The following is a 112,920-nucleotide window of genomic DNA, read 5'->3' on the forward strand; positions in this document are numbered from 1 at the left end:
CCCGGACACGGCCGGCATCGCCTACATGACGGTGCAGGGCATCCCGGCGGGGTCACGCGACGCCGTCGCCGAGTACCTGGTGCCCATCCGCGAGGCGCGCCTCAAGCGCACCGCGCAGATGGTGGAGCGGGCCAACGAGATCCTGGGCCGCCTCGGCGCGCCGCTGATCGACCTGGAGGAGGACATCGTCGAGCGATCGCAGTTCCTGCGCGGTGGGACGGTGACCGAGCGCCACCTGCTCGCGGCGATGGCCGCGAAGCTGATTGAGCGGTTCGGCCCCGGCCAGTCGCTCGTCGGCGGGCTGGCCGAGATGGGCCTGAACCTGGCCGGGAAGGTCCGCGACCAGCTCGCCGACCCGGACAACCCGCACCTCGTCTTCGATCTGCTTGGCGTGATGAAGGCCGAGTTCCTGGACCAGGTCTATGTGATCCCGGAGCGGATGGAGAACGGTGGGGAGTGCCCCAGCATGGCCGAGGTCATCGCCTTCGCCAAGTCCGTCGGCGCCATCCCCGCCTACGCCTACCTGGGCGACGTCACAGCGTCCCCGACTGGCGACAAGAAGGCGGAGAAGTTCGAGGACGACTTCCTGGAGGAGCTCGTCATCGAACTGGAGCGGATGGGCATGCCTGCCATCACCTACATGCCGCCGCGCAACACCCCGGAGCAGATGGCGCGGGTGGCCGAGCTGGCCGCCGAGCACGGTCTGCTGGAGGTGTCGGGCGTCGACATCAACACGCCCCGTCAGGTGTTCAACTGCCCGGAGCTGCAGCGCCCCGAGCTGGCGCACCTCAACGACGCCACCTGGGCGATGGTCGCGCACGAGCAGTTGGCCGACGCGGACGCGTCGCTCGGCCTGTTCGCGCCGGACTCGCCGCTGGCGGTCCTGCGGCTGACGGATCGGGTCGCGCGCTACGGCGCGCTCGGCCGGACCCTCGTGGCCGGTGAGACCACCGTCGAGGAAAGTGTCAGTCAATTGAGGAGGGCTCTGGCATGAGCATCGTCGACATCGCCCCGGTGGTCCGGGGCTCTTACCTGGCGAGGCACGGCGTCCCCGTCGTGGTCTCTCCGCTGGTTGAGCCGGGCGCCGCCGGAGGCCGCCCCGCGTCGAAACCCCTGGAGCTGAGCGCGGACTCCACCGACGCCATTCTCGCCGCCCTGCGCGACGCCGACCTCCCCCTGCCTGGCGACGTCGTCGTCGAGGTGGCGGGGGAGCGGCACGCGTTCTCGGTCCGCACCCTCGGCGACCTCACCCCCCTCCCCGGCGCACGCTCGGCCGAGGCGCGCAGCGCGGCCTCCCGTTCGGCCGTCGTCGCAGGCAAGGTCGCCGTCGTCACCGGCGGCGCGCAGGGCTTCGGCGCGGAGATCGTGCGCGGGCTCGTCGATTCCGGCGCGTTCGTCTACATCGCCGATCTCAACGCCGACGGCGCGGCGGCGCTGGTGACCGAGCTGGGAGAGCAGACCGCGGCCATCACCGTCAACGTGGCCGACGAGGCCTCCGTCGCGGCGATGGCCGAGCAGATCGCGGCCACCACAGGCGGCCTCGACCTGGTGATCTCCAACGCAGGCATCGTCCGCGCGGGCAGCGTGCTGGAACAGGATCTGTCCGCGTTCGCGCTCACCACGGACATCAACTACACGGCGTTCTTCCTCGTCACCAAGCACCTGGGCCGGCTGCTGGCCGCCCAGCACTCGGCCGCTCCGGGCTGGATGACCGACATCATCCAGATCAACTCGAAGTCCGGCCTGGTGGGCTCGAACAAGAACGGCGCCTACGCCGGCTCGAAGTTCGGCGGCATCGGCCTGGTCCAGAGCTTCGCGCTGGAACTCGTCGAGCTCGGCGTGAAGGTCAACGCGATCTGCCCGGGCAACTTCTACGACGGCCCGCTGTGGTCCGACCCCGACCGCGGGCTGTTCGCGCAGTACCTGCGCTCCGGCAAGGTCCCCGGCGCCACCACCGTCGCTGAGGTGCGCGAGTTCTACGAAGCGAAGGTCCCGATGCGTCGCGGCACCACCGGCGCCGATGTGATGCGGGCGGTGTACTACATCGTCGAGCAGGCCTACGAAACGGGCCAGGCCATCCCGGTCACCGGAGGACAGGTCATGCTCAGCAGCTGACCTGGGGCAGAGCCCCTTGACCTGCTCGACGGCGGATCTGGTAGCGACTACGCCACCAGATCCGCCGGTCGAGCGTCTCGGAGGCGACGCCGACAGCGGGTCAGCGGTGCTGCTCGGCCATCCACTCCCAGAGGTGCTGACCGTTGTGCTGCGGGTCGTTGCGGGCGACATAAATCCACGACCAGTGCCCCATGAACTGGTGGCCCTGCCACGTCACCGTGTCGTACAGCGTGACGATGGAGTCCTCGATCAGCGCCGCCGCCCGGCCGGTGTTGGCCTCCCACGGGAGGACGGTGTCATCCTTCGAGTGCACCAGCCACGTGGGGGTCGAGCTGACGCTCTGCAACTCTGCGTCGGTGAAGAAGTTGGGCGTCGCGCCGGGGCAGACGGGGACGATCGAGGCGAACTTCGTCGGGTACTCGACCGCCATCTTGAGCGACATGTACCCACCGTTGCTGCAGCCGAGGACATGCACCCGCTGCGGGTCGATCTTGTGGTTCGACGCGAGCAGTTCGTCCACGAGCGCGGCGATCCGCGGCGCGAACCCGTCGCCGTCGGCCATCCACATGCTGGGGGACTGCGGGGCGAGGACGTATGCCCCGCCGAAGAGCTGCTGCGCCTCCGGCGTGACGAAGCCGAGCGCCCCACGGTTGCCGCGCAGCTGCGCCTCGTTCGTCTGGCGCGAGTCCATGCCGCCCTCGCCTCCGCCGTGCAACCAGACGATCAGCGGGTGCCTGCCCGCCCGGCCGTGGCCGTTGTTCGAGGGGCTGAACAAGCGGTAGTTCAGCCCGGACGCAGACGTCCCGTAGCTGAAGGCGTCCGCCTCGGGGTTCGTCAGCTCGCGCTGGGTGAAGCTGTCGATCATCACCTGGCGCTGGTTGCGCAGCCGTAGTGGGGCGTTCTGCGCGATCGTGTAGGTCAGGTCGAATTCGACGTTGCGCCCGGCGGGGACGGTGTAGCCCAGGGTGGCGCCCCCGGGCACGCCCTCGGCGGTGGCCAATTCGAGGGTGAGGTTGCCCCGGTTGTCGGTCCGGGCCGCGGTCACCTCGCGCTGGACGTCGTAGCTGCCGAAGGTGAGCTGGCCCGACGAGGAGGGGAGCGGGCTCTCCGCCCTGGCCAGCACCGAGAAGGTTCCGAGGGTCAGGCTCGAAGGATCGAACTGCCCGAGCGCGCCCGCCCGGATGGTCAGCGACGTCACCTGCTCGCCACCGTCGAGCACGGTGGCGTTCAGGTCGAAGCCGACCGAGGTTGCGGCCGAGGCCACCTGTGGGATGGCGGCAACTGCGGGGATTACTGCGGCCGAACCGAGCAGGGCACGTCGGCTGAGGCGTTCCATCATTTCTAGACTCCTTCGTCTGGGCTGGACTTGTCCGGTCCGCCGGGGCCTCCCGTCGTGGAGATCTTGGCGGACAAGAACATTCCCCTGCCGCGCGGTGTGCAGCTCAGAGAGTCGTCACATGATCGGTCCGATCAGCGGCACAATCGGTCGCCGCGAACCTAGTCGCCCCGCGGGCTCGACAAGGCCCTGCGGTGCCCGTGACCGACGGTCAGGTCAGTTGAGCAGCTGATCCCTGCCGATCCCTAGGCGGCGGATCTGGTAGCGACTACGCCACCAGATCCGCCGGTCAGCGTTGCCGACCCATCGTCGAGTCCCGGCCGATCCTTAGGCGGCACTTGTGGCAGCGACTACGCCACCACATCTCCCTCTTTGGATGACGGGCACTTCGGGCAGGCGACCTTCTGCCCGTCCCACCCTCGTGCCGCCAGCGCCTGGGACAGTTGAGCCGCGACGGCGCACGCGTCGTGCGTCACCGCCTGCCACCCGTAGCGCAGGGTGGTGGTGTCGTCCGCCACGAGGCGTGCGTTGTCGCGCGCCATGTCCTTCGACCAGTCGGTGTGATCGCGCATCCCGTCGAGCTCTACCGCGAGCCGCGCCTCGCGATACAGTGCGTCGGCGCGCCCGACGGTGCTGCGTACCTGCTTCCCGGGTAGGGGCAGTCCATGCGGGAGCAGCACACCGGTCTGAAACCGCCACTCGAGGGCGCTCTCGATGCCCTCACCCGCGCGGTCGCAGAGGTCCCTGATAATCCCCGAGTGCCTGGTCCGTTCCCGCGTGCCTAGCGCCGCGAGGATCTTGGTGGGGATCGTCCGGCCCTGGGCGAGGGCACGCGCTACCGCCGCGATGGTCGCGTCCTCGGTATTGACCCGCGCCAGATCCACCAGCGACCGCTCCACCGACGTCCGCGGCGGGCTCCCCATGCCATCGCGAGTGCCGCGACGATAGACCACCCGCCAGGGCCCAGCGGTGAAGCCGTCACGTCTCGCGTCGGTCCAGACCGCGATCCGAGAGGGTGCGTCTCGCACTGCGTCGTGGAGATGGGCCGCGGCGTCCTCACCGAGGACGGCCGAGGCGCCGGCTCGGAGAAGCCCGGCCCAGGCGACAGAAAGCCAGGTCGGCTCGGCGACGAAGTGCAGCCCGTCGGCCGGGTGGCCCCACTCCCGGGCCATCCTGCCGACGACGGCCCGGGTGAGCCCGCCGTCGATCAGTTGGCGGGTGCTGAGCACGCCCTCCTGGCGCCTGGCCAGGGCGTGGAGAGATGGGCTGAGGCTCTGACGTGGGTGCACGCGTACCAGCGTGCCGAAGACGAGCGCCGCGTCGCGTGCTGTGAACACGGCTGACAACACCCAGCCCACCATCGACAACACCACAGGGCTATCCGGTGGATCTGCCCGCGACAACGCCTCCAGATCCGCCGCTCAGGCTGGCGGGGGTACCGCGGAGGCGCCGCGGAGCCGTCACTGACGTTTGGTTCCCCGTCCGTTGGGTACATGGTAGGTGGGAAGCCCACAACGGCTGACCTTGACCGTAGGAGGAACGATGAAGACAGCGCGCGACATCATGACGACGCCGGCGGAGACGCTCGCCCCCACCGCGACACTCACCGAGGCCGCCCGCCAGCTCAGGGATCTCAACGTCGGCTCGCTCCCAATCCTCGACGGCGATCATCTGGCCGGTGTGGTCACCGACCGCGACATCGTGGTCCGGGGCATCGCCGAAGGCCTGGACCCGTCAAGCGCCACCGTCGCGGAGGTCGCGACGGGCGACGTCGTGACCGTGGACGTTGACGACGACGCCGAGAAGGTGGCCGGCATCATGGGCCAGCGGCAGGTGCGACGCGTCCCCGTGGTCGACGGCGGCAGGCTCGTCGGCGTCATCGCGCAGGCTGACGTGGCCCGCGATCTCGACGCGCGCACCACCGGCGACGTGGTGGAGGACATCTCCCAACGCTGACCGCACGGCGCGAGTTCACCGCAACCCTTCCCTAGCTTGATCCGAGGGCGTACCGTGGGACTCGTCCTATTTCCTAGATCAACTCGGGAGGCAAAGTATGGGCTTCGAAGCCAAGATTCAAGAGACCATCGGTAAGGCCAATGAAGGCCCCGGCGACTTGATCGAGAACGACCAGCTTCGCCGATAGGTTCAACTTCAGGGCAGAGCGTCACTGACGCCACGCCTGGCATTACCACAAGCGGGACGGGGTCGCCTTCCGGGCGGCCCCGTCTCTGTGCGTCCGGGTTCCGTAACCCCGGTCAGCCCTTCGCCGTCCCCAGCCCGAACGCTCCGCGCCCGAGCGTCGCGTCGGCCCACTGTGGGACCGTGACACGTCATCGCCTCAGAGACCGTCGCCCCGATGAGTCCGCTCCTGCCCTGCGTCCGTCCAGACCCTGCACGAGCAGCGCGCAGGTTGTGCGCGCAGACCGACAGGTTGTGCTCGGGGTAACCAAGGGAAATCACGCGGTTGATTGAGTTGCCCTCGGCAACACGTGACGTGAGTCCGACGGCCCGAGTACTGCAGCCTGCAGCGCGAAGGAGCGGCCGCGCGGCACGAGTGCCAGGTCCCAACAGGGTCGTGACAGCACGGCGGGACGGGCGGTGGACGCACACCCCCGACTCCTCGGCTGCCACCGGCCCGCGATACTCAACGAGGAGAGTTTGATGAAGGTTCACCAGACCGCGAGCGCAGGAGGGCGTCCGATGAGGCGTCCTGCTGTGCGAATCATGGCCTTCGCCGGCATTGCCGCCATGGCACTGTCGGGATGCACCGCCGGTCCCGAGCAGTCACAGTCCCCGGCCGCCACGTCCGAGCAGGCCGTGAGCGGCACCTACACCGAGCGTGAGGTCACCGACGGCACCACGGCCTTCATGGTCGTCGACAACCCGGGTGACGGCCCGACCCTGTCCTACGGCGCCGAGAGCGGCATCACGCTGCTCGAGGAGGAGATCGAGGGAGCGACGTACGCGTTCAAGGACATGAACGCCAACGGTGAGCTCGACGCGTGGGAGGACTGGCGCGTGGACGCCACCGAGCGCGCGGCGGACCTCGCCGAAGGAATGTCGATCGAGCAGATCGCCGGCCTCATGCTGTTCAGCTCCCACGAGCGCACGCCCGCCGATGGCCTGACCGACGCACAGAAGACCTACCTGTCGGAGTCCAATCTGCGCAACGTCCTCAACGCCGCCGGCAGCGACGCGGCCGTCACCGTCCCGTGGGTCAACGAGATGCAGGCCTACGTCGAGACCCTTGCCACGGCAGACCTGCCCTACGTGCCCGTCAACTTCAGCTCCGACCCCCGCTCGACCGCCGGATCCGGCGGCTACAACGCAGAGGGCGCAGACATTTCACGCTGGCCCGCCAGCCTGGGCCTCGCGGCCACGTTCAACGCGGAGCACACCTTGAACTACGGCGAGATGGCCTCCGCGGAGTACCGCGCGCTGGGCATCGCGACGGCCCTCAGCCCCCAGATCGACCTTGCCACCGAGCCGCGCTGGCTTCGTGTCGGCGGGACCTTCGGCGAGGACGTCGACCAGAACACCGAACTTGCCGCCGCCTACGTCGACGGCTTCCAGGGAACCGGCGGCGAGGACGTCTGGGGCTCCGAGTCGGTCAACGCCATGATCAAGCACTGGGCCGGCGACGGCCCAGGCGAGGGTGGCCGTGAAGGTCACACCGACGCCGGTAAGTACGGCGTCTACCCCGGCGACAACTTCGACGAGCACGCCGCGGGCTTCCTGGGCTCGCTCGACTCCGCGGCTGTCATGACGGCCTACTCGATCGCGCTGAATGCCGACGGCGAGCCGCTGTTCGGCGAGCGTGTCGGCACTGCGTACGACAGCGGGCGCATGTCGGTGCTGCGCGAGGACAACAGCTACGAAGGCGTCGTCGTCACAGACTGGGGTGTCATGAGTGGCGCCAAGGACGAAGGGGCCTTCTTCGGGATGGCGTGGGGCGCGGAAGACCTGACGCCCGCTGAGCGCTACCTCGAGGTGCTGGGTACCGGGCACGACATGTTCGGTGGCGTCAACGACGCGACCTTCCTCCTTGAAGGCGCCGAGTTGTGGCAGCAGAAGTTCGAGGCCGGTGAACTCGACGTGGACGCCGAGACCCGCTTCCAGGAGTCGGGTGCGCGCATCCTCACGATGCTCTTCAAGCCCGGCCTCTGCGAGAGCGCCTTCCTCGACCCGGAGGAGTCCGCGGAAATCCTCGCCAGCGACGACAAGGTCGAGGCCGGTTACGCCGCACAGCTCGACTCCGTCGTGATGGTCAAGAACGACAGCGGGACCATCGCCGCCGCCGAGGCCGCTGACTGGTCCGACAAGACCGTCTACATCCCGCGCTCCTACAGCAACGGCTTCGCCAGCGCTTTCGGGCCCGGCGAGTACACCGAGGGCCCGACCATCGATCTCGAGGTTGCCGAGCAGTACTTCGGCACCGTCGTCACCGATGAGGCCGTGACCGACGCCGACGGCGTGGTCACCAGCTACACCGCTCCCGACCTCAGCGATGTCGACCTCGTCCTGGTCGGCATGGACAGCCCGGACAACGGCGGCAACTTCTCCAACATCGGCCACGACCTCGAGACCGACGAGTGGTACCCGCTGTCCCTCCAGTACCGCCCGTACACCGCCGACGGCGAGAACGTCCGCAAGGTGTCCATCTCGGGCGACATCCTCGAGGACGGGACCAGGCAGAACCGCTCCTACTTCGGCAACACCTCGCGAATCGCGAACGAGGCCGACCTGGATTCGTTCGAGCGTGCGATCGCGGCCGTCGAGGCCAGCGGCAAGGACATCCCCGTCGTCACCGTCCTCAAGGCGATCAACCCGGTCGTCCCGACGGAGTTCGAGGGGAAGTCTGACGCTATCGTCGTCGGGTTCGGCACGAGCGACCAGGCGCTGATCGAGGTGTCGTTGGGTCTCTACGAGCCCCAGGGCCGCCTGCCGATCCAGTTCCCGGCGGACATGGACACCGTCGAGGCGCAGCTCGAAGACGTCGCGAAGGACATGACGCCCTACACCGACGCCAACGGCAACGTGTACGACTACGGCTTCGGCCTGAACTACGCCGGCCAGATCAACGGCTGAGCAACCAAACCCCGAGGGGTGGCCGACGGGACAAGTCGTCGGCCACCCCCACCCTCGGCTGCGGGACGAGCCCATGGCCAGTGACCACAAGGAGTAGAAGTGAAGACCAACAAGATCCTGACCACCGGACTCGGATTGCTGATCGCCCTCACCGGCGTCTTCGGGGTCACCGCGTGCTCCGGCGACAACGGCTCGGGCGCCTCGCAGAGCTCCGCATCGGACGTCGCGGCGACCGTCGACGTGGCGGAGGACCTCGAGAACGCCCGCCAGACGGTCCTCGAGGCCCTCGAAGACGACGACTGGGCCCAGGTCATGCTCGCCAGCGACGTCGACGCGCCCACTGTGAAGTACGGACTCCTGGTGATGCCCTACACCTACTCGGAGGCCACCTCCCGCGTGCAGGGGACCATCGAGATCGACGGCGACGAGTTCACCATCGAGGCCGACTCCGCGGAGACCGGCAAGACCTGGAAGATCGACCAGGACGGAAACATCACCGAGGTCACCGAGTAACCCTCCGGCCAGACACACACCCACGCCGCCAGTGCTCGAAGGAGACAAGTAGTGAACGCCACCCCGAAGAAGAACGCCGATCGCGTGAAGACGCCGATGCCCAACAAGAGATTCCTGTGGATCTGGATCCCCGTGCTCGCCACGGTGACTGCGCTGATCGTCGCCGTGAACGTGGCGCTCGTCGTCGGAGGCGGATGGGTCGAGTCCCAGCTCGGGTCCGGCACCTACACATTCACCAACGCCGAGGAATCGGCGGACTGGGACACCGAGTACTACACCTCCGACTTCGCGAGCATGGAGGAGGTCGACGAGGCGGCCAAGGCCCTCGTCGAGGAGATCGCCGCCGGCGGCATCGTCCTGGCGAAGAACGAGGCCGGCGCGCTGCCGCTCCCGTCGGCGTCGCGGGTCACCATGCTCGGCCGCGCTGCGGCCGACCCGGTCTTCGGCGGCGCTGGTTCCGGCTCGGTCGACACGAGGTCTGCGGTGACCGCGCGCGGCGGGCTCGAAGCTGCCGGCTTCGACGTCAACGACCAGGTCTACGCGGCCATCGAGGCGTTCGCCGCCGAGAACCGGCGCGGACACATCGAGATGGACAACCCCGGGGCCTCCAGCTACAACATCGGTGAGCTTCCCGTCGGGGACTACGAGTCCCTCCAGGCCTCGTTCGCGGACTACTCCGACGCGGCCATCATCGTCATCGGCCGCCCCGGCGGCGAGGGAGGCGACCTGACGCGGGACATGACCGACTGGGACGACAACGCCGCCGACGGCCAGCACCAGCTCGAACTGAACCAGGACGAGCGCGACCTCCTCGAGCTCGCCAAGGAATCCTTCGAGACGGTGGTCGTCGTGGTCAACGCGTCCACGACCATCGAGATGGGCGACGTCCAGGACGATCCCGGGATCGACGCCGTCCTCCTTGCGGGATCGCCTGGCGCGAGCGGCTTTTCGGCACTGGGTAGCGTCCTGACCGGTGAGGTGAACCCCTCCGGACGCACCGCCGACGTGTGGGCGGCGGACTTCACGGCCGATCCGACGTTTGTGAACTTCGGCAGCTTCATCTACGACAACATCGAGGCGTCCTTCCCGATCTCGGCCGTCGAGCAGGCCACCTCCAACGCGACGCTCACGTCGGAGGCCCCGTTCGTCAACTACGCCGAGGGCATCTACATCGGCTACCGGTACTACGAGACGGCCGCGGCCGAGGGATTCGTCGACTACGACGACGCGGTGGTCTACCCGTTCGGGTACGGCCTCAGCTACAGCGACTTCACGTGGGAGATCGTCTCCACCGAGGCGGGCGCTGTCGACGGCACCATCTCCGTCGAGGTCCAGGTCACCAACACCGGTGACGTCGCGGGCAAGGACGTCGTCGAGCTCTACTACACCGCGCCCTACACTCCGGGCGGCATCGAGAAGTCCGAGGTCGTGCTGGGGGCGTTCGACAAGACGGGCCTGCTCGAGCCGGACGCGTCCGAGACGCTCACCCTCGAGATCGCCGTCGAGGACATGGCCTCCTACGACCACCTGGACAACCGCGCCTACGTCCTCGAGCCCGGCGACTACGTCATCAGCCTGCGCACCGACTCGCACACCGTCGCGCCGGGCGTCGAGCCGATCACCTACTCCGTCGACGACGATGTGGTGTTCTCCGGTGAGAACCAGCGCTCGACAGATCTGGCCGAGGTGACCAACCAGTTCGACGACGTCTCGGACGCCTTCACCAGCGAGCCCCAGGAGGGCAGGATCCTCTCGATGTCGCGTGCGGACTTCGCCGGGACCTTCCCGCAGGCGCCGACGGCCGACATGTTCGTCGCCGACGATGCGGTCGTGGCCGGCTTCGCCCCGTGGGATCACGAGGCGGCGGCGGGCGAGTTCGACGGTGAGAAGCCGGCGACCGGCGACGGGTCCGATCTGACGCTCATCGACATGCGCGGGCTCGCGAAGGACGACCCGCAGTGGGAGGAGATCATGGACTCCCTCACCGTGAGCGAGATGACCGACCTGCTGCTCAACGGCGCCTACCAGACCGCCGGCATCGGGTCGATCGGCAAGCCGCAGACGCTGGAGCCGGACGGTCCGGCGGGCTTCTCCTCCTTCATCAACTCCTCGATCAACGGAGTGGCGTACCCCTCGCAGGTCCTCATCGCGCAGACCTGGGACGTGGATCTCGGCACCGAGATGGGCCGGATGCTCGGCAACGAGGCGCTGCAGAAGGGCATCAACGGCTGGTACGCGCCGGCGGCCAACCTGCATCGCTCGCCGTTCGGCGGCCGCAACTTCGAGTACTACTCGGAGGACCCGGTCCTCTCCGGCGCGCTGCTCACCGCGGTGGCCGACGGTGTCGCGGAGAAGGGCGTCTACACGATGCTCAAGCACTTCGCGCTCAACGAGCAGGAGACGAACCGCGTCAACAACGGGATCGCCACCTGGGCGACGGAGCAGACCATCCGTGAGCTGTACCTCAAGCCCTTCGAGATGGCCGTCAAGGGCATCTCGATGGACGTCACCTACATCGCTGATGACAGCGGCACCGTCGAGGAGACCACGATGGGCGCGGGCGGTGTCATGAGCTCGTTCAACCGGATCGGGACCACCTGGGCCGGTGGCTCCGAGGCGCTGATGACCAACGTGCTCCGCACCGAGTGGGGGTTCGAGGGCTTTGCCATCTCCGACTTCAACCTGTACCCCTACATGAACCCGAACCAGTCGATCAGCGCCGGCACGGATCTGACCCTGACCTTCCAGCCGTCGAAGTCGTTCAGCGACACGTCCTCGGCCAAGGCGGTCACCGACATCCGGAACGCGACCCAGAACATCCTGTTCACGGTCGCCAACTCCAACGCGATGAACGGCCTCGCCCCCGGCGCGACGGTCGACTACACGCCGCCCACCTGGGTCTACATCCAGTACGCGGTCACCGCCGTCCTGGGCGCCCTGGTCCTCCTCGGTGCGTTCCTGGTGTGGCGTCGGGTGCGCCGCCACACCAGCACCACGGAGGCCGGCTCCGCGGCAAGCTGACCGATCCCTCCGACGCACGCGGGTGCGGGGCCTTACCGGGTCCCGCACCCGCGTGCTTTGTGCGTCAGGACTGCCCACCGCGGACGGTGCCGCTGATCACGCGAACCAGCCGCGCACCGTGCTGTCGAAGCGGCTGAGGGCCGAGCCGATGGCCATGTGCATGTCCAGGTACTGGTAGGTCCCCAACCGTCCGCCGAAGAGCACCCGTGGTTCCTCCGCGGCGGCTGCGCGGTACCGCTCCAACCTCGCCCGATCGTCGGGGGTGGCGACGGGGTAGAACGGCTCGTCGCCGTTCTCCGCGAAGCGCGAGAACTCACGCACCACGATCGTGCCACCGCGGTGGGTCCGCTCCGGGTGGAAGTGCTTGAACTCCAATGTCCGGGTGAAGGGCACGTCCTCGTCACACTCGTTGATCACCGCGGTGCCCTGGTGGTCCGAGACGTCGAGGACCCGGCGATCGAAGTCCAGCGTGCGCCAGCCGAGCGCCCCGAACCGGTGGCCGAAATAACGGTCGAGCGGGCCGGTGTACACCACCGGTACCTGGCCCGCCGCGGCCTCTCTGCTGAACTCGTGCCCGCTGTCGAGGAAGTCCACGCCCAGCCGTACGTCGATGAGCGGGTGGTCGGCCATCTTCTGCAGCCAGGCCGCGTACCCGTCCCGGGGCATGCCCTGGTGGGTGTCGTTGAAGTAGCGGTTGTCGTAGGTGAACCGAACGGGCAGCCGCGTGATGATGGAGGCGGGAAGGTCCCGGGGATCTGTCTGCCATTGCTTGGCGGTGTACCCGCGGATGAACGCCTCGTAGAGCGGCCGGCCGATCAGCGAGATGGCCTTGTCCTCGAGGTTGCCGGGCTCGCGGCCGGCGAGCTCGCCGGCCTGTTCGTCGATCAGCAGGCGCGCCTCGTCCGGCCCCAGCCCGCTGCGGAAGAACTGGTTGATGGTGCCGAGGTTGATCGGCAGCGGGAACACCTCGCCGCGGTGCCGGGCGTAGACGCGGTGCTCATAGGGCGTGAACGCCGTGAACCTGTTGACGTAGCCCCAGACGCTGTCGTTGGACGTGTGGAAGATGTGGGCCCCGTAACGGTGCTCCTCGACGCCGGTGGCCTCGTCGACGGTGCTCCAGGCGTTGCCGCCGATGTGGTCCCGCGACTCGACGACGGTGACCCGCAGGCCGAGCTCACTCGCGGCCCGCTCGGCGATGGTCAACCCGAACAGGCCGGACCCAACGACCAACAGATCCATCGTTCCTCCCGGCAGGCAGCTCAGGGCGAGGCTACCAGCGGCGTCCCGCCGCCCATTGATAATGTGTTGCGACCCGTAAAGGAGGGCGCATGATCCGGATCGGAGTGGTCGACGACCAGCAGGAGAGCCGCAACCTCCTGCAGTCGTATCTGGCGCGGTACGAGCATGAGCACGGCATGCAGTTCGCCGTCGAGGAGTTCACCGACGGCTCTGAGCTGACGGCTGCCTACCGCCCCCGCTTCGACATCATCTTCCTCGACGTCCAGATGGAGAACCTCGACGGCTTCGCCACCGCCCGGCTCATCCGCGAGGTGGACCCTGGCGTCATCCTCATCTTCGTCACCAACATGGCGCAGTTCGCCATCAAGGGATACGAGGTGGATGCGATGAGTTATCTCCTCAAGCCCGTGCCCTACTTCGCGTTCTCCCAGGAGCTCAAGCGCTCCCTCGAGCGTCTGGACCGCAGCCGCGACGACCACATCGTGCTGAGCGTGGGTGGCGAGGTGCTCCGCGTCAACCTGGCGAACGTGGTCTACATCGAGAGCATCAAGCACCGGCTCGTGTTCCACACCAGCGACGGCAAGCTGTCGATGATCGGCACGCTCAAGGAGATGGCCGCCCAGCTGGAGCCCCGTGGCTTCCACCGCTCCAACAGCTTCCTCCTGGTCAACCTCCGTCACGTGGAAGGGTTCAGCGACGGCGAGTCCAAGCTCACGGGAGGGGTGTCGCTGCCGGTCAGCCGCGCCCGGAAGAAGCCGTTCCTCGAGGCGCTCACGGGGTACTTCGGAGGAAATCCGGCGTGATCGACGTCCTGCCGCACATCCCTCGAGCTTTCACCGGTCTTGCCGAGTGGCTCGCCTGCGTCGTCTACATCCTGGTGTTGCCCCGACGCTGGGGGGCGGTGGGGACCGCGACCACACTCGCGGTCGGGCTGGGGGCGCTCGTGGCGATCCAGCTGTTCGCCGGGACACTGCCGCTGAACCTGTGGACGCTGGGGATGGCGTTGGCCGTGGCGGGCATGGTGGGGCTGATCGCGGCGGCCACCACGGTCGGTCTCCGCGACATCGGGTACGTGACCGCGCGCGCGTTCGTGCTCGCCGAGCTGGTGGCATCGCTGGAGTGGCAGATCCACGCCTTCTATTTCCATCCCGAGCCGGGGGTGACCGGCCTGGTACCGACGGTGGTGCTGGTGGTCCTCTACGCGGCGGCCTTCGGGGCGGCCCATGTCCTGGAACGGCGCCACTTCGACGGGACCGCCCCCGCCGTCGGCCCCCGCATGCTCGCCATCGCCGTCGCCATGGCGCTGACCACCTTCGCGTTGAGCAACCTCAGCTTCATCACGCCCAACACTCCGTTCAGTGGCGAGATCTCGATCGAGGTCTTCTACATCCGCACCCTGGTGGATCTTGCCGGCTACATCGCGCTTTACGCCCAGCATGAGCAGCTGCGCAAGCAGCGGGCGGACCTGGAGTTGGCGGCCATGGACGCGATCCTGCGCACGCAACACGACCAGTACCTGGCGGCCAAACGCGACATCGAACTCGTCAGCCGCGCCTCGCACGACCTCAAGCACCACCTGGCGGTCATCCGTACCGAGCTGGATCCGGAGCGTCGCGGACGGCAACTGGACGCTCTGGAGGAGTCGCTCGATCAGTTCGGGGCCGCCTTCGACACCGGCAACCCGGTCCTCGACACGGTGCTCACCTCGAAGGCGCGCTACTGTCGCGCCCGCGGCATCAACTTCACGTGCGTGGCCGACGGCACGGCGCTCGGTTTCGTCGACGTGATGGACCTGGCCAGCATCCTCGGCAACGCGCTGGACAACGCGATCGAGTCCGTGTCGCGGCTGGATGATCCGGAGCATCGGATCATCCGTGTGGCGGTGCACAACCAGGCCAGGTTCGTCGTGATGAACTTCGAGAACTACTTCGACGGCGAACTGCGCTACGAGGAGGGCGAACTGGCCACCAGAAAGGTGGGCGGGGCCCACGGCCTCGGCCTGAAGAGCATTCGCCACGCCGCCGAGAAGTACGGCGGGCAGGCCTCGGTGACGGACCGCGACAACTGGTTCACCCTCACGGTCCTGCTGCCCACAGCCTGGCGCGTGGTCAGTTGAACCCGACCACCTGCTGTGCCACCCGGTAGGCCAGCACCGATACGCTGCGGCCGGCGCGGCCGGGCAGGTTCACGAGTTGGCCGATCCCACTGCGCCGCAGCCGACGGTGCGCGGGGGCGTGCGCGGCGCGGAGGTCTCTCCACAGGTCGCGCTTCAGCCGCAGTTGCTCAGGTCCACCGGCGCGGATCAGCATGATCGAGGAAACGCCACACACCAGACCCAGGTAGTGCACCTGATACCGCAGCAGCGCCTCGGGTGTCGACCCGGCCGAGGGCAGGGCCTCGATCATGAGCCGGTTGACCCGGAGCTGCTGGTCCAGCCGCCGGAGCATGACCGCCTCGTTGACCGACTGGTCCGAGCGGCCGATGTGGTAGCGGTACAGGTCGACGTCGAGGTAGCGCATCCGCCGGACGTAGGGCAGCGGCAGGAACGCGTAGAGGTTGTCCACGTAGAACGTGTGTTCCGGCAGCCTCATGCCCGAGTTGCGCACCACCGCGGTGCGGTAGGTGAGGGCGTGCATGAGCAGCCCCTGGTTGGGCCGGAACCGTCTCACGTCCTCCCAGCCGAACTCGCGGTCCTCCGGGAGCGAGGAGCGGTAGCGCATCGCGTGCCGCCGTGTCCGTCCCTCCTTCTCGTAGACGAAATTCGTCACCACCATGTCCAGCCGGTCCTGGCCACGCACGACGTTCAGCAGGGCCGTCAGCGCGGTGCGATCCAGCCAGTCGTCGCTGTCCACCACCCTGACGTAGCGGCCCGCCGCGGCGTCGATCCCTGCGTTGACCGCCGAACCGTGACCCCCGTTGGGCTTGTCGATGACGCGGACCCTCCCGGGGTGGGCCGCGGCGTAGCGGTGGGCGATGGCTGAGGTGTCGTCGGTGGAACCGTCGTTGACCACGATCACCTCGAGGTCGTCGTCGAACGGGAGCATGGAGTCCAGGCAACGGTGAAGATAGTCGCGCGAGTTGTAGCTCGGCACCACCAGGGTGAGGGTTGTCACGTCCGGCATCCTGTCAGGCGGGGTGCGGTGCGGACTCGGCCTCGTCGGCGACGGGGACCTGCTTGAAGATCACCTTGAAGATGGGGTAGAACACCCAGAACGAGATGGCGGCGTTGATGATCATCGTGATGATGTCGGCGGTGGTCTCGCCGGTCTGCCCCCAGCCGAGGGTGTCCATGAAGAAGGTGTAGATCGGGGCCTTGTAGAAGCCCTGGGCGGCGGCTGCCACCAGCGTGATGACGATGTAGGCCACGACGTACCAGAAGGCGGCCCGCCAGATGCTGGTGTTGGACTTGAAGGTGATGTTGCGCTGCGCGAAAAAGTTGATCACCTGCGCGATGCCGATGGCCAACTGGACGGCCAGGAAGTAGGCGAGGCCACCGCCGCCCTCGGGGAGCGCACCCGCGGCGTAGTCGAAGACGAAGTACTGGGAGCCGTCGACGTTGGAGCCGACCGGCCACACCTGGAAGTCGGTGTCGATCAGCCCGGTCCGGCCGAAGATGGCGCGGAACACGGGCATGATGACGATCTGCAGCACGGTGACCCCGTTGCTGAGGAGGAAGAACATGAGGAACTTCGACAGCTCCGGGTGGCGCTCGCTGAAGCCACTCCACATCGTGCGGATCTTCGTGAACATGGGCGGGTCTACTCCTTGGGTGGTCAGCGGGCTTCGGTGAGCTGGCGGGTGAGGTCCTTGGCGGTGCGCCGGTTGCGGAGGAATCCGCCGATGACGGCCCGCAGCCCGCGGAGGTGGTGGCCGTTGACGAGGGTGACGATGCCGTCGACCATCTCGTCGCTGACCATGCCGTTGGTCATCTTCCCGATCGCCCGGAAGGGCATGTTGTACATGAACTGGATGTTGAGGTCTGGCTCGCCCTTGGCCTCGCTTCGGCTGCGCAGGGTGGCCAGCACCCAGTGCGCGAACCGGGCGAGCGGGCTGCGGGCCCGCTGCAGGTCGCCGAGTGGGTCGTTGCGGTCGAGGTCGCCGGAGGTGACCTCCCGCGGCACCGTGAGGCCGAACAGGTTGATGAACTCGTCGTCGGTGAGGCCGCGCAGCATGGCCCGGCGCAGTGTCGCGGCGTCGACAGTGGGGCTGAGGCTCACGCCGTCGACGCGCAGTTCGCCGCTCAGGCGTGGATCGGCGGAGCCGGCTCCGATGACGACGCGACGTGCGCCGTCCTCGGTCACCCACGCTCCGGTAGCGGCGTCGAAGTGCCGCCAGGTGTAGCGGTCGAACGCGATCGTGACGCGACGGGACTCGCCGGGAGCGAGGTGAACCTTGACGAACCCCTTGAGCTCCTGGTCCGGCCGGACGACGCTGCTGGCCGGCATCGAGACGTACAGCTGCGCGACCTCCGCGCCCGCGACGCTTCCGGTGTTGGTGAGCGTGAACTCTGCGCCGGCGTCTGTGAGGTGCAGGTCCGAGTATCCGAAGGTGGTGTAGCTGAGCCCGTGGCCGAACGGGTAGCGGACGGCGCGCCCGGCGGCCTCCGCATGGCGGTAGCCGACGAAGAGACCCTCGCGGTACACGCTGGTGCGGCCCTCGGCCGGGAAGCGCCCGAAGGTAGGGGTGTCGATCAGCGACATCGGGTAGGTCTCGGCGAGCTTGCCCGACGGCGTGACGTCACCGGTGAGCACGCGCATCGCCGCCTCGGCGCCCGCCTGCCCCGACAGGTACCCGTGCAGCACTGCGCGCGTCTGGCCGGCCCAGGCCATGTCGACCACGGACCCGGCGCTCAGCACCACGACGACGGCGGGGTTTGCGGCGGCCACCGCCCGCAGCAAGGACAGTTGCGCCTCGGGCAGGTCGATGTGGCGACGGTCGACGCCCTCGGACTCACTGATCTCGTCGAGGCCGAGGTACAACACGACCACGTCCGCGGACCCGGCCGCGGTAGCCGCCTCGCTCTCGAGGGCGTGGTCGACGGGGGAGTGGCGACGGTAGCCCTGAGCGTAGGCGGCGAGATCGAGGCCACTGGCCGCGATCGCCTCCCGTGCGCTGCTGAGGCGCGTCGGGTTGACCGCCGAGGAGCCGGCGCCCTGGTACCGGGGGGTGTCGGCCATGTCGCCGATCAGCGCCACCCGTGTGCCGGCGGCCAGCGGGAGGATGCCGCCCTCGTTGCGGAGGAGGACCATCGATTCCTCGGCGGCGCGGCGGGCGAGGCCGTGGTGGGCGTCGCGGTCGATCTCCGTGCGCGGCGTCCGGCGGGCCCCGATGGCCAGCCGCACCACCTCGGCCGCGCGGGCCGTGACGTCCGCCTCGGTCACGAGGCCGTCACGGACGGCCTCCACCAGCTGGCGCACAGAGTCCAGCCCAGGGGCGGGCATCTCGAGGTTCGCGCCCGCATTGACGGCGGCCACGGGGTCGTTGCTGCCGCCCCAGTCGCTGATCACCACGCCGTCGAAGCCCCATTCGTCACGCAGGACGTCGGTGAGCAGATGGCGGTGCTCGTGGGCATACGTGCCGTTGACCAGGTTGTAAGAGCTCATCAGCGCCCTGGGTGAGGACTCACGCACGACGATCTCGAAGGCGGTGAGGTACAGCTCGCGCAGCGTCCGCTCGTCGACGACGGAGTCAGACGCCATGCGGCGCAGCTCCTGGCTGTTCACGGCGAAGTGCTTCGGGGTCGCGGCGACGCCCTCGGCCTGAATCCCACGCACATAGGCCGCGGCCAGCTTCCCGCTGAGGTAGGGGTCCTCCGAGAAGTACTCGAAGTTGCGCCCGCCGAGAGGGCTGCGCTTGAGGTTGAGGCCGGGGCCGAGGAGGACGTCGACGTCCAGGGCGCGGGCCTCGCGGCCCAGGGCGTGACCCACCTCGTCCGCCAGGTCGACGTCCCAGCTGCAGGCCACCGTCGCGGAGGTGGGGAAGCACGTCGCCGGCTCGGAGGCGTTGAGCCCCAGGTGGTCGCCGGAACCAACCTGCTTGCGGACGCCGTGCGGGCCGTCGGCCATGAAGAATGAGGCGATGCCGTGCCGGGGAAGATCACGGGACTCCCAGACGTTCTTGCCGCTCAGCAGGGCGGCCTTCTCCAACGTCGTCAGCTTCTCGATCATGGCATCTCCGGTGATGGGCGTCCTGGGTCGGGGATCGTCGGCCCAGGGAATACCGGAAGTTGATCACGGCAGCCTGGCCGGGCTCCGGCCCGCTTGCACAACCGGCGCGATCAGCGGCTCAATCTGTCGGCCGCAGGGCGAGGTGCGCCCGCCGGACCATGCGCCTCGCTCACGCTGGGAAGGTGCTGGCGGCCCGTCCGTCGACGTCGCCAGAACCCCGCCTACTAGGATCGATGCCGACGCACGCAAGGTCCAGCAGCGTACACGAGGTTGGTCCGACCGATTATCTCGGGGGTGCCGTTCCAGGAGGTCCGGGCCCGTGGTTGGATTACCTTATGACTGCCCGAAAGATCGGCGTGACGGAGCTTGTACTCCGCGACGCGCATCAGAGTTTGATGGCGACCCGCATGGCCATGGAGGACATGGTCGGCGCGTGCGAAGACATCGACCAGGCCGGTTACTGGTCGGTCGAATGCTGGGGTGGCGCGACGTTCGACGCGTGCATCCGATTCCTGAACGAGGACCCCTGGAAGCGCCTACGCACCTTCCGCGAGTTGATGCCCAACGCGCGTCTGCAGATGTTGCTGCGCGGCCAGAACCTCCTCGGTTACCGCCACTACGAGGACATGGTCGTGGAGACGTTCGTGGAGAAGTCCGCCGAGAACGGCATGGACGTCTTCCGGGTTTTCGACGCCCTCAACGACCCCCGCAACATGGCCCACGCCATGGCCGCGGTGAAGAAGGTGGGCAAGCACGCCCAGGGCACCATCTGCTACACCATCTCCCCGGTCCACACCGTCGAGGGCTACATCAAGCTCGCCGGCCAGCTGATCGACATGGGTGCCGAGTCCATCGCCTTGAAGGACATGGCCGCGCTGCTGCAGCCGCAGCCCGCCTACGACATCGTGCGCGGCATCAAGGAGACCTACGGCGACGTCCAGATCAACGTCCACTGCCACGCCACCACCGGCGTCACGCTGGTGTCGCTGATGAAGGCCATCGAGGCCGGCGCGGACGTCGTGGACAGCGCCATCTCGTCGATGTCGCTCGGCCCCGGCCACAACCCCACGGAGTCGCTCGTCGCGATGCTCGAGGGCACCGGGTACACCACCGGCCTGGACATGGATCGACTCCTGAAGATCCGCGACCACTTCGCCGGCGTCCGCCCCAAGTACAAGGAATTCGAGTCGGCCACCCTGGTGGACACCGACATCTTCCTGTCCCAGATCCCCGGCGGGATGCTCTCCAACATGGAGTCCCAGCTCAAGGCCCAGGGCGCGGGAGACCGCATCCGCGAGGTGATGGAAGAGGTCCCGCGGGTCAAGGCTGATGCCGGCCACCCGCCGCTGGTCACCCCCTCGTCCCAGATCGTCGGCTCGCAGGCCGTGTTCAACGTCCTCATGGGCCGCTACAAGGTGATGACCGGCGAGTTCGCCGACCTCATGCTCGGCTACTACGGCGAGTGCCTCGGGGACCGCAACCCCGAGGTCATCGAGATGGCGCAGAAGCAGACCAAGAAGGACATCATCACCGGCCGGCCCGCGGACCACCTCAAGCCCGAATGGGACGAGCTGAACAAGCAGGCACAGGCGCTGGAGGGCTTCGACGGCTCGGAGGAGGATGTGCTGACCAACGCGATGTTCCCGGGTGTCGCGCCGGCCTTCTTCAAGATCCGCGACGAGGGCCCCAAGAGTGTCGCCAAGACGCCCGAGCAGATGAACGCGGAGAAGACCGCCGCCACGGCGTCGCACCAGGGCATCACCGGTCCCATCAAGTACAAGGTGACGCTCGCCGGGCGCGAGCACCACGTCGCCGTCGAGCCAGTCTGAGGAGCCTGCAGATGACCAAGCAACACACGATGGCCGAGCGCCTCGAGCAGCTGGCCGAGAAGCGGGCCCACGTCCACGCCGGCGGCGGCGAGAGCAAGCTGCAGAAGCACCGCGACAAGGGCAAGCTGACCGCGCGCGAGCGCATCTCCGCCCTCGTCGACGACGGCTCCTTCCAGGAGACCGGCGCCTTCCGCCGCAACCGCACCACCACCTTCGGGATGGACCAGGCGGACATGCCGGCCGACGGTGTGGTCACCGGATCCGCCTCCGTGATGGGCCGCCCGGTGCACCTTGCCAGCCAGGACTTCACCGTCATGGGCGGCTCCGCGGGTGAGGCGCACTCCATCAAGGTCACCGAGACCCTGAAGGCGTCGCTGACCACCGGCACGCCGTTCGTGTTCATCAACGACTCGGGCGGCGCCCGCGTCCAGGAGGGCATCGATTCGCTCTCCGGGTACGGCAAGGTGTTCTACGCCAACGTCCTGCTCTCGGGCGCGGTGCCGCAGATCTCGATCATCGCCGGCCCCTGCGCCGGTGGTGCCGCCTACTCGCCCGCGCTGACGGACTTCATCATCCAGACGCGCAAGGCCCACATGTTCATCACCGGCCCCGGCGTGATCAAGCAGGTCACCGGCGAGGACGTCTCCCAGGACGATCTCGGCGGCGCCGACGCTCACATGGCCCGCTCCGGCGTGGTGCACTTCGTGGCCGACGACGACGAGCAGGCCATCCTGATCGCCCAGAAGCTGCTGAGCTTCCTGCCGCAGAACAACACCGAGGATGCCCCCATCGTCGATCCAGACGACGTGGTGGAGCCCAACCCCAAGCTGCGCGACATCATCCCCGTGCAGGGCAACAAGGGCTACGACGTCCGCGAGGTCATCGCTGAGATCGTGGATCACGCGGACTTCCTCGAGGTGCAGGCCGGCTGGGCCAAGAACATCGTCGTGGGCTTCGGCCGGATCGTGGGCCGCACCATCGGCATCATCGCGAACCAGCCGAGCGTCATGTCCGGCGTGCTGGACATCGACTCCTCGGACAAGGCGAGCAAGTTCGTCCGCTTCTGCAACGCCTTCAACATCCCTGTGGTGAACCTCGTCGACGTCCCCGGCTTCCTCCCCGGCGTCGCCCAGGAGCACAACGGCATCATCCGCCACGGCGCCAAGATGCTCTACGCCTACTCGGCTGCCACCGTCCCGAAGATCACCGTCGTGCTCCGCAAGGCCTACGGCGGCGCCTACCTGGCAATGTGCTCGAAGGACCTTGGCGCGGACAAGGTGTTCGCGTGGCCGACGGCGGAGATCGCCGTCATGGGCGCCGAAGGTGCGGCCAACGTCGTGTTCCGCCGCGAGATCGACGCGGCCGAGGACAAGGCCACGCGTCGCGCCGAACTGGTCGAGGAGTACCGCGAGACGTTCTCCACCCCCTACATGGCTGCCAGCCGTGGCCTGGTGGACGACATCATCGATCCCGCCGACACCCGTCGCGAGATCGCCATGGCCCTGGAGCTGCTCGTCGGCAAGCGCGAAGTGCGCCCCGCCAAGAAGCACGGCCTCGGCCCGGCCTGATCGGATTCGAGATGGAAGACACCACGCTGCAGGAGTTGCAGGCAACGGTCGCGGCCCTCGTGGAGAAGGTCGCGGTCCTCGAGGCGCAGGTCGCCGTGCTGGAGGACTGCCGCCAGATCCCGGAGAACGACCTGATCGCCATCGGCGCCGCGGTGGCGGCGTACTTCGGCCACAAGGCCAAGGTGCGCGCCATCCGCTACGGGTCGCAGACCAGGTGGGCGGCGGCCAGCCGTGCCCGCGTCCACGACCGGTCCGTCCCCCACGTTCGCTGACACAGCCACAGGAGAACCAATGAAACTCAAGGTCACCGTCAACGAGACGGAATACGAGATCGACGTCGAGGTCGAGGAGGAAGAGCGTCAAGGGCTCGGCCCCGTCATCATCGGCGTCAACGCGGGCGCCAACCCGATCCCGACGAAGGCGTCCGTGTCCGCCGTCAGCTCCAACGCCGTCGTGGCGCCGCTGGCCGGTTCGGTCGCGCGCGTGCTGGTCAACGTCGGAGACGAGATCGAGGCCGGGCAGGTCCTGCTGCTCCTGGAGGCCATGAAGATGGAAACCGAGATCACCGCTCCGGCGGCGGGAGTGGTCTCGGCCATCCTCGTCGCCCCCGGCGACGCGGTCCAGGGCGGACAGGCTCTCATCGAGTTCTGACCAGCCCTTCTACGACGACGGCGAGCCCCGGGTGCGTGAGCATCCCGGGGCTTTCCGCTGCCGCGCCGCCGCCTGTCTGGCAGGCTTGACCACATGACCGAGTTCACCTTCGCCACCGCCACGTCGATCCGGTTCGGGGTGGGGGTGGCGGCGGAACTGCCACAGCACAGTCGCCGCCTCGGAGAGCGGCCGTTCCTGCTCACGGGCCGCAACACCCATCGCCACGCAGAGGTCCTGCGCGACGTGTCCGCCGTCGGCTCCTTCGCCCTCTCCGGCGAGCCCAGCTTCGACGACGCCCGCGCCGCCCTCGACGCCGCGCGCTCGGCCAAGGCGGACCACGTGATCGGGATCGGCGGGGGAGCGGTCCTCGACCTCGCGAAGGCCGTCGCCGCGCTGGCGGCCGGAGACACCGACCCCATGGACCACGCCGAGGTCATCGGAGGCGGACACCCGCTGCCCCACCGGGCGCTGCCGTTCATCGCGCTGCCCACCACGTCGGGCACGGGCTCCGAGGTGACCGCCAATGCCGTGCTCACCTCCACCGAACACCGGGTGAAGGTCTCCCTCCGCGGCCCGTCGATGCTCGCGACGGTGGCGCTCGTCGATCCCGTACTCACGCTCTCCTGCCCCCCTCTGGTCACCGCCCAGTCCGGCATGGACGCCCTTACCCAGTGTCTGGAGCCGCTCACGTCGCGCCTCGCGAACCCGATGGTCGACGCGCTGGCCACCTCCGGTCTGCGCGCAGCTGCGCGGGGCCTGGCGGCCGCCGTCGAGGACGGCGAGAACCTCGAGGCGCGCACGGACATGGCGTACTGCTCCCTCATGGGCGGGCTGTCGCTGGCCAACGCGAAGCTGGGCGCCGTGCACGGGCTCGCAGGCCCCCTCGGGGGCGTGACCGGGGCGCCGCACGGCGCGATCTGCGCCGCGCTGCTGCGGGTCGCCACACGGGCCAACATCGCCGCCATGCGCGGGCGCGAGCCGGAGAATCCCGCCTTGGCCAGGTACGCCGACGCCGCCATGGCGCTCACGGGCGAGTGGTCCCTGGAGGCGCTCGACGACTGGTTGGGCGAGCTGCACGCCCGGCTCGAGCTCCCCGGATTGGCCGAGCTCGGCCTGGCCGGTGAGGACCACGACGCCGTCGTCGAAGCCGCCCTCAAGGGCAGCTCGATGAAGGGCAACCCGATCGTCCTCACCCGCGACGAGGTGGCAGGGATCCTCCGCGACGCCGCCTGAACAAAGGGGATCGGTGGGCCCGCTACGCTGAACGTCAGACCAGCCCCGCGCTCGGGGCCGTGACTGAAGGAGGACGGGTGCCCCACCACGACGAGGCTCCGCACGCGGACGAAACCCCCCCGCTGTCCCCACCCGCCGGCAGTGCGCCGCCACCCGGTGCCACTCTCGCGGACTCAGATGCCGTCGTGGAGGTGGCGAAGCCGATCGATCCGATGGATGCCCTGTCCGCGCCCGATCCATCCGAACCCGTTGACAGGTCAGACGTGATCGGCGCCGGGGGACGCTGGCTCGCCCTGTGGGCGGGTCGCTTCATCCTCATCGCCCTGGCGCTGGCCGTGATCGGATGGGTGTTCGGCCAGTTCTGGGACGGTGTCCTGCCCGTGTTGCTCGCGCTGCTCCTCACCTCGGTGCTGTGGCCCGCCACCGCCGCCCTGAAGAGGGTCGGCCTGCCCTACGCGCTCGGGGCCGCCATCTCACTCCTGGGCGGCGTGGGCATCCTCGCGGGCCTCATCGCGATCATCGCGCCCAGCGTCGCCTCGCAGTGGCCCACCCTGGCCTCCCAGACCGTACAGGGCGTGCGGCGCCTCCAGCAGTGGGCGGCCGGCCCGCCCCTCAACCTGCGCGACGAGCAACTCGACGAGTGGATCACCCAGGGACTCGACTACCTGCAGTCCCGCAGCGGCGACATCCTGTCCCAGGCACTGAGCTTCGGCGGCAGCATCGGCAACGTGGTCGTCACGCTGCTCCTGATGCTCGTGCTCAGCTTCTTCTTTCTCAAGGACGGTGTGCACTTCCTCGGCTGGACGCGCAAGGTCGTGGGCCGTCGCGCCGGCTTCCACGCCACCGAGCTGCTGACGCGGATGTGGCGAACCGTGTCCGGCTACATCCGGACCCAGGCCATCGTCAGCTTCGTCGACGCGGTGCTCATCGGCTTCGGCTTGGCGGTTCTCGGCGTGCCGCTGGCGTTTCCCCTGGCCATCATCACGTTCATGGCGGGTTTCATCCCCATGATCGGTGCCGTGACGGCGGGGGCGGTGGCGGTGCTCGTGGCCATCGTGTCCAACGACTTCACCACGGCCCTCCTGGTGCTTGGCCTGATCGTCCTCGTCCAGCAGGTTGAGGGCAACGTTCTCCAGCCCATGCTGCAGTCGCGCGTGATGAAGCTGCACCCCGTCGCGGTGCTGTTGGCGGTGCTGCTCGGCGGCGTGTGGTTCGGGATCATCGGCGCGTTCCTCGCGGTGCCGGTGGCCGCCGTCCTCGCGGTGATCTTCCGCTATCTGGGTGACCTCATCGACATCAGGACAGGCGAGCGTTCGGCCGGCGACATCGAGTGGGCCACGGCGGACGGTCGCGTGGTCGCCAGCGAGTCCGAGCGGGCAGCGCAGTTCTTCCGGGCCTTTGTCCGGCTGCGTCGCAAGCGCCAGGACGACGAGGGTGATGCCGCTGCTGCTGAGGTGACCGACGACCGGTTCCACGAACCCCACGCCTCCTGGCTCGACAAGATGCGCCGCCGCAGGCCCTAACCCTGCCGGTGGACCTTGTGCTGCGCCGCCTGGGCGCGTGGCCGGATGGTCAGCCGATCCACGTTGACGTGACCGGGCCGGGTGGCCATCCAGACGATCGCGTCCGCCACATCCTCGGCGGTCAGCGGCTCGGCGACGCCGTCGTAGACCTTGGCGGCGCGCTCCGCGTCGCCCCCGAACCGGGTCAGCGCGAACTCGTCCGTACGGACCATCCCGGGGCAGATCTCCGTGATCCGCACCGGCACGTCGTACAGCTCGAGGCGCAGGGACTCGACGACGGCGCGCTCGGCCGCCTTCGCGGCGCAGTACCCGGCGCCGCCCTCGTAGCCGCTGTCGGCCGCTGTCGACGTGACGAACACGATGACGCCCTCTGCCGTGGTCAGCGCAGGCAGGAGGGCCTTCGTCACGCGGGTGGTGCCCAGGAGGTTGGTCTGGATCATGGTCGACCAGGCGCCGAGGTCGGCGTCGCGCACCGGCTCCAGGCCCAGCGCGCCACCGGCGTTGTTGATCAGAACGTCGAGGGAGTCGCCCGCCGCCTCGGCGAGCCGGGCCACGTCGTCGTCGCGGGTGATGTCGCATTCGACGGCGACGCCGCCGATCTCGGCAGCGAGGGACTCAATGCGGTCCGTGCGACGAGCGGCGCAGATCACGCGGTAGCCCGCGTCAGCCAGCAGTCGCGCCGTCGCGGCGCCGATTCCCGAGCTCGCGCCCGTCACCAGTGCAGTCTTCATGGGGCTCACTGTATTGGCCACCGGTTCCTGGGGTGCTGCGCGACACAACACTTCGAGACACACCCTGCGGTCGCTGCGCGACGCGGTGCTCCTCAGGGAGTGAGGGTGGGGCGCCCGTCGGGGCGCCCCACCAAGCTCACTTCTTGCCTTGGTTCTTCACAGCCTCGATCGAGGCCCTCGCGGCCTCGGGGTCCAGGTAGCGGCCGCCGGGCGTGACGGGCTTGAAGTCCTCGTCCAGCTCGTAGTACAGCGGGATGCCGGTGGGGATGTTGAGGCCCGCGATGTCCTCGTCCGAGATACCGTCCAGGTGCTTGACCAGCGCGCGCAGCGAGTTGCCGTGCGCCGTCACGAGCACCGTCTTGCCCTCGGCCAGGTCCGGCACGATGTGCGCCTCCCAGTACGGCAGCATGCGGTTGACGACGTCCTTCAGGCACTCCGTCCGAGGGCGGTCCGCCTCCGGGATGTCCGCGTAGCGGGGGTCGTGGTGTTGTGAGAACTGGTCGTCGACGTCGATGGGCGGCGGCGGGGTGTCGTAGCTGCGACGCCACAGCATGAACTGCTCCTCGCCGTACTGTGCCAACGTCTCGGCCTTGTTCTTGCCCTGCAGCGCGCCGTAGTGGCGCTCGTTGAGCCGCCAGTGGCGCTTGACGGGGATCCAGTGCCGGTCGCAGCCGTCCAACGCGATGTTGGCGGTGTGGATGGCCCGGCGCAGCAGGGAGGTGTGCAGGACGTCCGGCAGCAGGTCTTCGGCCTGGAGCAGGCCGGCGGCGGCCTTGGCCTCCTCCACGCCCTTCTCATTGATGTCCACGTCCACCCAGCCGGTGAACAGGTTCTTGGCGTTCCACTCGCTCTCGCCGTGGCGGAGCAGGATCAACTTCGCGGTCATGCGCCCAACCCTACAGGCGAGGTCGGCGGTGGTGGTGGGCAGGGACGGGAACGGCCGGCGCCCCCCAAGGGATGCGCCGGCCGTGCGGGAATCTCAGGCGTTGGGCCAGTCCTCGCCCTCGGGAACGTCACCGGTGATGATGTAGATCACGCGCCGACCCACCGCGACGGCGTGGTCAGCGAAGCGCTCGAAATAGCGGCCCAACAGCGCCACGTCGACGGCGCCCTCGATGGAGATGTCCGTGCCCTCCGCCAGCATGGCGGTGAACTGCTCGCGGCGCAGGACGTCCATCCGTTCGTCGATCTCCACCAGGCGGTGGGCGCCCAGGGCGTCGCGGTCCTGCAGGGAGCGGCGGGCGAGCGTGACGATCTCGAGCGCGATGGCGGCCATCTCGCGGAAGCTCTCGGTGAACTGGTCCGGCACCGCGTTGGCCGGGTACCGCAGGCGCGCGATCTTGGCCACGTGCGCCGCCAGGTCACCCATGCGCGCAAGTTCGAAGACGACGCGGATGGCGGAGACGATGATCCGCAGCTCCCCGGCGACGGGGGCCTGGAGGGCGAGCAGAGAGAGGCACTTGTACTCCATCTCCTCATGCATCTTGTCCAGTTCGACGTCGTTGCTGATCACAGCCTCGGCGCGTTCCAGGTCCGCGGTCAGCAGCGACTCCGACGACTCGCTGATGGCCGTCTCCACCATCTCCGCCATGTGGACAAGGCGGTCGAGGATGGAATCGAGCTCCTCGTGGTAGCTGGTGCGCATGTGCTGTGCTCCTTGCGTGTCAGGTCATCGGCCAGTCTAGCCGGGGCAGGACCGTCACGAACGATAGCCAGGCCGGGTAGCCGGGCATGGCGTGCGGGTGAACCGCTGGTGAACGCGCGGTGAAGAGCTGGGGAGAGGATTGCCGCGGGGTAACCCTGCGTGGGTCCTCACGTCGCGCCCGCCATATGATGGCGGCATGCACCCAGCCCTCGCCGGACTCATCGGGGCTGGCGTGGCCCTGATCGGCTGCCTGTTCGCGTACATGTTGATCAGGGGCAGACAGAGCTGGGACCAGTTGGAGGCCCGGCGCATGGCGGACAAGGCCTCGCGGGAACTTCACGACGTGCTGGACACGCTGCACTCGGGGGCGGTCCTCGTCGGCCCCCACGACGAGATCCTCATGGTCAACGAGCCGGGGGTCGCGCTCGGCCTCGCCAGGGGCAGCCGCGTGGGCTTCCCCGAACTCCTCGAGCGCGTCCGGGAGGTTCGCGCCTCCCAGCAGCCGTTCCGGGGTCCCGTCGTGCGGGAGCTGCATCCCGGCGCCGAGCGCCTCGAGCTCAGCACGCGGATCGCCCCGATGGTCGACGAGAACGTCCTCGTCATCGCCGACGACGAGTCCACCCATAAGCGCGTGGAGGCTGTCCGTCGGGACTTCGTCGCCAACATCTCCCACGAGCTGAAGACCCCCATCGGCGCCATCTCGGTGCTGGCGGAAGCCGTCGAGGCCGCCAAGGACGACCCGGAGTCCGTGCAGCGTTTCGTCCACCGCATGCAGCTCGAGACCTCTCGGCTGGCAGAACTGGTCAACCAGATCATCGACCTGTCGCGCCTCCAGTCCACGGACCCTCTGCTCAGCCGCGAGGTGGTGGACGTCGCCGAGGTGGTGGGCGAGGCCATCTCCCGCTCGCAGGAGCGCGCCAACCAGCGGGGCGTGAGTCTGATCCTCGCGCGCACCACCCACGCACGCATCCTCGGGGACTGGTTCCAGCTCGCCGACGCCGTCACCAATCTCATCCAGAACGCCATCAACTACTCCGACGAGAGGGCCCGGGTCACGCTGAGCATCCTGCCCGTCACCGCAGACGGGGACCAGTTCGTCGAGATCAAGGTCTCCGACAACGGCATCGGCATCAAGCCCGAGGACCAGGAGCGCATCTTCGAGCGCTTCTACCGCGTGGACTACGGCCGGTCCCGGCACAGCGGCGGCACCGGCCTCGGCCTGTCCATCGTCCGGCACATCGCCAACGCCCACGCCGGCACCGTCCGGGTATGGTCGCGGCCAGGGCAGGGCTCCACGTTCACCCTCCGCCTTCCGGCCTATCTGGGGCCGGACCCCACCGACACCGACGAGGAGGACTAGGTGACCCGCATCCTGATCATCGAGGACGAGGATTCCTACCGCGACGCCACCAGCTTCATGCTGCGCAAGGAGGGCTTCGATGTGGTCACCGCCGCCGACGGCGCCGAGGGGCTGGCCGAATTCGACAAGTCCGGCGCGGACCTGGTGCTGCTGGACCTCATGATGCCGGGCATCCCCGGCGTGGAGGTGTGCCGCCAGCTGAGGTCGCGTGGCAACGTGGCCATCGTCATGGTCACCGCCCGGGACTCGGAGGTGGACAAGGTGGTGGGGCTCGAACTCGGCGCCGACGACTACGTGACCAAACCGTTCAGCCACAGGGAACTCGTCGCGCGTATCCGCGCCGTCCTGCGCCGCGGGCAGGACCAGGTGCTCCTTCCCGAGGTGGTGGAGGTCGACGGTGTCCGCATCGACGTGGAGCGCCATCAGGTCAATGTCGACGGCGTGGACGTGCGGTTCGCGCTGCGGGAGTTCGAGCTGCTGGAGCTGCTGCTGCGCAACGCCGGCCGTGTCATGACCAGGGGCCAGCTCATCGACCGGATCTGGGGCAGCGACTACGTGGGCGACACCAAGACCCTCGACGTGCACATCAAGCGGCTGCGGTCCAAGATCGAACGCGACCCGGCGAACCCGCAGCGGCTCATCACCGTGCGGGGCCTGGGCTACAAGTACGAGGGCTGACGCCTCAGGCGTTGGCCTGTTGCCACGCGTCGGCGAAGTCCGCGTGCTCGGCTGACACAACCGGCACCGTGAGGATCACGCGCTCCCCGCTCTCGAACACCACTGCCACGCGGGCGAGGCGCCCGATCAGCAGCTCGGAGCTGTTGAACGAGGTGTCCGCGCCGTCGAGGATGATCGTCTTGCCCTTGGGGATGTCCGCCTCGAACGCGACGGCGTTGAGTTCGCCGTAGCTGCCGTCGTCCTTCTCAGCCGCGTATCCGAGCCCCACGACGGTGGCCGCCTCATCCCGTGACGCGATGCCGCCCAGGATCATGCCCTTGCCTTCGCCGTCGGTGACGACGAGCACGTTGCGCAGCTTCAGGCCGCCCTCGTCCTTCTGTACGCCTGCGGCGGGCGGCGCGGCGTACTCCCACTGCCCGGCGGTGCACGCGCTCATCGAGACGGCGAGCGCCGCTGTGGCGACGAGGGCCGCGGTGCGGCGCAGGGTGCTGCTCATGTGTCCTCCGGCTGTGGGGGCGTGGGCTAGGCACATCCTAACCGGAACAGCGAGGCGTGTACCACGAAGCATCCACCGGGGCGGTTCGGGGTCGGCTAAGAATCGTCGTCTGGGCCATGGGTGGGCGGGCTGCTAGAATTGGGTCTTGGAAAGGGGTCAGTGAGAATGACTTTTTCGATCGGTGAAACGGTGGTCTACCCCAATCATGGGACGGCTGTCATTGAAGACATCGAGAACAAGACCATCAAAGGTGAGGACAGGCTGTACCTGGTCCTCCGCGTCATCGGACAAAACGACCTTGTGATCAGCGTACCGGCCTGCAATCTGGACCTGGTGGGCGTTCGTGACGTGGTTGATGCCGACGGATTGGAGAAGGTGTTCGCGGTCCTTCGTGCTGAGCACACCGAGGAGCCGTCGAACTGGTCCCGCCGGTTCAAGGCCAACATGGAGAAGCTGCACTCCGGCAACGTGATCAAGGTGTCCGAGGTCGTCCGAGACCTGTGGCGCCGTGACCGCGACAAGGGCCTCTCCGCAGGCGAGAAGCGGATGCTGGCCAAGGCCCGCACCATCCTGATCGCCGAACTCGCGCTCGCCGAGCGCACCGACGAGGACAAGGCCGAGGTCATGCTCGACGAGGTCCTCGCCTCCTGAAAACAGACCCAGGTGTCACATCTTGATACGCCGGTCGTCGCCGTTGTGGTGGCGGCCGGTTCTGGTTCCCGGTTCGGGGCCGCGCTGCCGAAGGCGCTCGTCGAGCTCGACGGGATCGCGCTGGTGCGCCGCGCCGTGGACGCCCTGGCCGACGGCGGCGTGACGCAGATCGTCGTCACCATCCCCGCCGGGCGGGACCGGGAGTTCACCCAGTCCCTCGCGGGCGCGGCGGTCCCCGTCCGCACTGTGCGGGGCGGCGCAACCCGCCAGGAATCGGTCCGGCTCGGGCTGGATGCGCTCGCCGTCGCCGACGACGCGGTGGTTCTCGTGCACGACGCCGCCCGGGCGCTGGTGCCCGCGGCCGTGGTCCGCGCCGTCGCGGACGCCGTCGCCGCCGGTGACGACGTGGTCGTCCCGGTGGTCCCGGTCGTGGACTCCATCCGACGCATCGGCCATCACGCGTCCGTGGTGGTGGACCGGTCGCCGTTGCGGGCGGTGCAGACGCCACAGGGCGCCCGCTACGGGCAGCTGCGCGACGCGCACCAGAGGGTCGCGCAGGAAGGCGTGGAGGTCACCGACGACGCCGCCGCCTGCGAACACGTGGGCCTGCACGTCACGCTGGTCGGGGGCCACCGGGACGCCATGAAGATCACCGAGCCGGTAGACCTCATCCTGGCCCAGGCCATCCTCGCGGAGCGCCACCGCTCCGTTCACGCCGGCGACAGGGGGAGCGCATGACACGCGTGGGTATCGGCACAGACGTGCACCGGCTCGAGCCGGGCGTCGCGATGTGGGTGGCCGGCCTGCACTTCCCCGACGAGCCGGCCGGCCTGGCCGGACACTCCGACGGCGACGTCGCGGCCCACGCCGCCTGCGACGCGCTGTTCAGCGCCTCCGGCCTCGGGGACCTCGGAAGCAACTACGGGACCTCGGAGCCGCAGTGGGCGGGCGCGAGCGGTATCGCCTTCCTCACGGAGACCGCGCGCCGCGTCCGGGCCGCGGGATTCACCATCGGCAACGTCTCGGTCCAGGTGATCGGGAACCGGCCCCGGCTCGCATCGCGCCGGGCCGAGGCCGAGTTGGCGCTGAGCGCCGCCGTCGGGGCGCCGGTCACGCTGAGCGCCACCACCACCGACGGCCTCGGGCTGACCGGGCGGGGCGAGGGGGTCGCGGCCATCGCCGTGGCCATGGTCATGCGGTGACTGCGGTCCGTGCGGGGTGGGCATTGCTGAGCGCCGCCGTCGCGCTGCTGCTCGGGGCACCGCAGGCGGCCCTGGCGGACGACGGCGGCGCCTCCGCCGAGGTCGCGGCCGTCGTGCAGGGGGACGGCACGCTGCGCGTCACCCAGACCCTCACCTTCGACGGCCCGTTGGACGAGCTGACCCAGGTGCTGGCGCTGCGCCGCGACATCGACGGCTCCTCCTACCACCGGTACCGGATTTCGGACATCACCGCCACCGTCGGCGGCCAGAGCGCCGACCTGTCCACCACGACCACCGCCACCCAGGTGGAGATCCGCGTCGGCGTCGACGGCCCCGGGGCGGTCACCGTGTCCTACGAGGTGCACGGAGCCACCCGCGCCGAACAGGGTCAGGACGGTGCGCTGACGCTGCTGGAGTGGCCGCTGATCCAGGGGATGCCCGTGGCGCTCGCGCACGTGGCTGGCACCGTCGAGGGGCCGGCCACCCAGCAACTCATGGACTGCGTGGCCGGCCCGCCCGGGAGCGTGGGGCGGTGTGCCGCGTTGAGCGGCGGCACGTTCGATCAGCCCACGCCCTCCTTCCAGGACGGTCCCCGCGCCGCCGGCGACGAGGTGGTGCTGAGCGTCGCATACCCGGCTGAGGCGGTGGCGGCGACGGCGGACGTCGCCGAACGCTGGAGCCTCGACCGGGCCTTCGAGGTGTCGTGGCCGGCGGTGCTGGCCGCTCTGGGCACGGCGCTTCTGGGCGCGGCGCTCGTCACCCTCCTGCACCGCCGCGCCGGCCGCGACCTCGACCCCGCGGCGCCGCGCGCCATCGCATCGTTCGCGCCCGTGGGCCACGGGGAGTCGGTGTTCCGGGTTCCCGAGGGGGTGCGGCCCGGACACGTGGGCACCGTCGCAGATGAGCGGGTGGACCCGGTGGACATCACCGCCAGCCTCGTGGACCTCGCGGTGCGCGGACACCTGCGGATCACCGAACTGCCGCGCCCCAGCCACGGGCTGCTGGACTGGGCACTGGAGCGCACCGCGGCATCGCCGGAGGACCTGGCGCGCTTCGAGCGTGAGCTGCTGGATGCGGTGGCTCCGGTGGGCGAGCAGAAGCTGGTGTCGGGCCTCGCGGCCAGGTTGGGCGAGGGGCGCATCGACCGGATCCAGGACGCGCTCTACGACGACGTGGTGGCGCGCGGCTGGTTCGAGCAGCGACCCGATTCCACCAGGTCCTCGTGGCGGACCCGCGGCTACGTCGTGCTCGGCCTCGCGTTCATCGCGGCCGTCGCCCTCGTCGCGTTCACCACCCTCGGGCTGGTGGCGCTGGTGCTGCTCGCTGTGGGCGGCGCCGTCGTCGGCGTGGCGGACCGCATGCCGCGCCGCACAGCCGCCGGCGCCGCGCTCCTCACCGGACTCCAGGCGCTGTCGGCGCTGCTGGCGACGCACCCCACGACGGAGATGCCTCGGGGGCGCGAGCTGGACGAGATCTCGCGGCTGCTGGGCTACACCGTCGTGCTGGGCGGCAAGGAGCGGTGGCTGGACGCCATGGTCGCGGCTGACGACGACGACACCATCCCGGACCCCGACGCCCTGGACTGGTACCACGCGCCGGGCACGTGGCACCTGCAGGACCTACCCGCGTCGATGACGCAGTTCATCCACACCGTCCAGGGCGCGTTGTACTCGCGCTGACCTCAGATCTCGAAGCCGGGGTACAGCGGGTGCATCCGCAGCAGGCGCTCGGCCTCGGCCAGTGAGCCGCTGCGGGCGTCGTCGGTGAGTTCGTACTTCGCCTTGCTCGGCGCGCCCGCGCTGGTCGTCGTGGGGGTGGTCGACGACAGGACGCCGGCGATCATGTCCGCCACCGCGTCCATGTCCGACTGCGTGAAGCCGCGCGAGGTGAGCGCCGGGGTGCCGAGCCGCACGCCGGTGGTGTACCAGGCGCCGTTGGGATCATGGGGGACGGCGTTGCGGTTGGTCACGATGCCGGACTCGAGCAGGGCGGCCTCTGCCTGGCGGCCGGTCAGCCCGAAGGAGCGGACGTCCATCAGCACGATGTGGTTGTCCGTGCCGCCGGAGACCAGGCTCACCCCACGACGGAGGAGCCCCTCGGCCAGCGCCTTCGCGTTGTCCGCCACATTCTGGGCGTAGGTCCGGAACTCGGCGGTGCGGGCCTCCGCGAGCGCCACGGCCTTCGCGGCCATGACGTGGGAGAGCGGGCCGCCCAGGACGAGCGGGCAGCCGCGATCCACGGACGGCGCGAACTCCTCGGTGGCCAGCACCATGCCGCCGCGCGGGCCGCGCAGGGACTTGTGCGTGGTGGTGGTCACGACGTGGGCGTGGGGCACCGGGTCCTCGTCGCCGGTGAACACCTTGCCGGCCACGAGTCCGGCGAAGTGCGCCATGTCCACCATGAGCACGGCGCCCACCTCGTCGGCGATCTCGCGCATCGTGGCGAAGTTCACGCGCCGTGGGTAGGCGGAGTAGCCGGCCACGAGGATCAGCGGCTTGAACTCGCGCGCCTGAGCCGCGAGCGCGTCGTAGTCCAGGAGCTGGGTCTCCGGATCCGTGCCGTAGGAGCGCTGGTGGAACATCTTGCCCGACACGTTGGGGCGGAAGCCGTGCGTGAGGTGTCCGCCGGCGTCGAGTGACATGCCGAGCAGCCGCTGGTCGCCGAAGCGTCGACGTAGGGTCTCCCAGTCCGCCTCGGACAGCTCCGCCACGCCCTTCGCGCCGAACTCGGCCAGCGCGGGGGACTCGATCTTGTGCGCCAGGATGGCCCAGTACGCGGTGAGGTTCGCGTCGATGCCGGAGTGTGGCTGAACGTAGGCGTATTCGGCGCCGAACAGCTCGCGCGCGTGTTCGGCGGCGACGGCCTCCACCGTGTCCACGTTCTGGCAGCCCGCGTAGAAGCGGTGGCCGACGGTGCCCTCGGCGTACTTGTCGCTGAGCCAGGTGCCCATGGTGGCGAGCACTGGGAGGCTGGCGTAGTTCTCGGACGCGATGAGCTTCAGCGACGCGCGCTGATCGGTGAGTTCCTGCCGCGTCGCCTGGGCGATGCGGGGCTCCACCTTCTCGATCATGCCCAGAAGGGTCCGGTAGGCCGACGAGACCGACTCGAGATCGCTCACTGTTCTCCTTGGGTGTGCGGGTGTGGGTCCAAATCTAGTCCCCCCGCCGGCCCGAGGCATCCTCGAGGCCGGCGGCTGGACGTCACTCCGACGGGGTGATCCCCGCGCGCTGCTGCGTCACCTCGTACAGCGCCACGGCGGCCGCGACCGACGCGTTCAGAGATTCCACACCGCGTGCAATGGGAATCGACACCAGTGCGTCGCAGTGCTCACGCACCAGGCGCGCCAAGCCCTCGTCCTCCGAGCCGACGACGATGACCAGTGGCCCGTCGACGCCCGGGACGCCTGAAACCGGGATCTCAGCTTCGCCGGCAAGGCCGACGATGGTGAAGCCCATCTTCGACGCCTGCTCCAGCGCGCGGTTGAGGTTGGTGGCCATGGCGATCGGCAGCCGCGCGGCTGCCCCCGCGGAGGTCTTCCACGCCGTGGCGGTCATCGACGCCGAGCGTCGCGACGGGATGATGATGCCCTGCGCCCCGAAGGCCGCCGCTGACCGGATGATGGCGCCGAGGTTGCGGGGATCCGTGATGCCGTCCAGGGCCACGACGATGCCGTCGAGGTCCAGCGCATCGGCCAGCACGTCCTCGTGGTCCGCGTACTCGTAGGCCGGCAGCTGTACGGCCACGCCCTGGTGCACGAGTCCGCCGGTGACCCGGTCCAGCTCGGCGCGGGTCACCTGAAGCAGCGGGATCCCGTGCTCGGCCGTGAACTTGAGGATGTCGCGGAGGCGGTCGTCGCGTTCGGCGCCCTCGGCGACGTAGGCCTGCTTCACCGGCAGGCCGGCCGTCAGCGCCTCGAAGACCGGGTTGCGTCCCACCACCCAGTCCGCACCGGCGGGCGCCTTCGACGTCCTGGGCCGGCCCGCCTGCTGGCGCTGCGCCATCTGCTTGGCCTTGTACGCCTTGTGGTAGGGGCGATCCTCCGCCTTGGGGGTGGGGCCGCGACCCTCGAGCGCACGCCGGACCCGGCCGCCGGAGCCCGCCGCCTTGTTCTTGCCCTTGCTGGTCGCGCCGCGGCGCGATGAGTTGCCTGCCATCTACTTCTTCTCCAAGCTCCACCGGGGGCCGGTGGGAGTGTCTGTGATCACGAGGCCGAGGCCTGCGAGAGTGTCGCGGATGGTGTCCGCGGCGGCCCAGTCCTTCGCCTGGCGGGCCTTGGCGCGCTGCTCGAGCAGCGCGGCGACGAGGCCGTCGACGACGGGGGTCAGGTCGCTGCCCGTGGACTGGCCAGCCCATTCGTCGGCCTCAGGGTGGATGCCGAAGACATTCAGCATCGCGCTGACCGCGAAGTAGTGGTCCGCGATCTGCTCGGGGTCGCCCGATGTGAGGGCCTGGTTGCCGCCTCGTACGGCGTCGAACAGGGCGGCAGTGGCCGCCGGGGTGCCCAGATCGTCGTCCATGGCCTCCTCGAAGGCGCGGTACTGGGGCAGGCGGTGGGCTCGTGAGGCGTGCCAGTCGCCGGCGACGTGTTCCGCGGCCCGGTCGAGGAAGGAGTCGATCCGCTCGATCGCCTTCTCCGCCTCGGTCAGGGAGCCGCGGGTCCCCTCGTCGGCCGGGGAGAACTCGATGGTGGAGCGATAGTGAGGTGCGAGCAGGAAGAAGCGGACCGCGCGGGGGTTGTAGGTCTTCGTGACCTCGGAGACCAGGGCGGTGTTCCCGAGCGACTTGCTCATCTTCTCGCCCGCCATGGTGACCCACGCGTTGTGCATCCAGTACCGCGCGAACCCCTTGCCGGCCGCAGCGGACTGCGCCAACTCGTTCTCGTGGTGCGGGAAGCGCAGGTCCACGCCGCCGCCGTGGATGTCGAAGGTGTCGCCGAGGTACTTGCCCGCCATCGCGGAGCACTCGAGGTGCCAGCCCGGGCGGCCGCGACCCCAGGGCGAGGGCCACGACGCGGTCAGGGGCTCGCCCTCCTTGTGGCCCTTCCACAGGGCGAAGTCGCGAGGGTCGCGTTTGCCGCGGGGATCCGCGTCCGCCGCGGGCTCCATCTCGTCGACCTTCTGCCCGCTCAGCTCGCCGTAGCGGGGCCAGGACTTGACGTCGAAGTACACGTCACCCGAGCCGTCGGGGGCCGCGTAGGCGTGGCCGCGCTCGACGAGGGTGCCCATGAGCTCGATCATCTCGGGGATGTGGCCGGTGGCGCGCGGCTCGTAGGTGGGGGGCTTGCAGCCCAAGGAGGCGTACGCGTCGTGGAGTTCGCGCTCGAAGTGGTAGGCGTGGGCGAACCACTCCACGCCGGCCTCGGCGGACTTGGCGAGGATCTTGTCGTCGATGTCGGTCACATTGGCCACGACGGTGACGCTGAGGCCCTTGTGCTCCAACCAGCGACGCAGCACGTCGAAGACGACCTCCTTGCGGATGTGCCCGAGGTGCGGCGACGCCTGCACGGTGAGCCCGCAGTGGTAGATCGACACCGTGCCGTCGCCGAGTGGCACGAAGTCCCGCACTGAGCGGGTCGCGGTGTCATAGATCTTGAGCGTCACAACAGGTGAGTCTACTGGCCGGGCCGCCGGTTCGCCGCGCGGATCTGGTTGAAACATGCACTATCATGTGACCGTGAGTCTTGACGTTCAGATCTGGTCCGACATCGCCTGCCCCTGGTGCTTCATCGGTAAGCGCCGCTTCGAGAGGGCGATGGCCGAGTTCCCGCAGCGCGAGCAGGTGACGGTCCAGTGGCGAAGCTACCAACTCGACCCCACGCTGCCCCAGCATGACCATCGCTCCGAGGTGGAGTACCTCGTCGCGGCGAAGGGAATCCCCGCCCACACCGTCGAGGAGATGATCAGGCACGTGTCGGAGCAGGCCCGCGGCGAGGGGCTGGAGTACGACTTCGACAACCTCGTGGTGGCCAACTCCCGCCGGGCGCACCGCGTCCTGCAGGCGGCCAAACTGGCCGATGCGGCCGACGGCGGCACCAGGACGGGGCGCCTGAAGGAGGCACTGCTCTCCGCACACTTCGAGGGCGGCCGCGACATCGGTGACGCCGACGTGCTGGTCGGGCTCGCGCTGACGGCGGGGCTGCCCGGGGAGGAGGCGCGCGCCGCGGTCGACTCCGAGGCCCTCGACGCCGCCGTGGGCCGCGACGTCGCCGAGGCCGCCGCGATCGGCGTGCGCGGCGTCCCGTTCTTCGTGTTCGACGGCAAGTACGGCGTCTCGGGGGCGCAACCGCCGGAGGTGTTCCTGCAGGCGCTCGAGGTCTCATGGTCGGAGCGGACGCCGAGCCTCATCACCATCGACGGCGGCACGGGCGAAGCCTGCGGCGCGGAGGGCTGCAGCTGACGCCGGTGGGCTGGTGTACTTGACCCATGTCGAAAGCACGCGAGGACCGGCTCCGTCAGCACTGGGACGAGGGCGCCGAGCGGTTCGACGCCATGATCGCGCCCATGGAGCGCCGTTTCCTGGCGGAGAGCCGCGCGTGGGTTGCTGAGCGCGCGAAGGGCGACGTGCTGGAGGTGGCCGTCGGGACGGGGCTCAGCCTGCCGTACTACGGTCCCGGAACGGACCTGACTGCGGTCGAGCTGAGCGAGGGGATGCTGAGGGTGGCACGCCGCAGGATCGAGCGGCTGGGCCTGTCGGTGGACTCGCTGATAGCGGACGGGCAGGATCTCCCGTTCGGCGACGGCAGCTTCGACGCAGTGGTGTGCACGTACTCGCTGTGCGGATTCGCCGATCACCGACGGGGGGTCGAGGAGATGGTGCGCGTCCTGCGGCCGGGTGGAAGCCTCCTGCTCGCCGATCATGTGGGCTCCACGAACCCGGCGCTGCGTGCCGTGCAGTGGCTCCTCGAGGCCGTCACCATCCCCCTGCAGGGCGAGCACTGGACCCGCCGCCCGCGCCTCGTCGTCGAGGCCATGGGACTGCAGATCGTCGACTCGGACCGCCTGCACCACGGGCTCATCGAGCGGCTGCACGCACGCAGGCGTTAGCGGGCCGGCGGCGGCCCGGGCCTCAGCCCTTCGACTTCTTCGCTGCGGCCTTCGCGCGCAGCGCATTGATGTCGAAGCCGGCCATCACCGGGATCTCCGGGTCGTTGGCGCCGTCCTCCCACGGGTCGTAGGGCTTCTCGTCGTTGTCGTCGACGTAGCCGTGTGAGGGGTCGTACTTGTTGGCCAGCTCGCCGCCCACCGGATCGACGTTGACCATCTGCTCGTCTGGCAGCTGCGTGAGCACCTCATGGATGTACCCGGCCGCCGCCTCCTCGGTGGGCACCTCGCGGTTCTCGCGCTGCGACTGGTACCAGCGGTAGTCCAGCACCTCGTGGAAGAACTGCGCCGCGTCGCGTTTGGCGCGCAGGTCCGCCGGGATTCGGGTGACCGCCGGCTCGAACACCTCGACCAGCCACTTGTGCGCCGCCACCGACTCGGGGGCGTGCGGGGCTGTCTTGGCGCGGTAGGTGTCCATGTCGTTGAGGAGCCGCCTGGCCTGGTGCTCCTCGGAATCCAGGCCGGTGAGCCGCATGAGGCGGCGCGTGTGATGCCCGGCCTCCACCACCTTGGGCCGCATCCGGATGGTGCGGCCGTCGGCAGAGGTGTCGACGTCGATCTCGGCCACGTCGAAGCCCAGCGCGTTGAGGCGGCGCACCCGCCCCTCGAGGCGGTACAGCTCAGAACCGTCGAACTCCTCCTCGCCGGTGAGCTCGGCCCACAGTTGCTGGTAGCGGTCCTCGATGGTGGTGACCAGCCACTTCGGGTCCAGTGAGCTGTCCAGGATGCCGCCGGCCTCGAGGTCGAGGAACTCGCCGAAGAGGTTGGTGCGCGCGATCTGGAGGTCGTGCGCGCGCTGCCCATGCGTGAGGGTGTCGTGCAGCTCGCCGGTCTCAGCGTCGACGAGGTAGGCGGCGAATTCGCCGGCGTCGCGCCTGAACAGGATGTTGGACAGCGACACGTCGCCCCAGTAGAAGCCGGTGAGGTGGAGACGTGCGAACAGCGCCACCATCGCGTCGAGCAGCCGGTTGACCGTCTCGTGCTTGACGCCCGGGTAGAACAGGGAGCGGTACGGCAACGAGAACGGCAGGTGCCGGGTCAGCAGGATGGGGTCCAGATGGTCACCGGCGGAGTCCGCCCGCCCGAGGACCACGCCCACGGGGTCCACCGAGGGAACGCCCAGCCGCTTCAGCTCGGTGAGCATGCGGTACTCCTGCACCGCCACCTCTTCCAGGATCTCCTTGGCTGCGAAGATCTCCTCCCCGACGGTGATGAAGCGCACCACGTGGCGCGAGATGCCTCGGGGGAGTGCGACGAGGTGGCGCGCCGGCCAGTCGACGAGCGGGACCTGCCAGGGCAACTGGAGGAGGTCCGCATCCGGCTTGGCAGCGAGGAACCTGGGCACGGGGTGAGTCTAGTCTCTGGTCACGCTCCGGCGCGCTTCAGCGCCTCGGCCACCACGGCCACCAGATCCGCCTCGGACTCGATGCCGACGCTCAGGCGGAGCAGGCCGCCGCCGATGCCGGCGGTCTCGCGAGCTTCGATGGTCATCCCGGCGTGCGTCATGGTCTCCGGGTGACACACCAGGGACTCCACGCCGCCCAGCGATTCGGCGAGGTGGAAGATCTGCAGGCCGTCCAGGAAGCGGCGGACGGCGCCGACGCCGCCGGCCAGGTCCACCGAGATCAGGGAGCCGAATCCGGCCTGCTGCCTCGCCGCGACCTCGTGGCCCGGGTGAGCCGCCAGCCCCGGGTAGTGCAGCGCCTCGACCGCCGGGTGGCCGTCCAGGAGCGCCACCAGGGCCGAGGTGTTGGCGGCGTGCACACGCAGGCGGGCGTCGAGGGTGCGGAGCCCGCGAAGCGTGAGGTACGCGTCGAACGGGCTCGCGGTGAGCCCGAGGGCGTTGGCCCACAGCCGCAGCCGGGCGTGGACCTCAGGGTCTGCGGCGACCGCCACGCCCCCCACCACGTCCGAATGCCCGTTGATGAACTTGGTGGTGGAGTGGATGACGATGTCCACACCGTGCTCGAGCGGGCGCTGCAGCAGGGGCGAGAGGAACGTGTTGTCCGCCGCGACCAGCGCCCCGACGGCGTGCGCCCGGGCGGCGGCATCGGCGAGGTCCGTGATCCGCAGGAGCGGGTTCGACGGCGTCTCGATCCACACCAGGGCCGGGGACCGGTCCATCGCCGCATCGAAGGCGGCGTCGTCGTTGAAGTCCACGAACTCCACCTCGAAGCGCCCCTGCGAGGCCAGGAAGCTGAACAGCCGCCACGTGCCGCCGTACGCGTCGTGTTGGACGACGACGCGCCCCCCGGCCGGCACGAACGCCTCCGCCACGAGCGTGATGGCCGCCAGGCCGGTGGCGACGGTGGTGGCCCCGGCCCCGCCCTCCAGCGTGGCCAGGGCCTCGTTGAGCAGATCCCGGGTGGGGTTGCCGGAGCGGGTGTAGTCGTACTCGCGGGGCTCGTCGAACCCCGCGAAGGTGAAGTTGCTGCTCAGGTACAGCGGGGGGACGACGGCGCCGTGGGCCGGGTCCACGCCCAGCCCCGCGCGCATCCCCTGGGTCCATCGGCCAAGCTCTGCCATCGCGTTCCTCTCGTCATGCCGTCATCGCCCAAAAATAGTGGAGCCCCGGCGAACCGGGGCTCCACGTCAGTGCTGTTTCGCTGTCAGGAGAGACGCTCTTCAGTCTTGTTGCTGAACACGTGCACCTGGTCCGGCGCGGCGGAGAGGCGGACGACCTCACCCTTGTGGGGTGCGGTACGGGCGCCGACGCGGGCGACGAACTGCTGCTCGCTCACGATCTCGTCCTCGTGGGAACTGGCAAGGGTGCCGTAGAGGAACGAGTCCGCTCCGAGCTCCTCGACGACGGCGATGTGGAGGCCGATGCCCTCCTCCGCGACGCGGAACGCCTCGGGACGGATGCCGATGGTGAGGGTGTCCTCGCCGCCGGCCGCCTTGTTGAGGGTGTCACGCGGGATCCGCACGACGTAGTCGCCGACCTGCACGCCGTCCTCGACGCGCTTGCCGGAGATCAGGTTCATGGCCGGGGAGCCGATGAAGCCGGCGACGAAGAGGTTCTTCGGCGCGTCGTAGAGGGCCAGCGGGGTGTCGACCTGCTGCAGGATGCCGTCCTTCATCACCGCGACACGGTCACCCATCGTCATGGCCTCGACCTGGTCGTGCGTGACGTAGACGGTGGTGACGCCGAGGCGCTGCTGGAGCGCGGCGATCTGGGTGCGGGTGGAGACCCGGAGCTTGGCGTCCAGGTTCGACAGCGGCTCGTCCATGAGGAAGACCTGGGGCTGGCGCACGATGGCGCGACCCATGGCGACGCGCTGACGCTGGCCGCCGGAGAGGGCCTTCGGCTTGCGGCTGAGGAAGTCCTCAAGGCCGAGCAGCTTGGCGGCCTCCTGGACGCGCTTCTCGCGGTCCGCCTTGGGCACGTTCTGCATCTTGAGCGCGAAGCCCATGTTGTCAGCAACGGTCATGTGGGGGTACAGCGCGTAGTTCTGGAAAACCATGGCGATGTCGCGGTCCTTCGGGGGAAGGTCGGTGACATCGCGGTCGCCGATGTAGATGGAGCCGGAGTTGACCTCTTCGAGGCCGGCCAGCATCCGGAGGGAGGTGGACTTGCCGCAACCCGAGGGGCCGACGAGAACCATGAACTCGCCGTCCTCGATCTCGAGGCTGAGCTTGTCGACGGCGGGGCGATCGGTGCCGGGGTAGACCCGGGAGGCGTCGCGGTAACTAACGGTGGCCATAGCCATATTCCTTTCCACGGGCAGGTACGTGCCCGACGATCCGTAGTGGATAGGAACCTGATATCAGGTGTTCCTGCTGCGTGACTTTACACCCCGGGGCCCCCGAATTCCCAGATGGGTCCGCGGAGCGGGAGGCACGCCTTGAGGGTTCACGCCGTCGGCGGCTGCGGGATCGGGGGTGTCGTGGCCTGTGGACGTAGGATTCCCCCCGTGACTGATGAGCAGGGGCGCGACGACGCCGCCGTCGATCCGGCCGGCCCCGTCGACCCGGATCACCCGGCCGCCGTCGAGGCGGAGCCCGCCTGGTGGGAGGCCGATGGCATGCCGTGGCGCAAGGAGCCGGGCCGCGACGACATCGCCTGCCTGGCCTGGTTCGGCGTCGTCGGCGTCTTCGGCCTCATCCTGTTGCCCACCCGCGCGTGGCTGCTCGCCACCGCCCCGGACTGGCTGGCGATGATCACCGGCGGTCGCACCGCGGTCGCGGCCAGCGGGGCCATCGCCTCGACGGGCGAGATGCCGCACTGGCCGGTGGTGCTGGTGGTCGCGTCGATCCTCAGCCTCAAGTTCGACTGGGTCTACTGGTGGGCCGGGAAGCTGTGGGGTCGCGGCATGATCGAGGTCTGGTCCGGGCAGTCCAGGCGCGCCGCGCAGGCCTACGCCCGAGCCGAGCGGTGGGCCGAGAAGGCGGGGCCGCTGGGGTTCCTCATCGCCTACATCCCCATGCCTCTGCCGCTCATGCAGGTGGTCTTCGTGCTGGCCGGGGCGTCGGGGATGAGCCTCAGGCGCTTCCTCGTCTACGACTACATCGCCTCCACGATCTGGCTCGTCGGCTTCTTCCTCATGGGCTGGCAGCTGGGCGACGCGGCGGTGGCCGTCCTCAACGTCTACGCCAAGGTGGCCGGGTACGTGGCCATCGCGCTGATCATCTTCATCGTTGTCACCACGTACCTCAACCAGCGTCGGAAGGCCCGTTCGAAGGCTGCCTGACCCTGTCTCAGGCGCGGCAGCAGAGGGCGACGAGGAAGTCGGACTCCGCGGTGAACGGGCGCAGGTCCCACGTCGACAAAGCGAGATCCAGGCGAAGCCCCGCCTCGTCGAGGTCGGCGAAGAAGTCCGAGAACTCGTAGCCGCGGCCGCCGCCGAAGCCGATGATGGCGCGACCCTCGGGCGCCAGGTGGGTCCCGAAGCGGCGCAGGACGTCAACGCGCGTCGACGGCGCGAGGAAGCCCATGACGTTGCCGGCGGAGATGATCACGTCGAAGTCGCCGTCGACGCCCCGCTCAGGCAGGTCAAGCTCGGCGAGGTCGCCGACGAGCCAGGTCGGACCGGGGTGGTCGATCTCGGCGGCCTCGATGAGCGCCGGGTCCACGTCGACGCCGACGACGACGTGGCCCAGCGCGTGCAGCCGCCCACCCACGCGGCCGGGGCCGCAGCCGGCGTCGAGGATGCGGGCACCTCGCGGCACCATCGCGTCGACGGTGCGGGCCTCTCCGCCCAGGTCGTGGCCGGCCGCCTCCATCATCTTGAAGCGCTCGATGTAGCGCTGAGAGTGATCGGGGTCCGCGGCGATGATGCGCGCCCACTTGCTGGGTTCAGTCATGGGGCCATTCTGGTCTCACCGACCCGCGCCCACAAACCAGCGGCGGTGGAGCCTCCTGTGGGAGTCGAACCCACGACCACTCGCTTACAAGGCGAGCGCTCTGGCCGCTGAGCTAAGGAGGCGAGCGCCACTATTGTGCCGGGCGAAGGTGCCGGTGGGAAACCTAGGCGCCCGAAGCGGCGACGAAGAGCTGGCCGTGACCGTTGACCGTGACGTGCTCGTCGGCGGGAATGAACACGGCGTCACCGGAGGCCAGGTGGTGCGGGCTCCCGTCGCCGTGCAGCGTGAAGGCGCCGGACGTGGCAAGCGCGATCCGGCACGAGTCCGGTCGGGGCATCGGGATGGGCGCGGGGTCGCACGGGGCGATCAGCCACAGCTCGAATTCCGGGAACGACGTGGGGTAGAGGTAGACGCCGTCGGCTCCGGAGGCGACGAGGATCTGCGGGACCATGGGCTCGAAGCCCACCACCTGCAGCAGTCCGTCGACGTCGATGTGCTTCTGCGTCAGCCCGCCGCGCATGACGTTGTCCGAGTTCGCCATGATCTCCACGCCCGTGCCGCGGAGATAGGCATGCATCACGCCGGCCTCGAGCGCCACCGCCTCGCCGGGCTGCAGCGCGAAGCGGTTCATGAGGAGCGCGGCGAGGATGCCCGGATCCCCCGGGAAGTGTTCGTCGAGTTCGACCGCGGTGCGCGCGAACTCGCCGAGGCTGCCGGGGGCGTGGAGGAGCTGCACCGAGGCGGCCAGGACGACGTCCACCAGGTAGCGGCGCTCGCCCAGTGAGAGGACGTCGAGGAACACCTCCTGCAGCGCCGGAGCGTCGCGTCGGTCCCGCAGCGGCCCGATGACCGACGCCAGCTCGTCCGCCACGCCCAGACCCTCGAAGAGCCCCGCGGTCTCGACGGGGTCCCGGAAGCCGAGCAGTCCCTCGAACGGGGTGAGCGCCACGATGGCCTCCGGCTTGGGCCAGTCGTCCTTGAAGGAGCGCACCGGATCGCTGGGGTGGAGCCCGAGGAGCGACTCGCGGGCATAGCCGACCTCCGCCTGTTCCCGCGACGGGTGGGCCTGGAGGCTGAGCGGGGACGACGCCGACAGGATCTTGAGCAGGAACGGCAGGCGCGCGCCGAACTGCGTCTGGCTGGCGTCGCCCAGCACGTGGGGAGCCTCCTGCACGAGGTCCGCGAGCGCGCTCCCGTCCTCGAGGTGGGCGTGCCCGCTGGGATGAGTGCCCAGCCAGTACTCGGCCCAGGGCCGGCCATCGGGATCCCTGCGGAGGATCGTGGGGATCTCCGTCGGGCTACCCCAGGCGAAGTGCTGGACGTGGCCGGTGAGTCGGCGCATGGTGATGTGGTCCTCGGGGGTGAGTGGGCCAGGGCGTATTCGACTGTAGCGCGAGAGCCGCCCACGCGGCAGCAGTCTGCGCCACCGCCTAATGACAGCGTTGTGATTCGGGTTTAGACTGAGCGGCATGTCTGCAGCCTTCTCCGTGAGCGCCCCGGTGGATCTGACCGAACGTGAAGCCGCCATCCTGGACTTCGAGGATCAGTGGTTCACCTCGGCGGTGCCGAAGGAACAGGCCATCATGGAGCACTTCAGCCTCTCGTCGGCGCGCTACTACCAGCAGCTCAACGCCCTCATCGACACGCCGGAGGCGCTCGCCTACAAGCCTCTGCTGGTCAAGCGCCTGCGTCGGATGCGCGGCCAGCGGCAGGCCGCCCGCTCCGCCCGGCGGCTCCACGGCTGAGGAGGCGCCGGATCCCGCTCCCCACGGGCATCGTCGGGTTGATGCGGTAGCCCCCCTTGAGCAGGTCCGCCTGCACCTCGAAGTAGTTGGCGCTGGCGCGGTCCCCGGTCCGGACCATGGACCAGAGCGTGGCCAGGCCGTAGAGCGGTAGGAACGGCAACCCGAGGCTGTACGCGTACTGCCATGCGTGCCCGTCCTCGTGTTCCATGAGGGTGGGCGTGGAGGCCTCCACCTCCTCGGCGCTGCGATGCGGGATGAGCACCACCGAGCCGATGGTCACGGCGCCCGCGTTGTGGATGGGGAGCCGGGCCCGGTCCGCCACGATCAGGTGGCCCCGCCGGCGCAGCCTCGCCCGGCCGACGACGGCCAGCGCCAGGCCCAGCGGCGTCGAGAGGTTGACCACATTGGCGGTGTCCCGCGCGAGTCGCGGCAGATCCATCGGGGCTCCCGTCCGAGATTTCTGTCTCCGGACCATAGTGGGCCTTTGCACTCTCTTGTGTCGAGTGCTAATAATGGGGTTAGCACTCTCACGCTTTGAGTGCTACCGAACTGCCGGTGAGGCTTAGCCGTCCGTCGCGGGCACCGCGGTTCACCCGACACTGCACACTTCGGGGCTCAGGCCCCACTTGACGGGAGGACTCCCGAAACACCATGGCAAAGCTGATTGAGTTCAATGAGGAAGCGCGCCGCGCCCTCGAGCGTGGCATGAACACGCTGGCAGACGCGGTCAAGGTGACGCTCGGCCCCAAGGGCCGCAACGTCGTCCTGGAGAAGAAGTGGGGCGCCCCCACGATCACCAACGATGGCGTGTCCATCGCCAAGGAGATCGAGCTGGAGGACCCGTACGAGCGCATCGGCGCCGAGCTGGTCAAAGAGGTCGCCAAGAAGACTGACGACGTCGCCGGCGACGGCACCACCACGGCCACCGTCCTGGCCCAGGCGATGGTCCGCGAGGGCCTCCGCAACGTGTCCGCCGGCGCCAACCCGATGAGCCTGAAGAAGGGCATCGAGGTGGCCGTCGCCGCCATCGTCGCCGAGCTGGCCGACATGGCCATCGACGTCGAGACCAAGGAGCAGATCGCCGCCACCGCGTCGATCTCCGCCGCTGACACCACCGTCGGCGAGATCATCGCCGAGGCGATGGACAAGGTCGGCAAGGAGGGCGTGATCACGGTCGAGGAGTCCAACACCTTCGGGCTGGATCTCGAGCTCACCGAGGGTATGCGCTTCGACAAGGGCTACATCTCGCCCTACTTCGTGACCGATGCCGAGCGCATGGAAGCCACCCTGGATGACCCCTATGTCCTGCTGGTGAACTCCAAGATCTCCTCGCTCAAGGACCTCCTGCCGGTCCTCGAGAAGGTCATGCAGTCCGGCAAGCCCCTGCTGGTCATCGCCGAGGACGTCGAGGGTGAGGCCCTCGCCGGCCTGATCGTCAACAAGATCCGCGGTACGTTCAAGTCCATCGCCGTCAAGGCGCCGGGCTTCGGTGACCGCCGCAAGGCCATGCTGACGGACATCGCGATCCTCACGGGCGCGCAGGTCATCAGCGAAGAGGTCGGCCTGTCGCTCGACGCCGTGACCGTGGACCTGCTGGGCTCCGCCCGGTCCGTCATGGTCTCGAAGGACGAGTGCACCATCATCGAGGGCGCCGGCGAGTCGGCGCAGATCGAGGGTCGCGTCTCGCAGATCCGTCGCGAGATCGAGAACTCGGACTCCGAGTACGACCGCGAGAAGCTGCAGGAGCGCCTCGCCAAGCTGGCCGGCGGCGTGGCCGTCATCAAGGTCGGCGCGGCCACCGAGGTGGAGCTCAAGGAGCGCAAGCACCGGATCGAGGACGCCGTGCGCAACGCGAAGGCGGCCGTCGAGGAGGGCATCGTGCCTGGTGGTGGCGTCGCGCTGCTGCAGGCGTCCAAGGCCGCCACGGTCGAGGGCCTTGAGGGCGACGAGGCCATCGGCGCGCAGATCGTCTTCACCGCGGCCTCGGCCCCGCTGAAGCAGATCGCGGCCAACGCCGGTCTCGAGGGTGGTGTCGTGGCTGAGAAGGTCGCGCACCTGCCCGTGGGCCAGGGCCTCGACGCGGCCACCGGCGAGTACGTCGACATGGTCGCGGCCGGCATCATCGACCCGGCCAAGGTCACCCGCTCGGCGCTGCAGAACGCCGCGTCCATCGCGGCGCTGTTCCTCACCACCGAGGCCGTCATCGCCGACAAGCCGGAGAAGGCCCCCGCGGGCGGCGCCGGCGGCGGCATGGACGAGATGGGCGGCATGGGCGGCTTCTGAGCCACCCCTCGCACAGGCAAGCCAGGAGGGCGGTCCCGTTTCGGGGCCGCCCTTTCGGTGTCCTCCGATGTTTCCGGCCGGTAGCGCGGCGGCCAGCAACCGGCCCAACAGTGTGCCGAGACCGGCTGGCTCACCGAGCCGTGCGGTGGCCGGCCCACCACCACATGAGCCGGATCTGGACTTCGCGGAGGCTTGGATCGTTCAAAGGGTGCGAATTGGGCGTTGAGTCTCGGATCCGGCTCAACAGCGCCCCACGAGAGCCGTGTCCGGCTCGACACAGCCTGACGAGAGCCGTGTCCGGCTCAATCCTCAGGCCGCGGAGAGTTCCTCGTCGGGTGTCTCCGAGTGCGTGGTCACCCAGAAGGATCCTGCGACGACCAGGCCCAGCACCAGCAGCGCGGACGTCAGGAGGAACGGCCAGCTTCGGTCCATGCCCGACAACCAGCCGCTGATCCAGCCGAAGGGGGCGGTCACCAACATCACCACCGTGCGCTGGATGGCCATGACCCGCGACCGCTCGTCCCGGTCCACGTGGAGAGCCACCAGGGATTCCGCCAGCATGAACAGGATGCCGCCGCCGAACGCGTCGAGCATCAGGCAGACGGCGAGCAGGCCGTAGGTGGCGGCGCCGGCCGCGCCGTCGGAGCTCGGAATACCCACCAGCAGGAGTTGCCCGGCGAGGTAGACGCCGAAGCCGATCAGGGTGGGGGCCTTCAGGTGCTTCGCGTGGGTGAGCAGCGGGATGAGAGTGAAGAAGAACAGCACCGAGAGCAGGGAGCGGACCATCGGGAAGAACGGCAGGAGCGCGTCGGGCACGCCCAGCCGCTGGTTGATGACGACCTGCCAGAAGGTGGCGTTGACCAGCGCGACGGCGCCGACGATGGCGGCGATGATGAGCGCGAAGATGGTGCCCCTGGAGTGCAGGATCAGCCCGAGCACCCCGCGGTACTCGGACAACGACCGCCAGATGCTCACGCCGCGGGTCTGCTCCATCCGGATGCGGCCCGTCGCCGTCTCGGTGGTATAGCGGTAGAGCAGCCAGATCTTGAACGACATGATGAAGAATGCGTTCAGGTAGAGGATGCGGACCGCGAACTCGAGCCCCAGCGTGGAGACGAGGATCGCGGCGATCGGCGCGAACAGTGCGGAGAACTCTGCCGCCACCTTGACCAGCGAGTACACCTTGGGGATCTCTGCGCGGTCGACGTCCTCGACCAGCAGGCAGTCCCAGGAATTCTGCGTCACCTGCCAGGCGCCGTTGACGATGGACGCGGCGAGGAACCACCAGAAGTTCTGGGCGAAGGCCCAGATGAGGCAGGGGATGGCCCAGGCGACGATGTCGAACACGGCGGTGGTCATCCGCCGCCCCAGCTTGTCCGTGATCACGCCGCTCAGCAGCCCGAAGACCACCTGGGACAGCATCGAGATGGTGGCGAGCAGGCCGATCTGCGCGTCGCCGATGCCCAGGGCCAGCATGAACACCGAGGCGTACGGCAGGACCAGCATCATCGACAGACCCCACAGGGGCTCGGTGTAGACCGAGGCGCGGCCGTTGCCGCGGAGCCCGAGCAGGGTGACGATCATGGGGTTGCGGACGCGAGGCACCGGCTCAGTCAACCCCTGTCGACCAAAGTTGTCCATCCAGGCCGGCGCAGCATGCCGCCGACAGTGCGCGCCTACGCCCGCTGGCGCCAGTGACTTGGCAAGATGGCTCCATGAGTCTGCTCGAAGTGATCGCACTGCACGCGGCGGACGCCGAGCGCGCGGAGGCGGGCGGCGCGGACCGGATCGAGCTGGTCGGCACCATGGACGACGACGGCCTCTCCCCCGAGCCGCGCACCGTCGAGAAGGTCCGCCGGGCCACGTCGATCCAGATCCGCCCCATGGTGCGCCTCAGGGCCGGCTTCGGCACCGACGGCGGCGAGGCCACCCGGCTCACGGGACTCATCGCGGCCTATCTCGACGCGGGCGCCGACGGGGTGGTGCTGGGCTTCCTCAACGGACTCAACCGCATCGACACGGAGGTGGTCACGGCGTTGGTGGACGGTGGCACCTTCCCCTGGACCTTTCACCGCGCCGTCGACCACTGCCTGGATCCGGACCGGGCGTGGGCGGACCTGCGCACGTTGCCCCGGCTGGACCAGGTGCTGACCGCCGGCTCGGCACGCGGGGTCGAGCACGGACTGGACGATCTCCTCCGCCGGGCCCGGACGGACGCGGAGGCGGCGCGCCTCATCATGGCCGGCGGCGGCCTGTCCGCGGAGCACGTCCCGTGGCTGGTGCGTGCGGGGGTCCGCGCGTTCCACATCGGCTCGCCGGCGCGGCCGGGCGGCTCCTTCAAGGCCTACGTCGATTCGGAGCTGGTGGCCAGCTGGCGCGACCTCATCGACGACGAAGTGGCCCACATCCGGCAGACGCATGGCTGACCGCCCGGTCACCCGCAGGCTGGCGGCGCGCGTGATCGTGCTGGCCGGCGACGACGTGCTGCTCCTGGGCGACACGGATCCCGGCGTGCCCGGCTCCAGGTTCTGGCAGGCACCCGGCGGGGGAGTGGAGCCGCGCGAGCGCGTCCGCTCCGCCGCGGCCCGCGAGCTCGAGGAGGAGACCGGCCTCATCGTCGACGAGGGCCAGCTCGTCGGCCCGGTGGCCGTGCGTCGACTCTTCCGCGGCTACTCGGACCGCATCCTCATCCAGGAGGAGACGTTCTTCCGCTACCACACGCAGCGGTTCGAACCGGTGTCGGCTGGGCTGACCCGGCGTGAGCGGTCCCGGCACGTGTCCAGCGCGTGGTTCCCCCTCGACGCCCTCCCGGAACACACATGGCCGGCCGAGATCGCGACCCTCGCGCGCTGGGACGGCGAGGTCCCCGTCGACCTGGGCGACGTCGAGGAGTCGACGGTGCCGGTGGGTGAGCTACCGCTCTAGCGGTTGCGCAGCGCGCCGACGGCGAACACGACGGTGAAGGCCAGCGAGACGAGCATGCCGACGGTGGAGGTGCGGCCCAGCGTGTCCGTGAGGAGCTGCCAGCCGAGGGTGGCCAGGCCGATGGACAGCGCGGACGCGCCCGCGCGCCCGGTGAGCGGCTGGATCCGGGTGCCCAACGCCCCGGCTGCGGTCAGTACGAAGGGCGACAGGGCGGGCAGGATGAAACCGAGGAGGCACAGCCCGCTGGCGATGAAGGCGAGCTGGCGCTGCTGGGGTTGGGCGCGCGGACCCGGTGGCGCCGACGGAGGCGGCAGCAGTTCGCCCGGTGGCGGAAGCGGGGGCCCGGTGGGCGCTGGCAACTGGCTGCCTGCGGCGCTGGCCCACTCGGGGCCCACCGGCTGGGGTGCCGAGGTCACGATGGGCTCCCGCGGGTCCCGCGCCACGCCGGGTTTCGGCCCCGGGGCGATCGCTGCCGACGAGACGGCGAACGCGTCCCGCGGATCGCGGGTGGGGGCCTGGCCGGCGGCCACCTCGCTGAGCGGCGGCTGGGGAATGGCCTCGAACGTGGCGGGCGGGGCCATGGGGCCCGGCGTGGAGGAGGCCCAGGGGTCACCGGACGTCAACGGCTCGGCGCGGGGCGTGGCGAACCCGTCGGGCCGCTCCGTCGGCGCGTAGGCCGCGCCGTCCTTCCAACTCGCCATGCGCCCCATGCTACCGGCGGCCGGACAGCCTGGTCCGCCCCGTGATCGCGCAGCCGACGTGAGCATCTGGTGCGCGTATGGACGTCAAACGCGCGGGTCCCAGACGGCGATGGTTAGGCTCGCTGCAGCGGCGGAGGCCGGTGACTGAGGCACAGGAGGCCGACGGCGATGGAAGTGGTGCTGTGCGCGGATGCGCAGCGGGTGGGCGAACTGGCGGCGGACCGGGTGGCCGAGTATCTGCAGGGGATCCCGACGCCGGTGCTGGGGCTGGCCACGGGAAGCTCACCGCTGAGGCTCTACGCCGAGTTGGCCAGGCGCGTCGACGCCGGGGCCCTCGACGTGTCCCACGGGTTGGGTTTCGCGCTGGACGAGTACGTCGGAATCCCGCCTGAGCACCCCGAGAGCTACCGCAGCGTCATCGCACGCACGGTCGTCGGCCCCCTGGGCATGGACCCCGCCCGGGTCCGGGTGCCCGACGGCGCGGCACCAAATCTGCAGGCCGCCGCGGACGCCTACGACGCGGCCATCGCATCGGTCGGCGGCGTCGACGTCCAGATCCTCGGCATCGGCAGCAACGGCCACATCGGCTTCAACGAGCCGTTCTCCTCCTTCTCCTCCCGCACCCGCGTCAAGACCCTGACCCCCGAGACCCGGCGCGACAACGCGCGCTTCTTCGCCTCCGACGACGAGGTCCCCACGCACTGCGTGACGCAGGGACTGGGCACCATCATGGAGGCCAGGGTGGCGCTCATGGTGGTCTCCGGCGAGCACAAGGCCGCGGCCGTGGCGGCCATGGTGGAGGGGCCGGTGGCCGCGGCCTGCCCGGCCTCGATACTGCAGTTCCATCCGCGCGCCGTGATCATCGTCGACGAGGCGGCCGGCTCCCAACTCCGGCACGCGGACTACTTCCGGCACATCGGGGCCACCGAGCGCGTCATCGGCGGCCTGTTGGGGAGGGCCCGCCGAACCGGATAGACTGCACTGTCTGACTGGCTACTAGTGCAAATGAGGGCGACGTGCCTACCGGTAAAGTGCGATTCTTCGACGCTGAGAAGGGCTTTGGTTTCATCACCAAGGACGACGGCGGCGACGTCTACGTGCGCTCCAACGCGCTTCCCGCAGGCGTCGAGGCGCTCAAGGCGGGGCAGCGCGTCGAATTCGGAGTCATCGAGGGTCGCCGAGGCGAGCAGGCGCTGAGCCTGCGCGAGCTGGAGACGCCGCCGTCGCTGTCCAAGGCGTCGCGCAAGGACCCCGAGCAGATGGCCGTCATCGTCGAAGACCTCATCAAGATGCTCGACGGCATCGGCAATGACTACCGTCACCGCAGGCACCCGGACTCCAAGCACGCCACGCGAGTGGCCGAGCTGCTGCGCCGGGTCGCGGACGAACTGGAGCTGTAAATGGCAAAGCCCAAGCTGGATGCCGTCACGGTCAATGCTGTGGACCTGGCCCGCGCCGCCGCCGTCGAGGTGGGGGACGACGAGTCGGTGGGTGAGCACCTCGGCATCGTGGCGGAGGACGGCGACAGGCTGGTCACGCACCTGTTCCAGAGCCTCAGGCCCGGATACCTGGACTGGCAGTGGGCCGTCACGCTGGTGCGCGCCTCCCGCGCCAAGGACCCCACGGTCAACGAGGTGGTGCTCCTGCCGCGCCCGGACGCGCTGCTCGCACCGCGGTGGGTGCCCTGGGCGGACCGCATCGGCCCGGGCGACATCGTGCCGGGCACCCTCATGCCCACCCCGGACGACGACCCCCGCCTGGAGCCCGGCTTCTCCGCCACGGACCTCCCCGCGGACGCGGACCCCGCCGAGTGGGTGCAGCTGCGCACCACGGTGGCCGAGCTGGGCCTCGGCCGGGCCCGCGTGCTCAGCAGGTACGGTCGCGACGAGGCGGCCGAGCGCTGGCTCGAGGGACCGCCCGGACCCTCCGACGAGGGGTCCCGCGAGGCGCCCGCGCCGTGCATGACGTGTGGCTACTTCATCGCGCTCCGCGGCTCGCTCGGCACCCTGTTCGGTGCCTGCACCAACCAGTACTCCCCGTGGGACGGCCGCGTCGTCTCGCTGGAACACGGCTGCGGGGGCCACTCGGACGTGGCCGATGTCGACCACGCCCGGGAACTGCCCGCGCCCGCGTTCGACACCGTCGGCATCGACCACACGCTCTTCGACTGACCGCTTCCCCGGGCCACCGGTGGACCCCGGTTCATCCGCGCGCCCGGGTGGCCGTACGATAACGGTCCGTGGTTACCAATACTCCCAAGGCAGCACGGCTGCATCCCGAGACGGAGCGCCAGCGCTCCGGTCTCGACGGCTTCTTCGAGATCACCAAGCGTCACTCGACCGTCGGGCGGGAGATCCGCGGCGGCCTGGTGACATTCTTCGCGATGGCCTACATCATCGCCCTCAATCCCCTCATCATCGGCACCGCCGTGGACAAGAGCGGCAACCTCATCTCGGGTCAGCCGAAGTTCACCGACGCCGCCATGACGGTGGTCAACGACGCGGCGGTCGGTCAGTCGATCGGCATGGTCGCGGCTGCCACCGCGCTGATCGCGGGTCTCCTCACCCTCGCGATGGGCATCTTCGGCCGATTCCCCTTGGGTCTGGCGACCGGCCTGGGCCTCAACGCCCTCGTCGCCTACGTCCTGGCTCCGCAGATGACCTGGCCGCAGGCCATGGGCCTCGTGGTGTGGGAGGGCATCCTGATCTTCATCCTGGTGCTGACCGGCTTCCGCACGGCCGTCTTCAAGGCGATCCCGAGGACGCTGCGCACCGCCATCTCCGTCGGCATCGGTCTGTTCATCGCCTTCGTCGGCCTCATCAACGCCGGCATCGTGCGTAAGCCCGCTGGCGCGCCCCCGGTCGAGCTGGGCATCAACGGCTCGCTCATGGGCTGGCCCATCGCGGTGTTCTTCATCGGCATCATGGTGCTCATCGCGCTGCACGTGCTGAAGGTCAAGGGCGCGATGCTCATCTCCATCCTCGTGGCGACGGTCGCCGCGGTGATCATCGAGGCCATCGCGAAGATCGGGCCGCAGTTCACCGCCGACGGACTCAACCCCGTCGGGTGGTCGCTCAACGTGCCGCAGATCTCCGACGTCGCCTCGCTGCCGGACCTCGGCCTCATCGGCCGTGTCGACATGATCGGCGCGTTCTTCCCGGACGGCTCCTTCTCCTTCACCAACTTCCTGGCGCTCGCGGTGCTGGTGTTCTCCCTGCTCCTGGCCGACTTCTTCGACACCATGGGCACCGTCGTGGCCGTGGGCAGCGAGGGTGGCCTACTCGACGAGCACGGCATGCCGCCGCGCACCACGGAGATCCTGCTGGTGGACTCCGTCGCTGCCGCTGCCGGTGGATTCGGTTCCGTCTCGTCCAACACCTGCTACATCGAGTCCACCGCGGGCGTCGGCGAGGGAGCCCGGACCGGTCTGGCGTCCGTCGTGACCGGTGCCGCGTTCCTGCTGGCGATCTTCCTGGCCCCGCTGATCAACATGGTTCCGTCCGAGGCGGCGGCCCCGGTGCTGGTCTTCGTCGGGTTCCTCATGATCGCCCAGGTGGTGGACGTTGACTGGAACGACGCGGAGGTGGGGATCCCCGCGTTCCTCACCATCATCCTCATGCCGTTCTCCTACTCGATCACCACAGGTATCGGCGCCGGATTCCTGGCGTACGTGTTCATCAAGATCGTCAAGGGCCACGCCAGGCAGGTGCACCCGCTCATGTACGTGGTGGCTGCGCTGTTCGTCATCTACTTCGTGCAGGGCGCGTTGCTCGGCCTGATCAACTGACACAGGGTGCGCCGCGCCGTCAAGGGGCGCGGCGCATCGCTGGAAGCGTGGTGTGCCCGAAAGGGCCCGCCCGGTAGTCTGGCGCCCATGTTCCAGAAGGTATTGGTCGCCAACCGAGGCGAGATCGCCGTCCGCGCGTTTCGCGCCGCTTACGAACTCGGCCTCCGCACCGTCGCCGTCTTCGCCTACGAGGACCGCAACGCGGATCACCGGATCAAGGCGCAGGAGTCCTATCTCATCGGGGAGGAGGGCCACCCCGTCCGCGCCTACCTGGACATCGACGAGATCATCCGGGCAGCCAAGGAATCCGGCTCGGACGCCATCTACCCCGGGTACGGCTTCCTCTCCGAGAACCCGGGCCTGGCCGCGGCCTGCGAGGCCAACGGCATCACCTTCATCGGCCCGTCCGCGGACGTGCTCACGCTCGCCGGCAACAAGGTGCGCGCCCTCAACGAGGCGCGCCGCGTCGGCGTCCCCACCCTCGCGTCCTGCCCCCCCTCGACGGACACCGATGAGCTCACCAGAGCGGCTGAGAAGATCGGCTTCCCCGTCTTCATCAAGGCGGTGGCCGGTGGCGGCGGCCGCGGGATGCGCCGCGTGGACGATCCCGCGAAGATGGCCGACGAGCTGGGTGCCGCCATGCGCGAGGCGGAGGCCGCCTTCGGTGACCCGACGGTTTTCATCGAGCAGGCTGTCGGCGCGCCGCGACACATCGAGGTCCAGATCCTGGCCGATTCGCAGGGCGAGGTGGTGCACCTCTTCGAGCGGGACTGCTCCATCCAGCGGCGCCACCAGAAGGTCATCGAGATCGCGCCGGCGCCGCACATCTCGCAGGAGCTGCGGGACAAGCTCACCGCGGACGCGGTCAAGTTCGCCCGGGCCATCAACTACACGTGCGCGGGGACCGTCGAATTCCTCATCGAGACCGAGGGCGAACGCGCCGGAGAACACGTGTTCATCGAGATGAACCCGCGCATCCAGGTGGAGCACACCGTCACCGAGGAGATCACCGACGTCGACCTGGTGCAGGCCCAGATGCGCATCGCCGGCGGCGAGTCGCTGGAGGACATCGGCGTGCGTCAGGACGAGCTGCAGATCCGGGGGGCCGCGCTCCAGTGCCGCATCACCACCGAGGACCCGCAGAACTCGTTCCGCCCCGACACCGGCCTCATCACCGCCTACCGCTCCGCCTCCGGCGCCGGCATCCGGCTCGACGGCGGCACCACGGGCACCGGCGTCGAGATCAGCCCCCACTTCGACTCGCTGCTGGTCAAGCTCACCGCGCGCGGCCGGGACTTCCCGATGGCCGTGGCGCGGGCCCGCCGCGCCCTGGCGGAATTCCGCATCCGCGGTGTCGCGACCAACGTGCCTTTCCTGCGCGCCGTCCTGGATGATCCGGACTTCGCGGCCGGCGGCGTCACCACGTCGTTCATCGACGAACGCCCCTACCTGCTCCATGCCCGCACGCCCGCGGACCGCGCCACCAAGCTGCTGCGGCACCTCGCCGAGGTCACGGTGAACCGCCCGCACGGCGAGGCTCCCACCACCTTGGATCCCGCGGTGAAGCTGCCGCCGGCGGACCTTGCCTCACCGGCGCCGGACGGTTCGCGGCAGCGGCTCCTCGCGCTCGGCGCTGAGGGGTTCGCGGCCGAGCTGCGTCAGGCGGTGCCGGTGCGGATCACCGACACCACCTACCGCGACGCCCACCAGTCGCTCCTGGCCACCCGCGTGCGTACGAAGGACCTGCTCGCCGTGGCGCCCACGCAGGCCCGCCTCCTGCCGCAGATGTTCTCGGTGGAATGCTGGGGCGGCGCCACCTACGACGTGGCGTTGCGATTCCTCGGCGAGGACCCGTGGGAGCGGCTCGCGTCGCTGCGCGAGGCCATGCCGAATCAGAACCTGCAGATGCTGCTGCGTGGCCGCAACACCGTCGGCTACACCCCGTACCCCACCGAGGTGACGCACGCGTTCGTCGCGGAGGCCGCCGCCACCGGCGTGGACATCTTCCGCATCTTCGACGCGCTCAACGACGTCGAGCAGATGCGCCCCGCGATCGACGCGGTGCGCGAAACGCCGTCCGTGGCGGAGGTGGCGCTCTGCTACACCTCCAACCTGCTGGACCCGGCGGAGAAGATCTACACGCTGGACTACTACCTGCGCCTGGCCGAGCAGATCGTCGACGCGGGGGCGCACATCGTGGCCATCAAGGACATGGCCGGCCTGCTGCGCCCCGAGGCGGCCCGCCGCCTGGTGACCGCCCTCCGCGAGCGCTTCGACCTGCCCGTCCACCTGCACACCCACGACACCACGGGCGGCCAGCTGGCCACGCTCATGGCGGCCATCAACGCCGGCGTGGACGCGGTGGACGTGGCCAACTCGGCGATGGCCTCCACCACCTCACAGCCCCCGATGTCTGCCCTGGTCGCGGCGCTGGACCAGACGGAGCGGCAGTCCGAGCTGGACGCGCAGGCCGTGCTGGACCTTGAGCCCTACTGGGAGGCCGTGCGCAAGATGTACCGGCCCTTCGAGTCCGGGCTCCCCGCCCCGACAGGCCGCGTCTACAGCCATGAGATCCCCGGCGGGCAGCTGTCCAACCTGCGCCAGCAGGCCATCGCGCTGGGGTTGGGCGAGAAGTTCGAGGCCATCGAGGACATGTACGAGGCGGCGGACAAGATCCTGGGCCGCCCCACGAAGGTCACCCCGTCGTCGAAGGTGGTGGGGGACCTGGCCCTGCACCTCGTCGCCGTCGGAGCCGATCCCGCCGAGTTCGAGGCGGACCCGCAGAAGTTCGACATCCCCGATTCGGTCGTCGGTTTCCTCAACGGTGAGCTCGGCAAGCCCGCCGGCGGATGGCCTGAGCCGTTCCGCAGCCGGGCCATCGAGGGCCGACGCACCCCGGTGCGGGTCACCGACGTGGCCGACGGGGACCTGGCGTTGCTGGCCGAACCGGGCCGCACGCGCCAGGAGACCCTGAACCGGCTGCTGTTCCCCGGCCCCACGAAGGATTTCGAGCAGCAGCGCGAGGACTTCGGAGACATCTCCGTGCTCCCCACCGTTCCGTACCTCTACGGCATGGAGCGGGGCAAGGAGTACTCGATCACGCTGGAGAAGGGCGTGACGCTGCTGGCGGGCATCGAGGCCATCTCGGATCCCGACAAGCGCGGCAAGCGCAGCGTCATGTGCCTGCTCAACGGCCAGATCCGGCCCGTGCGCGTGCGGGACCTGAAGATCAAGTCCGAGGTGGCCACCGCGGAGCGCGCCGATCCGACGAAGAAGGGCCATGTCGCTGCCCCGTTCAGCGGCGCCGTCACGCCGACGGCGGAGGAGGGCGCGAGTGTCGCGGTGGGGGACCAGGTGGCCACCATCGAGGCCATGAAGATGGAGGCGGCCATCAACGCCCCCATCGCCGGCGTGGTCAGGCGCGTGGTGCTTCCCGGCACCACCCAGCTCGAGGGCGGGGACCTGGTCCTGGTGATCGACCCGGCGTGAGCCGTCAGGCGGTCGCGCCGACCACCACCACGTCGAGGCGCGGCTGCCGGGATGCTGTCTCGAGCACGTCGAGGATCGGGGTGAGGATTCGCCGGTCCTCGGCGGTCAGCTCGGGGTGGTCGTAGGCCGCCCTCAGAGCCCGCAGGGTCTCGACGGCGTGCACGTGCTTGGCGTAGCCCGCCACCTGCCCCGGCAGCGGGCGCAACGGGATGCCCAGGTCCCGGTCCCCGAGGCTGCGCAGCGAGTAGTCGCTGTTGAGACCAGCGCGGGCGAGGTTCCACTCGGCCCGCTCGAAGGCGGCCTCGTCCCACGGGGTGCGCCGGCTCGCCGCGGAGAGCTCCTCCAGCCACCCGATCAGCACCACCCACGAGGGCCCCACCCGGTCCGGGGCGATGAACCCTCCCGCCAGCAGGGCCTCGACGTCGCGGCTCGACGGCGCGGCCGGGTCCACCCTGAAGGCGGGGTCGCGGCGCATCAGGGGCCGCATCCACTGCCTGCGCTTCGGTGTCTGGCTGCTGAAGCGTGCGGCCGCTGCGGCGCGTAGCCGATCAGCGAGAGCGGGCGAGGCGCCGAAGACGTCCCGCACATCGTCGATCGAGACCGCGCACGCCACGAGCTCCTGCATGCACCCAAGGTAACCGTGGGCGTAGCATCGGCACAGTGAATCCGAGAACTCGCCGAATGATCGTCACAGGCGTCCTGGTGGCCCTCGTGGTGCTCGTCATCCTCGGAAGCCTGGTGGGGAGCAGATGAACGCGTTCGGACGGGTGGCCGCGGCCGGCATCGTCGGCCTGGGACTGTCCGCAGGGGCGGCCGCATCCGCGCTGGGGGAGGAGATCGTGCCGCCGGAGGGCTCCACCCCCGTCGTGGGTATGGCCTACGGATCCGGATCCTCCACCCTCTGGCTGGCCGGACCGGGCGCCGACGACGGCACGGTGATCGACGCGGACGGCAGGGAGGTGTCCTTCGACGCGGAGCTCGAGTCCGTGCAGGCCCTGGCGTGGCGTGGTGACAGGTTGTGGGTGGGTGACATCGGAGACCAGGACGCGGCGCGTGACTCGGTCGTGGTGTACCGCCTCTCGCCGCTAGAGGAGGCCCGGATCACCTATCACGCCTACGACTTCGTCTACGAGGACGGACCCCGGCACGCCGAGGCGATGATGCTGTCGGGTAGGGGCCGGATCTACGTCGTCACCGCAGGGGAGGACCCGGGCATCTACCGGGCGGAGCTCGAGCCGTCGCGGGAGGAGATGAACACCCTCGTGCGCGTCACGGACGCCCCCGCGGGGGTCAGCGACGGCGTCTTCCTGTCCGACGGGTCCACCATGGCGCTGCGTACAGCCATCGGAATCGAGTACATCGACGCTTTCACCTGGGAGACGCTGGTTACCGACACGATCGTCGGCGCACCCGATGGCGAGTCCATCGCAGTCGGCCCGGACGATCAGATTCTGGTGGGTGGCAACCCCGCCATCCGCGAGGTGGAGGTGCCTTCCTCGGACGTCACGACCACGGTCGCGCCTTCGGCGGCGCCCTCGTCGCCCGGCCCGGCGCCGTCCTCGGCGTCGGCGTCCGCGTCCCCGTCTGGCACCGCGTCCGATGATCCCCAGCAGGAGCCGGCGCCGGCGCGCACGGGCACGACGATCGCCCTGGTGCTCGCGGGCATCGTCGCCCTCACGGCCGGGGCGGTGACCTTCTTCGTCCGGTCCTAGGATTGGGCCATGCCCACGTCTCAGTTCACCGTCGCCCACGCCGTCACGCCTGAGGGTGTGGTGGAGAACGCGACGATCCGGATCGAGGACGGGCGGATCGTGGCGGTCCAGCCAGGCGGGGGAGGGGGGCGGCTCTGGGCGGTGCCGGGGTTCGTGGACACGCACTGCCACGGCGCCGTCGGAGTCAGTTTCGGTGACCCGGACCCGGGCCGCAACGTCGAGGCCATCGAGTACCACCGGCGCCACGGCACCACCACTATCTTCGCCAGCACCGTCACGGAGCCGCTCGGCAAACTGGAGGCGCAGCTCGCGGTGCTGCGGTCGCTGCACCACGACGGGCACCTTGCCGGCATCCACCTCGAAGGGCCGTTCCTGGCACCCGAACGGAAGGGCGCCCACGCCGAGGCGCTGCTGCGCGACCCCGATCCCGAGGCGGTGGAGCGGCTCATCGACGCCGGCGGCCCGGCGTTGAAGATGATCACCCTGGCCGTCGAGCGCGCGCACGCGGAGACCGCCACCCGGCGCTTCGTCGAGGCTGGGGTCGCCGTCGCGTTCGGCCACTCCGACGCCGACGACATCGCCACCGCGGAGTCCATCGAGTGGGGAGCCACCGTCGCCACCCACCTGTTCTCCGCCATGCGCCCCATCCACCACCGGGAGCCCGGCCCCGTGCCGGTGCTGCTGGCCGACGAGCGGGTCATGGTCGAGCTGATCTGCGACGGCGTGCACCACAAGCCGGTGATCGCCGCGATGTCGATCGACGCCGCGACCCCCCGTCGCGTGGCCCTGGTCACCGACGCGATGAGCGCCACGGGCTCGGGCGACGGGCGCTACGTCCTGGGTGAACTCGAGGTGGAGGTGATCGACGGGACGGCCCGCCTCGTCACCGCCGACGGGACCCCGGGCGCCATCGCCGGCTCCACGCTCACCATGGCGGCCGCGTTCGAGTTCGTGGTGCAGGAGGTGGGCGTCAGTATCCCCGATGCAGCCCTCATGGCCGCCACGACCCCGGCCGCGTGGCACCGCCTCGACGAGGTGGGCCGCCTGGAGGCCGGGCTCTGGGCCGACGTCTGCCTCGTCGACGACGACGGCCGCCTGCACGGCGTCATGCGCCGCGGCGACTGGGTGGTCCCGCCTCGGCCCTGATGGTGGCGAATGCGCGACACTAGGATGGGCGGTGAAGGAGGTATTGGGATGAGCGACCTGATCGACACCACGGAGATGTACCTCCGCACCGTCTATGAGCTGCTGGAGGAGGGGGTGCGGCCTCTCCGCGCGCGGATCGCCGAGCGCCTCCACCAGTCCGGCCCCACGGTGTCGCAGACGGTGGCCCGCATGGAGCGAGACGGACTCCTCTACGTGGACGCGGACCGCACCATCCGGCTCACCCGCACCGGTGCCACCCTCGCGCGCGACGTGATGCGCAAGCACCGCCTCGCGGAGTGCCTGCTCACCGAGGTGATCGGGCTGGACTGGGAGAAGGTGCACGACGAGGCCTGCCGCTGGGAGCACGTCATCTCGGTGGACGTGGAGAAGCGGCTCGTCGCGATCCTGGACTCGCCCACCCGTTCGCCCTACGGCAACCCCATTCCCGGCCTCCGCGAGCTCGGCGTGGACGTGGACCACGTCCCGTTCCGGGACCACGCGGACCCCCTGGCGGACCTCGTCACTGATCAGCCGCAGCGCTTCGTGCTGCAGCGGATGAGTGAGAACCTGCAGGCGGACCCGGCCATGCTGCCCGCTCTGGCACTCGCCGGCCTCAGGCCCGGGGTCACCTTCCTCGCCAGGAGAGACGTGGACGTGGTGCTGGTGACCATCGACGGCACCACCACCGAGGTGGGCCTGTTCGCGTCGGAGTTGTTGTTCGTGAGTCGCGATGAGTGAGAACCATGAGGCGTTGAGGTGGTTCGGCACGCGCGGACCCGGTGCCATCGAGGACGTCCTCAGCCGCGCCTACGGCGGCAACCACACTCCCTACGAGTGGCTGGCGCGCTCGGTTTCCGCATCGGCCGTGACCGTGCTGGACCTGGCGTGCGGCGCAGGCGCCATGATCGACAGGCTGGCCCGCCCCGGCCGCACGGTCATCGGCCTGGACCGCTCGGAGGCGGAGCTGGTGGAGGGCCGGCGCAGGGGCAGGGGGCCGCTCGTGCTCGGCCATGCCTCGTACCTGCCGTTCGCGGACGGCAGCTTCGACGCCGTCGTCTCGTCCCTCGGGATCGCCGTGGTCTCCGACCGCCCCCGCCTGCTCTCGGAGGTGGCGCGGGTGCTGCGCCCGGGCGGGGTGTTCGCGGCGCTCACGCCCTCGCTGCGTCCGGCCAACACCACGGACCTCAGGCTGGTCGGCCGCCTCGCCCACATCCTCAGGGTGACGCCGCTGCTGCCCGGCCTCACCGAGTTCCGGGCCCGCGACGCACTCCTGACAGCCGGACTCACGAAGGCGGAGGACAAGCGCGCCAAGTACTACGTCGAGGTCGCCGACCGCGACGACGCCGAGATGCTTTTCGCCGGCCTCCGAGGGGCCACGGACCGCGCCCGCACGCTCGCCGCGGTGGAGTTCCTCGCCGCGCGCGCCGCAGAGTCCGGCCCCGTGCGGGTGCCACTGCCCATGCGTCGCCTCATCGCCATCAAGTAGGCTTCGTATACCCCATGGGGTGTGCGGCGGAGGGAATATCGCGCCGCGCGCGGGGGTTGTACCGACGACGACGCACGAGATCCAAGGAAGAAAGGGGATCGCTCCATGGCGACCACCACCCTGACCGCAGAGAACTTCAACACCACCGTCAACGACAACGAGGTGGTCCTCGTCGACTTCTGGGCGGACTGGTGTGCGCCCTGCAAGCGCTTCTCGCCCATCTACGAAGACGCCTCCACCCGCCACGACGACGTCGTGTTCGGCAAGGTCGACACCGAGGACGCCCGGGACGTGGCGGCCGCATGGGACATCCAGTCCATCCCCACCATCATGGCCTTCCGCAGGGGCAACCTCGTGTTCCGGCAGGCCGGCCTGCTCAACGGCAAGCAGGTGGACTCCCTGATCGAGCAGATCAAGGCCCTGGACATCGAGGCCCTGGTCGAGGAGACCAAGACCGCAGGCTGAGCTTCCCAGCTCCGCCGACGAGGGCCCGCGTGACAACGCGGGCCCTTTGTCTGCCCCCAGTGCCCCCGCCATACCCCACCCCCCTACGATGCTGAGTAGTAGCTACGAGAAGGGGCAACGATGGCCGCCGAGCGCAGGGACATGACCGTCCAACCGGACCTGAGTCACACCGCAGGTCGAGTGGCTCCGGTCCGATCGCGGAAGCCCATCTACCTGGACATGCTCCCGCCGTGCAACGCGGGGTGCCCAGCGGGGGAGAACATCCAGGAGTGGCTGCGGCTGATCAAGGCCGGCGAGGCCGAGGCCGCCTGGCGCCAACTCGTCACCGACAATCCGTTCCCCGCCATCCACGGCCGCGTCTGCTACCACCCCTGTGAGACGGACTGCAACCGCAAGGACCTCGACGAGGCCGTCTCCATCCACTCCGTCGAGCGCTACCTGGGCGACCTTGCCATCGAGAAGGGATGGCACTTCCCGCCGCCCCGCCGTCGCTCCGGCCGGCGTGTCATGGTGGTGGGCTCCGGCCCGGCGGGCCTGTCGGCCGCGTACCACCTCAGCCGCCTCGGGCACGACGTCGAGATATTCGACGCCGGCGACAAGCCGGGCGGCATGATGCGTTACGGCATCCCCGAGTACCGCCTGCCCCGTGACGTGCTGGACGCCGAACTCGGGCGCCTCGTCGCCATGGGCGTGGTGTTCCGCCAGAACACCCCCATCAAGGACCTGCTCGCCACCCAGCGCGACGGCAACTTCGACGCCGTCTTCGTCGCCGTCGGTGCGCACATCTCCAAGCGCGTGGACATCCCCGCCACCGACGCCACCCGCGTGGTGGACGCCGTGAGCTTCCTGCGGGAGGTGGCGTCGGGGGAACGGCCCATCATCGGACGGAGGGTCGCGGTGTACGGCGGCGGCAACACCGCCATGGACGCGGCGAGAGTGGCCCGTCGGCTCGGCGCCGAGGAATCCGTCATCGTCTACCGTCGAACGCTCGCCGAGATGCCCGCGCACGCCGAGGAACTCGAAGGTGCCCAGGCGGAGGGCGTGCAGATGAACTGGCTGCGCACCATCACCTCGATGAACGAGGAGGACCTCACCGTCGAGATCATGGAACTCGACGACAACGGCAAGGCCCGGGGCACCGGACGCTTCGAGACGCTGGCCGCAGACACCGTGATCCTGGCGCTCGGCCAGCGCGCGGACACCGACTTCCTGCGGGCCATTCCTGGAATGAGCTTCAACGACGACGTGGTGGACGTGGATCCCACCAGCCTGATGACCGCCGTGCCGGGTATCTTCGCCGGCGGCGATGCGGTGCCGTCGGACCGCACCGTCACCATCGGCGTGGGCCACGGCAAGAAGGCGGCCCGCCGCATCGACGCCTGGCTCAACAAGGAGGAATGGGTGCCGCGCGACAAGAACGCGGTGGTCACCCTGCCGATGATGAACCTCTGGTACTTCGGCGATCACCAGCGCCGGGTGCAGGAGGAGACCGACGTCGAGGAGCGACTCGAGGGCTTCGGTGAGGTGATGGCCGGCCTGACCGACGCCGAGGCCGGCTACGAGGCCAACCGCTGCCTGAGCTGCGGCAACTGCTTCGAGTGCGACGGATGCTTCGGCGCATGCCCGGAGGACGCCGTGATCAAACTGGGCAAGGGCAACCGCTACCGCTTCGACTACGAGAAATGCACCGGCTGCGCCACCTGCTACGAGCAGTGCCCGGTGCACGCCATCGACATGATCCAGGAGGGCACCCGATGAGCACCAAGGCGATCATCGACGGCAACGAGGCGGCGGCGGACGTCGCCTACCGCGTCAGTGAGCTGTGTTCCATCTACCCCATCACGCCGTCGTCGACGATGGCGGAGCTGGCGGACGAGTGGGCGGCGCACGGCCGCACCAACATCTACGGGCAGGTGCCCACCGTCATCGAGATGCAGTCCGAGGGCGGTGCCGCCGGCGCCATGCACGGGGCGCTGCAGGGCGGCGCGCTGTCGACCACCTTCACCGCCTCGCAGGGGCTCCTGCTGATGATCCCCAACATGTACCGGATCGCCGGCGAACTCACCTCAACCGTGTTCCATGTGGCCGCGCGCTCCCTGGCGACGCAGGGCCTGTCCATCTTCGGTGACCACCAGGATGTCATGGCGGTGCGCCAGACCGGCGTCTGCCTGCTCAGCTCCGCCTCCGTCCAGGAGGCCCACGACATGGCCGCGGTGGCGCACTCGGCCACGCTCCGCACCCGGCTGCCGATCGTGCACTTCTTCGACGGGTTCCGCACCTCGCACGAACTCAACACCCTGACCAAGCTCACCGACGACGAGCTGCGCCAGTTCATCCCGCGCGAGTTGGTGATGGAGCACCGCGCCCGTGCCTTGAGCCCCGCCAACCCGTTCATCCGTGGCACCGCCCAGAACCCGGACACCTATTTCCAGTCCAGGGAGACCGCCAACCTGTACTACGAGTGGGCGCCGAAGGTGATCGCCAACGAGATGGACAAGTTCGCCGAACTGACCGGCCGACGCTACGGGCTCGTCGAGTACCACGGTGCGCCGGACGCGGACCGTGTCGTCGTCGTCATGGGTTCGGGCATCGAGGCCGTCACGCCGGTGGTCGATCGCCTCAACGCCCAGGGCGAGCGAGTGGGCGTGATCCAGATCCGTCTCTACCGCCCGTTCCCCACCGACGCGTTCCTGGCGGCACTGCCGGCCACGGTGACTCGCCTCGCGGTCCTCGATCGCACGAAGGAGTCCGGCGCCACCGGTGAGCCGATGTTCCTCGACGTCACCTCCGTGCTGGCGGAGGCAGTGGCCGGCGGGCTGCGTGACGCGCTGCCCGTCACCATCGGAGGCCGGTACGGGCTGTCGTCGAAGGAGTTCACGCCCGCGATGGTCGTGGCCATCTACGACGAGCTGGCTCGGGAGACGCCCAAGCCGCGGTTCACCGTCGGCATCCACGACGACGTCACCCATCTCTCGTTGGACTACGACCCGACGCTGGACCTGGAGAATCCAGAGACGCTGCGCGCCGTCTTCTACGGCCTCGGCTCGGACGGCACCGTCGGCGCCAACAAGAACACCATCAAGATCCTGGGCTCCTCAGAGGACACCTTTGCTCAGGGCTATTTCGTCTACGACTCGAAGAAGTCGGGGTCACGGACGGTCTCGCACCTGCGCTTCGGGCCGCACCCCATCCACGCGCCGTATCTGATCAACCAGGCCGGCTTCATCGGCTGCCACCACTGGTCCATCCTGGAGCGGGTCGATGTGCTGGAGTTCGCCCGGCCCGGCACCGTGCTGCTGCTCAACGCCCCCTACGGACCCGATGGGACCTGGCGTCAGCTGCCCCTTCCGGTTCAGCGCAGGATCATCGAACTGGGGATCAAGGTCTACGTCATCGACGCAGGGAAGGTCGCGCGCGCGGCCGGACTGGGCAGCCGCACCAACACCATCCTGCAGACCTGTTTCTTCGCCATCTCGGGCGTCCTGCCACGGGACAAGGCCATCGAGAAGATCAAGGACGCGATCACCAAGACCTACGCCCGCAAGTCCGCGGAGGTGGTGCGCAAGAATCACGAGGCCGTGGATGCTGCGCTGGCCGAGCTGCACGAGGTGGTCGTGCCGGACTTCGCCTCCTCGGATCACGGGTTCATCCCACCCGTGCCGGCCAACGCTCCCAAGTTCGTGCGCACGGTGACCGCGACCATGCTGACGGGTCGCGGCGACGACCTGCCGGTCTCGGCACTGCCGGTGGACGGGACCTACCCGTCGGGCACCACCAAGTTCGAGAAGCGCAACATCTCCGAGATCGTGGCCGAGTGGGACGCCGAGTCCTGCATCCAGTGCGGTAACTGCGCGTTCGTATGCCCGCACTCGGTGCTGCGCGCCAAGAGTTACTCCGCCGATTCGATCGGCGATGCCCCGGAGGGATTCCTGTCCGCGCCGCTCAACGCGGCAGGGCTGCCGCAGACCCGCTACACGCTGCAGGTCTACGTGGAGGACTGCACGGGATGCGGCCTGTGTGTGGAGGCCTGTCCGGTCAAGCCGGTGGACCAGCCGTCGCGTCGGGCGATCAACCTGGTGCCGCTCCTGGACCGCGAGAAGGAGAAGGCGGCGGTGGACTACTTCGAGACCATCCCGCAGAACGACCGCTCCCGCGTGGACTTCGGTACCATCCGCGGCACCCAGTTCCTGGAACCGCTGTTCGAGTTCTCGGGAGCCTGCTCCGGCTGCGGAGAGACGCCCTACCTCAAGCTGCTGAGCCAGCTGTTCGGCGACCGCGCAACCATCGCCAACGCCACCGGCTGCTCCTCGATCTACGGCGGCAACCTGCCCACCACACCGTGGGCCAAGAACGCCGCGGGCCGCGGTCCGGCCTGGTCCAACTCTCTGTTCGAGGACAACGCCGAGTTCGGCCTGGGCATCCGCCTGGCGGCGGACCTGCACGAGAACCTCGCCCGGACCAGGCTGGCCGAACTCCGCGGCGACATCGGTGACGACGCTCTGGTCGACGGAATCCTGGGCGCGCCTCAACGCCAGGGCTCCGAACTGACCGCGCAGCTGGACCGGGTCAACCGGCTGAAGGAGAAGCTCGTCGGGCTCAAGGGGATCGCCGCGGAAGACCTGCGCAGCGTGGCGGATCACCTGATGCGCCGCTCCGTGTGGATCGTCGGCGGCGACGGGTGGGCCTACGACATCGGCTCCGGTGGCGTGGACCACGTGCTCGCCTCCGGGCGCAACGTCAACATCCTTGTCCTGGACACCGAGGTGTACTCCAACACCGGCGGCCAGGCCTCGAAGTCCACGCCGCTGGGCGCCGTCGCGAAGTTCGCCTCCGGCGGGAAGCTGACCAACAAGAAGGATCTGGCCATGCAGGCGATGGCCTACGGGTCGGTCTACGTGGCGCGCGTGGCGATGGGGGCGGACCCGCAGCAGACGCTCAAGGCATTCAGGGAGGCCGAGGCCTACGACGGCCCCAGCCTGATCATCGCCTACAGCCACTGCATCGCGCACGGCTACGACATCCGCAAGGGCCTTGAGCAGCAGTACCGGGCCGTCAACTCGGGCCACTGGCCGCTCATGCGCTACAACCCCGTCATCCGCGACTCGGGCGGCAACCCGTTCCTGCTGGATTCGCCGCGGCCGCGGATGTCGCTGCAGAAGTACCAGTCCGCGGAGCTGCGCTACAAGGTGCTTCGCGCGGCGGATCCCGTGGAGGCGGACCGCCTCCTCGTCCTCGCGCAGGAGCAGGTGGACCGCAAGTGGGCCGAGTACGAAGAGCTGGCCAGCCGGGGCGCTCACCAGTTCGCAGCCGATCCGAGGAACCGATGATGACCGATCTCACCACCACCTACCTGGGCCTCACCCTGCGCAACCCCGTCGTCGCGTCGGCCGGACCGTTGTCGCAGACCGTCGAGGGCGTGAGGTCACTGGCCGACGGCGGAGTGGGCGCCGTCGTGCTCTACTCCCTGTTCGAGGAACAGTTGCGCCGCGAGGCAGAGGCGACGGCGGCGCTGGAGGAGATGTACGAGGACTCGCACGCCGAGGCGCTCTCCTACTTCCCGACGGTGCCCCGGGCCGGCCACGATGCCAGCCACTCGTACCTCAGGCTGGTGGAGCAGGCGGCCGCCGCCATCGACGTGCCGCTGATCGCCTCGCTCAACGGCGCGTCGCTGGGCGGGTGGACGCAGACCGCGCGCAGCCTCGAGGACGCGGGGGCCGCGGCCATCGAACTCAACATCTACTTCGTTCCAGGGGACGTGACCATGTCCGGGTTCGCGGTGGAGGAGCGTCACCTGGCCATCCTCGCGGCCGTGAAGGGCGCCGTCGGCATCCCGGTCGCGGTGAAGCTGAGTCCGTTCTTCTCGTCTGTGGGCAACATGGCGGTGCGCCTGGCTGCCTCCGGCGCCGACGGGTTGGTGCTGTTCAACCGGTTCCTGCAGCCGGACATTGATCTGGACCGGATGACGGTGGAGGCGGGCGTGAGCCTGTCGTCGCCGGTGGAGGCGCGCCTGCCGCGGACCTGGATCTCGGTCCTGCGCGGGCGGGTCGAGGCGTCGCTGGCGGCCACCACCGGCGTCGACACCTCCGACGACGTGGTCAAGTACATCCTTGCGGGGGCCGATGTGGTGATGACCACGTCGTCGCTGATCCGCCGGGGGCCGGCGTACGCGCAGGTGCTCGTCGAGGGCCTGGGGCAGTGGCTGAAGGCGAAGGGATTGTCGCTGAACAAGGCGCGGGGGCTTCTGTCGGTTCCCGCGGAGGCGTCGCCGGACGCCTACGAGCGCGAGGGATACGTGTCGGCGTTGCAGAAGGCGAAGTCGACGTACGGGTCGCTGCGCTGACCTCCCTACGATAGGCGCGTGCCGGACCTGCTGCGGTCACGTGTGGCAGGAGCTTCAGCTCAGGCGCCGACCCGACGGGACGCTGGAACGCGTCGAGTGATGGTGGCGACCCCGGGAAGATTCGAACTTCCGACACAAGGTTTAGGAAACCTCTGCTCTATCCCCTGAGCTACGGGGCCAGTCGGCCCTGAACCACGGGCCAACGGACAGGATACCGGGCCGCAGCCGATGCTGCAGACCGCACCCGTCCCCGGAGGCGCGGCCAGTGCATTTGAGCCGGGATTGGGTCTCGCGGGACGTGGAACGATCAAATCCGGCGATCCGGGCGTCGATGCTCGTCGTAGGCTCACCGACCTCCATCGAAAGCCGTGTCCGGCTCAAGTCGCCCTCGCCCTCACAGCCGGCCGACGGCGGGCGTGAGGAAGAAGTGACACCTCCGTTACCCGGCGGGTGATCGGTCGACACACCGGGAACTTAGGTTCGTACTCGAGCAGCGTCGCTCACCACAGCCCGTGACCGAGAAAGAGCCGAAGGAGCGACACCATGACCACCACTCGCATCCACCCGTCGAGCGAGCCCGACCTGGCCCTCGACGCCCTCACAAGCGGGCTTACGCGCCGTCCCGGCCGCTGGATCGACGGCTGGGATCCGGAGAACCCCCACCAGTGGGGGAGCGTGGGCCGGCCCATCGCCCGCCGAAACCTCTGGCTGTCCATCTTCGCCGAGTTCCTCGGGTTCGCGGTGTGGGCGCTCTGGAGCATCGTCGTGCCGCAGCTCAACGGGGTGGGATTCAACCTGAGCATCAACGAGATGTTCTGGCTGGTCTCGACGCCGGCGCTCGTCGGCGCGACCCTCCGCCTGCCGTACACCTTCGCGGTCCCGCGCTTCGGCGGCCGCAACTGGACGGTGGTATCGGCGATGCTGCTCCTCCTTCCGGCCGGGGCGTTGGCGTGGGCGGTCAACCATCCGGATCTGCCCTTCATCGCGCTGGTGGGAATCGCCACGCTGGCGGGCGTGGGCGGCGGCAACTTCGCCTCGTCGATGGCCAACATCTCGTTCTTCTTCCCCGCGAAGGAGAAGGGCGCCGCCTTGGGCCTCAACGCCGCCGGCGGCAACCTCGGCACCGCTGCGGTGCAGTTGGCGGTGCCGATCGTGATCACCCTGGGTGCGGGGCTCAGCCTGGACCGGGCCGGCCTGATGTTCATCCCCCTGGCACTGCTGGCCGCCGTGCTGGCGTGGCGGGGCATGGACAACCTGTCCAATGCGAAGTCCGATCCCCGCGCCTACGCGGCCGCGCTGCGCCACCCCCACACGTGGATCATCTCGTTCATCTACATCGGCACGTTCGGCTCGTTCATCGGCTACTCCGCCACCTTCCCGACGCTCCTGAGGAACCTCTTCCCGACGGTGACGCTCTCGCTGGCCTTCATGGGCGCCCTTGTCGGCTCACTCGCCCGCCCCTTCGGCGGCTACCTGTCCGACCGCATCGGCGGCGCGCTCGTCACCTGCGTCTCCTTCGCGGCCATGGCCGTGGGGGCGGTGGGGGCCATCATGGGCCTGCAGGCGCAGTCGTTCCCGGTCTTCTTCCTCTCCTTCCTGTGGCTGTTCGTGTTCACCGGCATCGGCAACGGCTCGGTGTACCGGATGATCCCGGCCGTCTTCTCCGGCACGTCGGGCAGCGATCCGGCCTCGCTCGTCGCGGCTGGTCGCGCGGCGGCCGGGTGCATCGGCATCGCCGGTGCGGTGGGCGCCTTCGGCGGGTTCCTCATCCCGCAGGGCTTCGCGCTTTCGCGGACCGTCACGGGCGGCCTCCAGCCGGCGCTCTGGGTGATGGTGGGGGTCTATCTCCTCATGCTCGGGGTCACCTGGTTCGTCTACCTGCGGCGGACCTCGCCCCTCGCGACACTGAAGGTCTGATCATGACCGCCACCCATTGCCCCTACTGCGCCCTCCAGTGCGCGATGGCCGTGGCGCCAGGGGCGACCGTCGGTGCAACGCCGGCGGTCACCCCGCTGGAGTTTCCCACCAACCGGGGCCGCCTGTGCCAGAAGGGGTGGACGTCGGCCGAGGTGCTGACGGCGCCGGACCGGCTCACCTCCCCGCTGGTGCGGCGCGACGGGGAACTCGTCGCGACCGACTGGGACACCGCGCTCGCTCTCGTCGCCGACACGCTGCTGCGGCTGCGGGCCGAGCACGGCCCGGAGTCGGTGGCTGTCTTCGGAGGCGGTGGGCTCACCAACGAGAAGGCCTACCAGCTCGGGAAGTTCGCCCGGGTGGCGCTGCGGACCCCCAACATCGACTACAACGGACGCTTCTGCATGTCGTCGGCGGCGGCGGGCGGCCGCCGGGCTTTCGGGCTCGACCGCGGTCTGCCGTTCCCGCTGACCGATCTCGACGGCGCGGGCGCGATCCTGCTCGTCGGGTCCAACCCGGCCGAGACGATGCCGCCCTTCTGCACCCACCTGTCCGGGGCGCAGGAGGCCGGCGGGCTGATCGTCGTGGACCCTCGCCGCACGCCGACGGCGGCCCTCACCGGCGACGGCCGCGGCCTCCACCTCAGCCCGCTGCCCGGCACGGACCTGGTTCTGCTCCTCGGCCTCACCCAGATCCTGTGGACCGAGGGCCTCGTCGACCAGGCCTACCTCGCCGAGCGCACCAACGGCGTCGACGACCTGCGCGCCAGCCTCGCTGCGTGGTGGCCGGAACGGGTGGAGCGCGTGACCGGCGTGCCCGTCACCGAACTGCGGCGCGCGGCGCGCCTCCTCGCCGCAGCCAGCCCCGCGCGCGGGGGACGGGGCGCCTACGTGCTCACGGGCCGCGGGGCCGAGCAGCACGCCCACGGCACCGACACCGTCACCGCCGCCGTGAACCTCGCCCTCTGCCTGGGGCTCCCCGGGAGGGTGGGGTCCGGATACGGCTGCCTCACCGGCCAGGGCAACGGCCAGGGCGGCCGCGAGCACGGGCTCAAGGCAGACCAGCTGCCCGGGTACCGCTCGATCACCGACCCAGACGCCCGCGCGCACGTCGCCGCCGTCTGGGGAGTGGACCCGGACTCACTACCGGGGCCCGGGAAGCCGGCCGTCGCGCTGTTCGAGTCGCTCGCCACCCCCGGCGGACCGCGGGCGATGCTCATCCACGGGTCCAACCCGGTGGTCAGCCTGCCCGACGTCCTGCGCCTCACCGAGCGGATCCAGGCACTCGACCTCCTCGTGGTGGCCGACTTCTTCCTGTCCGAGACCGCGGCCATGGCCGACGTGGTCCTCCCCGTCACCCAATGGGCGGAGGAGACCGGAACCATGACCAACCTCGAGGGTCGCCTGTTGTTGCGCGCCCGCGCCGCCCTGCCCCCCGTCGGCGTGCGGACCGAACTGGAGGTGTGGAGCGACCTGGCTGAGCGTCTGGGAAGCCCCATCCCGTTCAGCGCCGATCCCGCGGTCGTGTTCGACGAACTGGCCCGGGCCAGCGCGGGCGGCGTGGCCGACTACGCCGGCTTCAGCCACCAGCGGCTTCGCGACGGCGACGCGCTCTACTGGCCCTGCCCTGCCCCCGAACATCCCGGCACCCCCCGGGTTTTCCTCGACCGCTTCGAGACTCCTGACGGGCGCGCGGTCCTCCACCCCGTGGACGAGACGCCTCCCGACGACACGCTCACCCCCGAGCTGCCGCTCTACCTCGTCACCGGCCGGGTCCTCCAGCACTACCAGTCCGGCGCGCAGACGCGCCGCGTCCCCGCGCTCAACAACGTCGAGCCGGAGGCCTACGTCGAGATGCACCCGCTCCTGGCCCAGCGGCTCGGTGTCGCGGCGGGGGACAAGGTGGCCGTCCACTCCCGCCGGGGTAGCTGCGAGGCGGTGGCCCGGCTCACCGAGGGCATCCGGCACGACACGGTCTTCATGCCCTTCCACTACCCGGACGCCGGCGCGGTCAACCGGGTCACCAACGCCGCCACAGACCCCATCTCGGGCATGCCCGAGCTGAAGGTCGCGGCCGTGCGGCTGACACGGATCGGAGCGGCGGCATGAGTCACCGGATCGTGGTCGTGGGTCACGGCATGGTGGGGCACCGCTTCCTCGCCGACCTGGCCTCCCACCGCCTCAACGACGTCGAGGTCACCGTCCTGGGCGAGGAGGGGCACGCCGCCTACAACCGGATCCTCCTGCCCGACGTGATCATGGGCCGGGCCGACCTGCCCGGGCTCACGCTGCCCGAGAGCCGTGGTGTGCGGATGCTGCGCGGCCGCAAGGCCACCGGGATCGACCGCCGCAACCGCACGGTCGTCGACTCCACGGGGGAGGAGCACCCCTTCGACACGCTCGTGCTGGCCACCGGCGCGGAGCCGGTGTTCCCGACCGTCGACGGCGTGGTCCGCGCCGACGGCACCCCCATGCCGGGAGTGGCCGCGCTGCGCACCTGGGACGACGCGGACCGGGTCCGCTCGGCCGCGGCCGCCGGCGCCAGGGTCGTGGTCATGGGGGGAGGCGTCCTCGGCATCGAGGCCGCCGTCGCGCTCGCCGAGGCCGGCAGCGACGCCACCATCGTGCACCGCGGCTCGGCGCCGCTGGACCGCCAGTTCGATCCCGCGAGCGGCGCCGTCGTCCGCGCAGGGCTGACGGACCGCGGGATCACCATCCTCGTCGACGTGCGCGTCGCCGGGGTGGAGCGTCGCCGTGACGGCGCCCTCACCTCCGTCAGGCTGACCAGCGGCAGGCACATCCCCGCCGACCTCCTGCTCGTCGCGATCGGGGTCAGGCCCCGGACCCGCCTGGCGGAGGCCGCCGACCTGTGGGTGCGAAACGGCATCCTCGTGAGCGACACGTGCCGCACCGACGACCCGGCCATCTACGCCATCGGCGACTGCGCCCGCCCCCCCCGCGGCTGCCCCGGGCTGGTGGGCCCGGGCTGGGAGCAGGCGCGCGTCCTCGCGCACCACCTGGCCGAGAAGATCAGCGGCCGGTCCGGACCCCGGCCCGTGCTCGGCGCCGACTCCGGCGTGTTCCGGGTCAAGGCCGAGGGCCTCGAGGCGGTCACCATGGGGGAGTTCCCGGCCGACGAGTTCGCGCCCGGCGCGCCGCGGGTGCTGTCCCTCACCGATCCGGTGGGCCGCCGCCGGGTGCGGGTGGCCGTCGCGGACGGACTCCTGGTGGGCGCCACCTGCGTCGGCGATCCCCAGGTCGCGGCCGACCTGACGGTGGCGTTCGACTCCCGCACACCCGTCCCCGACGACCCGGCCGCCCTGCTGGCCCGCCCGCTCGCCGGCGCGGCGCCGTCGATGTCTGTGGCCGACCTGCCGGACGCCGCGATCGTGTGCCGCTGCAACGCCGTGACCAAGGCGGCCATCACCGATGCAGTTAAAGCCGGCGCCGACACCCCCGAGGCCGTGGCGACGGCGACCCGCGCCTCCACCGGCTGCGGAAGCTGCACGGCCGACGTCTGCAGCCTGGTCGCCGCCCTCGGCGCCGCCGGCACTCCGCGAACCTCACTCGAGCGGGTCACCGTCGCGTGAGTGGCTTGTTTCACACCCGAAACGTGAATGATCCCGCCCCGGAAACTGCGCCGCCTAGCGTCGTAGATACCAAGGAGCCCAACCGACTAGACCCCTGGAGGCCGATATGAGCAAGCTGTGTGTGGTGGTCGGAGGTGGCATGGTCGCCCACCGATTCGTCGAGGCCCTGCGTTCGCGCGACGAGGCCGGCGAGTGGCGCGTGACCGTCCTGGCCGAGGAGCCCCGTCCCCCCTACGACCGGGTGGCGCTGACCAGCTACTTCGAGAACCGCGACCCCGAGCTGCTCAACCTCGGCGAGGCGCACCTCTGGCAGGACCCGAACGTCAAGCTGCGGCGCGGCGCCAAGGTGGTCTCCGTGGACCCCGCGGCGCACACCGTCATCACCGAGAACGGCATGTCGCACGCCTACGACTCCCTGGTGCTGGCCACCGGCTCCTACGCGTTCATGCCGCCTGTTCCCGGCCGTGAGCTGCCCGGCTGCTTCGTGTACCGCACCATCGACGACGTGGCCGCCCTGCGCGGCTACGTCGAGACGCTGCAGGAACGCAACCCGAAGCGTCGCGTCCGCGGCGCCGTCATCGGCGGCGGCCTGCTGGGCCTCGAGGCCGCTGGCGCGCTGCGGAAGCTCGGCGCCGACACCACCGTGGTCGAGTTCGCCCCCAGGCTGATGCCCCTGCAGGTGGACGAGGGCGGCGGCGAGTCGCTCAAACGCCTCATCGAGGCCATGGACGTCGACGTCCGCGTCGGCACCGCCACCTCGGCCATCAAGGGCCGGATCGCCGTCGAGAAGATGGTCTTCAACGACGGCACCTCCATCGCCGTGGACGTGGTGATCTTCGCCACCGGCGTCCGCCCCCGCGACGAACTCGCCCGCGACGCCGGCCTCGAGGTGGGGGAGCGCGGTGGCATCGTCGTCGACGACACCTGCCGCACCGCCGACCCTGACATCTTCGCCATCGGCGAGGTGGCCTGCATCCAGGGCCGCGTCTGGGGCCTCGTCGGCCCCGGCTACACCATGGCGGAGGTGGCGGTCGACCAGATGCTCGGCCGCTCCGGCACCTTCACCGGCGGCGACCTCTCCACCAAGCTGAAGCTCCTCGGCGTCGACGTGGCCAGCTTCGGCGACGCCTTCGGCGCCACCGAGGGCGCCCTGTCGGTGGTCTACACCGACCCGATCGCCGGCGTGTACAAGAAGCTGGTCCTGTCCGACGACGCCCGCACCCTGCTCGGCGGCATCCTGGTGGGCGACGCCTCGGCCTACGCCGGCCTCAGGCCCCTGCTGGGCCGGCCGCTCGGGGTGGACCCCGCCGCCTACCTCGTGCCCGCCGGCGCGGAGGGCGCCCCGGTCCAGGGCGAGCTGCCCGACGACGCCCCCGTCTGCTCCTGCAACAACGTGACCGCCGGTGCCATCCGCTGCTCCGTCACTGAGGGCGGCTGCACCGACCTCGCCGGCGTCAAGGCCTGCACCAAGGCCGGCACCAGCTGCGGCTCCTGCCTGCCGCTGGTCCGCAAGCTGATGGTCGCGGAGCTCGAGAAATCCGGCACGGTCGTCAGCAACGCCCTGTGCGAGCACTTCGAGCTCTCCCGGGCCCAGCTGTTCGACGTGGTCCGGATCACCGGGCTCACCACCTTCTCCGAGATCATCGGCCGGCACGGCCGCGGCCGCGGGTGCGACATCTGCAAGCCCGTCGTCGCCTCGATCCTCGCCAGCCTCGGCAACGGACACATCCTCGCCGGCGAACAGGCCGCCATCCAGGACACCAACGACCACGTGCTGGCCAACATCCAGAAGGACGGCACCTACTCCGTCGTGCCCCGCGTGCCCGGCGGCGAGATCACCCCGGACGGGCTCATCGTGATCGGCCAGATCGCCCGCGACTTCGGGCTCTACACCAAGATCACCGGCGGCCAGCGCATCGACATGTTCGGCGCACGGATCGATCAGCTGCCCGACATCTGGCGGCGCCTCGTCGACGCCGGGTTCGAGTCAGGCCACGCCTACGGCAAGTCGCTGCGCACCGTGAAGTCCTGCGTCGGGTCCACCTGGTGCCGCTACGGCGTCCAGGACTCCGTCGGCCTGGCGATCGACCTGGAGCTGCGCTACCGCGGCCTCCGCTCGCCGCACAAGCTCAAGCTCGGCGTCTCCGGCTGTGCCCGCGAATGCGCCGAGGCCCGCGGCAAGGACGTCGGCATCATCGCCACGGACAAGGGCTGGAACGTCTACGTGGGCGGCAACGGCGGCTTCACCCCCCGTCACGCCGTCCTCCTGGCCGAGGACCTCACCACCGAGGAGCTCGTGCGCACCATCGACCGCTTCCTCATGTACTACGTGCGCACCGCCGACCGCCTTCAGCGCACGGCGGTCTGGCTGGAGTCGATCGAGGGCGGCCTGGATCACGTCCGGAAGGTGATCATGGAGGACTCCCTCGGCATCGCCGCGGACCTCGACGTCGCCATGGCCGGCCACGTCGACGGCTACCGCGACGAGTGGCGCGACGTGCTGGAGGACCCGGTCAAGCTGGCCCGGTTCGCGGGCTTCGTCAACGCGGCCGACGCCGTCGACGACAACCTTCAGTACGTGGGGGAGCGTGGACAGGTCCGTCCCGCCACGGACGCGGACCGCACCTCCGGCGTCGAGCTGGTCGATTCCGAGCGGCGGCCGGTCCTGGTCGCCGGACCCACCATCCCCATTGGAGGAGCGCGATGATCACCACCGCCGAACCCGTCTGCCGCCTTGACGACCTGCTGCCGGAACGGCCCGTAGCCGCACTGATCGACGGCCGGCAGGTGGCCATCGTCCGGCTCCACGACGACCGCGTCGTCGCCGTCGGCATGTGGGACCCCTTCGCCCGGGCCAACGTCATGGCCCGTGGGCTCGTGGGCTCGTCCCTGGTGGACGGGGAGGACGTGCCCGTACTCTTCTCTCCCATGTACAAGCAGGCCTTCGACCTCCGCACAGGCGTGTGCCTGTCGGACCCCGCGAAGGCGCTCGGCACGTGGGCCGTGGCGGTGCTCGACGGACGGGTGTTCGTCGGGTCGCAGGTCACAGAGGAGGCGCCGCTGCGTCGGCCCGCCGAGGGCCTGGCCAGGGCGGGCTGAATGGACGCGACGGTGACCGCCGACGGTTCCACCGCGGCAGCCGGCGCGCACTCGCTCGCCGGCTGCCGCGTCGTGCTGACCGCGAAGCGGCGCGCCTCCGAACTGGCCTCGGCGCTGGAGCGCCGCGGGGTGGAGATCATCCGGGCCCCCATCCTCTCGATCGTGCCGCACGCCGACGATGAGCTGCTGATCGCACACACCAGAGCGCTGATCGCCGATCCCCCGGACGCGGTGGTGGCCACCACAGGCGTGGGGTTCCGCGGCTGGATGGAGGCCGCGGACGCCGCAGGGTCTGCCGGTGAGCTGCTGGAGGTGTTGAGGGGAGCCCGGATCATCGCGCGCGGCCCGAAGGCGCAGGGCGCGGTCCACGGCGCCGGCCTGACGGCCGACTGGGTGGCGGACTCGGAGACGGCGGCCGAGATCAAAGAGCTCTTCGAGACCGAGGGGGTCGCGGGCCTGCACGTGGCCGTGCAGCACCACGGCGCGGGCAGCGACGGCATCGACGAGCTCCTCGTCGAGCTGGGCGCCCGCGTCACGTCGCTGGTGGTGTACCGCTGGGGACCCTCCCCGGACCCCGAGGCCGTGAGCCGCGCCGTCGGACTGGTGGCGGCCGCCGAGGTCGACGCGGTGGCCTTCACGTCCGCGCACGGCGTGGTGGAGTTCCTCGCCGCCTGCGAGCGGGAGGGGTTGAGGGACGCGGCCATCAAGGCGATGGCCGGGCCCGTCCTGCCCGCGACCGTGGGGCCGGTCACCGCGGCGCCCCTCATCGAGCTGGGCCTCACCCCGCTGATCCCGGACCGGTTCCGGCTGGGCGCGCTGGTGCGGGAGCTCACCGCGGCGCTGTCCGCGCGCGGCGTGGCCGAGGTGGCCACGCCGGCGGGTGTGCTGTGGTTGCGGCGGTCCGCCGCGAGCCTGGACGGGAAGGCCCTGCCGCTCAGCCAGGTGCAGTTCGCCGTGCTGCGCGCCCTCGTCGAAGCCGGGGGTGGGGTGGTCTCGCGCGAGGACATCCTGGCCGTGCTACCGGGATGCTCCAACGACCCGCACGCAGCGGAGGTCGCGGTGGCACGCCTCCGGGATAGCATGGGGGACCGCTCGCTCGTGCGCACGGTGCCACGGCGCGGATACCGCCTGGAGGTCAGCGCATGAGACCGGCCCTCGTCGTCTGCGCGCACGGCACCGACGACCCGGACGGCCAGGCGGCCGTGCTGGCCATCGCGGCGGCGGTGGCGGAGCGGCTGCAGGATGTGACCGTGGAGGCCGCCTACGTCGACGTACAGGAGCCCAAGCTGGACGTCGTCGTCGACCGACTCGTCGCCCGCGGGGAGACCGTCGTCGTGGTCCCGGTGCTGCTCACCCTCGGCTTCCACACGGAGGTGGACGTGCGCAACGCGATCGCCTCGCATCCCGGACAGGTGGTCTCCACAGGCCCGCTCGGCCCGGACCCCCGGCTGGAGGCCGCACTCGTGGACCGGCTCCTGGAGGCCGGCGTACCGGAGGATGCCGCGGTGGTGGTGGGAGTCGCCGGGTCGTCGCGCCCGGAGGCGGCAGACGTGGGTCGCGGCGTGGCGCGCGGTGTGCAGGAGCGCTGGGCTGGGCCGGTGACGGTGGGCTTCCTGGCGAAGGCCGAGCCGACGGTGTCCGACGCGGTGACCGCCGCCCGGGGGAATCGCCCGGTGGCCCTGGCCTCGTACCTCATCGGGCACGGGTTCTTCCAGCGCAGGCTCGCCCGCGCGGGCGGAGACCTGCTCGCCGAGCCGATCGGCGCCCATCCCGGGCTCGTAGATGTGGTGGTGGACCGGTACCGGTCGGGCTGCAGGCTTCTCGACGACTGACGGCCGGGACATCCCGGACCCCGGAGATTTGATACAAACTACTTGTAGTAATCTGTGGCGCATGACAGAGATCTCCCTCACCCCGAAGTCAGGCTGCGGTTGCGGCGGTCATGACGAGTCCCTCCCCGAGCTCGACGCGCGCGTGATCCCTCACGCCGTCCGGCACGCGGCCATCCACGGAGTCGTCGACGGGCTGCAGCCGGGCGCCGCGTTCGTGCTGGTGGCCCCCCACAACCCCGTCCCGCTCCTGCGGCAGATCTCGGAGCGCCACGGCGACGCCATCGAGGTCAGCTACGTGGAGGAGGGGCCCGAGGCCTGGAAGCTGAAGCTGGCACGCGTCTGATGTGCAGCTACTGCGGGTGCGACTCGATCACGGTGATCGGCCGGTTCATGGCCGAGCACGTCACCATCGTCAACGCGTGCGGCCAGCTGCGCCGCGCCGTCGTCGACGGAGGTGACGTGCCGGGGCGCGCCCGCGACCTCGCTCTCCTGCTCGGGCCGCACACGCAGTCCGAGGAGGTGGGCCTGTTCTCCGTCATGAAGCGCCGCGACGAGTTCGCCGACCACGTGACCACGCTGTGCGGCGAGCACCGCTCCCTCGACGAACTCCTGGCTGCGATCGCGGCGGGTGACCATTCGCTGATGGACTCCTTCGAGGTGGCCCTGCGGGACCACATCGACAAGGAGGACAACGGGCTCTTCCCCGCCGCGGCCCTCGGCCTCGACGGCGACGAGTGGACCGAGATCGACGGCAGGACCCATGAGCACGATCACGCCTCCGGCACCGCGCACCACCACTGACGCCCCCGCCGCGACACTCCGGCTCCGCGTCGCCCTCGTCGCGCTGGCCGGGGTGTCGCTGCTGACGGGCCTCGACGCGGCCCTTCTCCGGTTGGGCCTGTGGGCGCCGGTGGCCTCGGACCGGCTCGCCGACCTCCACGGTCCGGCGATGACGCTGGGTTTCATGGGCACTCTCATCTCCCTGGAGCGGGCGCAGGCGCTCCGCCGGCCCGTCGCCTACCTGGCGCCTGCCCTGCTGGCCACGGGATCACTGGCGCTGATCCTCGGCGCCCCGCCCATGCTCGGCGGGCTGCTCCTGCTCGACGGTGGGGTCGCGTTCCTCGCGGTGGCGGTGGCGCTGTGGTTCCGTGCCCCGCTCCCCTTGGTGGCGGCGCAGGCGCTGGGCGCGCTCTTCGTGCCGCTCGCCGCAGCGGCCCTCCTCGCCGCCGACGTCACGGCCGCGCTCCCACTCCTGGCCGCCTTCGTCGTGATCACGATCGCGGCCGAGCGCGCCGAGCTGGCGCAGCTCATCATGGGCGCCCGCGCGGTGCCGACCCTCCTTGCCCTGGCGACGGTGGTCGCGCTCGGCGCAGCCGTCGCGGCCGCGCTGCCCGCCGTGGGCTTCCGCGTACTTGGGGTGGGGTGCGTCCTCATCGCCGCGTGGCTGATCCGCGACGACGTGGGCCGGCGCATGATCCGCGCCGCCGGCTTCCGCCGATTCAACGCCGCCGCTCTCCTCGCGGGCAACCTCTGGCTCGCGGTGGCGGGCGCGGTGTGGGCCGTCGTCGGACAACCCGCCGCCCACGGCCACTACGACGCCACCATCCACGGCGTGTTCCTCGGCTTCGGTGTGTCTATGATCATGGCCCACGCGCCCACCATCTTCCCGGCCGTCATCGGCCGCCCCCTGCCGTACCGGCCGTCCATGTGGCTCCCGCTCGGGCTGCTGCACGTGGGCATGACGGCCCGCATCCTCGGCGACCTCCTCGCCGTGGGTGACCTGTATCGAACCGGAGGAATCGTGACCGTTGCTGCGTTGCTGGTCTTCGCGCTCACCGTCGTCGCGTCGGCGGTGCGCGGGTGAGGCGCCGACGGTCGCTTCGCGACTACGCGCTGGTCCTGTGGCTGGTGGCCGCCGTGGTGGTGGCCGTGGCGCATCGCTGGATCCCTGAATCCACCTGGCTGTTGGTCCATCTCGTCGCGCTCGGCGCGCTGACCCACTCGGTGATGGTGTGGAGCGCGCACTTCACGGCCGCACTGCTCAAGACACGCGACGACGACGCCACCCGCCGCAGGGCGGACGTGCGCCTCGCCGTGCTGGGGCTCGGGTCGCTTCTGGTCTTCGTCGGCGTCCCGACGGCGCAGTGGTGGCTGGCCGCGGCCGGCGCCACCGTCGTGTCCGCGGCGGTGCTGTGGCACGGGGCCGTCCTGGTGCGTGACCTCCGGCGCGCCCTGCCGGGGCGGTTCCGGGTCTGCATCAGGTACTACGTCGCGGCTGCGGCCTGCCTCCCGGTCGGTGCCGGGTTCGGCGCGGCGCTCGCGTGGGGCCTGGACGACCGCTGGCACGCCGCCCTGCTGGTGGCCCACACCATGACGATGCTGCTCGGCTGGATCGGGCTGACAGTGGTGGGCACGTTCGTCACGTTCTGGCCCACGGTGCTGCGCACCCGCATGGACGACCGCGCCGAGCGGCTGGCCAGGCAGGCGCTGCCCGCGCTGCTCACGGCGATCGCCGTGGTGGTGGCGGGCTCGCTGGTGGGCGTGCGACCGCTGGCGGTGGCCGGACTGGTGGCCTATTCGGCCGCGCTGGTGTGGTGGGGGCGGTGTCTGGTGCGGCCCTTGCGGGCGAAGCCGCCGCGCGAATTCGCCGCCGCGTCGATCCTTGCCGGGGCCGTCTGGGGCTGCGTGGCGATCCTCGCCACCGCCGTGCACATCGGGCGCTCCGACGACGTGGAACTGGCCTCCGGCTACCCCATGCTGGCGTCGCTGTGGGTGGTGGGCTTCCTGCTGCAGCTCGTGACCGGGGCCCTGTCCTACCTCCTGCCCTCGGTGATCGGGGGAGGCCCCCGCGTGGTCCGGGCGGGGGCCGCCGAGTTCGACCGGTTCGCGACCGTGCGGCTCGTCGTGATCAACGGCGGGCTGCTCGCGTGGGTGGCGCCCTTGCCCAGCTGGGTCAAGGTGACCGTCTCGGTGCTGGTCCTCGCCGCGCTGGCAACGTTCCTTCCGCTCATGATCCGGGGGATCCGGGCGTCCGTGGCGGAGCGCCGCCGGGCCATGGCCGGCGAGCCGGCGGCCGAGATGACGGAACGGCGAAGCGTCTTCACCGGGGACGGCCTCGTGGCGGGCGTGGCGGCGCTGGCCATCGCGCTCAGCGTCGGCGTGGGCCTCGATCCGGCGGCGGCCGGCCTGGCGTCGACCACCGCCCCGGCCTCGTCCGTGTCGGCCACGGGCGACACCGTCAGGGTGGAGGTGGCGGCCCGCGGCATGCGGTTCGTGCCCGACCGCGTGGAGGCCCGGCCGGGGGACCGGGTGATCATCGAGCTGGTCAACGAGGATCCCACCACCGTGCACGACCTCCTGATCGGCACCCTCCGCACCCCCCGGCTGGCGCCAGGGGAGAGCGCGGAGCTGGACCTGGGCGTGGTCGGGCAGAGTATGGCGGGCTGGTGCACCGTCGTGGGTCACCGGCAGATGGGCATGACGTTCGAGGTGGTGGTGGCAGGCGCGCCGGCCGCCGGCTCCGATGCCGCGGGCGAACCGGAGCACGGGCACAGGCCCGTGGCGGGTGACACGGACGCGGAGCTGAGCGCCGTCGTCGACCCGGTGGCACCACCCCTGACCGACGAGACGGTGCGACGCTACGAGTTTCGCGTCACCGAGGTGCCGCTCGAGGTGGCGCCGGGGGTGTGGCAGCGACGCTGGACCTTCAACGGCGGGAGCGTCGGACCGACCCTCCGCGGCCGCGTCGGCGACACCTTCGAGATCACGCTGATCAACGACGGCTCCATGGGGCACTCCATCGACTTCCACGCCAGCGCGCTCAACCCCGAGGGGCCGATGCGCACCATCGCGCCCGGGGAGCGGCTCACTTACCGCTTCACGGCCCAGCGCGCGGGGGTGTGGATGTACCACTGCTCCACGATGCCGATGAGCGCGCACATCGCCGCCGGGATGCACGGGGCGGTCATCATCGAGCCCGCGGCAGGCCTGCCGGAGGTGGACCGCGAGTACGTCGTCGTCCAGTCCGAGGTGTTCCTCGCCGACGACGGCGCCACCGCGGAGGCTGCGACGGACGTCGACGCGGACGCGGTGACGGCGGAGCAGCCCGACCGCGTGGTGTTCAACGGGGTGGCCAACCAGTACGACCAGCGGCCGTTCGTCGCGCGGGTGGGGGAGCGGGTCCGCTTCTGGGTGCTCGACGCCGGCCCCAACCGCTCCACCAGCTTCCACATCGTGGGCGCGCAGTTCGACACCGTCTACCGCGAGGGCGGCTACCTGCTCAAGGAGGGCCTCGACCCGTTCGGCGGCACCGGTGGCGGCGCCCAGACGCTCGCGCTCGGGGCGGCCGAGGGCGGGTTCGTGGAGCTCGAATTCCCGGAGCCGGGCCGCTACCCGGTGGTCAGCCATGTCATGGTCGACGCGGAGCGCGGTGCCCATGGCATCGTCGAGGTGTCCTGAAGCGGGTGGCCTAGGATCGGTCTGGAACCGCAACGAAGGGAAACAGCCGTGTCTGAAGCCGGCCTCAACGCCGCCCGCCAGAAGATGATCGACGCCGGGGTCGCGGCCCCCGCCATCGAGGTCTTCTCCCGTTTCTACGAGCTCCTCGAATCGGGCGCCACGGGCGTGATCCGCGAGGACACCATCGATCCGCTGCTGGATCCGCCGATGCTGGCCGATGTGGACATCACGGAGGCGGAGGCGCGCGACGCGATCGGGAAGACCGTGATCATCAAGCTCAACGGTGGCCTCGGCACCTCGATGGGGCTGGACCAGGCCAAGACTCTGCTTGAGGTCCGCGACGGGCTCACCTTCCTGGACCTCCTCGCCCAGCAGGTGCTGGCGGCCCGGGACCGCTACGACGCCCGCCTTCCCCTGCTGCTCATGAACTCGTTCCGCACCGAGGCGGACACGCTTGCCCATCTGGAGCGGTACCCGGAACTCCCCGTCGAGGATCTGCCGCTCAGCTTCATGCAGAACCAGGAGCCCAAGCTCCGCGCGGACGATCTCACCCCCGTCGAGTGGCCGGCCGACCCCACGCTGGAGTGGTGCCCGCCCGGACACGGGGATCTCTACCCCGCACTCGAGGGCTCAGGCGTGCTGGACCAGCTGCTCGAGCACGGCTTCCGCTACGCGTGCGTCTCCAACGGAGACAACCTCGGCGCGGCGCCCAACGCCACCATCGCCGGGTGGTTCGCCCGGTCCGGTGCCCCGTACGCTGCCGAGGTGTGCCGCCGCACCATCAACGACAAGAAGGGCGGCCACCTGGCAGTCCGCAGGTCCGACGGCCAGCTGATCCTCCGCGACACGGCGCAGACGGCCCCGGAGGAGATGGACTTCTTCACAGACGAGCACCGCCACCCGTTCTTCCACACCAACAACCTGTGGTTCGACCTCCAGGTTCTCCGCGACACTCTCACCGAACGCAACTCCGTGCTCGGGCTGCCGCTCATCCGCAACGAGAAGACGGTGGACCCGTCCGACGGCGACTCGACGCCGGTGATCCAGGTGGAGTCGGCCATGGGCGCGGCCATCGAGGTGTTCGAGGGAGCCACCGCCATCTGTGTGGGCCGCGACCGCTTCCTCCCCGTCAAGACCACCAACGAGTTGCTCCTCCTCCGCTCGGACGTCTACGACCTCACCGACGAGGGGCGCCTCGTCGCCACCACGACCGCGTCCCCGGAGATCAGCCTCGACCCGCGGTTCTACAAGAAGGTGGGCAAGTTCCTCGCCCGCATCCCCGTGGCGCCCTCGCTGCGCCGGGCCACGTCGCTGAAGGTGGAGGGGGATTGGACGTTCGGCGCCGGGGTCAGCGTCGTCGGTGCCGCAGAGTTGGCCGATGAGGGGTCTGCGCAGAGCGTCCCCGACGGCGCCATGCTCGGTGGCTGACGCGGACCTCGCGGTCGCGTTGGGTCTGGCGCTGACCGGCCGGCGGCTTGACGTGAGTACCCCGTCGGCGCTGGTCGACGAGCTCGCCGGGCTGGGCTTCGACGCCGGGGCGCTGGCCGCCCTGCGCGCGCAGCGCCAGCGGGCCCGTGAACCCTGGCCCTTCGCGGTGCCGCTGGAGGTGCGCCGCGCCCTCGGGTTCGCCCGCTTCGACGCCGCCCTCGCTGAGGCTCGGGAGGCGTTGGGCCTCACGGGGGCCACTCCTGCGCCTCAGGGGACGCGGCCGCTGGACCGCGACGAACTCCGGCTCGCCGCGGACCGGCCGCCGCACTGGTGAGGCCGGGAACGCCACAGGGGCGCCACCCCCCTAGAGGGTGACGCCCCTGTGAGAGGTCTGTCAGCTCAGACGCGGTTGGTGGTCAGCGCGTCGCGGATCTCCTCGAGCAGCGCCTCGGACTTGGTGAGCGCCGGGGCCTCGGCCTCGGTCCTGGCGAAGCGCTCCTTGGCCTTGGCGTAGGGCAGCACAACGCCGAAGTACACGACGGCGGCCACGATGACGAATGCGACGAGCGCGGTGAGGAAGACGCCAACCGAGACGCCGCCCGGCTTCCACGCCGAGAAGTCCGGGGTGCCGCCGAGCTTGCCCAGCACGTCCATGAACATGGTGGTGAACGCGGTGACGACGGTGGCGAACGAGGCGCCGACGACGAACGCGACGGCCAGCTCGATGAGGTTGCCGCGCAGGATGAATTCCTTGAAGCCCTTCATGGGGTTCGGTCTCCTTGTGTGTTCCGCCGGAGGGCGGAGATGTCCCGTCGACAGAGAATTGACCGACGGGGTGGCCCAGTGGGACGGCAGGGCGCCATCCGGACCGGGGGCGGTGAGCCCAACGAGACGCTATCCGGGGTCGACGGACGCGTCAACCGGAGGGTGTCAGGCCACGCCGAGGATCACGCTGAGCTGCCCGGTCTGCCCCAACGCCGCGACCGCGGGGGCCTCCTCAGCGGGAACGTCCACCAGGACGAGTCCGTCCGAGCCGACACCGGCCACGGCCAGCGCCGAGCCTCCGGGCGGCGACGGCAGCGCCGCCACCCTCGCGTCCCGGGTCAACACCTCCGCAGACTCCGACGCGGTGACCACGAGCGTGACCGCGTCCCCCGGGCGGAGGAGGGACCGGAGTTGATCGTCGGGAAGGGCGATCGGCACGACGGCGCGCCCAGCGGCCACGCTCTGACCGGTGGCCAGGAGCCCGGGCTGGAGGACGGTTCCGGCCGCGAGGCCCACGGCCGTCACCTGGCCCACCACGTCGTCGAGGCCCGGCGGATCACCTGAGGGCGCGAGATGGGCGGGGAGGTCCCTGAGGGCCACGTCGGTGGAGGCGATCTGGTGCCCGGCCGGCAGTCCCGCCGCGGTCACCGCAGCCCGCACCGTGGGACCGTCGGGCTCCTGCAACCAGGTGGCGACGAGCAGGACGGAGAGGGCGGCCAGCAGGGCAGCGACGGCGCGACGGTGCCAGGACACGAACGCCGCGACGCGCGTAAGGATGCGTCTCATGCCCCTTGATCGTGCGCGGGGCCTTCGATGTCCCGTTGTCCACAGGACGGTCGCGCCGGGATCAGGCCGACTTGGCCTCCGCCTTGGGTGCGGCCCCCGCCTTGGCCGGCTCGCTCTTCGCGGCGGGCTTGGCCGCGGTGGCCGCGGTCTTGGCGGAGCGGGAGTCGGTGGCGTAGAAGCCCGATCCCTTGAACACCACGCCCACCGCGCTGAACACCTTACGCAGGTCGCCGTCGCACTGCGGGCAGTCCGTCAGCGCGGGGTCGGTGAACTTCTGCACGGCCTCGTGATCGGTGCCGCAATCGGTGCAACGGTACTGGTAAGTGGGCATACAGGGTTCCTCGGTGGGAGACGACTCCACCCATGGTAGTTCAGAGCGGCAGGAGGACCGAAACGAGTTCGGTGACGTAGCCGTCCACCGGACGGTCGTGGGGGAGCGTGAGCGGTGCCATGTCGTCGAGCACCTCGGCCTCCCGGGCGAGCGCGATCACCGTGGACCGGGCCCCCCGGTGCGTGAGCGCCCGGTCGTACCAGCCGCCGCCGGTGCCGAGCCTCGACCCGTCGCGGCCCACGGCCAGGCACGGCACGACGATGAGCCGAGCTTCGGCCAGGACCTCCGGCGGAAGGGCCGGGCCGTTGGGATGCGGGATGCCGCCCCAGCCCGCCGTCGTGGCCTCCCACCCGTCGAACTCCGCCCACGCCACCTGCCGGACCAGCTTCGGGAGCAGCAGTCTCCAGCCGCGGTCCGCCAGCGCGTCGATGAGGTCAGAGGTGCCGGGTTCTCCCCGTCGGGCGGCGTAGACGGCGGCCGTCCCGACGGGGAGCCCGTCGGCCAGGGCCAGCGCGTGCCGGGTGCGGGCGGCGTTGTCAACCACCCATTGCCCGGATGTCACGCGGGCGCGCTCCGCCGAGATCCGGGCCCGCAGCGCGTCCTTCCGGGCGGAGAGGGTCATTGGCCTATCGTAGGCACCATGGCTTGGTTTGCGCGGAAGAAGCAGGAGCCCGTCGTCGGCGAGGACGTGGTGGTGGAGGAGCCACGTCTTCCGGAGCCGCCGGCCCTGGACGCTGCCGGGCTGCGCAGTGTCGCGGATCACACCGGGTACCTGCTCAGCCTCGTCGAGCCGTTGCGGCCGTTCGGCATGGCCCTGCTCGAGGCGCTGGACCAGGTGATGTGCGAGGACATCGACTCGATGATCGCCGTACCGCCCAACAGCACCGCCAAGGTCCCCGGCTACGCGGTGCGCGCCAAGGATCTGACAGACGACGACGGCCACCTGGCCGAGCCTCTGGAGATCGTGGACCTCGGCGTTGAGCGGCTGCCCGAGGGCGCCGCGGCCGCCGTCGCTCCGGGTGAGGTACTGCCCCGCGGTGCCAACGCCGTCCTCCCCGCCACCTTCGGCACCCTCGAGCACGGGCGGGTCCGCCTGATCGAACGCGTGAGCGACGGCGAGTACGTGCGCGCGGCGGGGGAGCATCTGCGCCTCGGCACCCGGTTGCTGAGTGAGGGTGACGTGCTCGACGATCGGGGCATGGGGCTGCTGGCCAGCGCCGGCATCGACAAGGTCATGGTCCGGCCGCGGCCGCGCGTGGTGGTGGTCAGCTCCGGCGAGCACCTCATCGACCCCACCAGCAGCGTCCAGCACGGCGAGGTCACCGACGCGAACTCCTTCATGATCGCCGCCGCCGCCAAGCGTGCCGGGGCGACGGTGTTCCGGGTCGCCGTGCACTCCAACGACCGCGAGGCCATCATGGAGGCGGTCACGGACCAGCTGATCCGCGCGGACCTTGTGATCTCCACCACCGGCGGCCGCCGAGAGGACTACGAGGCGGTGGCCGCCGTCATGAGCGATCTGGGGCTGGTGGACACGGTCAACGTGGCCATGTCCCCGGGCCGCACCCAGACGTTCGGACTGGTCGGGGAGGACCGGGTGCCCATGCTCATGCTGCCCGGCAACCCGGTCAGCGCCTACGTGTCGTTCCACGTCTTCGCCCGCCCGCTGATCCGTCAGCTCATGGGGACCCGGACCGAGCACCGCGCCGTGCGGGCCCTCGCCTCCGTCGGCCTCCGCTCGCACCGCGGCCAGATGCACCTGCTGCGCGGACGCGTCACCACCGAGGGCAGCATCCGCCACGTCGCGCAGGTCTCCGAGCCGTACGCGCTGGGGGAGCTGGCCCACTCCAACGCCCTCATCGTCCTCGACGAGCACGTGGACCAGGTCAAGGCGGGCGAGGCCGTCAAGGTGTGGCTGTTCGACGAGGAGTGACGCCGCCCGCGACAAGTTCCTGACCAGCGATCCTGCCGACTCGCCGCAGCCAGGGACGCAAATCACACGGTTGTTGTTTAACGTAGGCCACGTGCTCGCCGGAATCCTCATCGCCATCGTCGTCCTCGTCGGTCTGGCACTCGGGTTGCCCTGGGTCCTGAGCACGCAGGAGGTCGACGGCGACCTCGACGGGGACCCCACCCAGCGCTTTTCGGACTCGGTGCGGATCCTCAGCCGCGACGTCGTGGACTACGTGGAGGCCGACGACGGCGCCCGGGTCTCCACACCCCTCACCCGCCGTGCGGAACTCAATGAACTGCGCCTCGTGGCGCGGCAGGCCGCGCGCCGTCGGCTGGCCGCCATGGCCGTGCTGGCACTGGCGCTCGTCACGTTGACGGTGCTGGCCGGCCTCGGCATCGTCGGCTGGTGGACGCTGCTCATCCCCGGCGGGCTCCTGGTGGCGTTCATGGCAGTGGCGCGCCTCTCCGTCGTCGCGATGCAGCGCAGCCTCGACGCCCGCGCCGCAGCGGTGCGGACAGGCTTCGACGAGGACGAGGACACCGTCACGATCGACCTGACGGACCGCGAGGCCACCGAGAACATCGAAATCTCCATCGACCTCTCCATGCCCACCACCATGGGCGCCCTGTGGGACCCCATTCCGGTCGCGCCCGCCACCTACGTGCAGCAGCCCCTGCTGCCGCGCACCGTGCGCACCATCGACCTGTCGGCGCCGGTGACCGGCTCGACGCTCATCCCCACCGCGGACAACCCGGCGGAGACGCCGGCCGCGGCCACCGTTCGACCCCAAGCCGTCGGGGAGTAGCGGCGCGGGCCTGACTTGGAGTCGGGCTCGGCACGGTGCTAGGCTTTCGATGCTTCTGGGGCTATGGCGCAGTTGGTAGCGCGTCTCGTTCGCAATGAGAAGGCCGGGGGTTCGAATCCCCCTAGCTCCACCAGGGCCGGTCCACGGACCGGCCTTTTTCACGTCCCGGCTCAGGCTGCGCAGCCCTGAGTGCTGACCTCACCCGTGGCCGAGGCGGCGCCGTCGATCAGGGCGGTGGTCTGGGAGTTGGTGAGGGCGTAGGCGGTCTCGGGGTCGGCCAGCGAGACGGCGAAGACGGTCCCCGCCACCTCACCCGCCTCCGTCAGCACGGGGCCGCCGGAGTTGCCGGGCTCGGCGTGCGCGCGCAGCGCGTAGACCTCGCGAGTGACGCCCGTGGAGCCGTAGATGTCGTCGCCCTGAGCGTTGATGGTGCCTCGGACGCGCCCCGACGTGACGGTGTAGGGCCCGCCTCCCGGGTAGCCCGCCACCGCGACCGGCGTCGATGAAGCCAGCGCCGCGGACCGTGGCAGCGGCTCGGCCCGCAGGCCCGGCACGTGGAGGACGGCCACGTCGAGGTCGGGATCGAAGGCCACCACCGTGGCGGCGAGCTCCCGACCCCCCACCTGCACGGCCACGTCGTCGGAGCCGGCCACCACGTGGGCGTTGGTGACCACCCGCTCCGGTGCGCTGACCCACCCGCTGCCCGTGTTGGCGGCCAGTGGGCCGCGACACTCGGGCACCGCGGCCGCGATCCTCACCACGCTGTCCGCCGCCCCCCGCACCCCCCGTGACTCCGCGGTGCCGTCGTCCGGGTCGGGCACGGGAAGCTCCGGCTCGGGGAAGAGGCCGCTGAAGACGCGGGGGAAGCCGGCCGCATCGAGCACGTCCGTGAGCCGCGACGCCTGCCTCGCGGCCTCCGCCGGCAGGGCGCGTCCGATCACGCCCAACGCCCTCGACCCGTCGATGGTGCGGGCCCACTCGCTCGGTGCGATGGGCTTGATGGCGGCGGCCAGCACGCCGATCACCAGGGCGGAGACCAGGACCGCCCCGCCCGCTCCGAGGAGCGCATCGACGGGGTTCGGGCTCCGTGCCCCGCGGAAGCGGCGGCCGATGGACCCGATCAGCGCATCGCCCAGAGCAGCGCCGAGAATCGCGGAGGTGATGAGGGCGAGCATCTGCAGCAGGATCGGCCACGCCGAGCCGACGGCGGCCACCACCTGCGGCCCCGCCCACAACCCCGCGACGATGCCGACGACGGTGCCCGCCAGCGAGAAGGCCCCCGCGAGCAGCCCCGCCCGCCACCCGCGGACCGCATAGCTGACCAGCATGGCGACGATGACTGCGTCGAGGATCCAGTTCATGAGGGCTCCTGGCGGTGTGGACCACTCCAGAGTGCCAGGCGCCCCCGCAGGGTCGCGTAGCCTGGAGGGCGTGTCCGAGCCCCGCAAGCCCCGCCGCCCCGCGCTGAGGGCGCCGTCCGTGATCGACGAGATGGGCGAAGGCGTGGACCCCGTCGCGGACCTGCACGCCGCGCACGAGACGGCTGCGGCGCTGGTAGGGGCCGGCCGGACCGGGCGCGACGCGGCAGTGACCGCGCGCCTCATCACCGTCGTCGACGAGGTGGGCATCACCACGCTGGCGGACCTGTGGTCCTCGCGCCCCGCGCGGTCGCTGCCCGGCGTGCTGTATCGCCTGTACGTGCTGCGCGAATGGGTTCAGCGTCACCCGCACGACGCGGCGCGTGAGTACGCGGCGGGCGTGCACATTTCGGAGCCCAACCACGCCGTCGCCGGGGCGGATCCCACCGGCCCGGACGAGGTGCGCCGCGTGGCCGACGACATCCTCAGGGGAGTATTCGACGGTGACCTCGGCCTGGCCTTGGAGCGGGCCGCCGCCTTCGCCCGTGTCGTGTCCGCCGGCCGCGGCAACCTGCAGCCCAGTGACGACGTGCACGCCGACAGGCTGATGAGCCTGGCGGAGGATCTGGCGGCGAGCGCCCGGTTGTGGCGCCGCGGCGAGCTGGAGTGACGGGTCTTTGCCCCGACGGTGTCGCCGGGTATCCTCGGTCCCGTGCCGAGCCGCGGTAGCCCCGGGCTCCAACCTTTGCCGCTGAGAGCGGCCCCGCGCCGAGAGGCGCTCCCGGCTCGGCACACCACCCACGTCCGCCCGAGCCGGGATCGTCGGGTATCTTAGGTCCCCGGAGTGTCGGGAAGCCTGGTCGACGTCGTGGCCGGCATGCCGGTCGTCAGATCGACCGAAGGGACCATCATGACCACTCCATCCGAGCTGGGCCGCCGCCAGCGCCTCCGTCGCTGGGTGACGCTCGAGACCACCAGCGGGGTTCTCCTCCTCATCGCCGCCGTGATCGCCCTGGTCTGGGCCAACTCGCCGTGGCACGAGGGCTACGCCGCGCTGTCGGAGACGGTGATCGGGCCGGAGGCCCTCCACCTGGACCTCTCGCTCGCCAAGTGGGCCGCGGACGGCCTGCTGGCGGTGTTCTTCTTCATCGTCGGCGTCGAACTGAAGCACGAGATGGTCGCGGGCAGCCTCCGGCGACCCCGCGAGGCCGCGGTGCCGGTGTTCGCCGCCCTCGGCGGCATGATGGTGCCGGCGCTCATCTACGTCGCCGTCGTCACTCTTCTGGGGGACCGCACCGCGCTGCAGGGCTGGGCCATCCCCACAGCAACGGATATCGCCTTCGCGATCGCCGTGCTGGCCATCTTCGGCCGCGGCCTGCCCCGGGCGCTGCGCACCTTCCTGCTGACGTTGGCCGTCGTCGACGACCTGCTGGCCATCGTCATCATCGCGGTGTTCTACACCGCCGGGCTGGATCTGCTCTGGCTCGGTGCGTCGCTGGTCGCCGTCGCGCTGTTCGCGTACGTCGTACGCAGCCGCAGGCCGGCTCCATGGCTGCTCCTGGCGCTCGCCCTGGCCGCGTGGGCGCTCATGCACGCCTCAGGTGTGCACGCCACCATCGCCGGCGTGCTGCTGGGCTTCGTCGTGCCCGCCCTCGCCATCCACGGCGAGACCGAGACTCGCACCCACCGTTACGAGCACGCCGTCCGGCCGTTCTCCTCGGGCATCGCGCTGCCGCTGTTCGCCTTCTTCTCCGCCGGTGTCTCGATGGTCGACGGCGACGGCCCCGCCAGCGTGCTGGGGCAACCCGTGGTGCTGGCCATCGTGCTGGGTCTCGTCCTCGGCAAGCTGGTGGGGGTCCTCGGCTTCACGGCCCTGGTGACGAGGTTCACCCCGCTGCGCCTGCCGGACAGCATCGGCCTGCGTGACCTCCTCCCCATCGGCTTCCTCACCGGCATCGGCTTCACCGTCTCGTTGCTCATCGCGGAACTGTCCTTCCCGGATGCCGAGCACACCGCGGGGGCCAAGCTGGCCATCCTGCTCGCCTCGTTCCTGGCCGCCGTCCTCGCCGCGATCACCCTGCGGTGGGACGCGCGCAAGCTGCGCAGCCGCGACATGAACCAGGACGGCATGCCGGACATGCACAGCGCCCCCATCCGTGACGCGCGGGACGTCTCCGACGACTGACCCGTCAGCCTCCGGCGTGCGGGCTGGGGGCGAGGGGCTGGAACTGGCGCATGTGGTACGCCAGGGACGCGACACCGGCCACTTCGGCCGCGGACACCGTGCCGAGGATGATCGTGTGGTCCCCACCCGGCTCGAACGTCAGTTCGTCGCAGCGCAGCCAGGCCACGACGCCGTCGAGGTGGGGAAGGCCGTGGTCGTCGTGCCAGGACAGGCCGGCGAACCTGTCCGCGACGTCGCGGCGCGCGAACCTGAGCGCGACGTCGGCCTGTTCGGCGGCCAGTACGTTGACCCCGATCCGTCCGGAAGCCCGGACCCGTTCGATCATGCCCCCACGGTTGTCCAACGCCATCAGAACCATCGGGGGCGCGATGGACAGCGACGCGAACGCGGAGACCGTCGTGCCCGTCGGGACGCCTTCGATGGCGGTGGTGATCACGGTGACCGGCGCCGCCACGCGCGCCATGGCGTCGCGGAAGGTGCTCTGCAGGTGGTCCACGCGCCCCACCGTATCGCCCCGCGGCAACCCCGCCGCGGGGCGTCCGGACCGGGTCAGCGCGCGGCGTCGTCCTCGTCGACGTAGATGCCGGGGGCGTCGTAGATGATCGACGCGCCGTCGGCCGCCTCGCGCATGGAGCGCGGTGCGATGAGCCGGGCCAGGTGGTAGATGCCGATGGTGACGATGGTGCCCAGCGCGATGCCGCCCAGGTCGAATCCGCCGCCGAAGGGCAGGGTCACGTTGCCGACGCCGATGATGATGCCCGCCGCGGCCGGGATCAGGTTGAGCGGGTTGCCGAAGTCCACCCGGTTCTCCTTCCAGATCTTCGCGCCGAGCAGGCCGATCATGCCGTAGAGCACCACGGTGATGCCGCCGAGCACCGCCCCCGGGGTGGCGGAGATCACGGCGCCGAACTTCGGCGAGAAGCCGAAGAGGATGGCCACGAGCGCGGCCACCATGTACGCGGCGGTGGAGTACACACGGGTGGCGGCCATCACGCCGATGTTCTCGGCGTAGGTCGTGGTGGGACCGGCGCCCACGAAGGTCGCGATCATGGACCCTGCGCCGTCGGCGGCGATGGCCCGACCCATGACCGGATCCAGGTCATCGCCGGTCATCTCCGCGACGGCCTTGACGTGGCCGGTGTTCTCGGCGATCAGCGCGATGACCACAGGGAGCGCCACGATGATGGCAGCGAACGAGAAGCTCGGGAGATGGAAGCCCACCACGTTGTCCGCGGCGCCGTAGGTCCAGTTCGCCAGGTCTGTGACGGGGGGCAGGCCGAACCAGTCGGCGTTGGCGACGGCGGACCAGTCCACGCGCAGCTGTTCGGTGACGGTGCCGTCCTCGGCCACCTTCCGCAGCGGGCCGAACACCAGGTCGAACACCCAGCTGAGGAGGTAGCCCACCACCAGCGACAGGAAGATGGCGATGCGACCCATGAAGCCGCGCAGCCCGATGCTGAGCGCGATCACGATGAGCATCACGGTGAAGGCCAGCCAGGGGTCCACGGGCCAGTACACGGAGGCGACGACGGGGGCCAGGTTGAAGCCGATGAGCATCACCACGGCGCCGGTCACCACGGGAGGCAGGGCCGTGTGGATGATGCGGGCACCCGCGAAGTGGATGATGAGGCCCACCATGAAGAGCGTCAACCCCACGACGAACAGCGCGCCGGTGAGGTCCGCCGGATCACCGCCGGCCGTGTAGACGGCCGTGGCCACGCCCACGAAGGACGCCGACGAACCCAGGTAGCTCGGCACCCGGTGCTTGACGGCGAACAGGAACACCAGCGTCGCGACGCCGGACATCATGACGGCGAGCTGGGGGTTGAGGCCCATGAGCAGTGGGAAGACGAAGGTGGCGCCGAACATGGCCACCACGTGCTGGGCGCCGAGCCCGACGGTGCGGCCCCAACTCAGCCTCTCCGTCGGCTTCACGACCGCGTCTGGTTCGAGGACTCCGTTGTTGTGCAGCTTCCACATGGGGCGCATTCCTTTCGTCGGCCAGATGTTACTGCCTGCCCGACGCGGCCCCCGCACCGGCACCCGCGGACGGTCACGGGTTAGGCTGGGCCCATGGCGCACGACGTGGTGGTCCTGGGGGCGAGCGTCGCGGGACTGACAGTGGCCCGCCGTCTGGCGACGGAGGGCTACGACGTGCTGGTGCTCGACCCCAATCAGGAGTTTCGAAGCGCCGCGATCGGGCACGGGGTCGCGGCGGTGGGGCACGCGTCGACGGTGGCCGCGATGGCCCACGCCTACGGCGCAGAGGGGGTCCTGGAACATGCCCGCCGCAATGTCGCGGCGATGGCGGAGATCAGGCAGATCTACCCGGAGGTGGCGTCGATGCCGCTCCGCGACGGGTCGCTGCCGGGCGGGGACGACCGCGAGACACGAAAACTGGCCGACATGTACCGGGCCGCGGGGGTGGACGCGACGGTGGTTCCCGGTCGCGACGGCGCCATCCTCCTCACCACTGCGCTGAGCGTCGACCCCCTGGCCTACGCGATGGCGCTACGCGCCGCAGCCGTGGACGCGGGCGCGCAGGTGGTGCACAGCGTGACCGTCACCCACCTCAGGCGCGTCGAGGGCCTTACGCGCGTCGGATTCCGCAACAACCTGGCCTGGGTTCGGGAGCTGGGGACGGTCAGCGGCGTGGCCGTCATCGACACGCTCGGAGTCAGTCCCTGGGGCCGGGTGGCCCGCGTCGGCCCCGCCCAGTGGGTCCCCGTCGTGCACTGCCGCCCCGCCCGCCCCGTGAGTGAGATCAGCCTCCACGCCTCCGGGCAGGCGTGGATGATCCGGCCTCTGGGGGAGCGCGTGATGGTGCTGGGCCAGAAGGTCACGCTCTCGTCGATCGACGCCGCCGCCGCGGAGCTGGTCACCTGGGCGGCCACCGAGTTGGGCGCATCGGCGGTGGAGACCGGCCACCTCGCCATCGATCCCAGCGATCACGGCCGCCCCGTCGTCGGCGCCTCCGCGATCCCGGGCGGGTTCTACGCGCGCGGCAACGGTCGCGGCGAACTGATGAACGGCACCGCCAGCGGTTACTACCTGGCCGGCCTGCTGCTGGGCGACGGCTCGCCCGTCAACGCGCTGCCCAGGCTGAGCCGCATGCGGGCGTACGGGTCACGGCTCCTCAGGCACCGCGATGGCTCAGGACACTAGATCCAGGCGTTACCGAACCACATCCGCAGGAGCCACGCCGGCCGGGTCATGACCTCGGCGGTGAGGATGGGGTAGAAGAACGCGAAGTTGAGGATGATGAGGGCGAGCAGCACGCCCACCGCCATCGCACGCCAGCGTCGACGCGGGTGGTGCGCGGGGCCGAGCACCTTGCCCATCGCCATGGCGAGCGCGGTGGCGCTGAACGGGATGATCATGATGGCGTAGAAGAAGAACAGTGGGCGCCCGGCGTAGCGGAACCACGGTACGTAGGTGGCCGCCACGGCCAGCAGCGGCACGGCGAAGCGCCAGTCGCGGCCCATCACCCACCAGACGAGGCCGGCGCCGAGCGCCAGCGCCGCCGCCCACCAGAGGAGCGGTGTGCCGATGCCGTTGACGATGCTCACGCAGGTGGTACCGACGGCCTCGCAGCCCTGATCCCCGGGCTGGATGTCGTTGATCGCGTAGATGGCGATGGGGCGCTGCAGGAACAGCCAACCGGCCGGGTGCGCCTCGTAGGAGTGTGTGGCGTCGACCATCATCCCGTCGCCGGTGTGGAAGCGGTACATCTCCACGTGGTAATGCCACAGCGAACCCAGCGCCTCACCGAACCGCTGAACCACCCGGTCGTCCGGATTGTCGGCGCCCCACCCCCGGTAGTAGCCGCCGTCGGTCTGCAGCCAGCGGAACCAGGAGGCCAGGTAGACGGGGACCGCCACCACGACGAGATTGACGAACGCCATGGGTGCGTCCACCAGCAGCGACCACCACTGCCTCCGGCCCGCGCCGGCGAGGCGTCGCGCGCCCACGTCCCAGAACACCACGAGGATCCCGAAGACGGCGATGAGGAACAGCGAGTTCCACTTCACCGACACGGACAGGGCGAACATCAGCCCCGCCGCCAGGCGCCACGGACGCCAGAGCAGGAGCGGCCCGAACGAGCCCCCGAGGTCCGGGAGGCCCCTGCTGCGCAGATGGTCCGCCAGCCTGTGCCGGAACCAGTCGCGGTCCGCCACCAGCGCCGCGACCCCGGCCACCGCGAACGTGGCCTGGAAGATGTCGAGCAGCGCGATCCGGCTCATCATGAACGCCAGTCCGTCGAACGTGAGCAGCAGCCCCGCCACCCCGCCGATCAGGGTGGAGCGCGACAGCCGTCTGGCCATCCGGATGGTGAAGAACACCAGCAGCGTGCCGAACACCACGGCCATGAACCGCCACCCGAAGGGGTTCATGCCGAACATGGCCTCGCCGGCCGCGATGAGCAGCTTGCCCACCGGCGGATGGACGATGTAGGCCGCAGCCTCCTTCATGCCCGACAGGTCCCCGGCGAGGATCATGTCGTTGGCGTCGTCGACCCACTGCCGCTCGTAGCCCGACTGCAGGATCGCCCAGGCGTCCTTGGCGTAGTAGGTCTCGTCGAACATGAGGGCATGCGGTGTGCCGAGGTTGTAGAGGCGCAGCAGGAAGGCCATCGCCGTGATGCCCAGGGTGACGATCCAGCCGACGGTCCGGTCCCGGAGGCGGCCGTCGTCGAGAGCCTGGAGGGTCGTCAGCACACAGGCATCATAGGCTGAGGCCATGCACCCCCTCCCTGACGGAGCCCTGATCCTGGCCGCCACGCCCATCGGCTCGTCCGACGACGCCAGCCAGACCCTGCGCGACGTCCTGGTGGCCGCGGACGTCATCGCGGCCGAGGACACCCGTCGGTTCCTGCTCCTGACCAAACGGCTCGGCATCGACCCGCAGGGCCGGGTGCTCAGCTACTTCGAGGGCAACGAGATCGCCCGGACCGCAGAGCTCGTCACCGCCGTCGCGGCAGGTCGGCGGGTGGTGCTGGTCACGGACGCGGGCATGCCGTCGGTGAGCGACCCGGGATACCGGCTCGTCGTGGCGTGCGTCGACGCCGGCCTCCGGGTCACCGCGGTCCCGGGGCCGTCGGCGGTGCTGACCGCGCTGGCGGTCTCCGGCCTACCCGTGGACCGGTTCTGCTTCGAGGGATTCCTGCCGCGCAAGGCAGGGGAGCGCAGCAGGCGGCTGGCCGGCCTGGCGACCGAGGAGCGCACGATGGTGTTCTTCGAGGCGCCCCACCGGCTGGAGGAGTTCCTGCGCGACGCTGCCCGCGAGCTGGGCGAGGGCCGAGCGGGCGCGGTGTGCCGCGAGCTCACCAAGCCGTTCGAGGAGGTGGTCCGCGGCCCGTTGGCGGAGCTGGCCGTGTGGGCCTCGAACGGCGTGCGGGGCGAGGTGACGGTGGTGATCGGCGGCGCCGAGGCCGCGACCGAATCGGCGGAGGACGCGCTGGCGCTGGTTCGGCAGGCCAGGGCCGGCGGTGCGAGACTGTCAGAGGCGGTGGCGGACGTGGCCCGGCTCACCGGCGCCAATCGCAAGGAACTGTACGCAGCCGCGTTGGCGGACAAGGAGATCCCGCAGTGAACCCCCTCGAGGCCCTCGACCTACCCCGGCTTCCGGAGGCGCTGCCGCGCCCTGTCGTCGACAACCACACGCACCTGTGGACCACGGCGCAGTACTCCGGGCTGCAGCCCGCCGATTCGCTGCGGCTCGCCGCCGAGGTGGGGGTGACGCGGGTGATCGAGGTGGGCTGCGACCCGGAGTCCGCGCGGTTCGCCGTCGAGCTGGCCACGGCGGAGCCGTCGGTGCGGGCCGCGGTGGCGCTGCACCCCAACGACGCCGCCCGCACGTTCCTGCGCGACGGCGAGTCGGGGCTGGCCGCCGTGCTCGCCGAGCTGGAGCCGCTCGTCGCGCTGCCTGTGGTGGCGGCGGTGGGGGAGACCGGACTGGACTACTACCGGACGCGGGAGCCCGAGGGTCGCGGCGCACAGGAGCGCTCCTTCCGGGAGCACATCGGGTGGGCCAAGGTTCACGGCAGGACGCTGATGATCCACGACCGCGACGCCCACGATGACGTGCTGCGCGTCCTCGACGACGAGGGGGTTCCCGAACGTGTGGTGATGCACTGCTTCTCCGGGGATGCGGACTTCGCCCGGCGCTGTGTCGAGCGCGGCGCGTTCCTGTCGTTTCCCGGCGTGGTGACGTTCGGGTCGGCCGGTGCGCTGCGCGAGGCTGCGCTCGCCACCCCGCCGGACCGGATCCTGGTCGAGACCGACGCGCCGTATCTCACCCCCGCGCCCCAGCGGGGCAGGGCCAACGCGCCCTACCTGCTGCCGCACACCGTGCGGTTCATGGCGGATCTGCTGGGTGTGGAGCTCGCGGAATTCTGTGACCAGATCGTGGCCAATACCGCTGCGGCGTACGGGCACTGGGGCTCCGATGCCTGAGCTCGGATTGTTGGACCCCGCGTCGGTGCGGCGCATCGCGGCTGAGCTGGATCTGCGCCCCACGAAACAACGGGGCCAGAACTTCGTCGTCGACCCCAATACCGTGCGCCGGATCGTCGCCTTGTCCGGCGTGACGGCCGAGGATGTGGTGCTGGAGATCGGGCCCGGCCTCGGCTCCCTCACGCTCGGGCTGCTCGAGGCGGGTGCCCGGGTGGTGGCCGTCGAGATCGAGGAGCGGCTCGCCCAACGCCTGGAGCGGACCGTCCAGGAGCGGATGGGCGACGACGCGGCCGCCCGGCTCACTGTGGTCAGCGCCGACGCGCTCCAGGTGGACGCACTGCCGGGACCCGGGCCGACGTCGCTGGTGGCCAACCTTCCCTACAACGTCTCTGTGCCGGTGCTGCTGCGCATGCTGGAACTGTTCCCGGGCTGGCAGCACGGTCTGGTGATGGTGCAGCTGGAGGTGGCGGACCGGGTGGTCGCTCCCCCGGGTAGCAAGGTCTACGGCGTGCCGAGCGCCAAGGTGGCCTGGTACGCGGAGGCCGTGCGCGTGGGGACCGTGCCGCCGAAGGTGTTCTGGCCGGTGCCGAATGTCGATTCAGGGTTGGTCCGGATCGCAAGGCGACCCGCCCCGGCCGCCACGGCCTCGCGGGAGGACACGTTCCGGGTGATCGACGCGGCCTTCTCCCAGCGTCGCAAGATGCTGCGTGCGGCCCTGTCGGGGCTGGCGGGGGCGGGTTTGTCGGCGTCGGACCTCATCGACGCCGCAGGGGTGGATCCACAGCTGCGGGGGGAGATGCTGGGCGTGGCGCAGTTCGCCGCGATCGCCGAGCAGTTCACGGGGCGGATGCGCTGACGAACACGCTGGGCGCCAGCGCCCGAGTGCGCTAGGTTCAAGGCGTGACGACGGTCAGGGTTCGCGTCCCCGCGAAAGTGAACCTCGCCCTGCGGGTCGGCGGGACCGACGAGCAGGGCTATCACGCTTTGGGCACCGTCTTCCAGGCCGTCTCCCTCGGCGACGAGGTGACCGCTGAGTCCGCCCCTGCGGGCAGTTTCCGGCTCTCCTTCCAGGGCGAGGGCGCCGGATTCCTGCCCGTCGACGACACCAACCTCGCCATGCGCTCCGCGAAGCTCCTCGCGGCGCGGTTCGGGCGCCCGGACTTGGGCGTGACGCTGCAGATCCGCAAGCGGATCCCCGTGGCCGGCGGCATGGCCGGCGGCTCGGCCGACGCGGCGGCTGTCCTCGTGGCCTGCAACGCGCTGTGGGATCTGGGCGCCACGCGCGAGGACCTGCACGACCTGGCCGCGCAGCTGGGGTCGGACGTTCCGTTCCTGCTCCTTGGGGGCACCGCCATCGGCACGGGCCGCGGTGAGACGCTGACGCCGGTGATGTCCAGCGGCACCTTCCACTGGACACTCGCCCTCTCGCACACCGGCCTGTCCACCCCGGCGGTGTTCAAGGAGTTCGACCGCATGACCGGGCCCCAGGACACGGCCATCCCCGTTGCCCTACTGGAGGCCCTGCGCGCCGGGGACGCACCCGCTGTCGGCGCGGCACTGGTCAACGACCTCGAGCGCGCCGCCATATCGCTGCAGCCCACGCTGGCCCGCACGCTCGAGATCGGGCTCGCCGCCGGCGCGCTGGGCGCGGTAGTCAGCGGCTCGGGGCCCACCTGCGCGTTCCTGGCAGGCTCGGACGCACACAGCCACGAACTGGCCGAGACGCTCGGCGTGTTCAGCGGGGTGCGCGCCGTGAGGCGTGCCTACGGACCCGTGCAGGGAGCGCAGGTTCTCGGATGAGCGACGAGGTCGACGAGGTCGTCACGGCCTGGTCGCGCGAGCGCGGCGATCTGGTCCTCGAGCCCATGCACATCTGGTCCCGCGTGGACCGGCTGTCAGGCATCCTGGCCGACCATCGCAAGCGGGCCTTCGCGGTCCACGCCATCGAGGGATGGGAGTTCGACGTGCTGGCCGCGCTGCGTCGCGCGGGCGAGCCGTACCGGCTCTCCCCTGGGCAGCTGCTGCGGGAGACGCACGTGACGTCCGGCACCATGACGAATCGGGTGGACCGACTGGTGGCGCGCGGCGCGGTGACCAGAGATCCGGACCCCGACGACGGTCGGGGGATGCTGGTCACGTTGACGCCCGCCGGGCTGGCGCTCGTCGATGCCGCGCTGGTGTCGCTGGTGCGGGTGGAGGAGGAGTTGCTGGTCTCCTGGACGGCCGAGGACAGGGCGCGGTTGGCCGGCTACCTGAGGCGGTTGCTGCTCGGGTCTGCCTGATCCTCATCCTCGGGCGTGCCGTTGCGGCGACGGTCGATGCTCTCCATGATGAGCCGCGGCTCGGTCTGGAGGTGGGCCATGCCGTTCCAGGCCAGGTTGATCAGGTGGCGGGTCACCACGTCGCGAGGCGGCTCGCGGTGCTCCAGCCACTGTTGGCCGGTCTGTGCCACGAGGCCGACGAGGGCCTGCGCATACAGGCCGGCGAACTGCGGATCGTGGCCGCTGCGCTCGAACTCGCCTGCGAGGATGTCCTCGACCTGCGCGGCGATGTCGCTGAGGATGGAGGCGAAGGAGCCGCTCGGCTGTCCCGTCGACGAGTCCCGCGAGAGGATGCGGAAGCCGTCTGGACAGCGGTCGATGTAGTCCAGAAGGGCCATGGCGCCGCGCTCCAGCAGCTCCCGGGAACCGGCCCCGGGCGTGGTCAGCGCCGTGCGGATGGACGTGTGGAGGACCTGCGTCTCTCGGTCCACCACGACGGCGTAGGCGCCCTCCTTGCCGCCGAAGTGCTCGTAGACGACAGGCTTGGAGACCCCGGCGCGGGCTGCGATTTCCTCGACGGAGGTCCCCTCGAATCCGCGCTCCGCGAACAGCTCGCGTGCGATCTCCAGCAGCTGCTCACGGCGCTGCGCAGACGTCATCCTGGTGCGAGGACGTCGTGCGCGGGCGGGTTGGCGGGTGGACACGTGTGCCATTCTCGCACGTCGCGACACACGTCGACCGGACGCCGCCTTCCGCCCGTGCCGGCTCAGCCGCCGTCTGTGGCTTTCTTGAAGCGTTGTTGCGCCCCTTGCTTCGTCAGGCCGTACAACTCCCCGATGCGTGACCACGAGGCGCCGGCGGTGCGCGCGTCCCTGACGGCCGCGCTCTCGGCCGCGTCCGCCGCTTCGCGGGCAAGGCGCGCGGCATCGAGCGCTGCCAGCGCCGTCGTCCGCGCCTCTGCCTGACCCTTGTCCGCCATGGTGGCATCGTAACCCGCGACACGCGTCAATGAAGTCTTGACAGGAGTGTCTCCTGGTGGTTGACTCAGAGTGTCAACGAGCTATTGACGTACAGGAGGTGAAATCATGGCGAAGAAGGACAAAAAGGTCGCGAAGAAGGCCGACAAGGTGGCCAAGTCTGCGAAGAAGGATGCCAAGAAGGTGGCCAAGAAGTCGAAGAAGTCCAAGAAGTGACTCAGCCCCCCTCTGAGCGTGGAGGCCGGTCCCTGTGCGGGGCCGGCCTCAGGCGCGTTCAGGGGGCCGTCCTCGCCAGCCAACAACCCTGGATGTGGTCATCCGCCAGGCCCACCGCCTGCATGAGCGCGTAGAGGGTTGTGGGCCCGACGAAGCGGAACCCCTGGCCCTTCAGCAGCTTGCTCAGGGCCACTGTCCCAGGGGTCTGGGACGGCACATCCGCGAACGTGAGCGGGGGATGCTCCCGCGCCTCGGGTGCATGCTCCGAGATGAGGTCTGCCAGCCGTCGCCCGTCGTCGTGCAGGGCGAGCAGGGCCTGAGCGTTGTCGATGACCGCGGTGATCTTGGCGCGGTTGCGCACGATCCCCGCATCGGCCATGAGCCGCTCCACATCGTCCTCGTCGAACTCCGCCACGACGGCGGGCTCGAAGCCGGCGAACGCGGCACGGAACGCGGCGCGCTTGCGGAGGATGGTCAGCCAGGACAGGCCCGCCTGGAATCCCTCCAGACAGAGGCGCTCGAACAGAGCGCGCTCGTCCGGCGAGTCCGGCACCCGGCGTCCCCATTCGTCGTCGTGATAGGCCCGGTACAGCTCGTCGTTGGCCCCGAAGCAGCGCACTTTGTCCATGAGTTGATCTCCCTTCAGAGATTCGAGTGTGCCCCCACTCTGGGCCGCACACATGGCGATGTCCCGGACGGCTTCGCGGGCTGGGGATAAGTCACAGCGGGATCAGGCGCGCGCTCGTGGCCCGCTCACCGGTTCGGTGGCGGGCTGAGCCAAGTGGGCTGTGGTGCGCGGATCAGTCGAGGGCGACGGTGCCGTGCGGGGTGACGCGATAGAGGTAGCCGAGTGGGCTGCGCCACAGCACACAGCCTGGACTCTGCAGGTGGGCGAGCCAGTGGCCGGCGGTCTTGGCCCGGTGCACGCGCTTCCTCAGTGGCGCGAGGTTGCCTGTCCGGGTCTGTCCAGGTGGCCCGGAAGCCCGGTACGCCACGGTGTGGTCCTGCTCCAGGCCGCGGCTGGGCGTCTGGGAGTAGGGGAAGGCGTCGGTGGGGAAGATCTGGATCACCGCCTCGCGGAGCCTGTGGCTGGGGCGGTAGGGATCCTCGGCCGGAATCCCCGGCAGGTCGATGACTGGGCGGACCACAAGCTGCTTGTCGCCGAGGAGGAGGCGCAGCGTTTCCTGCGTGAGGACGCCGGCGCCTTCGACGCGGGCTGGGCCCTCCAGGCCGGCCAGAGCTGCGGCCGGGATGTGGACGAACACCTGAGTGACGGGACGGAGCTTCTCCAGCGGCGTGGTGATGGTTCCGCAGGTGTGCCCGGTGCAGCCCGCGGGGTATGGACGGTGGCGCTCCGCGTCGGGATCCTGGTCTGCGGTGGGACCTGGGGAGGCGCCGTCGATGAGGGCCGGCTGAGCGGCGGCCTGCTGCTGCAGCGCCAGCGCATAGGCGGGGTGGGCCAGAGCGCCCAGCGCCCGGGCTCGTAGCTCGGCCTTGGAGACGCCGGCGGCGGTCGGGTCCGCGGCCGGGAGGAGTGCGGCGATCTGCTCGATGGCGGCGTCGAGGTACTTGGCGTCCAGAACGTCGAGCTGGGCCGAGACCTGCATGGAGCCCTCGCGGTACGCGTAGATCGACACGTGCCGGGCCTCCAGGGTCCTGCGTTCTTCCTCGGCGGCGAGCTGGGGAGCGACGTCGATGATCAGCTTGTCGATCAGGTTCATCGACGCCGTCCAGCTGAGCCGGTGCTGCTGCTTCAACCAGCGCGTGGACAGGGTGTCGGCCACCTCCTGGGGGAGCGATTCGCAGCGACCGGCGGCCGCGGCGGCGCGGTGGGGATCTACCTGAAGCTGTTGGACGGCGGTCCACAGCGTGGGGTGCCGGTAGCGAAGGTTGAGGGCGCGGCCGGTCAGGCTGACGGCCTGGCGGGTGGTGCAGCCCAGAAGCCCGGCCAGTTCGAGGCCGAACCACTCCGAGATCAGTGGGCATCCCTCGCCGCCGACCTGGAGGTCCTGCTCGTAGAGGGCCTCGTGGACCGCATCTTCGGTGTCGAGGTGATAGCCCACGGCCAGCTGGGAGACCAGCCGTAGCTCGTCGGCTTCGGCTCGTCGTTTCGTGATCCGATTGGCGCGCAGCTGGTCTGCGAGGTGCTGCGCCTCCGTTGTCTCCATGCCCTTGACGATAGAAAGGACCTCTGACAATTTCGGCCTCCAGGATCGCTCCGGCCAACATTTTCTTTCACGACTTTCTAGAGCGCCGAGCTGGGCGGAGCCGGATGCGCTCACCGCGGGTGGTCGCCCAGGGTTGAGGCTGTATAGACTCAGTCGAGGCCCTCCGGGGCCGTTCCCCGGTTGGTCTTTCGGTAGGGCCCGCCTGACTTTGAATCAGGATTAGCGCAGCAGGTTCGACTCCTGCCCGGGGAGCCGGTTTGACTAGGACTGATGCTTGCCACTCGCAGAATCGTGCAACATCCCTATCACGGTGGCCGGTCGAGCGCTGAGTTCGATGATGCGGTGGGAGAGGAACCTTGCTTCTGCCTGGTCGTGGGTGACGAGCAGGATCGTCCAGCCGTGTCGCGTGGCTGCGTCTCTGAGCCAGGTGTTGAGGTCGGAGCGGGTGAGGGCGTCGAGGGCGCTGAAGGGCTCGTCGAGCAGCAGGATCGGGCGATGTTGGGCGACGGTGCGCAGCAGGGCGGTGCGTTGTCGCATGCCCCCGGACAGTTGGCTGGGGAAGTGGTCGCCGAAGCCGTCGAGGCCGAACTCGGGGAGCATGGCGCGGACCAGGGCCCTGCTCGCCGCCCGATTCCGCCGGGCTACGTCGAGGCCGAGCGCGGCGTTGTCGATGACGGTGCGCCATTCGAAGAGGTTGTCGTCCTGGGCGTGGTAGGCGAAGGGGTGCTTCGGGGTGCCCGGGCGGAGGGTCACTTGCCCTGAGGTGGGTTGCTCGAGTCCGAGGAGCACGCGGAGCAGGGTGCTCTTGCCGCAGCCGCTGGGGCCGATGAGGGAGACCACGTCGGCCTCGTGGAGGTCGAAGCTGAGGGCGTCGAGCGTGGCGGTGCCGTCGGGGTAGTGGTGGCTGAGGTGCTGTACCTGGAGGATGGGGGCGTTCACCGGCGCCGTCCTGCGGGGTCGTGCCGGACTCGTCGTGCCCATGGGGCGACGAGTCGTTCGGCGAGCACGGCCAGAGCGAAGAGGGTGATGCTCACCGCGGCGGTGGTCGCGACCGCGGCCAGCACGAGGTCGGTTCGGAAGGCGTTCTTCTGGACTGCCATGTAGACCCCGAGGCCGGCGGTGGAGCCGGCGTATTCGGCGAAGATGGCGCCGACGACGGCGTAGGTGACGGCGATCCGCAGCGAGGTGAAGAACGCCGGCAGCGCCTGGGGCAGTCGCAGGTAGCGGAATTGCTGCCAGCGGGTGGCTCCCATGCTCGCGAGGAGTTCTGCCTTGCCGGAGGGTGTGGCGCGGAAGGCCTCGATCAGCCCCAGGAGCATGGGGAAGAAGGTGACGAGCACCACGAGCAGTATCTTCGGCAGCAGGCCGAACCCGAACCACAGGATCATCAGGGGCGCGATCGCGATGATCGGGATGGTTTGGGACGCTACCAGGAGCGGTGTGATCGCCCGGCGCAGGGTGTCGTTGAAGTCGACGGTGATGGCGACCGCCCAGCTGAAGGCGAGCGAGCAGGTGAACCCGGCCAGGGTCACGATGAGGGTGGCCCAGGTGTGCTCAGCGAGCTGGGGAGCGTGGATGAGCGCCTGCTCGGCGATGCGGCTCGGTGGCGGCAGGATCGACGGCCGGGGCTGGAACACCGCGACCGCGAGCTCCCACAGCGTCAGCAGGACGGCCAGGCTCACCGCCACCGGCCACACCGCCCGGAGGCGCTCGCCTCGCCGGCTGTGTCGCGGAGGTGGCCGTCGCGGGCGGGCGGCTGTGTCAGCCGACGAGGTCATCGGTGAAGTAACCGGCCCAGTCCGGTTCGGTGGTCAGCGGCCGGCCGTCGGGACCGTCGAGGAGGCCGTTGTCCACGAGGAGGCGCCCGTAGCGCTGCCACGTGTCTTCTGTCTGGGTGCCCACCAGTCCCGCGTCGTCGGTGAGGTATTCGTCGGACAGCATCCGCTGGCTTTCGATGACGAGATCGGTGTCGGTGAAGAAGCCCGGGTTGGCGTCGATGAGGATCTGGGCGGCCTCGTCGGGGCTTTCGGCGGCGAACTCGTAGCCGCGGACCAGGGCGGTCACGAACGCGCGTGCCTGGTCCGGGTGTTCCGAGATCCAGTCCGGGCTTCCCGACACGATGACGTTGTAGGTGTCGGGGAAGCCGTAGTCGGTGTAGTGGAAGTAGCGCAGCGGGTAGCCGCGGTGCTCCGCCTCGATGCCCTCCCAGGCGAGGAAGGGGACCGTGAAGTCCGCGCGGTCTGCGTAGAGGGCCTCGTACGCGGACGTTCCCAGGGTGACCGTCTCGAAGTCCCCGGCGCCGCCGTCGGCCTGAATGACCCGCTGCATCATGAGTTCCTCGGCAGGTTCACCGAATCCGGCGTAGGTGCGTCCGTCGAGGTCGGCCGGGCGGGCGATGCCGCCGTCGGCTTTGACCGCGATTGCGGTGGCCCACTTCTGCAGCACGGCCATGACGGAGACGATCTCGGCGCCGGCGGCCTTCGCGACGGTGAAGTTGCTCTGGAAGCTGACCCCGAACTCAGCCTGGCCGGCGTCGATCAACTGGTCGGGTAGCGACTGGTTGAACGGCAGGAGTTCCACCTCGATCCCGGCCTCGTCGAAGTAGCCGCGCTCGAGTGCCACGTACAGGCCGGTGTGGTTGGTGTTGGGGGTCCAGTCGAGGGCGAAGCGCACGACGGTGGTGTCGTCGGGGATCGCGGCGCCGGCGTCGGGCCCGCATCCGGTGACGCCCAGGGTGACGGCGGCGAGTGTGGCGAGGGCGGCGATGAGCCGCCGCCACGGCCCGGATTTCGTGGCGCGTCGGGGGATGGTGGGGAGCGTAAACGTGGTCACAGGACAGTTCCTCCGTCAGAATTACCTGAATCAGGTTCGCGGGTGTGTTCTCAGCCCCTCGTCTGGGGGCACCCCGTGTCGCGGGCCAGTCTAGGGGATCCTCGGCCGCACGCTCGACCGGCTCCCGCAAGGTGGACCGAGTCCTCAGGCCGAGACCCTGGAGGCCGTATCGCCTGAACATCTCGCCCCTGCGCAGGCCGACTGCACGAAGTGGCAGCCGGGCCCGGCATAGACCTGCACGGCCTGCCCGTCGATGTCGTTCTCGGCGGCCTGTGCAATCGGGACAGCACCGCGGACGCTTCGAACCACGTCAGCAACTCCTCGGCCGGACGTCGGGTGCCGGCCTCGATGTCGGCGTTGCGCGCATCAGAACGGTGCCCTCCTCCACCCAGGCCAGCGTGTGCGCCAGCGTGTGGGTCATCCCGCGACCACGCGGTTGTGGAGGGTTCCGATGCCCTCGATGGTCCCGTCGCAGCACTCGATGGCATGGATCGACGGCCTGGACTGGTCGCGGAGCGCCGCAGCCCTGACCCCCTGACGTACCCGGTTCATGCAACAGGTCCGGTGTCGGCCCCTCCACCGGCGCCCGTGGGGTGTGCGTAGTGTGGACTGGTGGCTGTGGACCCCGAGGCCCGCGCGGAACTGGAATGGATGCGGGAGGACTTCGACCGCTTGATAGCGGGCGCCGCCGACGCGCGGCTGGACGCACGCACCATTGGCACGAGGTGGACCAACCGGGAGATGCTGTTCCACCTGTGGTTCGGTCAGCGAATCGCCAGGGTGTTCATCCCGTTGATCGGTGGCTTCTCGCGCCTGCCGCCTGGCGCATCGCGAGCATGGGCCAGGCTCCTGGCCGCCGCCGGCCGGCCTTACGGGTGGATCAACTATGCGGCAAGCGCCGCGGGTGGGCGTGTGGTGCCACTCAGGCTGATCCAAGGGTGGATGCGCCGCGACACCTCCTGGTTGATCGGCTGGGCGGACGGGGCCACGCCGGCGGAGCTCGGGCGGGGGATGAGCGTGCCGGAGAACTGGGATCCGTACTTCCAGCCGTGGATGAACCGAGCCGACGTGCTCAGGTGGGCTCCTCGGCACTACCGGCATCACCGGGCCCAACTCACACTGGAGCTGCGCTGAGGCCCGTCGATCTGACGGTCGCACAGGTCGAGCATGGAGCGCGGAGGGGGCGTCAGTGGGTAACTTTGCAGTCGCCGCGTCGCCGCGGCCCACGCATTCAGTCGAAAGGACTCCACCCTCATGAAGATCGGTGTCATCGGAACCGGCCAGTTCGCCCGGAGTTTCATCAGCCTCTGGCAGTTGCACCCAGCCGTCGAGGAGGTCTACGTCACCGACCTCGTTCCGGAGCGGGCCGCGCAGCACGTCGAGCAGTACGGCCTGGCCGGGAGTTTCGCGGACGTCGACGCCCTGTTGGCCTCCGAGGTCGACTCGGTGGCGATCATGACGCAGCGCTGGAGCCACGGTGAGCTGGCCCTCAAGGCGCTCGAGGCGGGCAAGAACGTCTACTCGGCGGTCCCGATGGCCATCAGCGCGGAGGAGATCGCCGCCATCGTCGCCAAGGTCGAGGAGACCGGGCTGATCTACATGATGGGGGAGACCAGCTACTACAACCCCGCCGTGATCTACGCGCGCAAGCGGATCGCCGACGGCGAGTTGGGCCGCGTCTTCTACTCCGAGGGCGATTACGTCCACGACATGGACAACGGATTCTCCGCCGCCTACCAGTTCAGCGGCGGGGAGGACTGGAAGTCGACCGCCAGCTACCCGCCCATGCTCTATCCGACCCACGCCATCGGCGGCGTGCTCGGGGCGCTGCCCACCTACGCCACCTCCGTGTCGTGCCTCGGCATCGTCGACACAGGGACCGACGGCATCTTCGACAAGTCCATCTCCCGCTGGGGCAACGACTTCTCCAACATGACCGCCCTGTTCGAGCTCGCCGACGGCGGCGCGATGCGCACCA

At 70.0% G+C, this 112,920-nt stretch carries 103 protein-coding genes, 4 tRNA genes and 1 riboswitch (2 of these 108 only partly in view); of the genes, 67 read left to right on the plus strand and 40 right to left on the minus strand.

The annotated features are described in order from the left end of the window. Together ACZK5N_RS08610 and ACZK5N_RS08615 are read left to right on the plus strand one after the other, a co-directional pair. Positions 1–994, plus strand: the 3' portion of a protein-coding gene (locus ACZK5N_RS08610) for a PHP domain-containing protein (RefSeq protein ID WP_459018874.1). Its footprint begins 365 nt before the window's first position; 994 of the gene's 1,359 nt are visible here — the last part of the coding sequence; its start codon lies off the left edge, out of view; it ends in the stop codon at positions 992–994. Beyond that, positions 991–2,115, plus strand: a complete 1,125-nt coding sequence (locus tag ACZK5N_RS08615; RefSeq protein WP_459018875.1) for an SDR family NAD(P)-dependent oxidoreductase — start codon at positions 991–993, stop codon at positions 2,113–2,115. Before ACZK5N_RS08610 ends, ACZK5N_RS08615 begins: the two co-directional genes overlap by 4 nt. A 100-nt stretch (positions 2,116–2,215) precedes the next feature. On the opposite strand, the gene ACZK5N_RS08620 is transcribed toward ACZK5N_RS08615, so the two are convergent. Together ACZK5N_RS08620 and ACZK5N_RS08625 are read right to left on the minus strand one after the other, a co-directional pair. Continuing rightward, complete coding sequence (locus ACZK5N_RS08620; RefSeq protein ID WP_459018876.1) at positions 2,216–3,454, minus strand: prolyl oligopeptidase family serine peptidase; 1,239 nt, start codon at positions 3,452–3,454, stop codon at positions 2,216–2,218. Between the two features lie 347 nt (positions 3,455–3,801). Beyond that, on the minus strand, positions 3,802–4,788 hold the full coding sequence (locus ACZK5N_RS08625) for a putative endonuclease domain-containing protein (protein ID WP_459018877.1): 987 nt from the start codon (positions 4,786–4,788) through the stop codon (positions 3,802–3,804). A gap of 205 nt (positions 4,789–4,993) precedes the next feature. Here ACZK5N_RS08625 and ACZK5N_RS08630 point away from each other — a divergent pair, with 205 nt between their 5' ends. From ACZK5N_RS08630 to ACZK5N_RS08645, 4 genes are all read left to right on the plus strand, one after another. After that, complete coding sequence (locus tag ACZK5N_RS08630) at positions 4,994–5,407, plus strand: CBS domain-containing protein (RefSeq protein ID WP_459018878.1); 414 nt, start codon at positions 4,994–4,996, stop codon at positions 5,405–5,407. A 744-nt stretch (positions 5,408–6,151) separates the two neighbouring features. After that, on the plus strand, positions 6,152–8,539 hold the full coding sequence (locus ACZK5N_RS08635; protein WP_463624806.1) for a glycoside hydrolase family 3 N-terminal domain-containing protein: 2,388 nt from the start codon (positions 6,152–6,154) through the stop codon (positions 8,537–8,539). A 99-nt stretch (positions 8,540–8,638) separates the two neighbouring features. Beyond that, on the plus strand, positions 8,639–9,052 hold the full coding sequence (locus ACZK5N_RS08640; RefSeq protein ID WP_459018880.1) for a hypothetical protein: 414 nt from the start codon (positions 8,639–8,641) through the stop codon (positions 9,050–9,052). Between the two features lie 51 nt (positions 9,053–9,103). Continuing rightward, entirely contained in the window at positions 9,104–12,073 is a 2,970-nt protein-coding gene (locus ACZK5N_RS08645; protein WP_459018881.1) for a glycoside hydrolase family 3 C-terminal domain-containing protein, read from the plus strand. A 96-nt stretch (positions 12,074–12,169) separates the two neighbouring features. Here the strand turns inward: ACZK5N_RS08645 and glf are convergent, their stop codons facing one another. Then, the gene (glf, locus tag ACZK5N_RS08650) at positions 12,170–13,312 is read right to left on the minus strand and encodes a UDP-galactopyranose mutase (protein ID WP_459018882.1); all 1,143 of its coding nucleotides are present in this window, start codon (positions 13,310–13,312) and stop codon (positions 12,170–12,172) included. 89 nt (positions 13,313–13,401) lie between these two features. Here glf and ACZK5N_RS08655 point away from each other — a divergent pair, with 89 nt between their 5' ends. Beyond that, the gene (locus ACZK5N_RS08655; RefSeq protein WP_459018883.1) at positions 13,402–14,115 is read left to right on the plus strand and encodes a LytR/AlgR family response regulator transcription factor; all 714 of its coding nucleotides are present in this window, start codon (positions 13,402–13,404) and stop codon (positions 14,113–14,115) included. Continuing rightward, a complete protein-coding gene (locus ACZK5N_RS08660) occupies positions 14,112–15,428 on the plus strand; it encodes an ATP-binding protein (protein ID WP_459018884.1) in 1,317 nt (438 codons plus the stop codon). Before ACZK5N_RS08655 ends, ACZK5N_RS08660 begins: the two co-directional genes overlap by 4 nt. Here ACZK5N_RS08660 and ACZK5N_RS08665 read toward each other — a convergent pair. Genes ACZK5N_RS08665 through ACZK5N_RS08675 form a run of 3 tightly spaced genes read right to left on the minus strand, consistent with a single transcriptional unit; the run spans position 15,421 to position 19,479 of the window. Then, entirely contained in the window at positions 15,421–16,425 is a 1,005-nt protein-coding gene (locus tag ACZK5N_RS08665) for a glycosyltransferase family 2 protein (RefSeq protein ID WP_463624807.1), read from the minus strand. The two genes, ACZK5N_RS08660 and ACZK5N_RS08665, sit on opposite strands and share 8 nt — an antisense overlap. Before the next feature lie 13 nt (positions 16,426–16,438). Next, positions 16,439–17,062, minus strand: a complete 624-nt coding sequence (locus ACZK5N_RS08670) for a GtrA domain-containing protein (RefSeq protein WP_459018886.1) — start codon at positions 17,060–17,062, stop codon at positions 16,439–16,441. Positions 17,063–17,085: 23 nt separating this feature from the next. Beyond that, a complete protein-coding gene (locus tag ACZK5N_RS08675; protein ID WP_459018887.1) occupies positions 17,086–19,479 on the minus strand; it encodes a glycoside hydrolase family 3 C-terminal domain-containing protein in 2,394 nt (797 codons plus the stop codon). Between the two features lie 335 nt (positions 19,480–19,814). Between ACZK5N_RS08675 and ACZK5N_RS08680 the strand changes: the two genes are divergently transcribed. The 6 genes from ACZK5N_RS08680 to ACZK5N_RS08705 all read left to right on the plus strand — a co-directional run bounded on the left by ACZK5N_RS08680 (position 19,815) and on the right by ACZK5N_RS08705 (position 26,283). Continuing rightward, a complete protein-coding gene (locus tag ACZK5N_RS08680) occupies positions 19,815–21,308 on the plus strand; it encodes a methylmalonyl-CoA carboxytransferase subunit 5S (RefSeq protein WP_459018888.1) in 1,494 nt (497 codons plus the stop codon). Positions 21,309–21,319: 11 nt separating this feature from the next. Continuing rightward, complete coding sequence (locus ACZK5N_RS08685; RefSeq protein ID WP_459018889.1) at positions 21,320–22,876, plus strand: acyl-CoA carboxylase subunit beta; 1,557 nt, start codon at positions 21,320–21,322, stop codon at positions 22,874–22,876. A gap of 11 nt (positions 22,877–22,887) precedes the next feature. Next, a complete protein-coding gene (locus tag ACZK5N_RS08690; RefSeq protein ID WP_459018890.1) occupies positions 22,888–23,148 on the plus strand; it encodes a hypothetical protein in 261 nt (86 codons plus the stop codon). Positions 23,149–23,167: 19 nt separating this feature from the next. After that, positions 23,168–23,527, plus strand: a complete 360-nt coding sequence (locus ACZK5N_RS08695; RefSeq protein WP_459018891.1) for a biotin/lipoyl-containing protein — start codon at positions 23,168–23,170, stop codon at positions 23,525–23,527. A gap of 93 nt (positions 23,528–23,620) precedes the next feature. Further along, entirely contained in the window at positions 23,621–24,760 is a 1,140-nt protein-coding gene (locus ACZK5N_RS08700) for an iron-containing alcohol dehydrogenase (protein WP_459018892.1), read from the plus strand. A gap of 77 nt (positions 24,761–24,837) precedes the next feature. Further along, positions 24,838–26,283, plus strand: a complete 1,446-nt coding sequence (locus ACZK5N_RS08705) for an AI-2E family transporter (RefSeq protein WP_459018893.1) — start codon at positions 24,838–24,840, stop codon at positions 26,281–26,283. On the opposite strand, the gene ACZK5N_RS08710 is transcribed toward ACZK5N_RS08705, so the two are convergent. The 3 genes from ACZK5N_RS08710 to phoU form a co-directional block, all read right to left on the minus strand. Then, positions 26,280–27,014 carry an SDR family oxidoreductase gene (locus tag ACZK5N_RS08710; protein WP_459018894.1) on the minus strand — a complete coding sequence of 245 codons (735 nt, stop codon included), beginning with the start codon at positions 27,012–27,014 and terminating at the stop codon, positions 26,280–26,282. The genes ACZK5N_RS08705 and ACZK5N_RS08710 overlap by 4 nt on opposite strands. 136 nt (positions 27,015–27,150) lie before the next feature. Continuing rightward, complete coding sequence (locus ACZK5N_RS08715; RefSeq protein ID WP_459018895.1) at positions 27,151–27,900, minus strand: phosphoglyceromutase; 750 nt, start codon at positions 27,898–27,900, stop codon at positions 27,151–27,153. A 93-nt stretch (positions 27,901–27,993) separates the two neighbouring features. Further along, positions 27,994–28,659, minus strand: coding sequence for a phosphate signaling complex protein PhoU (phoU, locus tag ACZK5N_RS08720; protein WP_459018896.1), 666 nt, complete (start codon positions 28,657–28,659; stop codon positions 27,994–27,996). A 196-nt stretch (positions 28,660–28,855) separates the two neighbouring features. Here phoU and ACZK5N_RS08725 point away from each other — a divergent pair, with 196 nt between their 5' ends. Then, positions 28,856–30,019 (plus strand): sensor histidine kinase, encoded by a 1,164-nt coding sequence (locus ACZK5N_RS08725; protein ID WP_459018897.1) that lies wholly within the window; start codon positions 28,856–28,858, stop codon positions 30,017–30,019. Continuing rightward, a complete protein-coding gene (locus ACZK5N_RS08730; RefSeq protein ID WP_459018898.1) occupies positions 30,020–30,697 on the plus strand; it encodes a response regulator in 678 nt (225 codons plus the stop codon). 4 nt (positions 30,698–30,701) lie between these two features. Here ACZK5N_RS08730 and ACZK5N_RS08735 read toward each other — a convergent pair whose 3' ends face one another. Continuing rightward, positions 30,702–31,193, minus strand: coding sequence for a hypothetical protein (locus ACZK5N_RS08735; RefSeq protein ID WP_459018899.1), 492 nt, complete (start codon positions 31,191–31,193; stop codon positions 30,702–30,704). A 165-nt stretch (positions 31,194–31,358) separates the two neighbouring features. Between ACZK5N_RS08735 and ACZK5N_RS08740 the strand changes: the two genes are divergently transcribed. The 4 genes from ACZK5N_RS08740 to ACZK5N_RS08755 are packed head-to-tail and all read left to right on the plus strand — an operon-like array spanning position 31,359 to position 34,725. Then, positions 31,359–31,844: a CarD family transcriptional regulator gene (locus tag ACZK5N_RS08740; RefSeq protein ID WP_459018900.1), complete on the plus strand. Its 486-nt coding sequence runs from the start codon at positions 31,359–31,361 to the stop codon at positions 31,842–31,844. Between the two features lie 12 nt (positions 31,845–31,856). After that, positions 31,857–32,582, plus strand: coding sequence for a 2-C-methyl-D-erythritol 4-phosphate cytidylyltransferase (gene ispD / locus ACZK5N_RS08745; protein ID WP_459018901.1), 726 nt, complete (start codon positions 31,857–31,859; stop codon positions 32,580–32,582). Further along, positions 32,579–33,046 carry a 2-C-methyl-D-erythritol 2,4-cyclodiphosphate synthase gene (ispF, locus tag ACZK5N_RS08750; protein WP_459018902.1) on the plus strand — a complete coding sequence of 156 codons (468 nt, stop codon included), beginning with the start codon at positions 32,579–32,581 and terminating at the stop codon, positions 33,044–33,046. The genes ispD and ispF overlap by 4 nt, the downstream gene beginning before the upstream one ends. Beyond that, the gene (locus ACZK5N_RS08755; protein ID WP_459018903.1) at positions 33,043–34,725 is read left to right on the plus strand and encodes a DUF2207 family protein; all 1,683 of its coding nucleotides are present in this window, start codon (positions 33,043–33,045) and stop codon (positions 34,723–34,725) included. The genes ispF and ACZK5N_RS08755 overlap by 4 nt, the downstream gene beginning before the upstream one ends. Positions 34,726–34,727: 2 nt before the next feature. On the opposite strand, the gene ACZK5N_RS08760 is transcribed toward ACZK5N_RS08755, so the two are convergent. From ACZK5N_RS08760 to cysS, 3 genes are all read right to left on the minus strand, one after another. Beyond that, complete coding sequence (locus tag ACZK5N_RS08760; RefSeq protein ID WP_459018904.1) at positions 34,728–36,164, minus strand: glycine hydroxymethyltransferase; 1,437 nt, start codon at positions 36,162–36,164, stop codon at positions 34,728–34,730. A gap of 82 nt (positions 36,165–36,246) precedes the next feature. Beyond that, on the minus strand, positions 36,247–37,200 hold the full coding sequence (gene rlmB / locus ACZK5N_RS08765; RefSeq protein ID WP_459018905.1) for a 23S rRNA (guanosine(2251)-2'-O)-methyltransferase RlmB: 954 nt from the start codon (positions 37,198–37,200) through the stop codon (positions 36,247–36,249). Next, the gene (gene cysS, locus ACZK5N_RS08770; protein ID WP_459018906.1) at positions 37,201–38,646 is read right to left on the minus strand and encodes a cysteine--tRNA ligase; all 1,446 of its coding nucleotides are present in this window, start codon (positions 38,644–38,646) and stop codon (positions 37,201–37,203) included. It lies immediately after the preceding gene. A gap of 73 nt (positions 38,647–38,719) precedes the next feature. On the opposite strand from cysS, the gene ACZK5N_RS08775 reads away from it, so the two are divergent. Together ACZK5N_RS08775 and ACZK5N_RS08780 are read left to right on the plus strand one after the other, a co-directional pair. Next, on the plus strand, positions 38,720–39,442 hold the full coding sequence (locus ACZK5N_RS08775; RefSeq protein WP_459018907.1) for a DsbA family oxidoreductase: 723 nt from the start codon (positions 38,720–38,722) through the stop codon (positions 39,440–39,442). A gap of 26 nt (positions 39,443–39,468) precedes the next feature. Further along, positions 39,469–40,089 carry a class I SAM-dependent methyltransferase gene (locus ACZK5N_RS08780; RefSeq protein WP_459018908.1) on the plus strand — a complete coding sequence of 207 codons (621 nt, stop codon included), beginning with the start codon at positions 39,469–39,471 and terminating at the stop codon, positions 40,087–40,089. 22 nt (positions 40,090–40,111) lie between these two features. Here ACZK5N_RS08780 and ACZK5N_RS08785 read toward each other — a convergent pair whose 3' ends face one another. The 3 genes from ACZK5N_RS08785 to ACZK5N_RS08795 all read right to left on the minus strand — a co-directional run bounded on the left by ACZK5N_RS08785 (position 40,112) and on the right by ACZK5N_RS08795 (position 43,850). Next, a complete protein-coding gene (locus ACZK5N_RS08785; protein ID WP_459018909.1) occupies positions 40,112–41,491 on the minus strand; it encodes a DUF4032 domain-containing protein in 1,380 nt (459 codons plus the stop codon). Positions 41,492–41,511: 20 nt separating this feature from the next. Next, positions 41,512–42,672 (minus strand): cystathionine gamma-synthase, encoded by a 1,161-nt coding sequence (gene metB, locus ACZK5N_RS08790; RefSeq protein WP_459018910.1) that lies wholly within the window; start codon positions 42,670–42,672, stop codon positions 41,512–41,514. A gap of 83 nt (positions 42,673–42,755) precedes the next feature. Further along, positions 42,756–43,850 (minus strand): ABC transporter ATP-binding protein, encoded by a 1,095-nt coding sequence (locus ACZK5N_RS08795; protein WP_459018911.1) that lies wholly within the window; start codon positions 43,848–43,850, stop codon positions 42,756–42,758. 210 nt (positions 43,851–44,060) lie between these two features. Here ACZK5N_RS08795 and ACZK5N_RS08800 point away from each other — a divergent pair, with 210 nt between their 5' ends. Further along, positions 44,061–44,837: a DedA family protein gene (locus ACZK5N_RS08800; protein ID WP_459018912.1), complete on the plus strand. Its 777-nt coding sequence runs from the start codon at positions 44,061–44,063 to the stop codon at positions 44,835–44,837. Between the two features lie 7 nt (positions 44,838–44,844). Here ACZK5N_RS08800 and ACZK5N_RS08805 read toward each other — a convergent pair whose 3' ends face one another. The 3 genes from ACZK5N_RS08805 to manA form a co-directional block, all read right to left on the minus strand. After that, positions 44,845–45,450: a class I SAM-dependent methyltransferase gene (locus ACZK5N_RS08805; protein WP_459018913.1), complete on the minus strand. Its 606-nt coding sequence runs from the start codon at positions 45,448–45,450 to the stop codon at positions 44,845–44,847. Between the two features lie 46 nt (positions 45,451–45,496). Continuing rightward, a tRNA-Thr gene (locus tag ACZK5N_RS08810) sits at positions 45,497–45,572 on the minus strand. Positions 45,573–45,613: 41 nt separating this feature from the next. Beyond that, complete coding sequence (gene manA, locus ACZK5N_RS08815; protein WP_459018914.1) at positions 45,614–46,792, minus strand: mannose-6-phosphate isomerase, class I; 1,179 nt, start codon at positions 46,790–46,792, stop codon at positions 45,614–45,616. Positions 46,793–46,919: 127 nt separating this feature from the next. Here manA and ACZK5N_RS08820 point away from each other — a divergent pair, with 127 nt between their 5' ends. Next, the gene (locus ACZK5N_RS08820) at positions 46,920–47,195 is read left to right on the plus strand and encodes a DUF3263 domain-containing protein (protein ID WP_459018915.1); all 276 of its coding nucleotides are present in this window, start codon (positions 46,920–46,922) and stop codon (positions 47,193–47,195) included. On the opposite strand, the gene ACZK5N_RS08825 is transcribed toward ACZK5N_RS08820, so the two are convergent. Then, entirely contained in the window at positions 47,128–47,634 is a 507-nt protein-coding gene (locus ACZK5N_RS08825) for a hypothetical protein (protein ID WP_459018916.1), read from the minus strand. The two genes, ACZK5N_RS08820 and ACZK5N_RS08825, sit on opposite strands and share 68 nt — an antisense overlap. Positions 47,635–47,846: 212 nt before the next feature. Between ACZK5N_RS08825 and groL the strand changes: the two genes are divergently transcribed. Beyond that, positions 47,847–49,478, plus strand: coding sequence for a chaperonin GroEL (gene groL, locus ACZK5N_RS08830; protein ID WP_459018917.1), 1,632 nt, complete (start codon positions 47,847–47,849; stop codon positions 49,476–49,478). Between the two features lie 309 nt (positions 49,479–49,787). Here the strand turns inward: groL and ACZK5N_RS08835 are convergent, their stop codons facing one another. Further along, positions 49,788–51,083 (minus strand): MFS transporter, encoded by a 1,296-nt coding sequence (locus ACZK5N_RS08835; RefSeq protein WP_459018918.1) that lies wholly within the window; start codon positions 51,081–51,083, stop codon positions 49,788–49,790. 110 nt (positions 51,084–51,193) lie between these two features. On the opposite strand from ACZK5N_RS08835, the gene ACZK5N_RS08840 reads away from it, so the two are divergent. Beyond that, positions 51,194–51,904, plus strand: coding sequence for a copper homeostasis protein CutC (locus ACZK5N_RS08840; protein WP_459018919.1), 711 nt, complete (start codon positions 51,194–51,196; stop codon positions 51,902–51,904). Next, positions 51,897–52,403 carry an NUDIX hydrolase gene (locus ACZK5N_RS08845; RefSeq protein ID WP_459018920.1) on the plus strand — a complete coding sequence of 169 codons (507 nt, stop codon included), beginning with the start codon at positions 51,897–51,899 and terminating at the stop codon, positions 52,401–52,403. Before ACZK5N_RS08840 ends, ACZK5N_RS08845 begins: the two co-directional genes overlap by 8 nt. Here ACZK5N_RS08845 and ACZK5N_RS08850 read toward each other — a convergent pair. After that, complete coding sequence (locus tag ACZK5N_RS08850) at positions 52,400–53,104, minus strand: hypothetical protein (RefSeq protein WP_459018921.1); 705 nt, start codon at positions 53,102–53,104, stop codon at positions 52,400–52,402. The genes ACZK5N_RS08845 and ACZK5N_RS08850 overlap by 4 nt on opposite strands. A gap of 168 nt (positions 53,105–53,272) precedes the next feature. Between ACZK5N_RS08850 and nagB the strand changes: the two genes are divergently transcribed. From nagB to ACZK5N_RS08875, 5 genes are all read left to right on the plus strand, one after another. After that, a complete protein-coding gene (nagB, locus tag ACZK5N_RS08855; RefSeq protein ID WP_459018922.1) occupies positions 53,273–54,079 on the plus strand; it encodes a glucosamine-6-phosphate deaminase in 807 nt (268 codons plus the stop codon). A 41-nt stretch (positions 54,080–54,120) separates the two neighbouring features. Further along, complete coding sequence (locus ACZK5N_RS08860) at positions 54,121–54,504, plus strand: cold-shock protein (RefSeq protein WP_459018923.1); 384 nt, start codon at positions 54,121–54,123, stop codon at positions 54,502–54,504. Beyond that, positions 54,505–55,275: a DUF3027 domain-containing protein gene (locus ACZK5N_RS08865; RefSeq protein WP_459018924.1), complete on the plus strand. Its 771-nt coding sequence runs from the start codon at positions 54,505–54,507 to the stop codon at positions 55,273–55,275. It begins immediately after the preceding gene. Between the two features lie 68 nt (positions 55,276–55,343). Further along, a complete protein-coding gene (locus tag ACZK5N_RS08870) occupies positions 55,344–56,891 on the plus strand; it encodes an NCS2 family permease (protein WP_459018925.1) in 1,548 nt (515 codons plus the stop codon). A gap of 87 nt (positions 56,892–56,978) precedes the next feature. Next, on the plus strand, positions 56,979–60,380 hold the full coding sequence (locus ACZK5N_RS08875) for a pyruvate carboxylase (protein WP_459018926.1): 3,402 nt from the start codon (positions 56,979–56,981) through the stop codon (positions 60,378–60,380). A 4-nt stretch (positions 60,381–60,384) separates the two neighbouring features. On the opposite strand, the gene ACZK5N_RS08880 is transcribed toward ACZK5N_RS08875, so the two are convergent. Beyond that, the gene (locus ACZK5N_RS08880; protein WP_459018927.1) at positions 60,385–61,005 is read right to left on the minus strand and encodes a hypothetical protein; all 621 of its coding nucleotides are present in this window, start codon (positions 61,003–61,005) and stop codon (positions 60,385–60,387) included. 124 nt (positions 61,006–61,129) lie between these two features. On the opposite strand from ACZK5N_RS08880, the gene ACZK5N_RS08885 reads away from it, so the two are divergent. The 8 genes from ACZK5N_RS08885 (at position 61,130) to ACZK5N_RS08920 (ending at position 71,529) form a co-directional block, all read left to right on the plus strand. Further along, entirely contained in the window at positions 61,130–62,092 is a 963-nt protein-coding gene (locus ACZK5N_RS08885; protein ID WP_459018928.1) for a hypothetical protein, read from the plus strand. 9 nt (positions 62,093–62,101) lie between these two features. After that, a complete protein-coding gene (locus tag ACZK5N_RS08890) occupies positions 62,102–63,238 on the plus strand; it encodes an N-acetylglucosamine-6-phosphate deacetylase (protein WP_459018929.1) in 1,137 nt (378 codons plus the stop codon). Between the two features lie 48 nt (positions 63,239–63,286). Then, entirely contained in the window at positions 63,287–63,976 is a 690-nt protein-coding gene (locus ACZK5N_RS08895) for an iron-dependent transcriptional repressor DtxR (RefSeq protein ID WP_459018930.1), read from the plus strand. Continuing rightward, positions 63,969–64,724, plus strand: a complete 756-nt coding sequence (locus ACZK5N_RS08900) for a class I SAM-dependent methyltransferase (RefSeq protein ID WP_459018931.1) — start codon at positions 63,969–63,971, stop codon at positions 64,722–64,724. Before ACZK5N_RS08895 ends, ACZK5N_RS08900 begins: the two co-directional genes overlap by 8 nt. A 105-nt stretch (positions 64,725–64,829) precedes the next feature. Then, positions 64,830–65,189, plus strand: coding sequence for a thioredoxin (trxA, locus tag ACZK5N_RS08905; protein WP_459018932.1), 360 nt, complete (start codon positions 64,830–64,832; stop codon positions 65,187–65,189). A gap of 120 nt (positions 65,190–65,309) precedes the next feature. Next, complete coding sequence (locus ACZK5N_RS08910; RefSeq protein ID WP_459018933.1) at positions 65,310–66,947, plus strand: NAD(P)-binding protein; 1,638 nt, start codon at positions 65,310–65,312, stop codon at positions 66,945–66,947. Further along, entirely contained in the window at positions 66,944–70,516 is a 3,573-nt protein-coding gene (gene nifJ, locus ACZK5N_RS08915; protein WP_459018934.1) for a pyruvate:ferredoxin (flavodoxin) oxidoreductase, read from the plus strand. Before ACZK5N_RS08910 ends, nifJ begins: the two co-directional genes overlap by 4 nt. Further along, complete coding sequence (locus ACZK5N_RS08920) at positions 70,516–71,529, plus strand: dihydroorotate dehydrogenase-like protein (RefSeq protein ID WP_459018935.1); 1,014 nt, start codon at positions 70,516–70,518, stop codon at positions 71,527–71,529. The genes nifJ and ACZK5N_RS08920 overlap by 1 nt, the downstream gene beginning before the upstream one ends. A gap of 103 nt (positions 71,530–71,632) precedes the next feature. On the opposite strand, the gene ACZK5N_RS08925 is transcribed toward ACZK5N_RS08920, so the two are convergent. Further along, positions 71,633–71,708, minus strand: a tRNA-Arg gene (locus ACZK5N_RS08925). A 364-nt stretch (positions 71,709–72,072) separates the two neighbouring features. Between ACZK5N_RS08925 and ACZK5N_RS08930 the strand changes: the two genes are divergently transcribed. From ACZK5N_RS08930 to ACZK5N_RS08990, 13 genes are all read left to right on the plus strand, one after another. After that, complete coding sequence (locus tag ACZK5N_RS08930) at positions 72,073–73,446, plus strand: MFS transporter (RefSeq protein WP_459018936.1); 1,374 nt, start codon at positions 72,073–72,075, stop codon at positions 73,444–73,446. Positions 73,447–73,448: 2 nt separating this feature from the next. After that, positions 73,449–75,551, plus strand: coding sequence for a molybdopterin oxidoreductase family protein (locus ACZK5N_RS08935; RefSeq protein WP_459018937.1), 2,103 nt, complete (start codon positions 73,449–73,451; stop codon positions 75,549–75,551). Beyond that, the gene (locus ACZK5N_RS08940) at positions 75,548–77,032 is read left to right on the plus strand and encodes an FAD-dependent oxidoreductase (protein WP_459018938.1); all 1,485 of its coding nucleotides are present in this window, start codon (positions 75,548–75,550) and stop codon (positions 77,030–77,032) included. Before ACZK5N_RS08935 ends, ACZK5N_RS08940 begins: the two co-directional genes overlap by 4 nt. 106 nt (positions 77,033–77,138) lie before the next feature. Then, positions 77,139–79,739, plus strand: a complete 2,601-nt coding sequence (nirB, locus tag ACZK5N_RS08945) for a nitrite reductase large subunit NirB (RefSeq protein ID WP_459018939.1) — start codon at positions 77,139–77,141, stop codon at positions 79,737–79,739. Continuing rightward, positions 79,736–80,131 carry a nitrite reductase small subunit NirD gene (nirD, locus tag ACZK5N_RS08950; RefSeq protein ID WP_459018940.1) on the plus strand — a complete coding sequence of 132 codons (396 nt, stop codon included), beginning with the start codon at positions 79,736–79,738 and terminating at the stop codon, positions 80,129–80,131. Before nirB ends, nirD begins: the two co-directional genes overlap by 4 nt. Further along, positions 80,132–81,277: a uroporphyrinogen-III synthase gene (locus tag ACZK5N_RS08955; RefSeq protein WP_459018941.1), complete on the plus strand. Its 1,146-nt coding sequence runs from the start codon at positions 80,132–80,134 to the stop codon at positions 81,275–81,277. It abuts the gene before it with no gap. Further along, positions 81,274–81,963 carry a sirohydrochlorin chelatase gene (locus ACZK5N_RS08960; RefSeq protein WP_459018942.1) on the plus strand — a complete coding sequence of 230 codons (690 nt, stop codon included), beginning with the start codon at positions 81,274–81,276 and terminating at the stop codon, positions 81,961–81,963. Before ACZK5N_RS08955 ends, ACZK5N_RS08960 begins: the two co-directional genes overlap by 4 nt. A 61-nt stretch (positions 81,964–82,024) precedes the next feature. Next, positions 82,025–82,306, plus strand: a complete 282-nt coding sequence (locus ACZK5N_RS08965) for a DUF2249 domain-containing protein (protein ID WP_459018943.1) — start codon at positions 82,025–82,027, stop codon at positions 82,304–82,306. Then, complete coding sequence (locus ACZK5N_RS08970; protein ID WP_459018944.1) at positions 82,306–82,764, plus strand: hemerythrin domain-containing protein; 459 nt, start codon at positions 82,306–82,308, stop codon at positions 82,762–82,764. The genes ACZK5N_RS08965 and ACZK5N_RS08970 overlap by 1 nt, the downstream gene beginning before the upstream one ends. Continuing rightward, positions 82,724–83,827, plus strand: coding sequence for a DUF8744 domain-containing protein (locus tag ACZK5N_RS08975; RefSeq protein WP_459018945.1), 1,104 nt, complete (start codon positions 82,724–82,726; stop codon positions 83,825–83,827). The genes ACZK5N_RS08970 and ACZK5N_RS08975 overlap by 41 nt, the downstream gene beginning before the upstream one ends. Continuing rightward, positions 83,824–86,421, plus strand: a complete 2,598-nt coding sequence (locus ACZK5N_RS08980) for a multicopper oxidase domain-containing protein (RefSeq protein ID WP_459018946.1) — start codon at positions 83,824–83,826, stop codon at positions 86,419–86,421. Before ACZK5N_RS08975 ends, ACZK5N_RS08980 begins: the two co-directional genes overlap by 4 nt. Before the next feature lie 48 nt (positions 86,422–86,469). After that, a complete protein-coding gene (locus tag ACZK5N_RS08985) occupies positions 86,470–87,849 on the plus strand; it encodes a UTP--glucose-1-phosphate uridylyltransferase (RefSeq protein ID WP_459018947.1) in 1,380 nt (459 codons plus the stop codon). Further along, positions 87,842–88,183: a hypothetical protein gene (locus tag ACZK5N_RS08990; RefSeq protein WP_459018948.1), complete on the plus strand. Its 342-nt coding sequence runs from the start codon at positions 87,842–87,844 to the stop codon at positions 88,181–88,183. The genes ACZK5N_RS08985 and ACZK5N_RS08990 overlap by 8 nt, the downstream gene beginning before the upstream one ends. Positions 88,184–88,248: 65 nt before the next feature. On the opposite strand, the gene mscL is transcribed toward ACZK5N_RS08990, so the two are convergent. The 4 genes from mscL to ACZK5N_RS09010 form a co-directional block, all read right to left on the minus strand. Continuing rightward, a complete protein-coding gene (mscL, locus tag ACZK5N_RS08995) occupies positions 88,249–88,614 on the minus strand; it encodes a large conductance mechanosensitive channel protein MscL (RefSeq protein ID WP_459018949.1) in 366 nt (121 codons plus the stop codon). A 165-nt stretch (positions 88,615–88,779) separates the two neighbouring features. Continuing rightward, a complete protein-coding gene (locus ACZK5N_RS09000; protein WP_463624808.1) occupies positions 88,780–89,400 on the minus strand; it encodes an SAF domain-containing protein in 621 nt (206 codons plus the stop codon). 61 nt (positions 89,401–89,461) lie between these two features. Then, on the minus strand, positions 89,462–89,731 hold the full coding sequence (locus tag ACZK5N_RS09005) for an FmdB family zinc ribbon protein (RefSeq protein ID WP_459018951.1): 270 nt from the start codon (positions 89,729–89,731) through the stop codon (positions 89,462–89,464). A gap of 40 nt (positions 89,732–89,771) precedes the next feature. After that, a complete protein-coding gene (locus ACZK5N_RS09010) occupies positions 89,772–90,353 on the minus strand; it encodes a 5-formyltetrahydrofolate cyclo-ligase (RefSeq protein ID WP_459018952.1) in 582 nt (193 codons plus the stop codon). An 18-nt stretch (positions 90,354–90,371) separates the two neighbouring features. Here ACZK5N_RS09010 and ACZK5N_RS09015 point away from each other — a divergent pair, with 18 nt between their 5' ends. From ACZK5N_RS09015 to ACZK5N_RS09025, 3 genes are all read left to right on the plus strand, one after another. Then, positions 90,372–91,664 (plus strand): molybdopterin molybdotransferase MoeA, encoded by a 1,293-nt coding sequence (locus tag ACZK5N_RS09015; RefSeq protein WP_459018953.1) that lies wholly within the window; start codon positions 90,372–90,374, stop codon positions 91,662–91,664. Positions 91,665–91,755: 91 nt separating this feature from the next. Further along, a complete protein-coding gene (locus ACZK5N_RS09020) occupies positions 91,756–92,490 on the plus strand; it encodes a hypothetical protein (protein ID WP_459018954.1) in 735 nt (244 codons plus the stop codon). 57 nt (positions 92,491–92,547) lie between these two features. Continuing rightward, a tRNA-Ala gene (locus ACZK5N_RS09025) sits at positions 92,548–92,623 on the plus strand. Positions 92,624–92,660: 37 nt separating this feature from the next. Here the strand turns inward: ACZK5N_RS09025 and ACZK5N_RS09030 are convergent. Continuing rightward, a complete protein-coding gene (locus ACZK5N_RS09030) occupies positions 92,661–93,851 on the minus strand; it encodes a MarP family serine protease (protein ID WP_459018955.1) in 1,191 nt (396 codons plus the stop codon). Between the two features lie 70 nt (positions 93,852–93,921). On the opposite strand from ACZK5N_RS09030, the gene ACZK5N_RS09035 reads away from it, so the two are divergent. Both ACZK5N_RS09035 and nhaA read left to right on the plus strand, forming a co-directional pair. Further along, the gene (locus ACZK5N_RS09035) at positions 93,922–94,518 is read left to right on the plus strand and encodes a hypothetical protein (RefSeq protein WP_459018956.1); all 597 of its coding nucleotides are present in this window, start codon (positions 93,922–93,924) and stop codon (positions 94,516–94,518) included. 240 nt (positions 94,519–94,758) lie between these two features. Further along, positions 94,759–96,033: a Na+/H+ antiporter NhaA gene (gene nhaA / locus ACZK5N_RS09040; RefSeq protein ID WP_459018957.1), complete on the plus strand. Its 1,275-nt coding sequence runs from the start codon at positions 94,759–94,761 to the stop codon at positions 96,031–96,033. Positions 96,034–96,037: 4 nt separating this feature from the next. Here nhaA and ACZK5N_RS09045 read toward each other — a convergent pair whose 3' ends face one another. Together ACZK5N_RS09045 and ACZK5N_RS09050 are read right to left on the minus strand one after the other, a co-directional pair. Continuing rightward, positions 96,038–96,529 (minus strand): flavin reductase family protein, encoded by a 492-nt coding sequence (locus ACZK5N_RS09045; RefSeq protein WP_459018958.1) that lies wholly within the window; start codon positions 96,527–96,529, stop codon positions 96,038–96,040. Positions 96,530–96,582: 53 nt separating this feature from the next. Continuing rightward, positions 96,583–98,013, minus strand: coding sequence for a uracil-xanthine permease family protein (locus ACZK5N_RS09050; RefSeq protein WP_459018959.1), 1,431 nt, complete (start codon positions 98,011–98,013; stop codon positions 96,583–96,585). 93 nt (positions 98,014–98,106) lie between these two features. On the opposite strand from ACZK5N_RS09050, the gene ACZK5N_RS09055 reads away from it, so the two are divergent. Then, positions 98,107–99,198 carry an FAD-dependent oxidoreductase gene (locus ACZK5N_RS09055; RefSeq protein WP_459018960.1) on the plus strand — a complete coding sequence of 364 codons (1,092 nt, stop codon included), beginning with the start codon at positions 98,107–98,109 and terminating at the stop codon, positions 99,196–99,198. Here the strand turns inward: ACZK5N_RS09055 and ACZK5N_RS09060 are convergent. Continuing rightward, on the minus strand, positions 99,195–100,748 hold the full coding sequence (locus ACZK5N_RS09060) for a dolichyl-phosphate-mannose--protein mannosyltransferase (protein ID WP_459020466.1): 1,554 nt from the start codon (positions 100,746–100,748) through the stop codon (positions 99,195–99,197). The genes ACZK5N_RS09055 and ACZK5N_RS09060 overlap by 4 nt on opposite strands. 25 nt (positions 100,749–100,773) lie before the next feature. On the opposite strand from ACZK5N_RS09060, the gene rsmI reads away from it, so the two are divergent. The 5 genes from rsmI to ACZK5N_RS09085 are packed head-to-tail and all read left to right on the plus strand — an operon-like array spanning position 100,774 to position 104,770. After that, a complete protein-coding gene (gene rsmI / locus ACZK5N_RS09065) occupies positions 100,774–101,625 on the plus strand; it encodes a 16S rRNA (cytidine(1402)-2'-O)-methyltransferase (protein WP_459018961.1) in 852 nt (283 codons plus the stop codon). Continuing rightward, a complete protein-coding gene (locus ACZK5N_RS09070) occupies positions 101,622–102,488 on the plus strand; it encodes a TatD family hydrolase (protein ID WP_459018962.1) in 867 nt (288 codons plus the stop codon). The genes rsmI and ACZK5N_RS09070 overlap by 4 nt, the downstream gene beginning before the upstream one ends. Continuing rightward, the gene (gene rsmA / locus ACZK5N_RS09075; RefSeq protein WP_459018963.1) at positions 102,481–103,344 is read left to right on the plus strand and encodes a 16S rRNA (adenine(1518)-N(6)/adenine(1519)-N(6))-dimethyltransferase RsmA; all 864 of its coding nucleotides are present in this window, start codon (positions 102,481–102,483) and stop codon (positions 103,342–103,344) included. The genes ACZK5N_RS09070 and rsmA overlap by 8 nt, the downstream gene beginning before the upstream one ends. Before the next feature lie 44 nt (positions 103,345–103,388). Next, a complete protein-coding gene (locus ACZK5N_RS09080; RefSeq protein WP_459018964.1) occupies positions 103,389–104,288 on the plus strand; it encodes a 4-(cytidine 5'-diphospho)-2-C-methyl-D-erythritol kinase in 900 nt (299 codons plus the stop codon). Beyond that, a complete protein-coding gene (locus ACZK5N_RS09085; RefSeq protein ID WP_459018965.1) occupies positions 104,285–104,770 on the plus strand; it encodes a MarR family winged helix-turn-helix transcriptional regulator in 486 nt (161 codons plus the stop codon). Before ACZK5N_RS09080 ends, ACZK5N_RS09085 begins: the two co-directional genes overlap by 4 nt. Here the strand turns inward: ACZK5N_RS09085 and ACZK5N_RS09090 are convergent. From ACZK5N_RS09090 to ACZK5N_RS09105, 4 genes are all read right to left on the minus strand, one after another. Next, the gene (locus tag ACZK5N_RS09090) at positions 104,737–105,408 is read right to left on the minus strand and encodes a TetR/AcrR family transcriptional regulator (RefSeq protein ID WP_459020467.1); all 672 of its coding nucleotides are present in this window, start codon (positions 105,406–105,408) and stop codon (positions 104,737–104,739) included. The genes ACZK5N_RS09085 and ACZK5N_RS09090 overlap by 34 nt on opposite strands. Before the next feature lie 107 nt (positions 105,409–105,515). After that, positions 105,516–105,728, minus strand: a complete 213-nt coding sequence (locus ACZK5N_RS09095) for a hypothetical protein (protein ID WP_459018966.1) — start codon at positions 105,726–105,728, stop codon at positions 105,516–105,518. 272 nt (positions 105,729–106,000) lie between these two features. Continuing rightward, positions 106,001–106,570 carry a DNA-3-methyladenine glycosylase I gene (locus ACZK5N_RS09100; RefSeq protein ID WP_463624809.1) on the minus strand — a complete coding sequence of 190 codons (570 nt, stop codon included), beginning with the start codon at positions 106,568–106,570 and terminating at the stop codon, positions 106,001–106,003. Between the two features lie 172 nt (positions 106,571–106,742). Beyond that, entirely contained in the window at positions 106,743–108,110 is a 1,368-nt protein-coding gene (locus tag ACZK5N_RS09105) for a 13E12 repeat family protein (protein WP_463624810.1), read from the minus strand. Positions 108,111–108,283: 173 nt separating this feature from the next. Here ACZK5N_RS09105 and ACZK5N_RS09110 point away from each other — a divergent pair. Beyond that, a tRNA-Gln gene (locus tag ACZK5N_RS09110) sits at positions 108,284–108,362 on the plus strand. Positions 108,363–108,371: 9 nt separating this feature from the next. Here ACZK5N_RS09110 and ACZK5N_RS09115 read toward each other — a convergent pair. From ACZK5N_RS09115 to ACZK5N_RS09130, 4 genes are all read right to left on the minus strand, one after another. Further along, positions 108,372–109,049 (minus strand): ABC transporter ATP-binding protein, encoded by a 678-nt coding sequence (locus tag ACZK5N_RS09115; RefSeq protein ID WP_463624811.1) that lies wholly within the window; start codon positions 109,047–109,049, stop codon positions 108,372–108,374. Beyond that, positions 109,046–109,798: an ABC transporter permease gene (locus tag ACZK5N_RS09120; RefSeq protein WP_459018973.1), complete on the minus strand. Its 753-nt coding sequence runs from the start codon at positions 109,796–109,798 to the stop codon at positions 109,046–109,048. The genes ACZK5N_RS09115 and ACZK5N_RS09120 overlap by 4 nt, the downstream gene beginning before the upstream one ends. A 73-nt stretch (positions 109,799–109,871) precedes the next feature. After that, positions 109,872–110,942, minus strand: coding sequence for an ABC transporter substrate-binding protein (locus ACZK5N_RS09125; RefSeq protein ID WP_459018974.1), 1,071 nt, complete (start codon positions 110,940–110,942; stop codon positions 109,872–109,874). Continuing rightward, positions 110,932–111,028, minus strand: a riboswitch (TPP riboswitch). It overlaps the preceding gene by 11 nt. A gap of 331 nt (positions 111,029–111,359) precedes the next feature. Then, on the minus strand, positions 111,360–111,494 hold the full coding sequence (locus ACZK5N_RS09130) for a hypothetical protein (RefSeq protein ID WP_463624812.1): 135 nt from the start codon (positions 111,492–111,494) through the stop codon (positions 111,360–111,362). A 60-nt stretch (positions 111,495–111,554) separates the two neighbouring features. Between ACZK5N_RS09130 and ACZK5N_RS09135 the strand changes: the two genes are divergently transcribed. Both ACZK5N_RS09135 and ACZK5N_RS09140 read left to right on the plus strand, forming a co-directional pair. Further along, positions 111,555–112,076, plus strand: coding sequence for a DinB family protein (locus tag ACZK5N_RS09135; RefSeq protein ID WP_463624813.1), 522 nt, complete (start codon positions 111,555–111,557; stop codon positions 112,074–112,076). 120 nt (positions 112,077–112,196) lie between these two features. Further along, on the plus strand, positions 112,197–112,920 hold the 5' portion of the coding sequence (locus ACZK5N_RS09140) for a Gfo/Idh/MocA family protein (protein ID WP_463624814.1). Its footprint extends 497 nt past the window's final position; 724 of the gene's 1,221 nt are visible here — the first part of the coding sequence; its start codon is at positions 112,197–112,199; the stop codon falls past the right edge of the window.

It is taken from the genome of Tessaracoccus pujii (genome assembly GCF_055326215.1).

Bases quoted from the DNA above. Each gene is read 5' to 3' on its own strand.
- ACZK5N_RS09010 (WP_459018952.1), bottom strand. From the start codon at position 90,353: ATGACCCTCTCCGCCCGGAAGGACGCGCTGCGGGCCCGGATCTCGGCG.
- ACZK5N_RS08910 (WP_459018933.1), top strand. From the start codon at position 65,310: ATGGCCGCCGAGCGCAGGGACATGACCGTCCAACCGGACCTGAGTCAC.
- metB (WP_459018910.1), bottom strand. From the start codon at position 42,672: ATGGCAGAGCTTGGCCGATGGACCCAGGGGATGCGCGCGGGGCTGGGC.
- ACZK5N_RS08850 (WP_459018921.1), bottom strand. From the start codon at position 53,104: ATGGCGAGTTGGAAGGACGGCGCGGCCTACGCGCCGACGGAGCGGCCC.
- ACZK5N_RS08890 (WP_459018929.1), top strand. From the start codon at position 62,102: ATGCCCACGTCTCAGTTCACCGTCGCCCACGCCGTCACGCCTGAGGGT.
- ispF (WP_459018902.1), top strand. From the start codon at position 32,579: ATGACACGCGTGGGTATCGGCACAGACGTGCACCGGCTCGAGCCGGGC.
- ACZK5N_RS08900 (WP_459018931.1), top strand. From the start codon at position 63,969: ATGAGTGAGAACCATGAGGCGTTGAGGTGGTTCGGCACGCGCGGACCC.
- phoU (WP_459018896.1), bottom strand. From the start codon at position 28,659: ATGCGCACCAGCTACCACGAGGAGCTCGATTCCATCCTCGACCGCCTT.
- manA (WP_459018914.1), bottom strand. From the start codon at position 46,792: ATGCGCCGACTCACCGGCCACGTCCAGCACTTCGCCTGGGGTAGCCCG.
- ACZK5N_RS09090 (WP_459020467.1), bottom strand. From the start codon at position 105,408: ATGACGTCTGCGCAGCGCCGTGAGCAGCTGCTGGAGATCGCACGCGAG.
- ACZK5N_RS09050 (WP_459018959.1), bottom strand. From the start codon at position 98,013: ATGTGGAAGCTGCACAACAACGGAGTCCTCGAACCAGACGCGGTCGTG.
- ACZK5N_RS09055 (WP_459018960.1), top strand. From the start codon at position 98,107: ATGGCGCACGACGTGGTGGTCCTGGGGGCGAGCGTCGCGGGACTGACA.
- ACZK5N_RS08970 (WP_459018944.1), top strand. From the start codon at position 82,306: ATGTGCAGCTACTGCGGGTGCGACTCGATCACGGTGATCGGCCGGTTC.
- ACZK5N_RS08700 (WP_459018892.1), top strand. From the start codon at position 23,621: ATGACCGAGTTCACCTTCGCCACCGCCACGTCGATCCGGTTCGGGGTG.
- ACZK5N_RS08615 (WP_459018875.1), top strand. From the start codon at position 991: ATGAGCATCGTCGACATCGCCCCGGTGGTCCGGGGCTCTTACCTGGCG.
- ACZK5N_RS09015 (WP_459018953.1), top strand. From the start codon at position 90,372: ATGGCTTGGTTTGCGCGGAAGAAGCAGGAGCCCGTCGTCGGCGAGGAC.
- groL (WP_459018917.1), top strand. From the start codon at position 47,847: ATGGCAAAGCTGATTGAGTTCAATGAGGAAGCGCGCCGCGCCCTCGAG.
- nagB (WP_459018922.1), top strand. From the start codon at position 53,273: ATGGAAGTGGTGCTGTGCGCGGATGCGCAGCGGGTGGGCGAACTGGCG.
- ACZK5N_RS08630 (WP_459018878.1), top strand. From the start codon at position 4,994: ATGAAGACAGCGCGCGACATCATGACGACGCCGGCGGAGACGCTCGCC.
- ACZK5N_RS08975 (WP_459018945.1), top strand. From the start codon at position 82,724: ATGAGCACGATCACGCCTCCGGCACCGCGCACCACCACTGACGCCCCC.
- ACZK5N_RS08780 (WP_459018908.1), top strand. From the start codon at position 39,469: ATGTCGAAAGCACGCGAGGACCGGCTCCGTCAGCACTGGGACGAGGGC.
- ACZK5N_RS08825 (WP_459018916.1), bottom strand. From the start codon at position 47,634: ATGGATCTGCCGCGACTCGCGCGGGACACCGCCAATGTGGTCAACCTC.
- trxA (WP_459018932.1), top strand. From the start codon at position 64,830: ATGGCGACCACCACCCTGACCGCAGAGAACTTCAACACCACCGTCAAC.
- ACZK5N_RS09030 (WP_459018955.1), bottom strand. From the start codon at position 93,851: ATGAACTGGATCCTCGACGCAGTCATCGTCGCCATGCTGGTCAGCTAT.
- ACZK5N_RS08710 (WP_459018894.1), bottom strand. From the start codon at position 27,014: ATGAAGACTGCACTGGTGACGGGCGCGAGCTCGGGAATCGGCGCCGCG.
- ACZK5N_RS08840 (WP_459018919.1), top strand. From the start codon at position 51,194: ATGAGTCTGCTCGAAGTGATCGCACTGCACGCGGCGGACGCCGAGCGC.
- ACZK5N_RS08620 (WP_459018876.1), bottom strand. From the start codon at position 3,454: ATGATGGAACGCCTCAGCCGACGTGCCCTGCTCGGTTCGGCCGCAGTA.
- ACZK5N_RS08895 (WP_459018930.1), top strand. From the start codon at position 63,287: ATGAGCGACCTGATCGACACCACGGAGATGTACCTCCGCACCGTCTAT.
- ACZK5N_RS08690 (WP_459018890.1), top strand. From the start codon at position 22,888: ATGGAAGACACCACGCTGCAGGAGTTGCAGGCAACGGTCGCGGCCCTC.
- ACZK5N_RS09130 (WP_463624812.1), bottom strand. From the start codon at position 111,494: ATGAACCGGGTACGTCAGGGGGTCAGGGCTGCGGCGCTCCGCGACCAG.
- ACZK5N_RS08680 (WP_459018888.1), top strand. From the start codon at position 19,815: ATGACTGCCCGAAAGATCGGCGTGACGGAGCTTGTACTCCGCGACGCG.
- ACZK5N_RS08740 (WP_459018900.1), top strand. From the start codon at position 31,359: ATGACTTTTTCGATCGGTGAAACGGTGGTCTACCCCAATCATGGGACG.
- ACZK5N_RS08920 (WP_459018935.1), top strand. From the start codon at position 70,516: ATGACCGATCTCACCACCACCTACCTGGGCCTCACCCTGCGCAACCCC.
- ACZK5N_RS08725 (WP_459018897.1), top strand. From the start codon at position 28,856: ATGCACCCAGCCCTCGCCGGACTCATCGGGGCTGGCGTGGCCCTGATC.
- ACZK5N_RS09105 (WP_463624810.1), bottom strand. From the start codon at position 108,110: ATGGAGACAACGGAGGCGCAGCACCTCGCAGACCAGCTGCGCGCCAAT.
- ACZK5N_RS08635 (WP_463624806.1), top strand. From the start codon at position 6,152: ATGAGGCGTCCTGCTGTGCGAATCATGGCCTTCGCCGGCATTGCCGCC.
- ACZK5N_RS08820 (WP_459018915.1), top strand. From the start codon at position 46,920: ATGTCTGCAGCCTTCTCCGTGAGCGCCCCGGTGGATCTGACCGAACGT.
- ACZK5N_RS08965 (WP_459018943.1), top strand. From the start codon at position 82,025: ATGACAGAGATCTCCCTCACCCCGAAGTCAGGCTGCGGTTGCGGCGGT.
- ACZK5N_RS08735 (WP_459018899.1), bottom strand. From the start codon at position 31,193: ATGAGCAGCACCCTGCGCCGCACCGCGGCCCTCGTCGCCACAGCGGCG.
- ACZK5N_RS08655 (WP_459018883.1), top strand. From the start codon at position 13,402: ATGATCCGGATCGGAGTGGTCGACGACCAGCAGGAGAGCCGCAACCTC.
- ACZK5N_RS08715 (WP_459018895.1), bottom strand. From the start codon at position 27,900: ATGACCGCGAAGTTGATCCTGCTCCGCCACGGCGAGAGCGAGTGGAAC.
- ACZK5N_RS08940 (WP_459018938.1), top strand. From the start codon at position 75,548: ATGAGTCACCGGATCGTGGTCGTGGGTCACGGCATGGTGGGGCACCGC.
- ACZK5N_RS08845 (WP_459018920.1), top strand. From the start codon at position 51,897: ATGGCTGACCGCCCGGTCACCCGCAGGCTGGCGGCGCGCGTGATCGTG.
- ACZK5N_RS08695 (WP_459018891.1), top strand. From the start codon at position 23,168: ATGAAACTCAAGGTCACCGTCAACGAGACGGAATACGAGATCGACGTC.
- ACZK5N_RS08935 (WP_459018937.1), top strand. From the start codon at position 73,449: ATGACCGCCACCCATTGCCCCTACTGCGCCCTCCAGTGCGCGATGGCC.
- ACZK5N_RS09000 (WP_463624808.1), bottom strand. From the start codon at position 89,400: ATGAGACGCATCCTTACGCGCGTCGCGGCGTTCGTGTCCTGGCACCGT.
- nirD (WP_459018940.1), top strand. From the start codon at position 79,736: ATGATCACCACCGCCGAACCCGTCTGCCGCCTTGACGACCTGCTGCCG.
- rlmB (WP_459018905.1), bottom strand. From the start codon at position 37,200: ATGGCAGGCAACTCATCGCGCCGCGGCGCGACCAGCAAGGGCAAGAAC.
- ACZK5N_RS08955 (WP_459018941.1), top strand. From the start codon at position 80,132: ATGGACGCGACGGTGACCGCCGACGGTTCCACCGCGGCAGCCGGCGCG.
- ACZK5N_RS08880 (WP_459018927.1), bottom strand. From the start codon at position 61,005: ATGCAGGAGCTCGTGGCGTGCGCGGTCTCGATCGACGATGTGCGGGAC.
- ACZK5N_RS08675 (WP_459018887.1), bottom strand. From the start codon at position 19,479: ATGATCGAGAAGCTGACGACGTTGGAGAAGGCCGCCCTGCTGAGCGGC.
- rsmI (WP_459018961.1), top strand. From the start codon at position 100,774: ATGCACCCCCTCCCTGACGGAGCCCTGATCCTGGCCGCCACGCCCATC.
- ACZK5N_RS09095 (WP_459018966.1), bottom strand. From the start codon at position 105,728: ATGGCGGACAAGGGTCAGGCAGAGGCGCGGACGACGGCGCTGGCAGCG.
- rsmA (WP_459018963.1), top strand. From the start codon at position 102,481: ATGCCTGAGCTCGGATTGTTGGACCCCGCGTCGGTGCGGCGCATCGCG.
- ACZK5N_RS08685 (WP_459018889.1), top strand. From the start codon at position 21,320: ATGACCAAGCAACACACGATGGCCGAGCGCCTCGAGCAGCTGGCCGAG.
- glf (WP_459018882.1), bottom strand. From the start codon at position 13,312: ATGGATCTGTTGGTCGTTGGGTCCGGCCTGTTCGGGTTGACCATCGCC.
- ACZK5N_RS09005 (WP_459018951.1), bottom strand. From the start codon at position 89,731: ATGCCCACTTACCAGTACCGTTGCACCGATTGCGGCACCGATCACGAG.
- ACZK5N_RS08960 (WP_459018942.1), top strand. From the start codon at position 81,274: ATGAGACCGGCCCTCGTCGTCTGCGCGCACGGCACCGACGACCCGGAC.
- ACZK5N_RS08875 (WP_459018926.1), top strand. From the start codon at position 56,979: ATGTTCCAGAAGGTATTGGTCGCCAACCGAGGCGAGATCGCCGTCCGC.
- mscL (WP_459018949.1), bottom strand. From the start codon at position 88,614: ATGAAGGGCTTCAAGGAATTCATCCTGCGCGGCAACCTCATCGAGCTG.
- nhaA (WP_459018957.1), top strand. From the start codon at position 94,759: ATGACCACTCCATCCGAGCTGGGCCGCCGCCAGCGCCTCCGTCGCTGG.
- ACZK5N_RS08805 (WP_459018913.1), bottom strand. From the start codon at position 45,450: ATGACTGAACCCAGCAAGTGGGCGCGCATCATCGCCGCGGACCCCGAT.
- ACZK5N_RS08885 (WP_459018928.1), top strand. From the start codon at position 61,130: ATGAACGCGTTCGGACGGGTGGCCGCGGCCGGCATCGTCGGCCTGGGA.
- ACZK5N_RS08670 (WP_459018886.1), bottom strand. From the start codon at position 17,062: ATGTTCACGAAGATCCGCACGATGTGGAGTGGCTTCAGCGAGCGCCAC.
- ACZK5N_RS08930 (WP_459018936.1), top strand. From the start codon at position 72,073: ATGACCACCACTCGCATCCACCCGTCGAGCGAGCCCGACCTGGCCCTC.
- ACZK5N_RS09085 (WP_459018965.1), top strand. From the start codon at position 104,285: ATGAGCGACGAGGTCGACGAGGTCGTCACGGCCTGGTCGCGCGAGCGC.
- nifJ (WP_459018934.1), top strand. From the start codon at position 66,944: ATGAGCACCAAGGCGATCATCGACGGCAACGAGGCGGCGGCGGACGTC.
- ACZK5N_RS08865 (WP_459018924.1), top strand. From the start codon at position 54,505: ATGGCAAAGCCCAAGCTGGATGCCGTCACGGTCAATGCTGTGGACCTG.
- nirB (WP_459018939.1), top strand. From the start codon at position 77,139: ATGAGCAAGCTGTGTGTGGTGGTCGGAGGTGGCATGGTCGCCCACCGA.
- ACZK5N_RS08795 (WP_459018911.1), bottom strand. From the start codon at position 43,850: ATGGCCACCGTTAGTTACCGCGACGCCTCCCGGGTCTACCCCGGCACC.
- ACZK5N_RS09100 (WP_463624809.1), bottom strand. From the start codon at position 106,570: ATGGACAAAGTGCGCTGCTTCGGGGCCAACGACGAGCTGTACCGGGCC.